Below are 110,235 nucleotides of genomic sequence, written 5' to 3' on the forward strand. Positions count from 1 at the left end.
TGGTCTGGCCGCCACCGCCGCCGCTGTCGCCGCCGCCGAACAGGAAGATCGCGCCCACGACCAGGCCGGCCACCACGACGAGGCCGAGCACGAGGAAGATCCACTTCTTGCCGCCGCCGCTCTTCGGCTGGTGGAACGCGCCCGCGCCACCGGCGGGCATCGGCGGGCGCAGCCGCATCGGGTCCTGGCCGTAGCCGGGCGGCGGGCCCTGCGGCGGCATGCCCGGCTGCTGCGGGTAGCCGTAGCCCTGCGGGGGCATGCCCTGCGGCGGCATCCCCGGCTGCTGCTGCGGGTAGCCGTACCCCGGCGGCGGACCCTGCGGGGGCATCCCCGGCGGCGGCCCCTGCGGACCGCCGGGACCTTGCGGGCCCGGGCCGTAGCCGGGCTGCTGCTGTCCTCCGTACGGATGCACGGGGGCCCCCTCTCCCTGCGGTGCGCTGTTCTGGTGCGGCCCCTGTTGTACCTGACCGGAGCGCTGCGGCGCGGGGATTCCACCCGAATTGGACCCCGGCGGACCCGGTGGGGTGTCCGACACCGCGAGGGGGCCGAGCGCGCGGCGGGCGGCCGCGATCATCTCGACGCAACTGGGGTAGCGGTCCGCGGGGTTCTTCGCCATCCCCTTCCGGATGACCTCGTCGATCGCCGGCGGCAGCGCGACGGCGCGGGAGATCGCCGGCGGGTCGCCGTTGAGGTGGCCCTTGATCACCGTCGGCACGTCGCCCTTGAACGGCGGGCTGCCGGTGAGGCAGGCGTAGAGGACGCACGTCAGCGCGTACTGGTCGGTCCGCCCGTCCAGCGGCTCGCCGCGCAGGTGCTCGGGCGCCGCGTACGTCGGCGAGCCGAGGAAGTCACCGCCGCGCGTCCGGTGGCCCGTCGCGCCGCGGCGGGTCAGCCCGAAGTCGGCGACGTAGACGTGCTCGCGCGACGTCTCCTTCTTCGTCACGAGCACGTTGGCCGGCTTGACGTCGAGGTGGACCAGACCACGGTTGTGCAGGGTGTCGAGGGCGTCCGCGACCTGGTCGAGCATGGTCAGGGTGCGCGCGGGCGCGATCGGGCCGCTCGCGATCAGGCCGGCGAGATCGCCGCCGTCGACCATGCGCATGGCGATGTAGAGCATGCCGTCGAGCTCGCCGAAGTCGTACAGCGGGACGACGTTGGCGTGGTCGATCGCGGACGTGTTGCGCGCCTCGTCGACGAACCGCTCGCGGAACTCGGCGTCGGCCCCGAGGTGGTCACCGATGACCTTCAGCGCCACCTTGCGGCCGAGACGCACGTCCGTGGCCTTGTAGGTCACGCTCATGCCGCCCTTGCCGAGCACCCCGTCGATGCGGTAGTTGCCCAGCCGGCGACCGGTGAGGTCCCCCGACACATCGCCTGTCACGCCCGGCAGCCTAACGTCCCAGGTTCGCAGGCTGCCGGGGGTTCGCCAATCGGGTGATGAAGGTCCTCAGGAGACCTTGCGGACGTCCGCCGCCTGACTCCGCCCGTCACGCCCGGACTGGACTTCGAACTCGACGCGGTCGCCTTCGTCCAAAGTGCGGAATCCTTCGGCCTGGATGGCCGAATAGTGGACGAACACGTCCGGACCGTCGGTGGATTCGATGAACCCGTAGCCCTTTTCCGAGTTGAACCATTTGACGGTGCCGACAGCCACGGCGCCCTCCCTCAGCACAAAGGATCCGCTGGCCCGAGCGGATGCCAGCGGCGGAAGTGCCAATCACGCTACCGGAATTACCGCCCTCGGCAATGGGCAATTCGTTTGAAGATCACGCTGAAGAAAGGCGTCTGTTCCGCGCTTGCACGAGCACCGTCCCGGGCCCCGCGAAGTCGACCGCGAGCCCTTCTCCGGTGCGCAGCGACTGCGGGCCGCCGGGGTCGAGCGCCCGCAGCCGGCACTGCACCGTGTCCGGGTACGCCAGGAGGTAGTCCGGCCGGACCGTGACCAGCTCGCCCTGGCCGAGTTCGAACGCGTCCACCGGGCCGGGCGCGGCCAGCACGAGCGGCCCGGTCCCGCTGTAGTGCTCGAGGAACCCCGAGTCGGCGCCGAAGAGCTGCTGCAGCGGCGCCCAGCCCGGGTCGGTCCGCGCCGACGACGGCCGCACCAGCACGGCTTCGCGGTGCACCGACCAGCCCGTGCCGCCGCCGAGTTCGAGCGGGTAGACGTCACCGGGGCTCAGCGGCGCGAAGTCGATCCAGCCGCCGTCGGACGGGGCGGTGTACACCGCCGTCGACGCCTTGCTCGCGCGGACGCCGCGGCCCGCCGCCGTCTCGGTCACGCCGAACCGGCTGGCGAGCAGCGTCTCGGGCGCGGCCTGCACGGACTCGCCCGGGTCGAGCAGGACGCGGGCGACGCCGAAGCCGGGGGTGTGCCGGGTCTGGACGCGCATGGTCAGCGGTTGCTCGGCACGTGGGACAGGATCCACGAGATGAGCGCGGCCGGGTTCCGCGTCTGGGTCATCACCTGGCCGGGGCCGGCGAAGTCGAACACCAGGCCCTCGCCGGTGCTCATGGTGTGGAAGAGGCGCTCGGAGACCCGGCGCGTCTGGTACTGGACGGTGTCGGCGAACGCGACGACGTGCCCGGTGTCGATGGTGACGACCTCGCCCGGCTGCAGGGTGATGGTCTCGATCGCGCCGTAGCAGCTGACCAGGACCTGGCCCTGCCCGGAGGCGTGGGTGAGGAAGCCGCCCTCGCCGCCGAAGAGGTTCTTGAAGCCGCCCCACTTCGTCTCGGTCTGCACGCCGTGCGAGGAGGCGAGCCAGTTGCCGCGGGTGATGCACCAGCCGGTGCGGCCGTCGAGCTGGACCATCTGGATGTCACCGGGCAGGTTGTCGGCGACGTCGACCCAGCCGCCGTTCTGCGGGGCGGTGAAGGTGGAGATGAACCACGACTCGCCGCCCGCGGCCGAGCGGACGAAGCTCTTGAGGATGCCGCCTTCCGAGCGGCCCTCGGCCTGCACGCCGTAGCTCGTGGCCATCATCGCCCCGGACTGGACCTGGCACGGTTCGCCCGGCGCGAGCATGAGCCGCGCGACGGCGAACGAAGGCTGCTGACGGACCTGGACCTGCATGCGTACTCCCCGTTTGCGTGCTCGTGACGGGCCGGGCGAGGCTCATTCGGACGTCGCCCGGCGCGAGGCAACCGTAGCCGTGTCCCCGCGGCGAAGTGCGCCGGGCTGATCCGAATGAGCCTCGGTCTTGCACGCCCCCCGAAGACGGGGAGGATGGTCCGGTGATCTCCGTCGACGACTACCGCGACCGGGTTGCCGCGCTCCTCGGCACCTCCCCCGCCACCGCCCTGCCCCTCGCCGCCGCGGCCGGCCTCGTCCTGGCCGAGGACGTGCGGGCCGGTGTGTCCCTCCCGCCCTTCGACAACTCGGCGATGGACGGCTACGCGGTCCGCGCCGCCGACGTGGCCGCGGTGCCGGTGACCCTGCCGGTGGCCGACGACATCCCGGCGGGCCGCGTCGACGTCCGGCCGCTCGAACCGGGCACCGCGCAGCGGATCATGACCGGCGCGCCGCTGCCGCCCGGCGCGGACGCGGTCGTCATGGTCGAGGACACCGACGGCGGCACCGAGACCGTGACGATCACCGCCGCGGCCACGGAAGACGCGCACATCCGGCGCTCGGGCGAGGACGTCCGCGAGGGCACCGTCGCGCTGCCCGCCGGGACCGTCCTCGGCCCGTCGCAGCTCGGCCTGGCGGCCGCCGTCGGGCTCGCCGAGGTGCGGGTCCACCGGCCGCTGCGGGTGCTGGTCGCGTCCACCGGCACCGAGCTGGTCGACGCGCCCGCCCCGCTGCGGCACGGCCAGATCTACGAGTCCAACAGCGTCACCCTCGCGGCGGCGATCCGCGGCCTCGGCTGCGAGGTCGAGGTGGTCCGCAGCGTCGTCGACGACGTCGAGGAGTTCCGCAAGGTCATCGAGCCGAAGCTGGCCGACGCCGACCTCCTGGTCACCTCCGGCGGCGTCAGCGCGGGCGCGTACGAGGTGGTGAAGGACGCCCTGACCGGCCAGGGCGTCGAATTCACGAAGATCGCGATGCAGCCCGGCGGCCCGCAGGGCAGCGGCCGCTGGCAGGGCGTGCCGGTGGTGGCGCTGCCCGGCAACCCGGTCAGCGTGCTCGTGTCGTTCGAGGCGTTCCTGCGCCCGGCGCTGCTGACCGCGCTGGGCCACACCGACGTCACGCGGCGGCGGGTGCGGGCCCGGCTGCTCGAGGCGATGCCCTCGCCGGCCGGGCGCCGCCAGTACCGCCGCGGCGTGTTCACCCCGTCCGACGGGGAGGTCACCGGGGTGGTCGGGCCGCGCGGCGGGCCCGGCTCGCACCTGCTCGCCGCGTTCACGCAGGCCAACTGCCTGATCGTGCTGCCGGAGGACGTCACTTCGGCAGCGGAAGGGCAAGAGGTGGACGTGTTGCTGCTGTGAGCGGGAAGTCGCGCTCCTTCGCCAGCGGCACGAGCATGCCGAGCGCGAGGACCAGCACACCGGACATCACCCAGAGCGTCTCGCGGACGCCGATCGCCTCGCCCAGCACGCCGCCGAGGACCCCGGCCAGCGGGATCGTGCCGTAGTTGACGATCGACGCGCTCGAGGTGATCCGGCCGAACAGCTCGGGCGGGCAGTAGCGCTGCCGGAACGTCGTGGTCAGCACGTTCGAGGCGACCACGCCGGCGCAGACGCCGAACTCCGCGACGACGAACAGCGCGAGTCCCCAGCCCGGGCCGCTCAGCGGGCCGAGCAGCAGCATCGGCGCCGCGAAGACCTCGCACAGCAGGAACGCGCGGGCGGTGCCGAAGCGCGCGCCGAGCCGGCCCGCGACCGCCGCGCCGAGCACCCCGCCGGCCGCGGCCAGCGCCAGGACCAGCCCGACCAGGCCGGGTGCGGCGCCGAGCGTGCGGGACAGGAAGACGATCTGGATGGCCTGGTACCCGGTCAGGGCGAGGTTCGAGACCGCGCCGAACGTCATGAGCGTGCGCAGGTAGCGGTCGCCGAGGGCGAACCGGAGGCCTTCGGCGATCTGGCTGCGCAACGGCGTGCGCGGCACCGGGACCACGGTTTCGCGGACCCGGATCGCCCGCACGCACAACACCGAGACGCCGAAGCTGACCGCGTCGGCCAGCACTCCGCTGACCGGGCCGAACGCCTGCGCCAGCAACCCGGCCAGGCCGGGCCCGCCGACCTGCGTCGCGGACTCGCTGCCCTGCAGCTTGGCGTTGGCTTCGAGGAGGTCGCCCTCGCCGACCAGCGCGGGGAGGTACGCGCGGTAGGCGAGGCTGAAGAAGACCTTGGCGACGCCGCCGAGCAGGGCCGCGGCGATCAGGTACGGCATGGTCAGCGCCCCGAAGGCGGCGGCGAGCGGCACGCTGCCGAACACCGCCATCGACACCGCGTTGCAGGTCAGCATCACCGGGCGCTTCGCGAGCCGGTCGACCCAGGCGCCGGCGGGCAGGCCGATCACCAGCCACGGCACCCAGGCCACCGCCGTCAGCAGCGCGACCTGGAACGTGCTCGCGCCCAGCGTGACCACCGCGACCAGCGGCAACGCCGTGCCGGCGACCATGCTGCCGAGCATGCTCGTGGTCTCGCCGGTCCAGAGCAGCCGGAAGTCCCTGTTCCCCCAGAGCCCCTTCACGGCTTGCCCAGCGAAGCCCGCGCGGCGAAGAAGACGGCGTGCCGCTCGACGCCGTCACCCGGTTCGGTGCGGTTTTCGAAGTCGGCCAGCAGGAGCAGGACCCGTTCGTTCAGCTCTTCCAGCTCGGCGGCGGACAGCCGCATCCAGGTGTCCGTGCTGAACGCGACGCCGCGCCACTGCGGCGGGTAGGTCTCGCGGGTCGCGATCCACTCGCGCGCGATCGCCGTCTGGTGGTCGAGGGTCAGCACCTCGGCGGCCTCGGCGATCGGGTCGTCCGGGAAGTCCGCGGACGCCCACCGCAGGGTCTTCACGCTGCGCTTCCACCAGCGTTCCCGCTGGTCACGGGCCAGCTCGGGGGCCTCCTCGACCAGCTTGGCCGCGGCCAGCACCTTCATGTGGTGGCTGATGTTCCCGACCGCCTGGTCGGTCTTGCCCGCCAGCATCGACGCCGTCGCCGGGCCGTCCAGGTGGAGCAGCTCCATCAGCCGTCGCCGCAGCGGGTGCGACACCGCCGCCAGCACCTTCGAATCCCGGATGTCCCGGACCTCGTCACTCATGACGCACAAGAGTAGTTGTACAACAACTCTTGTGCAATGACTCTTGTACGTCCTGCTCGCGTAAGCTCGCGCCATGGGTTTCGTCGCATGGGTGATCTTCGGTGCGATCGTCGGCTGGGCCGCGAACCTGGTCGTCGGCGGCCGGGACCGGCGCCGGCAAGGCTGCCTGGTCAGCGTGCTGGTCGGCGTGGTCGGCGCGGCCCTGGGCGGGCTGCTCTACCGGCTCGCCACCGGGCAGGCGAAGACGTTCGACTTCGACTTCCCGAGCTTCGGCGTGGCCGTCCTCGGCGCCGTCGTGCTGCTGGCGATCCTGCGGCTCGTCAGCGGTCTCGGCCGTCGTCCGAGTGACCGTTTGTAACGTTTGCCGGACAAGCCGTGATCAGAACCGCTCCGGCGGGTAAAATGTGTCCTCACGCGCACTACCCGGTGGCCGGGTGCCTGCGCCGTCGGGGGGCGCATGCACCCGGCCTCTCTTCTTCGCCTCGATGACGACATCGACGGCGCGCGCCGGGTCCACGAGGGAAGGCAGCGGCACTTCGTCGATCTCCGCGCGCCACGCGCCGAAGAGCTCGTCGAGGCGAGCGTCGGCGGGGTCGCGGTGGTCGGTCATCGTCCTTCTCCCAGTCGGGTGGGGAGCGCTCTCGGCAGCGCCCCGAACGGCATCAACTACTCAGTGTTGTCGTCGAATTCGACCTTGTGTTACCGGGATGTGGCCGCTCCCACCCGGAGCGGGGACACCCTCGCGAGGGAGCCGACCAGGGGCGCACGGAGACCGCCGCCCGGTGCAGCGGTAGCGTGGTGACGCCCATCCGCGGCCGCCGGACCCGGCGCCGACCCGTCCTTCCGACACGAAACCAGGGGACCCGACCATGAGCGGCACCCGGCCGGAGCCCGCCGGCAACCCAGTCGCGCACGCCGTCCAGCTCGCCCGCGAGACGCTGCCGCCGATGCACAAGGCCGGCCGTCCGTTCGTGGCGGGCGGAGTGGCCGCGACGCTGCTCGCCGGCCGGTTCTCCAAGGGCCTGGGCGTCTTCGGGGCCCTCGCGACCGCGGCGGTGGCCGCGTTCTTCCGCGAGCCGAAGCGGGTGGCGCCGCCGCGCGACGACGTCGCGCTGGCCTCGGCCGACGGTCTCGTGTCGCTGATCGAGGAAGCCGTCCCGCCGGCCGAGCTCGGCCTGCCCGCCGAGCCGCGGATGCGCGTTTCGGTGTTCCTCTCGGTGTTCGACGTGCACGTCCAGCGCGTTCCGGCGACCGGCGTGATCGAGCGCGTCGCCTACCGCCCGGGCAAGTTCCTCTCCGCCGACCTCGACAAGGCCAGCGAAGACAACGAACGCAACTCCGTGCTCATGCGCACCGAAGACGGCCACGAGCTCGTCGTGGTGCAGATCGCCGGGCTGGTCGCGCGCCGCATCCTCTGCGAGATCCGCGAGGGCGACAAGGTCGGCGCCGGCGCGACGTACGGCATCATCCGCTTCGGCTCCCGGGTCGACCTCTACCTCCCGCCGGGTTCGCGCGTGCTGGTCGCGAAGGGCCAGCGCACGGTCGGCGGCGAGACCGTGATCGCGGAACTCCCCGCCTCGCCTGCGAAGGGCTGATTCGATGGTCCGCGTGACCACCCCCGGCGTGCGGCTGCTGCCGAACGCCATCACGGTGCTGGCGCTGTGCTCGGGCCTGTCGGCCGTGCAGTTCGCGCTGACGAAGAACTACGCGATGGCCATCGCCGCGATCGGCATCGCGGCGGTGCTCGACAGCCTCGACGGCCGGATCGCCCGCCTGCTCGACGCGACGTCGAAGATGGGCGCCGAGCTGGACTCGCTGTCCGACGGCATCTCGTTCGGCGTCGCCCCGGCCCTGGTCATCTACGTGTGGCAGACCGGCGCCGACCGGATCGGCTGGGTGGCGTCGCTGGTCTTCGCCGTCTGCATGATCCTGCGGCTGGCGCGGTTCAACACGCTGCTCGACGACACCGAGCAGCCGGCGTACGCGAGCGAGTTCTTCGTCGGCGTCCCGGCGCCGGCGGGCGGCCTGCTCGGCATGCTGCCGCTGGTCGCGGAGCTGCAGTGGGGCGAGGGCTGGTGGTCTTCGCAGTACGTCGTGTGGGCGTGGACGATCGCCATCGCGGCCCTGCTGATCAGCCGCATCCCGACGCTGTCGCTGAAGACGGTCAAGGTGCCGGCGAAGGCGATCGCGCCGATGCTCATCGCGGTGGCCCTGCTGGCCGCGGCGATCATCCAGTTCCCGCTGGTGGCGCTGGTGATCGCGATGCTCCTGTACCTGGCGCACATCCCGTACTCGGTGTACCGGCACCGCTGGCTGGCGGCGCACCCCGAGGCCTGGACGGTCCCGCCGCGCGAGCGCCGCGCGATCCGCCGGGCCCGCTCCCAGCGCCGTCTCGGCCTCCGGCCGCCGCTGCGCCGCCGGGTCGCGGGCGCGGCGATGCGCGCCGTCCGCCTCCCCCGCAACGGCGAGACGGTCCGCACCCCCCGCGGCAGCCAAAACGGCCAAGGCCCCCGCCGCCGCTCCTGGCGCCAGATCGGCCTGCGCCGCAAGTAAGCCGTGTCGACCCTCCAATCACACGTGATGCCCCTCCAATCACGCGAGATGCCTCTCCAATCACACGAGATGCCCCTCGAGTCACATGAGATGCCTCTCCAATCACACGAGATGCCCTTCGAGTCACACGAGATGCCTCTCCAATCACACGAGATGCCTCTCCGGTCACACGAGTCGCCCGGCCGGGTACGCGAGTCCGCCGTCTCGGTCCGGCGATCACCCGTGATCCAGGCGGCATCACCCGTGATCCGGCGGGCATCACGCGTGATGCGGGAGGCATCACGCGTGATTGAAGGGGCATCACGTGTGATTGGGGGGACGACACGGCTTTCCGCTCCTGCCGGGCCGTCGGATCGCTAGGGTGAACGGCGTGAGCCACCCGCAGATCACGCTGACCGTCCGGCACACGCCGTCGGCGCTGGACACCCGCCGCGGCGTCGTCCGGCTGCACCCCGAAGTCCTCGACGCGCTCGGCCTGCGGGCCTGGGATGCCGTGCACCTCACCGGTGCCCGGGTCAGCGCCGCGCTCGCGGCGCCCACCGATGAGGCCGACGTGCCCGGGATCCTGCTCACCGACGACGTCACCATGTCGAACCTCGGCGTCTCCGAGGGCTCCGAGGTCGTCGTCGCGCCCGCGGACGTCGCCGCGGCGAAGACGGTCACCGTCGCCGGGTCGCGGCTGGCCAGTGTCTCGGTCAGCCCGCACATGCTGCGGCTCGCCCTGATCGGCAAGGTCCTCACCGTCGGTGACGCCGTTTCGCTGCTGCCGCAGGACCTCGCGCCGACGCCGGGGTCCGACCCGGCCGGCCTGCGCGGCCAGCTGTCCCGCGCGATCGGCGCGACCTGGACGAACGAGCTGCTCACCGTCACCGCGACCGAGCCGGCCGGCACGGTGGCGGTCGGACCGTCCACAGTGGTCGTCTGGCGCGACGGCGCCCGGCCGGCGCCCGAGCCCGCGCAGCCCCGGACGGCGACCGCGCTGGTGCGCACCTCGGCGGTCACCGCGGCCGAGGAGTGGATCGACGCCGAGATCGTCGAGGACGAAGTCGCCGTGGTCGAGGAGACCGCCGAGCCCGCGGTCCCGCTGGCCGACCTGATCGGCGCCGAGGCGACCGCGCGCAAGCTCGCCGAGTGGTTCGACCTGGCGTTCCACCGCCCCGAACTGCTGGCCCGCCTCGGCGCGCCCGCGCACCTGGGCGTCCTGCTGTCCGGCCCCGAAGGCGTCGGCAAGGCGACGCTCGTGCGGTCGGTGGCGAAGGAAGCGGACATCCGCGTGGTGCCGGTGGCCGCGCCGAACCTCGCGGTGCTCGACCCGAACGTCGCGGTCGCGCGCCTGCGCGAAGCCGTCCGCGGCGGCGAGGGCCCCACTGTGCTGCTGGTGACCGACGTCGACGCGCTGCTGCCCGCGGCCACGCCGCCGCCGGTCGCGACCGTCGTGCTGGAGGAGCTGCGGACGGCCCTGCGGCGGGAGCGCTTCGCCGTCGTCGCGACGACGGCCCGTGCGGAGTCGGCCGACCCGCGGCTGCGCGCCGCCGACCTGCTCGACCGCGAGCTCAGCCTCGCCCTCCCGGACGCGAAGACGCGCCGCGAGCTGCTGAACGTCCTGCTCCGCGACGTCCCGCTCGACACGGGCATCGACTGCGGCGTCCTCGCCGAGAAGACACCGGGGTTCGTCGCGGCGGACCTGATCGCCCTGCGCCGGGACGCGGCGCTGCGGGCGGCCCTGCGCCAGCGGGAGGCCGACGAGCCGCGCATCTCGCAGCAGGACCTGCTGGACGCGCTCGCGACCGTCCGGCCGGTGTCGATGTCCACATCGGACAACCTGGCCACCGGCGGCCTGACCCTCGACGACGTCGGGAACATGGTCGACGTCAAGCAGTCCCTCACCGAAGCCGTGCTGTGGCCGCTGCGGTACCCGGACTCGTTCGCGCGGCTCGGCGTCGAACCGCCGCGCGGCGTGCTGCTCTACGGGCCGCCCGGCGGCGGCAAGACGTTCCTGGTGCGGGCGCTGGCCGGCACCGGCGCCCTGAACGTCTTCGCGGTCAAGGGCGCCGAGCTGATGGACAAGTGGGTCGGCGAGTCCGAACGCGCCGTGCGGGAGCTGTTCCGCCGGGCCGCGGAGGCCGCGCCGTCGCTGATCTTCCTCGACGAGATCGACGCGCTGGCCCCGCGCCGCGGCCAGTCGTCCGACTCCGGTGTCGCCGACCGCGTGGTCGCGGCGCTGCTGACCGAGCTCGACGGCGTCGAGCCGATGCGCGAGGTCGTCGTGCTGGGCGCGACGAACCGGCCGGAGCTGGTCGACCCGGCCCTGCTGCGGCCCGGACGGCTGGAGCGCCGCGTCTACGTCCCGCCGCCGGACGCCGAGGCCCGCGCCGCGATCCTGACGGCCACCTCGAAGAACACGCCGCTGGCGTCCGATGTGGACCTCGCCGGGGTGGCGTCCACTCTGGACGGCTACTCGGCGGCCGACTGCGCGGCGCTGATCCGCGAGGCGGCGCTGACGGCGATGCGCGAGTCCCTGGAGGCCCGCGAAGTCACGGCAGCGCACCTGGAGACGGCGCGCAAGACGGTCCGCCCCAGCCTCGACCCGGTGCAGCTCGCGGCGCTGGAGTCCTACGCGAAGACCCAGGCCGGGGACTGAACCGTCAGCTGCCCTTGTGGCCGGACTGGTAGTTGTTGGTCACGATGACGATCACGCCCGGGCTCGCGCTCTGGATGCCCTCGAAGCGGGGTTCGGCCTTGAAGCCGAACTCCTGCGCGAGCTGCTTGGCCGCGGCTTCCTCGTCGGTGCCCGGGCGGAAGTACGCCGTGGTCGCCGGGATGATGCCCTGGGAGTAGTTGCTGACCTCGGTGACGTTCCAGCCCGCGCCGGCGAAGTCGTCCTTCGCGCGCGCCGCGAGGCCCTTGATCGTCGAGTTGTTGAAGACCCGGACGGTCACCCACTTGTTGGACGCCTGCTGGTCACCGGGCTGGCCCGGCTGGCCGGGCTGCCCCGGCTGGCCCGAGGTCGGCTGCCCGGGCGTCGGCGACGGCGGTGTCGGCGAAGTCGGGTTCGTCGAGGTCGACGGCGGAGGCGTCGAAGACGTGCCCGAAGGCGGCTGCGACCCGCTGGTGGTGCCCGGCTGCGTCGACGTGCCGCTCGGCCCGGCCTCGTTGGACCCGTTGCCCCCGCTCAGCGCGGAGATCCCGCCGATCACCGCCGCGATGACGGCGACGCCGACCAGGGCGACGCCCGCGGCCTTCATCGGCCGGGACATTCCCGAAAACACGCTCATTTCAGCTCGATCCCCAGTCGCCGGGCGCCTCGCTTGCGCTGGCGGGCGGCGCGGGTCTTGCGCAGCCGCTTCACCAGCATCGGGTCGGCTTCGCTCGCCTCCGGCTTCTCCAGCAGCTTGTTGAGCAGCTGGTAATAGCGCGTGGCGGACAAGTCGAAGCGTTCGCGGATGGCGTTCTCCTTCGCCCCGGCGTGCCGCCACCACTGGCGCTCGAAGGCGAGGATCTCGACCTCGCGTTCGGTCAGGCCGGGCACGGGCTTCGGCGGCGACGGCTGCGGCTCAGCCATCGACTCCGCGGCGTCCATCCGAGTCCCTCTCAATCGGGCGTCATGGCGAATCAGACCTAGCTCTTCCGCGGGCGCCATTCAACCACGGAAGCGCACGCCGACGTGGGCATCCGCGTCGGCGCGTCACGGTCTGATGCAGGTCTACCAGAGGGGTCCGACTAAACTGCGTGGTCGTGACCATCCACCCCATCGTTATCGCCGGCGAACCCGTGCTGCACCAGCCGACCCGGGAGATCACCGAGTTCGACGAGAAGCTGCGCACGCTCGTCGACGACATGTTCGAGACGATGTACGCCGCCGAGGGCGTCGGCCTCGCGGCGAACCAGATCGGGCTCGGCCTGCGGGTGTTCGTCTACGACTGCCCGGACGACGAGGGCGTGCGGCACAAGGGCGTCGTGGTCAACCCGAAGCTCGAGACCTCGGAGATCCCGGAGACGATGCCGGACCCGGACGACGACTGGGAGGGCTGCCTGTCGGCGCCCGGCGAGTCGTACCCGACGGGCCGCGCGAAGTGGGCGAAGGTGACCGGCTCGGACGTCGAGGGGAATCCGATCGAGGTCGAGGGCACCGGCTACTTCGCGCGCTGCCTGCAGCACGAGACCGACCACCTGGACGGGTACCTCTACCTCGACCGCCTGGTCGGCCGCCACGCGCGCGCGGCGAAGAAGATGCTGAAGTCGAACAAGTGGGGCGTCCCGGGCAACTCCTGGCTGCCGCCGAAGACCCCCGAGGACGACGGCGCCGTCATCTGACCGCTCCGAAGGGCCCCTCGCGATCGAGGGGCCCTTCGGCGTTCAGCAGCCGAGGAAGTGGCAGCGGACCACCTGCGGCGTCTCCAGGGTCGAGCCCGCCTTGACGTCCCAGGCCAGCCGGACGTACTGCGCGTGCGTCCAGGCCAGCGGGGTCGCCGACGTGGTCGGCGTGCCGGCCGGGAAGCCGGTCTGGCCGGACGGCGGATTCTCGTCCCACACCTGCTCGGGCATGGTCTCCGCCGAGCTGCTCACCCGGCCGAGGTCACGCAGCCGCCGCGCGGCCGACGCCGGGTCGCCGAGCGTCAGTTCGTACTCGCCGCGCTCGCCGGCGAGCAGCGGCCACAGCCGGCCGAACGTCGTGCGGCTCCCGGCCGGGAACGTGTAGTCCCACGGCGAACCGTCGGCCTGCTCGCCGTAGCCGTCCTTCGTGTACCGGTGCCAGAACTGCCCGGTCGGTGTCGTGAACGCGATGTCCTTGTCCGTGACGCGGACGCTGTTCCTGATCACCGGGTCGTCGGCGCGGTAGACGCCGAGCCGGACCAGGTCGAGGAAGCCCGCGTCGGTGACCGCGCGCTGGTCCATCGTGACGCTCGAGTTGCCGAGGTTGTACGTCGTCCCGGCGTTGGCGTTCGCGTCCTTGGTGAGGCGGACGAAGTACGGGTCCTTCGACAGCGGCCCGTTCGTGGTGATCGTCTGCTTCGGCAGGTCGGCCTTCATCTTGTCGGCCGCGGCCAGGTACCGGGCGGCGTCGGCGGACGCGCCGTTGTGCGAAGCGATGTCCGCGGCGCAGACGAGCCCGGCGATCACCGAGGCGATGGTCGACGGGGACCAGCCGTCCTGCTCCTCCCAGCGCTCCTGCTGGGTGTACGGCGACGCCTGCCCGTTCGGACCCCGGTACCCGATGATGAAGTCGGCGGCCTTGCGCACGCCGGGCCACAGATCGGTCCGGCCGAGCTGCTGGGCCAGCACGATCGGGAACGCGGTCTCGTCGAGCTGGACCGACGTCCAGTACGGGACGCCGTCGACGCGGCTGTTCTGCGGCAGGTGCCCGTCGGCCTGCTGCTGCGTGCCGAACATGTACGACACCGCGCGGTTCGCCGCGGCCCGGTCGCCGCCGGCGGCCAGGCCGGTCGCGATCTGGTAGAGGTCACGCGGCCAGACCAGGTGGTAGGTGCCGGACGGCGACCACTCCGGGTCGTTGTTCCCGAACCGCCACGGCATGCTCGGCGACGCGATGAAGGCGCCCGGGTGGTGCTTGTCCTCGCTGGCGGCGAGGGTCAGCATCGACGCCTTGTACAGGTCGCGCTCGGCGTCGGTCTTCAGCGACGACGGTGGCTTGCTCACCCCGCGCAGGTACTGCTCCCAGCCGCGGTCGTACGCGCGGGTGATGTCGCGGACCCCGCGTCGCTGCGACGCCTGCGCGCTCTTCACCGCGTCGGCGGCCTTCGCGCCCATGCCGAGCGCGAGCGTGACGTGCCGGTTCCGGACGCCGTCGGCGGTCGTCTGCCCGGTCAGCACGACGTTGCCCTTGGCGGCGGTGTCGTACTGCGCGAGCTTGAAGGTCTTCGTGAGCTGTGTGTTCCCGTCGGACACGCCCGCGTAGCCGACGCTCGTCTTCGTGAAAGCGGGCTTCGCGGTCAGCGCGGCGGCGTTCGTCGCGTCCTGCGCGGTGACGGCGTCGCCCTGGCGCGCGGCCGAGTCGTCGGAGCCGTCGTTGGTGAGGTCCGGGTCGGCGACCGCGTAGAGCTGGTAGGGCCGCCCGGTGAGCGACTGGAAGTCGACGTCGACCAGCACGGTCGTGGCGGCCGGGTCGGTGACGTAGGTCTTGGTGAGGCGCCAGCGGTGCTGGTCGTCGGTGCTGGTCTGCTCGTAGGTCAGGCTGTCGGCGTCGGTGCGCCGGACCTGCTGGGACTTGGCGGTGTAGTCGGCGACGGCGAAGCTGCGGCCGTCCGTGACGACGAAGTTCGCCGACCGGACGCTCGGCGTCGACAGGTCCGGGTAGTACACCTCGGACATCTGGCCGCCCTGCAGCGTGAACCAGACGTTGCTCGAGCGGTCGTGAGCCGTGCCGAAGCCGGTCTTGTTCGCGGGCAGCCAGCTCGGATGGGCTCCGGGAGCGCCGGGAGCCTCACCCTGGGCCGCCGCGGTCGCCGGGATCAGTCCGGTGACCAGCAGCCCGGCGAGGGCGCCGAACATGAGTTTTCGCATATCAACCCCACAGAAGATCGCTTCTGCACCGTTACAGAAGCGCTTTGGGAGTCTGCCGCCGAATCTTCACCGGCGCATGGTCCGAACCGGTGAACCACTGACCGTCACTGGTCCGGTCGGCGGTTCACGGACAGCGAACCCGCGCCCACCTCGTTCGGGCGCACACTTGTAGTACCTGCAACGGTGTAATCGAGGTGCATCCATGGACGAGGCGATGGACGCCTATTCGCGCGCGGTCAGCACCGTCGCCAAGACCGTCACCCCGCACGTCGCCGGGGTGCAGCTCGCACGTGGCGGCGGCTCGGCCGTCGTCTTCGCCGACGACGGCCACCTGCTCACCAACGCCCACGTCGTCGGCGACCACCGCCGCGGCGTCGCGACCTTCGCCGACGGCAGCGAAGTGCCCTTCGACGTCGTCGGCGCCGATCCGCTGTCGGACCTCGCCGTGCTGCGGGCGCGTGGCGAGACGCCGTCGGCCGCCCAGCTCGGCGACGCCGACCAGCTCGTCGTCGGGCAGCTCGTCGTGGCCATCGGGAGCCCGCTCGGGTTCTCCGGCACCGTCACCGCGGGCGTCGTCAGCGCGCTCGGCCGGGCGCTGCCGGTGCGGCAGGGGCGCACCACCCGCGTGATCGAGGACGTCATCCAGACCGACGCGGCGCTCAACCCGGGCAACTCCGGCGGCGCGCTCGCCGACTCCGCCGGCCGCGTCGTCGGCGTCAACACCGCCGTCGCCGGCGTCGGGCTCGGGCTCGCCGTGCCGATCAACGCGACCACCCGGCGGATCATCGACACGCTCGTCGTCGAGGGCCGGGTGCGGCGCGCGTACCTCGGCGTCGTCGGCGTGCCCGCGCCGCTGCCGGACGACGTCGCCGAGCGCACCGGCCAAGCCGCCGGGCTGCGGGTCCACGAGGTGGTCGCGGGCGGGCCCGCCGACCGCGCCGGGCTGCACGCGGGCGATCTCGTCCTGACCGTCGGGCGCGCCCGCGTCTCGGACGCCCAGGGCATCCAGCGGCAGCTGTTCGCGGAGGTGATCGGCACCGCACTGCCGATCACTGTGCTGCGCAACGGAGCCATGGTCGACGTGTACGCGACCCCCGCCGAGTTGGTCGGGTGAGGTGAGCGGACTTGAGTATGCGCTCCCGGCGTGGCATGGTCGGGGGCACAACACCAACGCGGGAGCTCGCGCCATGGCGGGCTGAGAGGGTGACTTGCTTCGGGCAGGCGTCACCGACCGCATGAACCTGACCGGGTAATGCCGGCGTAGGGAGTGAAAGTCGTTGACGACGCTGGAAAACAAGCACGTCTCCGTCACCACGGGTCCGATCACCGGATCGCACAAGACGTACCACCAGACCGAATCCGGACTGCGGGTTCCGGCGCGCCGGATCGATCTCTCCAACGGCGAACACTTCGACGTCTACGACACTTCGGGCCCGTACACCGATCCCGACGTGTCGATCGACGTCCACAGTGGACTGCACCGGCTGCGCGCCGGGTGGGCCGACGGCCGTGCGCACAACACCCAGCTCGGGTGGGCCAAACAGGGTGTCATCACGCGGGAGATGGAGTACATCGCCGCCCGCGAACGGGTTGCGCCGGAGTTCGTGCGCGACGAGGTCGCGAGCGGGCGCGCGGTGATCCCGGTCAACCGCAGGCACCCCGAGTCCGAGCCGATGATCATCGGCAAGAACTTCCTGGTGAAGATCAACGCCAACATGGGCAACTCGGCCGTCTGGTCGTCGGTCGAGGAAGAGGTCGACAAGATGGTGTGGGCGACCCGCTGGGGTGCCGACACGATCATGGACCTTTCGACGGGCAAGCGGATCCACGAGACGCGCGAGTGGATCATCCGCAACTCGCCGGTCCCGGTCGGCACGGTGCCGATCTACCAGGCCCTGGAAAAGGTCGACGGGGAACCGGAAAAGCTGTCGTGGGAGATCTACCGCGACACCATCGTCGAGCAGTGCGAACAGGGCGTCGACTACGTCACGGTGCACGCCGGCGTGCTGCTGCGCTACATCCCGCTGACCGCGCGGCGCGTCACCGGGATCGTCAGCCGCGGCGGGTCGATCATGGCCGCGTGGTGCCTGGCGCACCACCAAGAGTCCTTTTTGTACACCCACTTCGAAGAGCTCTGCGAAATCCTGCGGCAGTACGACGTCACGTTCTCCCTCGGTGACGGCCTGCGTCCCGGCTCGATCGCCGACGCCAACGACCGCGCCCAGTTCGCCGAGCTGGAAACCCTCGGCGAGCTGACGCACATCGCGCGGTCGCACGACGTCCAGGTGATGATCGAAGGCCCCGGCCACGTGCCGATGCACAAGATCAAGGAGAACGTCGAGCTGGAAGAGAAGCTCTGCGGCGAGGCACCTTTCTACACGCTCGGTCCACTAGCGACGGACATCGCGCCGGCGTACGACCACATCACGTCGGCCATCGGCGCGGCCCAGATCGGCTGGTACGGCACGGCGATGCTGTGCTACGTCACGCCGAAGGAGCACCTGGGCCTGCCGAACCGCGACGACGTCAAGACGGGCGTGATCACGTACAAGATCGCCGCGCACGCCGCCGACCTGGCCAAGGGGCACAAGTACGCGCAGGAGTGGGACGACGAGCTGTCGAAGGCCCGCTTCGAGTTCCGCTGGAACGACCAGTTCAACCTGTCGCTGGACCCCGACACCGCGCGGTCGTTCCACGACGAGACGCTGCCCGCCGAGCCGGCCAAGACCGCGCACTTCTGCTCGATGTGCGGTCCGAAGTTCTGCTCGATGCGGATCACGCAGGACGTCCGCAAGTACGCCGAGGAACACGGTCTGTCCACTGTGGAAGCCATCGAGGCCGGGATGGCTTCGAAGTCGGCGGAGTTCACCGAGTCCGGCGGCAAGGTCTACCTGCCCGTGGTGCAGCCGTGACACCGCCCACCGCCCTCACCATCGCCGGATCCGACTCCGGCGGTGGTGCGGGCATCCAGGCGGACCTGAGGACGTTCTTCGCGCACGGCGTCCACGGGCTCGTCGCGCTGACCGCGGTCACCGTGCAGAACTCCCTGGGTGTGCAAGGCTTCACGGAGATCCCCGCCGACGTCGTCACCGCGCAGATCAAGGCGGTGGCGTCCGACATGGGCGTCAACGCGGCGAAGACCGGGATGCTGGCTTCGGCCGAGATCATCCGCGCGGTGGCGAAAACCCTGGACGAGGTCGAGGTCGGCCCGTTCGTGGTCGACCCGGTGGCGGCGTCGATGACCGGGCACGCCCTGCTGCGCGAGGACGCCCTGGAGGCGATCCGCACGGAGCTGTTCCCCCGCGCGACCTTGATCACGCCGAACCTGGACGAGGTCCGGCTGCTGACCGGCGTTTCCGTCGTCGACCCGGCCTCCCAGCGCGCTGCCGCCGAGGCCCTGCTGGGCTTCGGCTCCCAGTGGGTCTTGGTCAAGGGCGGCCACATGGAAGGCACGGCCGAGTGCGTCGACCTGCTTTCCGACGGCCGCGAATTCATCTCGCTGAGCGGCCCCCGCTACGAGACGGAAAACACCCACGGCGGCGGCGACACCTTGGCGTCGGCGATCACGTCGTCGCTGGCGAAGGGCGCCTCGGTACCGGACGCGGTGGCAGCGGGCAAGAAGTTCATCGAGCGCTGCGTGGCGGAGGCCTACCCCCTGGGCGCAGGCGTCGGCCCGGTCTCCCCGTTCTGGGTCCTGCCGCAGTCGTCGTGAGCGTCCGGCGACACGCCGCGAGCCATCAGCGGACCGGCTGCAGCTCCCGGCCGTCGTAGGTCTCGCGGGCCGCGCGGATGCGGCCGAAGTTCGCCTGGGACCACGCGCTCAGCGCGATCAGGTGCGCGCCCACCTCCGCGCCCATGTCCGTCAGCGCGTATTCGACTGTCGGCGGCGTTGTCGGGTACACGGTGCGCGTGAGGAAACCATCGCGCTCCAGCTGGCGGAGGTTCTGCGTCAGCATCTTCTGGCTGATGCCGTCGACGGCGCGGCGCAGTTCGCCGAACCGGTGCGGGCCGCGGGCCAGCGCGCCCAGCATCAGCGCCGTCCACTTGTTGGCCAGCAGGTCCAGCACGTCCCGGCAGGGACAGCTCCGGAGATAGACGTCCCAGGGTCCGTCCTGGTCACAGGTGGTTTCCATCAGGTACCTACTTCACTCGGAAGTGCCTTCTAGCGAAAAGTGACGAACGCTCCGAGTATAGGAGAACCCGAAGAGAAGGAGTGTGGAGATGCGCATCGTGACCCAGCAGGCACTCGGCGGGCCGGAGGTGCTGAGCGTCACCGAAGCACCGCGGCCGGAACCAGGGCCGACGGAGGTCCTGGTGCGGGTGAAGGCCGCCGGCATCAACCCCGTCGACTGGAAGGTGCGGGCCGGCGGCGGGTTCCTCGGTGAGCCGCCGTTCACCGTCGGCTGGGACGTCGCCGGGGTCGTCGAAGAGGCCGGCTTCGGCGCGACCGGCGTCCGGGAGGGTGACGAAGTCCTCGGCATGCCGTGGTTCCCGCGCCCGGCCGGCGCCTACGCGGAGTACGTCACCGCGCCCTCGCGGCACTTCGTGCGCAAGCCCGCCGCGCTGTCGTTCGCCGAGGCCGCCGCGCTGCCGCTGGCCGGGCTCACCGCCTGGCAGGGCCTGGTCGACGTCGCGAACGTCCGAGAGGGGCAGCGCGTGTTCGTCGACGCCGCCGCGGGCGGGGTCGGCCACCTCGCCGTCCAGATCGCCAAGGCGCGCGGCGCCTACGTGATCGGCACGGCCAGTGCGGGCAAGCACGGCTTCCTGCGCGAACTCGGCGTCGACGAGCCGATCGACTACCACGACCCGGAAGCGACGACGTCCGACGTGGACGTCTACTTCGGACTTGTCGGTGAGGAGAGCGATCTGCGCTGGCTGCCCGCGATCAAGGCGGGCGGGCTGTTGATCGGCGTGCCCAGCGGCGTCGCCGACCGCGTGGCGCAGCAGGCCGCCGAACGCGGTGTCGGGGTGGAACGGATCCTCGTGGAGCCGGACCGCGGCGGGCTGGCCGGCCTCGTCGAGCTGATCGAGGCCGGCCGCCTGAAGGTCCGCGTCGAGCAGACCTTCCCGCTGGAAGAAGCCGCCAAGGCGCACGAGCTGGGTGAGTCCGGCCGGGTGTCCGGCAAGCTCGTGCTGACGGTCTAACCCCGGGCGAGCACCTGCGGCAGCACCGTCGTGAGCCCGGTCCAGTCGGCCGTGACCACCGACGTGTGCTGCTTCGCCAGGTCGGCGACGCGCTGGTTGGCCTGGTCGACCGTCGGGTTGTGGGCGTCGATGGCCGGCGCGACGTTCTGCGCGTCGGTCATCACCACGTAGTAGTGGTTGGCGTCGTACCACCACGGCCCGGTCTGCGTCACCCACGCGTTCGCGTCGCCGTCGAACACGACGAACCACGGCTTGAGGTCGGCGGTGTACTTGTCCCGCGGGTCACCGCCGGCCGCGCCGTGCACGGTCGGGAAGATGTTCGCGTCGCCCAGCTTGCCCGCGTTCTTGAGGCCCAGCAGGTACTGCGCGTACTCGACATCGGTGTGCAGCGTGTCGGTCGGGTTCCCCTCCTCGACGGTGCCCGGGATGATCTCCGTGATCACCCGGCCCCGCAGCGCGTCCACTGACGGCCAGTTGTCCGCTTTGGCCGCGTCGTCGAGCGTGGCGTAGCTGCCGAGCAGCTCGGCCGGGCGGAACGCGACGCTGCCGAGGTGCGCCTTGAACGTGGCGTCGAGCAGGGCGGGGCCCATGCCGGTGTTGGCCGAGAAGCCCGTCTTCATCTCCAGCTTGAGCGTGATCGGCGTGTGCCCAGGGTGCGCGGCCAGCCAGATCCGGATGTCGTCGAGGCAGTACTCGAGGTTCTTGTTCGTCCCGCCGCTGTACAGCTGCGACGCCGAGGTGGCCGCGACGCAGTTGTTGTTGTTCCCCAACGGGTTCGAGTGGCTGACTTTCCACTCGTGGGTGAAGAAGTCCGGCCAGACGTCCAGCTCGATCAGCGACGAGCCGGCGTCGAGCGCCTGCGCCAGGTAGCCGTAGGCCGCCGGGTCGTACGTGTTGTGCACGCCGACGGTCGTGACGTGGGACAGCTTCGGGCTGTCCGCGTGCGCCGCCGTCGCCCCCGAGAGCGCGAGCGCCGCCGTGAGGATTGCCACCGAGAAGAGCTTCATCCAGGCTCCTTCGAACGTGAGTAACGTTCACAATGTCCCACCGTGGTTGACTGTTGATGAAGCAAAAGAGGCTGATTGGCCTAGACCAGAAGTCGGGAAACCACCATGACGACGAGCCTGCCGACCGCGTTGACCATCGCCGGGTCGGACTCCGGTGGCGCCGCCGGGCTGCAGGCGGACCTGCGCACGTTCCTGACCTGCGGCGTGCACGGCCTGGTCGCGGTCACGGCCGTCACGGTCCAGAACACCCTCGGCGTGCACGACCGCGCCGACCTGCCGCCGCACATCGTGGCCGGCCAGATCGAGGCCGTCGCGTCGGACATGGGCGTGGGCGCGGCGAAAACGGGCATGCTGGCCTCGGCCGGGATCATCCACGCGGTCGCGGCGGCGTGCGACAACGCGGACATCGGACGCGACGAGAAGATCCCGTTCGTCGTCGACCCGGTCGCGGCGTCGATGCACGGCCACCCGCTGTTCGACGAAGCGGGCCTGCACGCCCTGCGCGACGAACTGCTCCCGCGCGCGACGGTCCTGACGCCGAACCTCGACGAGGTCCGCCTGCTCACCGGCATGACCGTGAAGGACCGCGAAGGCATGCACACCGCGGCCGTGGTGCTGCACCGGATGGGCCCCCGGTACGTCCTGGTGAAGAGCGGCCACCTGCAGGCGGACCCCGAGTGCGTGGACCTGCTGTTCGACGGCTCGACGTTCGTGGAGCTGCCCGGCAGGCGCTACTCGACACCGCACACGCACGGCGCGGGCGACACGATGGCGTCGGCGCTCACCGCCGGGCTCGCGAAGGGCATGTCCGTGGTCGAGGCGGCCCGCTACGGCAAGTGGTTCGTCTCGCACGCCGTCGAGCACGCGTACCCGATGGGCGCCAAGGTCGGGCCGGTCTCGGCCTTCTGGCGGCTGGCACCCGAAGAACGCTGAGCACCGGCCCGGTTACCATCCCTGCGTTTACTGATCCTTGACTCACGCGGGGGGCGGCCTTGACCGGACGCGAGCGGGTGGCGAAGGTCCTCGAAGACCGCCGCTTCCAGAACTTCATCATCGCGGTGATCGTGTTCAACGCGGTCACGCTCGGCATGGAAACGTCGACGTCGCTGATGGACGGCTTCGGCGGGCTCCTGCACACCCTCGACCACATCGCGCTCGGCGTCTTCGTCGCCGAGCTGCTGGCGAAGTTCTACGCCTACCGCGGCGGGTTCTTCCGCGACCACTGGAACGTCTTCGACCTGCTGGTCGTCGGCATCGCGGTGATCCCGGCGACCGGGCCGTTCGCCGTCCTGCGGTCGCTGCGCGTGCTCCGCGTGCTGCGGCTGATCTCGGTCGTGCCGTCGATGCGGAAGGTCGTCTCCGGGCTGCTCGCCGCGATTCCCGGGATGGCTTCGATCGCCGCACTGCTCGCCCTGATCATCTTCGTCGCGGGCGTCATGGCGACGAAGCTGTTCGGCGTCATCGACCCGGGCGACTTCGGCGACCTCGGCACGTCGTTGTTCACGCTGTTCCAGGTGATGACCGGCGAAGCGTGGCCGGACATCGCGAAGACGATCATGGAACAGGCGCCGATGGCCTGGATCTTCTTCGTCGTCTACATCCTGGTGTCCAGCTTCGCGGTGCTGAACCTCTTCATCGCCGTCGTGGTCAGCGGCATGGAAGACGAGCTGCGCCAGGACATCCGCGAGGAAGAGGCGAAACAGGCCGAAGCACAGGCCGCGGCCAACCAGGAGATCCTCGACGAGCTGCGCGCCGTCCGCGCCGAACTCGCCCAGCTGCGCCGGGAGCGGGTCCCCTAGTCAGCCCTCGTCGGCGATCAGGGCTTCGAGTGCCGGGAGCGCCGCCGTCAGCGCTTCGCGGTGCTCGGGCGTCAAGCGGTCGAGGCGCCGGTTCAGCTCCTGGACCCGCGTCGACCGGACGCCGGACACCAGCCGCTCGCCTTCTTCGGTCGCCTTCGCGAGCCAGGCGCGCCGGTCGACCGGGTCGGACTCGCGGCTGACGTACCCCGCTTCGACCAGGGACGCGATGATCCGCGACATGGTCGCCGCGGCGACGCCCTCCTTCGCGGCGAGGTCGCCGAGGCGCAGCTGACCGGAGATCACCAGCGTCGCGAGGGCCGAGATGGCGCCGTGGCCCGGCCCGGGCACGCCGGCCTGGCGCAACGACCGGGACAGCCTGCCGACGGCGAGGTACAACCTGCCCGAGGTGTCCTGAACCGATGTGGTCACGGCTGGCTCCTTCTGCCCTGGCCCCGCCGCGGATGCGCCGGAAAGTGCCGTCCACCTTACGGGCTCGCCGTGCACGTTCGGCGTTAAGGCACCCTGGTTCACCGGGGTGGACTCGAAGCCTGCGCCCAGAACCGCTGCGGTACGCGGCCGGCGCTGCGCGCGAGGTGACCGGCGACGACGGCCGATCGCATCGCCGACGCCATCCGTTCGGGGTCCGCCGCCCGGGTGACGGCCGTCGAGAGCAGGACGGCGTCGCAGCCGAGCTCCATCGCCAGCGTCGCATCGGACGCCGTGCCGATCCCGGCGTCCAGGATCACCGGCACGCCCGCCCGGGAGACGATCAGCTCGATGTTGTGCGGATTCCGGATGCCGAGGCCGGTGCCGATCGGCGCGCCCAGCGGCATCACCGCGGCGCAGCCGGCCTCCTCCAGGCGCAGGGCCAGCACCGGGTCGTCGTTCGTGTAGGCGAACACGGTGAACCCGTCGGCGGTCAGCCGTTCGGCGGCGTCGAGGGTCTCGAACGGGTCCGGCAGCAACGTCCGGTCGTCGGCGTGCACCTCGAGCTTGACCAGGTCGGTGCCGAGGGCCTCCCGCGCGAGCTGCGCGGTGAGCACGGCTTCGGCGGCCGTGCGGCAGCCCGCGGTGTTCGGCAGCAGCTCGATCCCGAGCTTGGTGAGCAGTTCGAGGACACCGGAGCCGCCCTCGGCGTCCGCGCGGCGCATCGCGACCGTGGTCAGCTCGGTGCCGGACGCGACCAGCGCGCGTTCGAGCACGGCGAGGTTGGCCGCGCCGCCGGTGCCGATGATCAGCCGGGACGTCAGCTTGCAGGGGCCGATGACCAGCGGTTCCGTCTCCATTTCAGCCTCCCTGGACGGCGGTGAGCACGTCGACGCCCGCGCCCTTCGGCACGGCCGTGGTGGCCCAGTCGGTGCGGCGGACGACGACGCCGTCGACCGCGACGGCGATGCCGGGCCGCTGCCCGCCGGACGCGTCGAGGACGTCGGCGACGGTCGCGCCGTCCGGGAACTCCGTCCACCGGCCGTTGAGCTTGATCTCCATCACACGTGCTCCTTCTGGTGCAGGCGGTCGGGCGAAGCCGCTTCGACGCCTTCGGGCGGCTTCTCGCCTTCGAGCCACGCGACCACGGCGTCCGCGGTCACGGGGGCCATGAGCAGGCCGTTGCGGTGGTGCCCGGTCGCGGCGAAGACGCCGTCGTCCAGGACGCCGATGTACGGCAGCACGTCCCGGCTGCCGGCCCGCAGGCCCGCGGCGGTCTCGACCAGCTCGTACTCGGTGATCGCGGGGAACACCCGTTCGGCGCCCTCGATCAGCTCGCGGACCCCGCGGGCGGTGACGGCCTGGTCGAAGCCCGCTTCGTACTGCGTCGCGCCGAGGACGAGCTCCTGGTCGCCGCGCGGCACGAGGTAGATCGGGTGCCCCTCGACGACGGCGCGAACCGTGCGTTTCGGCGGCGGGAGGCAGCCGCGCCGGGGCCGGAGCCGGAGGATTTCGCCCTTGAGCGGGCGGACCGCCCCGGCGAGCCGCGGGTGCAGCCGCCCGGTCCACGCGCCCGCCGCGAGCACGACGGCGTCCGCGTCCGGCGGGGCGGCCACGCGTTCCCGGACGAACCGCACATCGCGTTCCTGGCAGGCCGCGTACAGCGCGTTGAGCAGTTTCCGGTTGTCCACGGCCAGGTCGCCGGGCACGTGGAGTCCACTTCGGACGGATCCGGTGCCCGGTTCGAGCCGCCGGGCTTCCCGGCCGGTGAGGCGTTCGGCCGTGCGGCCCAGCGCGTGCAGGTGACCGGCGAGGATGTCGAGGTACCCCGCGTCGGCGCTGTCGAAGGCGACGACCAGCGTCCCGTGCTCGGCCAGGCCGGGGTCGACGCCCTCTTGCGCGAGGTCGCGCGCGAAGCCGGGCCAACGGCGCAGGGACTCCTCGCCGAGGCTGAGGACGTCCTCCTCGCCCGGCCAGGCCTCGGTGACCGGGGCGAGCATGCCGCCGGCCAGCCACGACGCGCCGCCGCGGACGGGTTCGGGGTCGTAGAGGGTGACGCTTCGGCCGGTTCGCGCCGCGCGCCACGCGGCGGACAGCCCGATCACGCCGCCGCCGACCACTGCCAGGTTGTTCGTCATGGGATCACGCTCCCTGCGCCGGCATGACCCGGATCAGGTTCCACGGTCGGAGCGGCAGCTCCCTCTCAGCCCGTGCCCCGGGCTCCCGTGCGGACCCGTCCACCCTACGTGCCGTTGGTCGATAATCCAAGCGCGGTCACGGCCGGATGGCTTTCACGGCAACGGCACCGGGTCTTGGCCGGACCGTCCGCCGGCGGGGTACGGTCGCCGCCATGCCCGCCCTCTCCGGTGACAAGATCCGCGCCCGGCTCGACGCCGCTCGCCTGTACCTCTGCACGGACGCCCGCACGGCCCGCGGCGACCTGGCCGCGTTCGCCGACGCGGCGCTGGCCGGCGGCGTCGACATCATCCAGCTGCGCGACAAGACCGGCGGCGCGCCGCTCGAGGCCGCGGCCGAGATCGCGGCGCTGGAGGTGCTGGCCGAGGCCTGCGCGCGGCACGGGGCGCTGCTGTCGGTGAACGACCGGGCGGACGTGGCGCTGGCGGTCGGCGCGGACGTCCTCCACCTGGGCCAGGACGACATCCCGGTGGCGCTGGCCCGGCGGATCCTGGGCGAGGACGTCGTCATCGGCCGCTCGACGCACTCGGTGGCGCAGGCCACCGCGGCCGCGGCCGAACCGGGCGTGGACTACTTCTGCACGGGTCCCTGCTGGCCGACGCCGACGAAGCCGGGCCGCTCGGCGCCGGGCCTGGACCTGGTCCGCTCGACCGCCGCATCGACGCCCGGCCGGCCCTGGTTCGCGATCGGCGGCATCGACGCCGGCCGGCTGCCCTCGGTCCTCGAAGCGGGCGCGTCGCGGATCGTGGTCGTCCGGGCGATCACCGAGGCCGAGGACCCCGAGTCCGCCGCCCGCGAACTGCGCGCCCGCCTCCCCTGACGGTTACGGGGTCGGGGTGGTCGCCGCGCCCTGGCTGGTGGGCGGGGCCGAGGTCGTCGGCTGCTGGGCCGTCGTGCTCGGGGTCGTCGGCGTCGGCGAGCTGCTCGGGGTGCTCGACGTCGTCGGCGCGGTGGGCGTCGTCGTCTCCGTCGTCGTGGTCCGGGTGGGCGACTCCTGCGTGTCGTCCGTCGGAGCCGTCGGCGTGGTCGACGGGGTCCTGTCGGTCTGGCCGCCGCCGTTGCCGAAGATCTTGCCGATGCCCGCGCCCGTCCCGCCGGCCACCTTGCCGCCGGTCGCCGCCTCCACGCCGACGATCGCCAGGATCGCCACCGCGAACGCCACCACGCTCGTGCCGATGACCAGCGGCCAGCGCAGCTTCCGCAGCCGCGACGGCTGCTCCTCGAGCGGGCCGTCCGGCTTCGGCAGCCGGACCGTCGGCTGCTCGGTGATGGGCACGGCCGACGGCAGCGGCTGGTCGGTGATCTCGTTGATCGCGATGACCTGCCCCCGGCGCCGGATGCCGGACGTCGCCAGCTGCCGCGCCTTGAGCGCGGCGTCCTTCGTGCGCTGCAGCGAGCGCAGGTAGATCTCGCCGCCGACCGTCGTGATCACGCTCGCCACGCCCGCCCCGGCCACCGTGCCGGCGACGCCGAGCGTCGACCCGAGCAGCGCCGCCGTCACCGCCGCGAGCGCCGCCGCCAGCACCTGCGCGATGCGCAGGCCCGACTTCTGTTCCTTCTCCCCTGAAGGCTGTTCCGTCTCCTTGCTCATGATCCCGATCCGCTAGAAAGTCTTCTCCCCGTTCCCAACGTGTAAGGCGCGCGAGGAACTCCCCGCGTTGCCGGAGCGTGAGCAGCACCACTCCCACTGTCCACAATAGACAGTACGGGCCGAACACTTTCTTGACATACTCGGCACATGGAACTGGTGACGATCTCCGACATCGAAGCCGCGGCGAAGCGCGTCCAGGGGGTCGCCGTGCGCACACCCCTGTTGCGCCAAACGTGGGATCCTCGCGAAAACCTCTGGCTCAAACCCGAAAGCCTCCAACCGGTCGGCGCGTTCAAGGTGCGCGGCGCGTACAACGCGATCGCCACCCTCGACGACGAACGGCGTACCCGCGGTGTCATCGCTTACTCCAGCGGCAACCACGCGCAAGCGGTCGCGTACGCCGCGCAGCGGTTCGGCGTGCCCGCCGTGATCGTCGTACCGGACATCGCACCGCGGATCAAGGTCGAGGCCACCCGCTCCTACGGCGCCGAAGTGATCGAGGTGCCGATCGGCGAGCACGAGGGCAAAGCGCACGAACTGGCCACCGAACGCGGCCTGACCCTCATCGCGCCCTTCGACGACGCGGCCGTCATCGCCGGGCAGGGCACCGCGGGCCTCGAGATCGCCGAGGACCTCCCGGACGTCGAGGTCGTGCTCGTGCCGGTCAGCGGCGGCGGGCTGGCCGGCGGGGTCGGTGCCGCGGTCAAGGCGCGCTGCCCGCGCGCCCGCGTGATCGGGGTCGAGCCCGCGCTGGCCGGCGACACGGCCGAGGGGCTGCGGCTGGGCCGCCGCGCCGACTGGCCGCAGGCCGACCGCGCCCGCACGATCGCCGACGGCCTGCGCGCGCAACCGTCCGAGCTGACCTTCGCCCACCTGCGGGAAGTCGTCGACGACATGGTCACGGTCACCGAGGACGAGATCCGCGAGGCCGTGCGCACCCTCGCCCGCAAGGCCCGGCTGGTCGCCGAACCGAGCGGCGCGGTGACGACGGCGGCGTACCTGTTCCACGCCGGCGAGCTGCCGGCCGGCCGCACGGTCGCGATCGTCTCCGGCGGCAACGCCGACCCGGCGGTGTTCGCGGAGATCCTCGCGGGCTGAACCGGCGCTAGTCGCCGGCCACCGGGGTGCCGCGGCGGACGTGGGTCGGCGGGCCCTCGACGCCGCAGTGGTAGCACTCGCCCAGGTGCGGGCACTCGTCCGAATCCGGCGGCGCGGGCTCGGCCGGGGGCGCCAGGACGCCGTTGTGGATGCCCAGCGCGATCAGCCCGCCGGCGATCGCCAGGACCGCGCAGATGACCAGCGCCATCCGCCAGCCCGCGGTCAGCGCCACCGGGTCCGCGTACGCCTCGCCGGTCAGCCCCGCCGCCGCGGGCAGCACCGCGACCGCCAGGAGACCGCCCGAGCGGGCGATCGCGTTGTTGACGCCGGACGCCACCCCGGCGTACCGGTCCGGGGCCGCGGCGAGCACCGTCGCGGTCACCGGGGCCACCACCGTCGCCAGCCCGAGCCCGAACACGACGACCGCGGGCAGCACCGCGCCCAGGTAGGACGCGCCGGGCGCGATACGCAACATCAGCAACATCCCGATGCCGACGACGATCGGGCCGGCCACCAGCTGCGCCCGCGGGCCGATGCGCTGGGCCAGCGCCCCCGACCGCCCCGACAGCAGCAGCATGATCACCGTCAGCGGCAGCCCGGCCAGGCCGGACGCCGTCGGCGAGTAGTGCAGCGACACCTGCAGCTGCATGACCAGCAGCATCATCACGCCGCCGAGCGCCGCGTACATGGCGAAGGTCAGCGCGTTGGCCAGGGTGAACGTCCGGTCGCGGAACAGCGACGGCGGCACCAGCGGCTCGCGCGAGCGGTGCTGGACGACGACGAACGCGGTCAGGCCCGCGATCCCGAGCAGGCCCGCGACCAGCACGACCGGGTCGCCGATGCCCCGCACCGGCGCCTCCACCAGGGCGCCGGTGACGCCGGCGAGGCCGAGCGCACCGAGTGCGGCGGCGCCGAAGTCCGGGTGCCCGGTCGCGTCCGGGTCGCGGGACTCGGGCACGAACTTCCGCGCCATCAGCACGACGACCAGCGCGATCGGGACGTTGATCAGGAACGCGAGCCGCCACGACCAGACCTGGACGAGGAAGCCGCCGAGCAGCGGGCCGGCGGCGGCCGCGATGCCGCCGAGGCCGGACCAGGCGCCGATCGCCCGGGCGCGCGCGTCGTGCGCGAAGGACGACTGGAGGATCGCGAGCGACCCGGGCGTCAGCAGGGCGCCGCCGATGCCCTGCAGGATCCGCATCGCGACGAGCATCTCGGTCGACACCGCGGCGGCGCACAGCCCGGAGGCGACGCCGAACCAGACGACGCCGACGAGGTACACGCGGCGCCGGCCGTACCGGTCGCCGAGCGAGCCGGCGACGAGGATGAGCGCGGCGAGCGCCAGCAGGTAGCCGTCGAGGATCCACTGCAGCCCGGCGACGGACGCGTTGAGCTCGGCGCCGATGCGGGGCAGGGCGACGTTGACGATGGTGCCGTCGAGCATCGCCATGCCCGACCCGAGGATCGTGGTGGCCAGCACCCCGCGCGCGGCGTGCGTCCCCCAGCGGATCCCGGTGTCTTCAGTGGCTGTCACCCTGCCACTTCACCCCGGCCGGAGATCGCCGTCAACAACTCAGGGCATCAGCGTGGTGACGAACTTGTACCGGTCGCCGCGGTAGACCGACCGCGCGAACTCGACCGGCTTGCCGTCGGTGGCGAACGAGTGCCGGGTCAGCCGCAGCACCGGCATGCCGACGTCGGCGCCGAGCATCTCCGCCTCTTCCGGACCCGCGAGCGACGTCTCGATCGACTCCTCGGCGCGTTCGAGTTCGACGCCGAAGTGCTCGCGCAGAACGGCGTACAACGAACCGCCGGCCGAGATGTGCTTGCGCAGCCCGCGAAACCGGCCGGCCGGCAGGTGCGAGGTTTCCAGTGCCATCGGCTGCGAGTCCGCCAGTCGAAGCCGTCGAAGGCGAAGAATTTTCGCACCCGTCCGGATTCCGAGCAGTTTCGCGAGGTCGCCCTCGGCCGGCAGCTCTTCGAGCTCGAGGAGCTTCGAAGACGGCTTCAGGCCCTGCCGGCGCATGTCCTCGGTGTAGGACGACAGCTGCAGCCGCTGGGCGAGCTTCGGCTCGGCCGCGAAGGTGCCTTTCCCCTGCACGCGGTGCAGGCGGCCCTCGGCGGTCAGGTCGGCCAGCGCCTGGCGCACGGTGGTGCGGGAGACCGTGAACTCCCCGGCGAGCGCGCGTTCGGTCGGGATCGGCGACCCCGGCGGCAGCACGTCCAGGAGGTCGAGGAGGTGCTGTTTCAGCGCCCAGTACTTGGGCTCGCGCTGCCCGCGGATCCCGGCGACGGCGCCCGCCTCGCCCGTGGTGGTGGTCTCCAACATGCCCGACTCCCTATGTCTTCCCTCATTGCGCGCCACGTCCCCGTAAGAAACGTACCCTTTTCCCCAAACCCGCCGCCCTACTAACATTGGTCTAGACCTGACCGACGCCGCCTGAGTCCGGTACATAATGCCGGAGGTGGAGAGGAAAATGATGACCGAACAACGGCCCGGCGAGCACATGGCCGCGGAGATCGCCCAGCAGCCGGACGTCCTGGCGGGACTGGTCGAGCGTCAGGCGGAAATCGCCGGGGTGGCGGAAAAGATCTCACAACGGCCCCCGCGCTTCGCTTTGCTCGCCGCGCGTGGATCGAGTGACCACGCAGCGTTGTATGCGAAGTACCTGATCGAGGTACTTCTCGGCCTTCCGGCTGGTCTTGTCTCCCCGTCCACGGCGACGCTGTACGGCGCGCGGCCCGATCTGCGGGACGTGCTGTTCGTCACGGTCAGCCAGAGCGGTGGTTCGCCCGACCTGATCGAGGTCACCGAGACGGCGCGGCGCCAGGGCGCGCTGACGGTGTCCGTGACCAATACGCCCGATTCGCCGCTGCGTGCGGCGTCCGAGCTCGGCGTCGACATCGGCGCGGGCGTCGAGAAGGCCGTCGCGGCGACCAAGACGTACTCCGCGACGCTGATGGCGCTGTACCTGCTGATCGACGCCGTGCGCGGCGGCAAGGCGGCCGACGCCGAGAAGATCGGCGAACTGGCGCAGCAGACGCTCGACGGGGCCGCAGAGGGCGTGCAGCGCGCCGTCGACCGGTACCGCTTCGTCAACCGCGTGCTGACCACGGCCCGCGGCTACTCCTACGCCACCGCGCTCGAGGCGTCGCTGAAGCTGGCCGAGACCAGCTACCTCGCGGCCCGCGCGTACAGCGGCGCGGACCTGCTGCACGGCCCGGTCGCGGCCGTCGACGACCAGACCGCGGTGCTCGCGGTGACCAGCGCCGGGCACGGCGCGGAGGCGATGCGCGAGGTCATCGACGCCGTCGGCAAGCGCGGCGCGGACGTCGTGGCGGTCGGTTCGGCCTCGGCGGCGGCCCCCGCCGCGCTGCGCATCGACGTTCCCCAGACCGTCGAGGAGCTGGCGCCGATCCTGGAGATCCTGCCGATCCAGCGGATCGCGCTCGGCCTGTCGCTCGCCCGCGGCGGCGACCCGGACAGCCCGCGCGGCCTGCTGAAGGTGACCAAGACGCGGTGAGCTTCCCGGTCACCGTCGACGCCGGCGGCACGTCGACCAGGGCTGCCCTGGTCGACGCCGCCGGCGCCGTTCTGGGCACCGGGCGCGGTGAAGGCGCCAACCCCAACGCGCACACGCCCGGGGTCGCCGCGGGCCGGATCGCCGAGGCGATCACCGCCGCGCTGGGCGGGCACGACCCGGGCGCCGTGCGGGCGTGCGTCGTCGGCATGGCCGGGGTCAGCAAGCTGAGCGACCCGGCGGTGGCCGCGGTCTTCGACGCGGCGTGGGCGCGGATCGGGCTCACCGGAACCGTGCGCGTGGTGGCCGACGCCGAAGTGGCGTACGCGTCCGCGACGTCGGCGCCGGACGGGACGGTGCTCGTCGCCGGCACCGGCTCGATCGCGGGCCGGATCCGCAAGCGGCGCTTGGCCGGCACCGCCGGCGGCTACGGCTGGCTGCTGGGCGACGAAGGGTCCGCGTTCTGGCTCGGGCGCGAGGCCGTCCGATCCACTTTGGAGGCTCTGGGCCGCGGGCTGCCGCTCGACGGGCTCCCGTCGGCGGTGCTGGCCGCCGCGCTCGGACCGTCCGGTTTGGACGTCCGGACGGACGCCGAACGGCTCGTCGCGTCCCGCGCGCTGATCACCGCGGCCAACGCCGAGGCGCCGGTCCGGCTGGCCCGGTTCGCGCCGTTGGTGAGCGCGGCGCACGACGCGGGAGAGCCCGCGGCGAGCGGGATAGTCGCCCGGGCGGCCGAGCTTCTGGTCGCCAACGCCCTCGCCGCGCGCGAGCCCGGCGAGGCGGGCCCGGTCGTGCTCGTCGGCTCGGTGCTCACCGGGACCAGCCCGGTCGGCACCCTGGTCCGCCGTGGGTTGTCCGGCCTCGAGGTGCTGACCAGCTCCGATGGGGTCCTCGGGGCGGCCTGGCTCGCCGCCGTCGACGCCTTCGGCGAAGGGGTGGTTAGACCAGTATTTCCCTAAACCGGGCGCGAAATCGCCAAAACATCGACTGAACCCGGGTGTTCCGGGTAACGTAGGCAGTGGCCCCCGGACCCTCCCCCCTCGCCGGGGGCCGCCTTATGTCCTGGGTACGTCGTCGGGGCCGTCCGGGGCCAGGCGCAGTCCGGGGTGTTCCGGCGGCAGCGCCCGGTACAGCACCCAGCCGCTCACCGCGACGGTCAGCGCGACCAACGGCCACGAGAGCACCGTCCGGGCCACGCCGAGCGCGATCACCTGGCCGGACCACCACAGCAGGCCGTAGACGACGACGCGCAGCGTGTACTGGCCGAACACCCACACCCAGCTGGCGCGCGAGTACGCCTTCAGCAGCACCGGGTCGCGGCGCCAGCGCGTCTTCTGGCCCAGCAGCAGGCCGACGACGACGCCGAGCAGCGGCCACCGGACCACGATGCTGGCCGCCCACAGCAGGGCGCTGGCCACATTGGACATCAGCTGCAGCAGGAAGAAGTCCTGGGCGCGCCCGGTGTGCAGGGCGATCAGCGCGGCCGCGACGACGGCGGCCAGGCTGACCACGAGCGCGCGGACCTTCCCGCCGCGGACCATCCGGTAGACACCGAGCGCGACGGCGACCGCGATGGCCGCGCCGGCACCCCACGCGATCGACTGCCCGGCCGCCAGCCAGCCGACGACGAAGCCGACGGGCGGGATGCTGGCGTCGAGCGCGCCCCGGCGGCCGCCGAGGATCTGCGTGAGCGACTCACGGGGTTCTGCGGACACGTGTCCAGCCTGCCGGATCGCGGCGCGGGCGCTCCAAGCAGGGAGATTTTCGCCACATCGGATGTGGTATTCGCCTTCGAGTGTGCTGTCTCACGGCATGCCGAAGGTGAAGACTGCGTAATAGAGAGGCGGGGAAGGCCGACAAGATAAGACACTGTGACCGCGAGCTGAACACCGGTGGGACACAGATGGTTAGTTGGGGTGTACAACTACATGTCGGGGAGTGTCGGTCGCAGGACGGGAAGGGGACCCAACGTGTACGGATTCGACAGCTATGTGGCGATCGGTGACAGCTTCACCGAGGGGCTGAACGACGAGCTGCCGGACGGTTCGTTCCGCGGCTGGGCCGACCGCCTCGCGGAGATCCTCGCGGCCGGGCGGGCCGGCTTCCAGTACGCGAACCTGTCCCTGCGGGGCAAGATGCTCGACGAGATCATGGACGAGCAGCTCCCGATCGCGCTCGACCTGAAGCCCGACCTGGTCACGCTCTGCGCGGGCGGCAACGACATCATCGTCCCGGGGGCGGACGTGGACGCGGTGGCGGAGCGCTTCGAAGAGGGCGTCGCGAAGCTGCGCGAGGCGGGGATCCCGGTGCTGATCTTCAACGGGCCGGACACGAAGGTCCTCTCGGTCATGTCGGTCCTGCGCGGCAAGGTGGCGATCTACAACACGCACCTGTGGGCGATCGCGGAGCGCCACGGCGCCCGGATGGTCGACCTGTGGACGATGGCCCCGCTGCACGACCGCCGCGCCTGGAGCGACGACCGCCTGCACTTCTCCCCGGACGCCCACCGGCGCATCGCGCTGAAGTCGGCGGAGGTCCTGGGCGTCCCGGTGGCGAGCGACTGGCGCGAGCCGTGGCCGTCGGAAGACCACCCGTACCGGTGGATCGACTCGCGCCGCTCGGACCTGACGTGGACGAAGGTGCACCTGCTGCCCTGGATCCGCCGCCAGCTGCGCGGCGAGTCCATGGGGGACGGCCTGTCGCCCAAGCGGCCGCAGCTGTCCCCGCTGGTCCCGCTCGACGTGCTCGAGGTGCCCGACAGCGCCCAGCAGGCCAGCTGACGGGCGTTCGCCCCACGGTCCGTACCCGGGCGATCACCGGGTCGCCAGTTGTCCCCATGTCGACACGCCTGGGGACAACTTGTGGACCACCACCCTCCTCCGGCTCGCCAACCCGCCGGACCCGGCTTACGCTCCCCTTATGCCCGGTGGTCGTCGCTGGATCCTCGTGGTCCCGATCGCGGTGCTGGTCACGGCGCTGCTCGCGGGGGTCGTCACCTGGGCTCAGGGCGGCAACATCCAGCGCGACCTCACCTCCGACGCCCAGGCCGCGCTCGCCGGGGCCGGGCTGACCAAGGGGAACGTCAGCTTCGACGGCCGGGACGCCACCCTCAGCGGCTTCCCGCCCGACCAGGCGCTCCGGGCCCTCGAGGTCGTCCAGAAGGTCGACGGCGTCCGCGCCGCCCAGCTCGACGGGGACGTCACCCCGGTGGCCCCCAGCAGCCCGCCGCCGAGCACGACGCCGCCCGAGAGCAGCAGCCCGCCGCCGACCACCACCGCCACCGCGCCCCCGCCGCCCACCGACAAGGCCGGCGTGCAGGCCGAGATCGACCGGATGCTCGCCGAGACGCCGATCACCTTCGTGCCGGACACCGCCCGGCTGACACCCGAAGGCGAGCAGGCCGCCGTCGCCGTCGCGGTCGCGATCGCCAAGTCGCCGGAGACCTTCCGGTACCGCGTCACCGGCCACGCCGCCCTCGGGTCGGGCAGTGCGAGCGGCGCGCTGAAGCTCTCCCGGGACCGCGCCAGGGCCGTCGTGCGGATCCTCACCACCAACGGGCTGACGGCCGAGCGCCTGACCGCACGGGGGCTGGGCGACACCCGGCCGTCCGGCGGCGAAGAGGACCGGCGCGTCGAGATCACGGTCGTTTGAGGGGTGAGTGAGCAGATGGTGTGGCTGTTCGGGCAGATCTGGCTGTGGCTGATCATCGCCTTCCTCCTCGGCGCGCTCACGTCGTGGCTCGTCCTGCGCACCGCACAGCGCCCGAAAGCCGAACCGGTGCCCGAAGACCACTACTACGACGAGCCGGAGCCCGAGCCGGAGCCGCTGGCGGCCGAGCAGACCCAGTTCATCCCGGCCGCCTGGGCGCAGCACGAGACCGATCGCCCCCAGGCCGTCCACGACGACGACGGACCCGAACCCGCGGGCCACCGCGAAGGGCACTTGCCGATGCCGCCGCAGCACGCCCTGCAGGCCGAGGACTGGCCCACCGAAGAGGAGCCGGCCTGGCCCGGAGCCGACGACCTGCCCGAGGCCACTCCCCAGTGGCCGCACCAGCCTGGGCGCGGTGGCTGACACCCATCCTGGTAAGTTCGGCTACGCACTGTGAGCGAAGGCCGAGGAGGGGGTGGCGTGGCGCTCCCCCATTGGACGTCGCAGCAGGTCCTGCCGCCGGGCCGCCACGCCTGCGATCTGGCCGACGTCTACGAGCGGCTCGTGTTCGACGCGCCGTACCAGAACGAGCGCGAGATCCTCTTCAGCGCGCTCAACAGCTACCTCGGCGTGGCCCGGCGGATCATGCCGTCCGGGCGGGCCTGGGTCGGCGGCGAGCTCATCACCCGCGGCGCGCACCCGCCGCGCGGCCTCGACGTCGTCCTCATCCCGGACGAGTGGGGCGCGCTCAAGCGCCTCGACGACGCCGGCCGCTCGGCCCTGTACGGCCTGCTGACGCTGCGCGGCGTGATCGTCGGGCAGCCCGCGATGTACCTCGATCAGGTTCAGCCGGTCGGGGGGATGCTGGACGGCTTCCTGTGCCGCCCGGGCGACGAAGACGTCTGGGCCGAGGTGTGGGCCGAAGGCGGCAGGGGCTACCCGGAGATGATCTGGTGAAGAACGAGTTCCGGCGCATCGCCGACGAGATCCCCGGCGGCACGTGGCTCGACGACCTGGCGCGCGCCTCGGCGATGGCGGCCAACGCCAAGTTCGAGCGGACGTCCCGCTCGCCGCTGCTGCACGTCTCGGTGATCGGCGAGCAGACCATCGACGCGTACACGTTCTCGGACATCAGCCGCGCGCTGCAGGACGCGACGGCCAAGATCGGGCACATCATCCGGAACCCGTCCGGCGAGGTCACGCAGGTCCAGCAGGCCGACCGCGACAAGGCGCCGCTGATCCAGCGCGGCCAGGCGGGCAACGCGATCTTCTTCGGCTTCCCGGAGCTCGACGTCACCGACGACGCGCTGATCGTGGACGGCATCGAGACGCTGTCCGAGCGCGCGGTCAAGGAGCTGTGCGACTTCCTGCCGGCGAACGGCTCCGACGACGGCGCGCTCGACGCCGTGCTGCTGCAGCGCGACACGGTCCGCAACGCGGTGAGCGACATCGTCAACGCCGTGGCGAAGAACGCGGGCATCGGGATGGCGCTGACGCCGACGTCCGGCGAGCAGGTCACCCGCAGCATGACCACCGAGCAGGCCCGGATCCTGCAGGGCAGCCTCCGCGAGTCGCGCGAGGCCGTCGGGTACGAGACGGTGCGCGGGCGGCTCGACGGCGTCCGCACCCGGCGCCGGATCTTCTACCTCGACCGCGAGCCGGGCGGGACGATCCAGGGCGCGGTGGCGCCGGACCTGCTCGACCAGATCAAGGAGAACCTCGACCGCCCGGTGACCGCCCGGCTGCGCGTCGTCCGCACGACGACGATCGACGGGCGCCGCGGTCGTCCCGTTTTCGAGCTTCTCGAAATCACTCCCGAAGTGAGCCTTTTCGACTGAGAAGTCCGGTATACGACTTTCGCCGTGGGCGACCCTGCCGACACCCGTCGTAGGCCCCACGGCGGTACTGGGATGTCCGTACGGTATTTACGATACCGGCTGCGAGGTCGACGAACCGGCCACGGAACAGTGGGAACTCCGATATTCTTCCCATTGATCACCGGGCCACACCCTGCGCACGTTGTCAGGAAATACCGATACCTGGCACAAAATGGTGGGACAATGACTTTTTCCAGAATGTAACAATTTCGTCTGCGGGCACTCTTATGGGTTAACGTCGTCGCACTCCCACCCGAAGGGGTCCGCATGATGACCGACCCGCAGTACCCGCCGCCGACCGCCGCGCGCCACGGAAGGCCCGCGCCACCGGTGACGGCCACGGAGCGTCGTCAAGCCAACGCGAAACCCGGCCGGAACATCCTGGCGATCATCGGCCTGCTGCTCGGCGTGGCCGCCCTGGTCGTCACGTTCGTCCCGGACTTCGGGTACGTCGCGTGGCCCCTCGCCGGGATCGGCCTGGTCCTGGCGATCGCCGGATTGGTCCAGGTCAAGAAGGGCACCGTGGGCGACCGCGGGCTGGCGGTCACCGCGCTCGTGGCGACGATCGCGGCCCTGCTGACGACGGCCGGGATGCTGCTCTACTCGACCTTCTTCGGCGGCGGCGAGGCCGGCCTGCACCTGCCTTCGGTCGCCGGCGACAAGCACTCCGTGACGTTCCAGGTGACCTCGGCGGGCGGCGCGACCGTGCGCTACGGCAGCCTTTCCGACCAGCGCACGGAAAACGCGCCCGCGAGCACCGACGCGTGGGAAGGCCAGGCGTCCTACAACAATGGTTCGTACCTGTTGACGCTGACCGCGGACACCCGCAATTCGAACGTGAACAACGAAATCAGCTGCGCCATTCTGGTCGACGGCAAGAAGGTCGCGGAAAACAGCGGGACGACGATCGCGCTCTGCACGGCGAACGTGGGCTGAGCCTGGCGACCGGCCGGCCTACCCCCACGTCGGCCGGCCGGGCCGCCACGAGCCGCTCCTGGCGGCTCCCGGCCCCGGCGGGAGTTTTCCCGCGCGGGGCCCGGCGCCGGCGTCTCAGCCTGCCCCTCCCCTAGGGCTCAGCCGGCACCACCGAACCTACGCGGACGTAGGCCGGCGACACTAAGAATCCACTAAGGATCGACCCCGGTTCCGGGCCGTTTCCGCCTCACCGGGACACGGACGTGCGGAATTGGCCGCGCCGAAGCCGGGCCGTGACACATTCGCAACCGGTGGACTCTTCACAAATCTTGATCACCGGCGCCGAGTTGTCGCAGTTCGAATGCGCGGGGAAATCCCGGCTACAGTTCGGCGAGCTCGGTCCGGACCTCGCCGACCAGCTTCGGGTGCACCCGTTCGTAAATGCGCACGGACAACGCCAGCTGTTCCCGCGCGCCGTCGAGATCGCCCCGGGCCCGCAGGACCCGGCCCAGCGTCAGCCGCAGCGCGCCCTCGCGGACCACGAACTCGCGGCTGATGGCGAGGTCGATCGCCTCCCAGACGTGCTGCTGCGCCGCCTCGAGGTCGCCCGCCCGCAGGCAGAGCTCGGCCAGCTTGTCGAGCGAGACGACGAGCCGGTCGTCGTCGCCGGCTTCGCGGTCGATCGCCAGTCCCGCGAGCTGGTGGGCGATCGCCTCGGGCAGCCGGCCGGCCCGCTTCTCCGCCTGCGCGCAGCTGCCGAGCGCCAGGCCGCGGAGCGTGCCGTCCGGCGCCTCCTCGACGGCCTTCGCCAGCCTGTCGATGGCCTTCTCGTGCTCGCCGAGCCGGCTCAGCGCGCGGCCCAGGTGCAGGTCCACCGACGTGACGAGCCGCGGGTCGGCGGATCCGGCGGCGAGGTCCAGCGCCCGTTCGGCGTCGGCGAGACCGGCCCCGGGCAGCTCGAAGGTCAGCGCGATCTCGCACCGCGCGAGCCGCAGCCAGCACTGCCCTTCGACGTCGTCCGCGGCTTCGGCGGCGGCGACGCCGAGGTCGGCCATCCGCGTCCACTCGTCCAGCAGCGGGCACGCGACGCGGTAGCTGTGCCCGATCCGGGCCAGCCGCCAGACGTCGTCGTGGCGGCCCGCGGCGTACGCGGCGTCGAGGACCGCCAGCAGGTTCGGCCACTCGGCCGCGAACCAGTCCTGCGCTTCGGCGAAGCCCGGTAGCGGCGGCATGGCCTCTTCGCCGAGCACGCCGTCGAAGGTGAGCGGATCGGCGACGGGCCCCAGCCGGCGCCGGGCCCGGTCGGCCACCGCCTGGTAGTAGCGGACGGTCCAGCCGAGCGCCTCGTCGCGCTCCTTCTCACCCAGCTCCTGCTCGGCGAGTTCGCGCAGGTAGAGCCAGACGAGGTCGTGCGGGACGAAGACGTCGCGCGCGGTCTCGGCGATCAGGTTGTGCGCGGCCAGCGCGCGCAGCCGCCGCCGGGCCTCGGCCACCGGGATCTGCGCGACGGCGGCCATCAGGTGCGGCCCGACCATCACCCCCGGCACCGCGCCCAGCTGCAGGAACGTCTCCGCGACCTCGCCGGGCAGCCCCCGGAAGGAGACGTCGAACGCGGCGCGCACACCGTCGTCGGCGCCGTCGACCTGCAGCCCCGCCAGCCGCGTCCGCTCGTTGCCGAGCTCGTCGACCAGCTCCTCGGCGGTGCGCTGCGCGCTCGCCGAAAGCCGCGCGCCCGCGATGCGGAGGGCGAGCGGGAGGTAGCCGCAGAGCCGCGCGAGGGCGTGGTTGAGCTCGGCCGGGCCGGCGAGCTCCTCGATCAGCTGGACGGCGTCCTCGGGCGCGAGCGTGCCGAGCACGCGCTGCTGGGCCGCGTTCGACACGGCGAGCCCGTCGAGGCGCGAGCGGCTGGTCACCACGGTCATCGTCCGCGCGCTCGGCGGCAGCAGCGGGCGCACCTGCTCGGCCGTGCGGGCGTCGTCGAGCAGCACGAGCATCCGCCGTCCCGCGATCAGCGACCGGTAGAGGGCGACGCGTTCGTGCAGCAGCTCGGGGATCTTCGCGGTCTCGACGCCGAGGCCGAGCAGGAACTGGGTGAGCAGCTCGGCCGGCTCCAGCGGCGGGTGGTGCGGGTCGAAACCGCGCAGCGAAGCGAACAGGACGCCGTCCGGGAACCGCGCCGCGACGCGATGGGCCCACCACACGACGAGCGTGCTCTTGCCGACCCCGGCGGTCCCGGTGACCACGGCGATGGTCGTCTGGCCCGCCTCGGCCCGGGTGACCAGGCCGTCGAGCCAGGCCAGCTCGTCGGCGCGCCCCGCCAGGCGGGGCACCGCGGCGGGCAGCTGCGAGATCGGCTCCCCGGGGGCGGCACTTTCCCGGGAATGTGCTGCCCCCACTGGGGAGCTTTCCCGGGAAAGTGCCGGGAGGTCGTCGTTGAGCACCCGCTCGTGCAGCCAGCGGAGCTCGGCGCCGGGCTCGACGCCCAGGGTGCGGAGGGTGGCGCGGGAGACGGTCCGGTACAGCTCGAGCGCGTCCCCGCGGCGCCCGGCGTGGTAGAGCGCGCGCATCAGCTGCCCGGCGGTCCGCTCGGCGAGCGGATCGGCCCGCACGATCGGGCTCAGCTCGACGATCAGCTCGGCGTGCCGGCCGAGGTCGAGGTCGGCGTCGACGCGCGCGCCGTGCACGGCGCGGCGGAGGTCTTCGAGTTCGGGGGCCCGCAGCGAGTCGGGCACGCCGCCCAGCGCCGGCCCCTGCCACAGCGCGAGCGCCTCGGCCAAGAGCGTGGCCGCGGTTTCCGGCCCGGCCACGGAGGCCCGGTCCAGCAGGGTGCGCGCCCGGTGGACGTCGACGCGGTCCGGCTCGACCTCCAGGCGGTAGCCCGGCGGGGTGGTCAGGATGCTCGGGCCGCCGATCTCGCGGAGGATCCGCCGCAGGTGCGAGACGTTGCCGTGGACGATGGTCCGGGCCGTCGCGGGCGGGTCGTGGCCCCAGAGCGCGTCGATGATCTCGTCGAGCCCGACGACCTTGCCGGGCTTGAGCGCGAGGAGGGCGAGCAGCCCGCGGACGCCGGGGCCGCCGATGGGCACGGCGACGTCGCCGTCGAACAGCTGGACGGGCCCGAGCAGCTGGAACCGGCATTCGGCCATGCTCGCGCCCACCTCCCCTGGGTCGTCCGCGGCGTCTCCCTCGCCGGGAGAGTCAACCTACCTTGGTCACCGGCTGTCGAGCAGGCCCGGTACCAGGAGTTTTGGGTTCCTGCGGATTCCGCAGCGGGACCCGGACCCCGGTGCGGCTTCCACGGGGCCGGACATGACACGACCCCGCACCATCGGTCCCGAGCCGCTGGTGCGGGGTCGTGCGGTGCTGTCCCGGGGCTTCGCCCCGGGCCGGCGGCTCCGCCACCCGGAGCCCCCGGAAAGCACCTGGAACTCCCGGCCGGGCCGCCAGGGGGCGCGGTCCGCCCGTCGTCCACGCTGACGGCCGGGCGGGTGGGCTCACCCCGAGCGAAGCACCCGCCGCCGGTCGTCCTCGAGGACGTCTGTTGCGCGGGCCACACGCCCACGCGGTGGCGACACGGTAACAAAGCGCACCGAGTCGGTCACCGCGGGGCCGTGCACCCGCGCGTTCGCGGGGGCTGCTTCACCGCGAGATCGGCGTCGAGTCGCGGCCGGCGATGAACGCCGGCCGCGGCACGCTCGCCGCGTAGGGCTCCTCCAGGGCGTTCTCCACGCTGTTGAACACCAGGAAGATGTTCGAGCGCGGGTACGGGGTGATGTTGTTCCCGGAGCCGTGCATGATGTTCGAGTCGAACCACAGGGCCGAACCGGCCTGCCCGGTGAACTGGTCGATGCCGTGCTCGGCCGCCATCTTCGTGATGTCGTCCTCGCTCGGCACGCCCACCCGCTGGTCCTTGAGCGAGGCCTTGTAGTTCTCGTCCGGCGTCTCGCCGGCGCACTGGACGAACGTCCGGTGCGAACCCGGCATGATCATCAGACCGCCGTTGAACGGGTAGTTGTCCGTCAGCGCGATGGAGCAGCTGACCGCGCGCGGCGATGGCATGCCGTCCTCCGCGTGCCAGGTTTCGAAGTCCGAATGCCAGTAGAACCCGGTGCCCTTGAACCCCGGCATGTAGTTGACGCGGCTCTGGTGGACGTACACCTCGGAGCCGAGCAGCTGCCGGGCCCGGTCCAGCACGCGCGGGTCGCGCACCAGCTCGGCGATCAGGCCCGAAATCTCGTGGACGTCGAAGATCGACCGGACCTCACCGGTCTTCGCCTCGGTGATCACGCGCTCGTCCCTGGCGAGCTCCCCGTCGGAGGACAGCCGCACCAGCTCCTGCCAGTACGCCTGGACCTCGCCCACGGAGAGCAGGTCCTCGACCACGGTGTAGCCGTTGGTCTCGTGGTTGGCCAGTGTGGCGGCGTCGATCGGGCCGTCGGCTTCGGTACCCCACACCGTGGGGTGCACGCGCGGCAGGTGGGCCGGCGTACCGGTGATCCGGGTCGGGTAACTGTCGTCGACCCGGGTGTCCGTGAGCGTCACGGGCTTCGCCTCCTGTTTCCTTTCTCCGGTTCCTTACTCGGTGACCAGCGGGTACACGCCGTTCTCGTCGTGGACCTCGCGACCGGTCACGGGCGGGTTGAAGACGCAGACGCACTTGATCTCGGTCTTCGGCCGGACCTGGTGCTTGTCGTGGTCGTTGAGCAGGTACAGGGTGCCGGGCTTGAGCTCGTACACCTTGCCGGTGGCCAGATCTTCGATTTCGCCCTCACCGGAGGTGATGAACACGGCCTCGATGTGGTTGGCGTACCAGAAGTCGTTGACCGTCCCCGCGTACAGCGTGGTCTCGTGCACCGAGAAGCCGACGCCCTCCTTGGCCAGGATGATGCGTTTGCTGCGCCAGTTCGGGGTCTTGATGTCGGCGTCGGTGTCGGTGATCTCGTCGAGCGTGCGGACGAGCACGTCGTACTCCCTTACTTGGTCAGGACGGCCTTCACGGACTCGTCGATGATCGACAGGCCCTGCGTCAGCTCGTCGTCGGTCAGGGTCAACGGCGGCAACAGCTTCATGACTTCGCCGTCGGGCCCCGAGGTTTCCATCAGCAGGCCGCGCGCGAACGCTTCCGCGCAGATGCGCCCGGCCAGGTCACCGTTCTGGAACTCGATGCCGCGGGCCAGGCCGCGACCCTTGGCGAGCAGGTTCGCGTCCGGGTAGGACTCGACGATGCCCGAGAACGCGGCGGCGATGCGCTCGCCCTTCGCGGTGGTCGACTTCTCGAGCTCGTCGTCGCTCCAGTAGACGTCGATCGCTTCCTTCGCGGTGACGAACGCGGGGCTGATGCCGCGGAAGGTGCCGTTGTGCTCGCCCGGCTCCCAGACGTCGAGCTCCGGCTTGATCAGCGTCAGCGCCATCGGGATGCCGTAGCCGCCGATGGACTTCGACAGGCAGACGATGTCCGGCTGGATCCCGGCGTCCTCGAAGCTGAAGAACGGGCCGGTGCGGCCGCAGCCCATCTGGACGTCGTCGAGGATCAGCAGGATGCCGTGGCGCTTGCAGAGGTCGCCGAGGGCCTTGAGCCACTCGACGCGGGCGGCGTTGATGCCGCCTTCGCCCTGGACGCCTTCGACGATCACGGCGGCGGGCTCGTTCAGGCCGCTGCCCGAGTCTTCCAGGAGCTTCTCGAAGTAGAAGAAGTCCGGGTAGTCGCCGTCGAAGTAGTTGTCGTACGGCATCGGGGTGGCGTGCACCAGCGGGACGCCGGCGCCGCCGCGCTTCATCGAGTTGCCGGTGACCGACAGCGCGCCCAGCGTCATGCCGTGGAAGGCGTTGGTGAAGTTGATGACCGACTCCTTGCCGGTCACCTTGCGCGCCAGCTTCAGCGCCGCTTCGACGGCGTTCGCGCCGCCCGGCCCGGGGAAGACGACCTTGTAGCCGTACCCGCGCGGGTCGAGGATCTTGTCGCGGAAGGTCTGCAGGAAGTCGCGCTTGGCCACGGTGAACATGTCCAGCGCGTGGGTGACGCCGTCACGCTGGATGTAGTCGATCAGCGCCTGCTTCAGCTTCGGGTTGTTGTGCCCGTAGTTCAGCGCGCCGGCGCCCGCGAAGAAGTCCAGATAGGGCTTTCCGCTCTCGTCGTACAGCCAGCTGCCCTGGGCGCGGTCGAACACGACCGGCCACCCGCGGCTGTAGCTGCGGACCTCTGATTCGAGCTCTTCGAAGATGCTCATGACGTTTCTTTTCTCCTACTCGCCCGGATCTTTGCGTGCTGTGAGCGGACCGATGCGGTAAAGCTCTTCGGCCAGGTGCCCGGCTTCGGGGAAATCTTCCCCGGCGAACAGCACCGTGGTTTCCACCGTGGCGTTCCAGCGCTTCGCGAACGACGTGAACAGCCGGATGGACGCCTCGTTGTCCGGGGTGATGGTGGTCTCGAGGTAACGCACCCCGTTGTCGACCAGGCGGTCGTACAGGGCGTCGAGCAGCTTCCCTGCCAGGCCCTTCCCGCGCTGGGACGCGTCGACCGCGACTTGCCAGACGAACCCGACGTCGGGCTCCCCCGGCCGGCGGTAGCCGGTCACGAATCCGACCGCCCTGCCGTCCTCGCGCGCGACCACCGAGGTCTCGGCGAAATCGCGGCACCACAGCATGTATGCGTACGGCGAGTTGAGATCGAGCTTGGCGGAATCACGCGCGATTCGCCACAGCTCCGCGCCGTCCGCCTTGGTCGGGGATTCGATCAAGTGCGTTACGGACATACTCAGGAAACGTAACAGAGAATTTTCGGCCCGCCAGCGATCTGGCTCACGGCCCCCGCAATGACCTGCGGCGACGCGGAGTACCCGGTGAGGAGTCCCACAAACATGTTTGATGTGGACGGTTCGTGGGCATACGCGCGCCTGGGTCGCGCGCCGGTGGTTCGCGACCTACCGGCACCATGAACCTTCGCGGCCGTGATCGCAAGGCGACGGGCCGTATTCCGCACGAGTCCGCACGAGCGGCGCCCCCGGCCGGACGGCCGGCGGCCGCGGCGCCCCTCGACGGCGAAGGTGTCCGGTCAGGCTCCGCGGCGGTGGCGGACGCGGCGCCAGATCCCGCTCACCGGCATCACGACGGCGGGCAGGATCAGGAAGGCGGCCACCACGAGCCACCAGACCGCGCCCTCGCCCCGGCGCCAGCCCGCCACCACGCTGCCGAGCCAGCCGAAGAACGGCTGCGCGAGCGGCGGCAGGAACGAGGCCAGCAGGAGCGCGGCGACGACGAGCACCCCGAGCAGCGCGAACAGCCGTCGCGCGGGGTGCCCCATGGTCAGCAGCGCCGTGGCCAGGTAGACGACCGCGCCGGCCAGCACCGGGAGGCCGATCCACTGCAGGATCGCGCCGCCGCTGTCGCCGATCACCAGGCCGGCCAGCAGCGCCAGCACGCCCGCGGCCAGCGAGCCCGGTGTGCCCAGCCTGGACGCGCTCTGCGTGACCTTCGCCGTGCTCCTGGCCACCGTCCGCAGCATGCCCGCGACCGTCTTCGGCCAGCCGCCGGGCAGGCGGAACGCCACCACGCCCGCGTTGACCGTCGCGGCGCCGAGCTTGACCAGCGTCCGCGTCAGCTGGGCCGTGCCCTGCTCACCCGCGAGCTTCTCCGCCGACACCTGGCACGCCTGGAACACGCTCTGGGCGGCGGCCGCGGCGGCGCTCGGCTGCGCGGCCCGCGCGCGGAACCCGGCCGACGCCCGGCCGCTGCACCCGCCGGTCTTGACGTCCGCGGCCGCCTGCGTCGCGACGACCGGAAGTTCTTCCGCGGCGATCTCGGCCTGGCGTGTGCGGGCCAGCACCATCGCCGTGACCGGCATGCTGACCGGGCGTGTGGTGGCGAAGTCCACGGACTCGAGCTTCGCGTTCAGCCCGAGGAACGCGAGTTCGGCGTCGAGCTGGCCGGTCAGCTGCTGCACCTCGGCCGGCTCGGCGTTGTCGTCGCGATCGGGCAGGCGCCAGAGCGGCGTGAGGAGTTCGACGAGCTCGGTCCGGAACGCCTCGGGTCCGATGAGGTCGCGCAGGGTTTCCAGGCGCTGCGGGTCGAGCAGGCACTGCACCAGCCAGCCGGCGCCGTCGACGCGGCCCCACATCCAGTCGCTGGCCCGCCACGACGCCTTGTAGAACGCGCCGAAGTAGTCGGCCTGCATCCCGGTCAGCTTGTCCCACGACCGGCGGCGCTTCAGGTCCAGCAGCGTCCGCGAATCGGCGCTGACCTGCACGAGCTCGACGCGCTGGTCGACCGACGGTGCCTGCGCGAGCAGCCCCCGCGTCGCAACGTGCAGGGCCAGCAGCCGGGCTTGGACGACGTCGTCGGGCGAGCCGGGGTCGAGCCACTCCAGCAGCGTCTTGACCGTGGTGTCGGCCGGTTCCGGCGCGGCGTCGGCCAGCGCCTGGAACGTCGGCGCCGCGGCGCGCACCGCCGCCACGACCATCGGCCAGGCCTGCGCCACCTCGTCGGAGCGGCCGAGCCCGGCCCACTCCTCGGCGAGCTCGCGGATCCAGACGTCCAGAGTGCTACTGGCGCCGGGCCCGTCGTGCGCCGCGACCCACTGCGCGAGCCGGACGCCGCGCGCGGACTTCTGCCGCGCGGTGTGCAGCCCGGCCCGCGCGTCGTTGAGGGCCTTGGCCTGCGCGGGGTCGGGGCCGAGCCGGAACGCGGCGTTGATCAGCTGCAGCCCGGTCGCGACGGCGTCGTCGAGCGCGCTCGTCCGGTACGCGACGAGGTCGGGCACGGCCATGGTGGCCGCCGGCGGCTCGGGCGGGATGCCGCTGCTCAGCCCGCCGACGGCGACCGCGCGCAGCTGCTGCGACATCCCCGAGGCCCACTCGCGGTCTTCGGTGTCCACATCGGACAGTGCGTACCGGCGGGTGGCGACGCGGACCAGCTCCGCCGCGTCCTCGGCCGTCCGCCGCTCCAGGTAGGCGGTGGCGATGCGCCGGTCGATCAGGCAGTCGGGCCCGCCGCGCAGGCCCAGCGCCGCCAGCGAGACGCGGGTGTCCCGCGTCCGGACGACGGCGTCGTTGTGCCGGGTCAGGTCCTCGAGCTCGGCGCTGATCGACTGGCTCATCACCGTCGAGACGACCTTGCTCATCGCGTTCGACAGCAGTGGCGGGTTCGCTGCGTCGCAGGCGATCTCGCTCGCTTCGCGTTCGCCGGTCGGCACGACGTAGAGCAGCAGCCGCCGCACGTCCGCGTGCGACGGGCGTTCGAAGATCTCGCGCAGGGCCGGCCGCAGCGGCTTGTTGAGCAGCACGCCGCCGTCGGTCAGCCAGTGCGAGCGCGTCAGGTCGGTGTAGGCGGTCATGTCGGGGTGCAGCTCGTCGGTCCCCTCCGGGCCGACGTGCATCCGGGACAGCTCGAAGGCACCCGGGAACGACGCCGTCGAGCGCGCGGCGAGGGCGAGCGGGCCCTGCACCCCCTGCGTCCACTGTGGACCGCCGAAGCGGAAGAGCATGCGGTGTTCGGTGTCCCGCACCAGGTTCCCGAGCGCGTCGTCGAACCGGGTCGTCTCGCCGTCGATCATCGTGCCGGTGAGCAGCACGGTGATGTCCGGCTCCTCGGCGGGCGCGGCTCCGGGATCGGTGATCTCGTGCAGCGCCCGCTCGAGGTCGCCGAGCAGCACCCGGTCGCCGTCGAGGATCGACCGCGGCTGCGCCTCGGCCGGGTCGCGGACGAGGTTCTCCAGCGACCCGATCCTGATCCAGGTGTCGCGCAGCACCTGCGGCGTGGAGCCGAAGGCCTCGGCGAGCCCGAGGCAGGCGGCGTTGATCCCGCCGGCGCTGGTCCCGGTGAGCACGTCGACCGACACCGACGCGCGGAGCAGGTCGAGCAGCTTCCGGTAGAGCCCGGGCCCGGTGTCGCCCCGCGACTCGCGCAGCAGCTGCGACGTCTCGGTGGCGACACCGCCCATCCAGATGGCGAGGCTGGCACCGCCGACCATCGTCATCGCCAGGCGGATCTCCTGCTGCCACGGCTGCACTGTCTGAGGCATGGGCTCCCCCGCCCGGTCGTCGTCCTGACGCAGAGTAGAGGCGCAAGGTAAGCCCCGGGATACGTACAGGTGTACGGCCGTTCGGGTGGAGTTGCTCGCCCGGCCGGGTGCTCAGCTCGCCAGGTGCTCCAGCACCAGCACCTGGCCTTCACCGACGAGGAAGCCGAGCACCGCGCCCGTCGCGATCAGGATCCATTCGTCCTGCTCGAAAGCCGGGCGCAGCAGGCGCTCGAACTCGTGCGGGGAGAGCTCCTTCATCTTCGACACCAGGACGTTCCGGATGTCCATCGCGTCCGTCGCGTAGTCCTCGATGTAGCGCATCGTCTCCGGCAGGCGGGACATGATCTGGGACGCGATCGCCAGCTTCATGTCCTGGTACTTGCGGCTGCCGACCGCGAACACCAGCACCGGCTTGGCGACGCTGCCCAGTTCCCGGTCGAGCTGGCGCTGGATCAGCGCCAGCACCCGGTCCGACAGCGGGCCGTTGAGGATCGCCTCGATGACGTTGTGCGGGGTGATGATCTCCTTGGCGATCAGCGACCCGTACGCCTCCGCGACCTCCGCGCGCCGCTTCAGGAACAGGCCCTGCCACTCGACGCCGAAGTACTTGCGCGGCTCGATCGGGTAGAAGATCATCCGCAGCGCGAGCCAGTCGGTGAACCAGCCGGTGAAGAGGCCGAAGACCGGCATGATCGGCGGGAACTTGAACAGCACCCAGGCGACCATCTGGATCACGCCGATCGCGCCGCCGAACACCAGGCCCGAACGGGCGATGAACTTGAACTCCTTCGCGCCCGCTTCCTGGAAGATCCGGTTCAGCAGGCGCTTGTCCTTGACCAGGCTGGTGACCACCATGCCCTTGAGGTCGAAGACACTGTCCACATCGGACTTGATCAGGTCGAGCACGGCCGCGACCATCCGCGGCGACTCGTGCTGGACGCGCTGGATGACCAGCTGCTGCACCCGCACCGGCAGCGACTCCCAGAGCCCCGGCTGGTAGTGCCCCGCCACCTCGCGCACGATGTCCTCGACGCCCGCGAGCAGCGGTTTCTCGATCTCCTGGGCGATCCGCGACGCGTCCAGCCGCGCGACGACCTCGGCCGGCTTGATGAGCTGCTCGGTCATCGTGTCGCAGGCGATGCTCGCCATCCGCGCCGCGCGCTTCGGCACGATGCCCTGCCAGCCGAGGAACGGCTTGACGCCGATGAACTCCACCGGCTGGAACATCATCCGGATCGCGACGAGCTTGGTGCCGTAGCCGATCAGCGCGGCGACGAGGGGGATCGAGACGTAGAGGGGCCAGTGCTGCGCGAAGTCGGCGACGATGCCGGCGAGGAACGCCCCCATCCGGCTACGCGAAACTCGGGTCGCAGGCTTGCCAGAACTGCGCCCCCAGGCGCGAGATGTGGATCGTCCGCCGGACGTACTTCGCGCGTTTGACGTGCTTCTCGGCGTCGCGCACGGTCTCGTCGGTCAGCAGGATCTCGTACTGCGTCTCCAGCGCCGGCACCTCTTCGTCGAGGTCGACCAGCCCGAGCCCGATCAGCCGCGTGACGTAGCCGGGCACCTGGTCGGGCAGCGACACCCCCGCCGCCTTGCCGACGGTCGACGCGTTGCGCAGCGCGACGCGGCCGGTGCCGCCGAGGCCGGTGCGCTCGACGACGTCGACCGCGGGGAACGGCGAGCCGTCCGACAGCGCGGACAGGATGCGGGCCTCGTCCGGCGTCAGCTGGCGCAGGATGATCGCGTAGAAGTACTCGCGGGCGCGCTCGCGGCCGAAGCCGATGGAGTGGTTGAGCAGCTCGGCCATCGCCGCGCGCAGCGGCTCGGCGTGGTTGTCGCGCGCCGGCACGATGGTGACGCTGGCCTCGACCTTGCCGGGCACCGCCGGGCGGTTCATCGCGGACGCCGCGGTCAGGGCCGCGTGGTACGGGTCGTCGACCTCGTCCAGGCGACGGCGCAGCTCGGCCAGCAGGGAGTGCTCGACCTGCCGGACCGTGCGTTCGGCGGTCTCGACACCGGGGAGCTTGCGCCCGAGCGCGAAGCTGGTGCGCGCGGCCCAGCCCGCCAGTTGCCCGGCGCGGCGGGCCAGGTCGGCCACCTCGTCGCCGGTGCCCCGGCCGTTCGGTCGCTCTGCGTTCACCGGCGGACTCCCCTCTGCGTACGGGCTGATGCTACCTGCGGGTAGGCCGGATGGAGGTGTGACGACCGGCATTATGTGCGACATGAGTCCGACGCGCTGGGGCCCGCCGATCGACGTCCTCCCGTACTTCTCGAAAGAAGAGCAGGCGCTGATGACGCTGCTCGGCGCGCTGACCGACGAAGACTGGACGCGGCCGACGATGTGCGCGGGCTGGTCGGTCAAGGACGTCGCCGCCCACCTGCTCGGCGACAAGGTCGGCCGGCTCTCCCGCGGCCGCGACGGGCACGCGTCCGAAAGCCCCCGCGCGGGTGAGTCCTTCCCGCGGTTCATCGACCGGATCAACGAGGAGTGGGTCGTCGCCTGCCGTCGCCTGTCGACCGACGTCCTGCTCACGATGATGTACGAGTTCATGGGCCAGACGACCGAGTACTGGGCGCAGCTCGATCTCGACGCCGTGGGCGAGCCGGTCAGCTGGGCTGGCGACGAGCCCGCGCCGCGCTGGCTGGACGCGGCCCGCGAGTATTCGGAGTTCTGGGTCCACCACGTGCAGATCCGCGAGGCCCTGGAGCACACGCCGCTGGAGCGGGAGTACGCCGAGCCGATCGCCGACACGTTCGTCCGCGCGCTGCCGCACACCTTGCGCGACGTCGACGCGCGCGTCGGCAAGCAGGTCGGCTACACCGTGACCGGCGCCGGCAAGTGGTACGCCCGCCGCGAGCGCGACGGCTGGACGCTCGACCGCGGCGCGCCGCCGTCACGCACCCCGCTGGCCACGGTGACGACGGACCTGGACACGTTCTGGCGGCTCTGCACCCGCAACGCCGCCGACGTCGGCCACGTCCGCACGACCGGTGACGAAAACGTTTGCGCGCAGGTGCTGACGATGACGTCGATCATCGTCTGACCAGCGGGCAAGCGCTTGCGTCAGCGGCGGCGGGCCTGTTTTCGCAGCTGCAGGATCCGGGCGCCGCCGATCAGGGCGACGAGCGCCGCGCCGCCGATGGCCGAGAACAGCATCGCGATGGCCAGCGGCAGGCTGCCCTCGGCGCCGAAGAAGTGCACGGTCACCGAGTCCAGGTTCTGCAGGATGAAGATCAGCAGCAGGACCAGCACGATCAGCCCGGCGATCACCGCGACCCAGGTACCGCTGATGCGGGTCCGCTTGATCTTGGCGGCCCCGGCGGGCCGGCTGGGTGCGGGCCGGACCGGCGCGATCTCCTCAGGGCCGGGCCGGACGTCGCCGGCGCGCTGTTCGGCGGGCTCCAGCGCGCCTTCGGGCACGTCGTTTTCGCCCAGCTGGTGGCGGCCGGGGCCGTCGCTGGCGGGCAAGTCACTGGTGGGGCGGTCGGCCGCGCCCCCGCGCGCGTGCGTCATGAGCCCAGTGTCCGTCTCACGCGCGGGGAGCGCCGCCCCAACCCCCCTAACGGGCGAAGCCGTCGACCTCCCGGAGGACGCGGAGCGTGTTCTTCCCGGCCAGTTTCGCGCAGTCTTCCTCACTCCAGCCGCGCTCGAGCAGCGCCGCGAACAACACCGGGTACTTGGACGTGTCCTCCAGGCCCTCCGGCAGGGAGCCGACGCCGTCGTAGTCGCCGCCCAGGCCGATGTGGTCGATCCCGGCGACCTCGCGGGCGTGCTCGACGTGCGCGACGACGTCCTCGACGGTGGCCTTCGGCTTGGCCGGGCCGTCCCACTCCTTCACGAACTGCCCGCGCTGCCCCAGGTTCCGGTAGTCCTGGCCCGCCGCCGCCATGGCGGCCTTCAGCTCGTGGTCCCACGCGGTGACCTTCGGTGAGACGAAGGCCGGCACGAACGTCGTCATCGCGACGCCGCCGTTGCCGGGCAGCAGCGCCAGGACGTCGTCCGGGATGTTGCGCGGGTGGTCGTTGACGGCGAGGCACGAGGAGTGGCTGAAGATCACCGGCACCGAGCTGACCTCGATCGCGTCGCGCATGGTCGTCGGCGCGACGTGCGAAAGGTCGACCATCATCCCGATCTTGTTCATCTCGCGCACGACGTCGCGGCCGAACTCGGTGAGCCCGCCGTGGGCCGGCTCGTCGGTGCCCGAGTCGGCCCAGGTGGTGTTGTAGTTGTGCGTCAGCGTCATGTACCGGACGCCGAGGCGACGCAGGATCCGCAGCACGCCGAGCGACTCGGCGATGCTGTGCCCGCCTTCGGCGCCGAGCAGCGACGCGATCCGGCCGTCGGCGAACGCGGCCTCGGCCTCGTCCGCGGTGTCGACCAGCCGCAGCCGGTCGGGGTAGCGCTCGGCCAGCTGGTGGACGACCTCGATCTGCTCCAGCACCGCCGTCACGGCGCTGTGGCCCTCGAACTCACACGGCACGTAGACCGACCAGAACTGCATGCCGAGCTTCCCGTCGGCGAGCTTCGGGAAGTCGGTGTGCAGGGCCGGCTGCCGGACGGTCAGGTCCAGCGACGCGGCCGCCTCGACCGGGTTCGGGCCGCCGTGCTGCCGCAGTTCCCACGGCAGGTCGTTGTGCCCGTCGGCGAGGATGACCGAATCCAGCAGTTTGGTGGCGCGCTGTAGTGCCTCGTTAGTCATCGCCCGATCGTAGGCCGGGCCGATATACGGTCCGTACAAACGCTAGGCCGTGATCCACTTCGCCGCCGCCCGGACACCGTCGAGGGTGATCTGGTGCCCGCCGGGGTGACGTTGCGTGACGACGTCGGCACCGCGCTCGCGGAGGAACCCGATCAGCTCCTCGGTGGACGCCAGGGGCGCCATCGGGTCGCGTTCGCCGTTGGCCAGGAAGACCCGCGACGCGCTGAGGTCGTGCTCCGGTGGCGCCGGAACCGGCGACATCGCCGCGAAGAGCGCGGCTTCCCGCACGACCTCCGGTCGCAGGAGGACCACCGCGGCCGCGATGTTGGCGCCGTTCGAGAAGCCGACGGCCACCAGCCGCCGGTCGCCGAGCCCGTACTTCTCGCGGGCTTCGAGGACGAAGTCGGCGAGCTGGTTCGCGCGCTTGACGACGTCTTCGTGGTCGAAGACGCCCTCGGCGAGCCGCCGGAACCAGCGCGGCGCGCCGTGTTCCGACACCGGGCCGGCCGGGGCCAGCACGGCGGCGTCCGGGTTCAGCTCGCGCGCCAGGCCGAGCAGGTCGTCCGGGCTGCCGCCGGTGCCGTGCAGCAGGAGCAGCACCGGCGCGTCCGGCGCGCCTTCGACGTACTTGTGCTCGAGCGTCATGACAGCTCCGGGTTGTTCTCGGCGGGGAGGTTCAGCTTCGGCAGCATGTGCTGGATCTCTTCGCGGCGCGGCTCCAGCCACGGCGGGAGCTTGAGCGCGCGGCCCAGCTCGAGCAGCGGCTCGTCGATGGCGAAGCCGGGCTCGTCGGTCGCGACCTCGAGGAGCGTGCCGCCCGGCTCGCGGAAGTAGATCGAGCGGAAGTACTGGCGGTCCAAGATGGACGTCACGTGCACGCCCTGGTCCACGAGCTCTTCGCGCCAGGTCTTCTGGGTAGCTTCGTCGGGCGCGCGCCAGGCGACGTGGTGCACCGTGCCCGCGGCGACCAGCCCGCGCGGCGCGTCCGGCGTCACGAGGACGTCGACCAGCGCGCCCGGCCCGCCTTCGCCGGCGGCGAAGCGCAGGCGGTTGCTTTCCTGGCGGGCGAAGCTGAGGCCGAGGCCGTCGGTGAGCATGCCGGCCGTGGCGTCCTCTTTGGTCACCGACAGGGTCACCGAGTGCAGGCCGCGGATCGCGTGCTCGGCGGGGACGAGCTCGGTGTCCCACGGGTCGCGCGGGTCGCCCTGCGGGTGCGCGACGAGGGCGAGCTTCAGGCCGTCGGGATCACGGAAGGTGAGCGTGTCCTCGTCGTCGGCGTTGCGGATCTCGCCGGTCTCGATCTTCTGCGCGGCCAGGTGCTGCTTCCACCAGCCGATCGAGGCCTCGGGGACGGAGAACGACGTGGTCGTCGCCTGGCCGGTGCCGTGCCGGCCGCTCGGCGCGTCGGGCCACGGGAAGAACGTCATCAGCGAGCCCGGCTTGCCGGAGCTGTCGCCGTAGTAGAGGTGGTAGGTGCCCGGGTCGTCGAAGTTCACGGTGGTCTTCACCAGCCGCAGGCCCAGGGTGCGCAGGTAGAAGTCGGCGTTGCGCTGCGGGTCGCCGCCGATGGCGGTCACGTGGTGCAAGCCGGACGTCTTGATCGACATGGTTGCCTCCTCGGGTCAAGGTAACCCCAGAACCTCTCGCTCGCAAGATATATTCCGTACAGACTTTCGGGTAGGCTGCTGCCGTGGATCCGAAGACCGACGACGACGAGATCGTCACGTGGTGGGGCCTGGTCATCGAGGGCTACCTGGCCACGCAGGACAAGCTGATGGGCGAGATCGCGGACCGCCTCGGGCTCGCGCCCGCGTCGTTCGACATCCTGCTGCGCCTCGTCCGCTCGCCCGACCACCGGATGCCGATGACCAAGCTGGCCACCGAGGCCGCGCTGTCCAGCGGCGGCTTCACGAAGGTGGCCGACCGCCTGGTGGCGGCCGACCTGATCTGCCGCGTCCCCAGCCCGGACGACCGCCGCGTCACGTTCGCCTCCCTCACCGACCACGGGCTCGACATGGCGAACAAGGCCCGGACCGCGGCGGCGGAGATCCTGCGCCGCATCGTGCTGACCCCGCTGGGTGACGACGCGGCAGCACTCGCGGAAGCCATGCGGACACTGCGCGCGTTCAACGCCTGACGTTGAAAAAGTCGAGGTCACCGGGGTGCGCGCGGTGGCGCACCATGGGAGTCATGCTGACCGAATCGACCATCACGACGATGCTCCCGGTGACCGACAGCGAACGCGCCGGCCACTTCTACGCGGACTCCCTCGGCCTGAAGCAGACGGGGAAGGGCGAAGACGGAACGCTGTACTTCGCGGCGGGCGCGGGCGCGATCGGCCTCCGGCCGATGCCGGCCGGCGCGCAGAGCGAGAACACGGCGCTGAGCTTCGAAGTCGTCGACCTCGAAGGCGAGATCAAGACGCTGGAGAGCCGGGGCGTGCGGTTCCAGGACTTCGAGATGGAGGGCCTGAAGACGGTCGCGCACATCGCCGAGGTCGGCAACGAACGGGCAGCCTGGTTCGCCGACTCCGAGGGCAACGTGCTGTGCCTGCACCAGGTCCTAGGCTAGGCCGGGCATCAGCTTGATCGCGTTGCCCGACAGCACGCCGGTCAGCACGTCCTCCGGCAGCCCGAGCCCGGCCAGCGTCCGGACGTTCGTGGCCACGCTCGGCACCCCGGGCCAGTCCGTCCCGAAGACGAACTTCCCGGCCAGCCGCGCCAGGTCGAACCGCTGGTAGTACTCGGGCAGCTTCTTCGGCGGCAGCCCGGCGAGGTCGAGCCACACGTTCTCCCGGGCGAGCGCCAGGAACGCCGCGACGTCGTACCACCAGCCGCGGCCGCCGTGCGCGAAGACGAACTGCAGCGAAGGGAAGTCTTCGACCACATCGGACATCAGCTCGGGATTGCCGAAACTGGTGCGGGACCCGGGAAAGCTCGACGTTCCCGAGTGGAGGATCACCGGCACGCCACGCTCGGCGCACAACGCGTAGACCGGGTACATCTCCTTGTCCGCCGGGGAGAACGCGCCGTGCACCGGGTGGATCTTCAGCGCGACCGCGCCCAGGTCCAGCTGCCGCTCGACCTCCACGGCCGGCGGGTGGTGCAGGTAGGGGTTGACGTTCGCGACGAGCCGGAACCGGGCCGGGTTGTGCGCGACCAGCGGCAGGTTGTCCTCGATCGGCTGAATCCCGGTGGCCCGCGGGCTGTACTCGCAGAACAGCAGCACGCGGTCGACGCCCTCGGCCGCCATCAGCTCGTCCATCGCCGACGGGATCACCGCGCCGTCTTCGGAGTACACCGAACGCCACGGGTACGCCCCGGCGAAGTCGTGCGCCCACTGCATCCAGGCGGGCTTGAGCGTCGGCAGGCGCGGCGCGTGGACGTGTGCGTCGACCACGAAGTACCCGTCGATCAAGAGCTGGGCACCACCCGGAGCACGTCGCGGACCTGCTCGCGGATCACGTTCCGGCGGATCTTGCCGGTCGCCGTCTTCGGCAGTTCCGCCACCTCGACCACTCCTCGCGGGCGCTTGAACGCCGCGAGACCTTCGCGGCAGAACTCGATCAGCTCGTCCGGGTCCACCGTAACCCCGGGCGCCGCCACCACGCACGCCACCGGCTTGTCGAGGCCGTCGCTGTCCGGCGCGGCGACCACCGCGACCTCGGCGACCGCCGGGTGCTGCCGCAGCCGTTCCTCCACTTCGGACGGTGACACCCAGATCCCGCCCGCCTTGAGCATGTCGCCGAACCGCCCGAGGCAGCTGTACGTCCCGTCCTCGTTGCGCACGTAGCTGTCGCCGGTCCGCAGCCACTGGCCCTGGAACACGAGCTTCGTCGCGTCGTAGCGCGCCCAGTAGCCGGTCGCCGTCGACGGCCCGGCCACGAACAGCTCGCCCGGCTTGCCGACGGCGTCGATCACCGCGCCGGCCTCGTCGCGGATCTGGACGTCGTACCCGGGCACGGGCACGCCGGTGCTGCCCGGCCGGATCGTGCCCGGCTGGTTCGACAGGAAGATGTGCAGTGCCTCGGTGGACCCGATGCCGTCGAGGATCTCCAGGCCGAAGCGCGCCCGGAACCGTTCGAAGAGCGACGCCGGCAGCGGCTCCCCGGCCGAAACCGCGTGCCGCACCGAAGCGAACGAGTCGTCCGGGACGTCGCTGGCGAGCAGCGCCGCGTAGAACGTCGGGACGGCGAAGAACAACGTCGGCTGCTCTTCACGTGCTCGTCGCGCGAACAACGCGGGCGTCGGGCGGGAAGGTTCGAGCAGCGTGGTGCCGCCCGCGCCGAGCGGGAAGAAGCACGAATTCCCCAGCCCGTAGGCGAAGAAGAGCTTGGGCACGGACAGGAACCGGTCGGCGGACGTCGTCGCCAGCACGCCGCGCGCGTACGTCTCGCACACCGCGCGGATGCTCGCGTGCCGGTGCATCGCGCCCTTCGGCTGCCCCGTCGTCCCCGACGTGTACAGCCACAGCGCGGGCGAGTCCGCCCACGTCTGTCCACTTCGGAACGAGCCGGTCAGCGACGACCACCGGTGGGTCCGGACGCCGAACCCCGTCGCGTCCGAGCGGTCGAGGAGCACGTCGGTGACCTCGGGGGCGAGCCCGGCCGCCGTCACGGCCTGCTCGGCGAACTCGCCGGACACGCACAGGACGCGCGCCCGCGAGTCGGCCAGCATCTTGCCCAGCTCGAGCCCGGTGACCATCGTCGAAACCGGCACCGCGACCGCGCCGGCCAGCATCGCGCCGAGGATGCCGGTGAGCAGCTCGACGTCGTCGACCATGCAGAACATGACGCGTTCTTCGGGCCGCACGCCCAGTTCGACGAGCCCGGCCGCGACCCGCCGGGACTCCTCCGCCAGCTCGGCGTAGGTGAGCGAACGCCGGGGCGACACGACCGCGGTCGCGTCCGGGCGTCCGGCCGAAAGCAGGTACTCCGCCGCGTTGAACCCTGTGGCCACCCAGACCTCCTACGTGAGGTACACGTACTCGTAGTCGAAGGGCTTCCCGTTGATGCCCTGCCGCGGCGGCGCCACCCAGCTCGCGATCTTCCCCCGCTCGTACACCGGGTGCATCAGCGAGCGGACGAACGTGAGGTCCTCGGTCGTGGGCAGCCACTTGCTCTTGCCGGCCTGCCAGGTCGCCTCGTCGACGATGGTGCCGTCGGGAGTGACGTGGTGGCCGGAGTTTATGCCGACTTCGCGGTTGAAGCCAGGGTGCGGCAGCTTGAACGAACGGTCGATGCCGGCCTCGGAGAGGATCTTGTTCCACCGGTTGACGCCGGTCTGGCAGTCGGCCACGTACTCGCTGCGCAGGTCGAGGTTCAGCAGCAGGATCGCCTGCATCTCCTCGGTCGTCCAGGTGCCGTCGCCGGCCGGCTTCTCCAGGTTGCGGGCGTCGTCGGTGAGCTTGTGGTCGTCCTTGCGGCGCGTCTCCTGCCAGCGGCCCTTGAGCCCGGCGGTGTAGTAGTTCGCCGCGTTCGTCGACGTCTCGCTGCCGAAGAGGTCGAGCGAGACGGTGTAGTGGAAGTTGATGTACTTCTGGATCAGGTCCAGGGGGATCCCGCCGTGCGGGCCGATGTCGAACGTGTCGTGCTCGCGGATCAGCTCGGCGCTGCGGGTCACCACGCGGTCGACGCCGGTGGTGCCGACCATCATGTGGTGCGCTTCTTCCTTCAGCATGAACTCGCAGGTGCGCGAGAGCGGGTCGAAGGAGGACTCCTTGAGCGTGCCGAGCTGGTACTTCCCGTCGCGGTCGGTGAAGTAGGTGAACATGTAGAAGGCCAGCCAGTCGGCGGTTTCCTCGTTGAACGCGCCGAGGATGCGCGGGGCGTCGGGACTGCCCGAGTTGCGCAGCAACAGCCCTTCGGCCTCGTCCCGGCCTTCGCGGCCGAAGTAGGCGTGCAGCAGGTACACCATCGCCCACAGGTGCCTGCCCTCTTCGACGTTGACCTGGAACAGGTTCCGCAGGTCGTAGAGGCTGGGTGCGGTGAGCCCCAGCAGTTTCTGCTGCTCGACCGACGCCGGTTCGGTGTCGCCCTGGATGACGATCAGCCGTTGCAGGTCGGCGCGGTACTCGCCGGGCACCTGCTGCCACACCGGCTCGCCCTTGTGCTCCCCGAAGGCGATCCGCCGGTCCGGGTCGCGCTCGGCGAGGAAGATCCCCCAGCGGTAGTCGGGGACGTTGACGTGGTCGAAGTGCGCCCATCCTTCACGGCCCACGCTGACGGCGGTGCGCAGGTAGACGCCCTGGGTCTCGAGCGTCGGCCCCATTTCGCCCCACCAGTGCATGAACTTCGGCTGCCAGCCCTCGAGCGCCCGCTGCAGCCGCCGGTCCTCGGAAAGGTTGACGTTGTTGGGGATCTTGGCGTCGTAGTCGATCTTCTCGGGCATCTGCGCTAGACCCGCTTCCTGTCGAAGACGGCCTTCTGGCCGGTCCCGTACCGGCGCAGCGCGCCGTCCGGCCCGGCCGCGTTCGGCCGGGTGAAAATCCAGTTCTGCCAGGCCGCCAGCCTGCCGAAGATCTTGGTCTCGACGGTCTCGGGACCGACGAACCGGTGGTTGGCCTCCATCCCGGTCAGCGCGTCCGGGGACAGCGACGCCCGGCCTTCCAGCGCGATCCGGATCTCGTCCGCCCAGTCGAGGTCGTCCGGCGCGTCGGTGACCAGGCCGAGTTCGACGGCTTCGGCCGGGGTGAGGTCGCGGTTCTTCTCACGCGCGAGCCAGGCGAGGTGGTCGTCGTCGCCGTAGAACCGCGCCTGCAGGCGGGTCAGGCCGTTGCCCATCGGGAACGCGCCGAAGTTGGCGTCCGTCAAGCGGATCGACGCGCGCTCTTCGCTGTCTTCGTCGTCGATCGGCGGGCCGTCGAGGATGTACTGCCGGTCGGCGGCCAGCGCGATCTCCAGCAGCGCGCCGGTGAAGCAGCTGCCGGGTTCGATGAGCGCGATCAGGCTGCGGCTGGTGACGTCGAGGCGCTTGAGCACGCGCTTGAAGTAGTGCGTGATCTCGTTGGCCAGCCAGTCCTTCTTGCCGAGGACGGCCTGCTCGTGCGCGTCGACCTTCGCGGGGTCGCCCTCGGTGCGCAGGACCCACGTGCCGGCTTCGACTTCGTTGGTGCGCAGCCGCAGGATGGCGTCGTCCAGTTCGCGGGTCATCGCGAGGAACCAGCCGTTCGCGCCCTCTTCGTGCAGGTCGCCCGGGTCGTTCTCGGGCCCCTTGATGGTGATCGTGGCGCGGTCCTTCTCGACTGCCACGTCGACATGGCGATGTTCGAGCGGGGTCAGCTCGATGCCGCCCTCGCCGGTCCGGTCGGACTCGCGCGCGATCTCCCGGGCCCGCTTCGCCACGGCCTCGCGGAAGCCCTGGCGCGGCACCAGTTCGTCGACCAGGCGCCAGTCGACCGCCGTCTTGCCCTTGACGCCGTCCGGACGCGTCGCGAAGACGTCGGCGAGGTCGCGCCGGACGCGCCGCTTGTCGACCACGCGCGTCAGGCCGCCGGTGCCGGGCAGCACGCCGAGCAGCGGCACCTCCGGCAGCGCGACGGTCGAGGAGTTGTCGTCGACCAGGAGGATCTTCTCGCAGGCCAGCGCGATCTCGTAGCCGCCGCCGGCGCAGGTGCCGTTCACCGCGGCCACGTACGTCTGACCGGAGTGCTCGGTCGCGTCCTCCATGCCGTTGCGGGTCTCGTTGGTGAACTTGCAGAAGTTCACCTTCCAGTGGTGCTCGGACCCGGCGAGCATCCGGATGTTCGCGCCGGCGCAGAACACCTTGTCCTTCGCGCTGGTCACCACCACCGCGCGCACCTCGGGGTGCTCGAACCGCAGCCGCTGCGTCGCGTCGTACAGCTCGATGTCGACCCCGAGGTCGTAGGAGTTGAGCTTGAGCTCGTACCCCTCGACGAGCCCGCCCTGCTCGTCGACGTCCATTTCCAGCCAGGCGACCTCCCCGTCGACGTTGAGCCGCCAGTGGCGGTACTCGTCCGGACGGCGGTCGAAGGTCACCGGTGTGGTGGTGGTCACTCTCCCGATTGTCTACATGAGTCAGACGAACGTCAATGTTGTGTAGAAACTTGATCTCGCACGCTCACCCGGTTGAGCACCGACCACGCCCACGTTACGAACACCCACAGGGCGAGCGCTGCCGCCGAGTCGGTGAAGATCGTGGCGAACCAGAACGCCGGGATCCGCGGCACGCCGACCAGGAAGTGCCCCGCGCTCGCCAGCCCCGAGAGCGAGTAGACCAGCAGGAACGCCAGCGCCCGCGGGTAGTTCCCGCGCTGGTAGGCGCGGTAGCCGAGCCAGCCGAACGTCGTGAACAGCACCCAGCCGAAGGCGACGACGATCTGCGCCGCGAGCACCGGCAGGCCGGGGATCTGCGGGTAGTCGACCGCCCGGATCACGTTGTGCGCGTAGTGCAGCGTCGTCGTGAGCAGCGAGAAGCCGAGGATCACGCGAAGTGGCGTCAGCCCCTTCTCCCGAAGTACGTCCATCGCGGGCCCCCTAGCCGACTTGATAGATCGCTCTAGCGATCGACGGTACCGCGCGGCGCCCTCGCCGGGCAAGACGAGGCCGCCGCCGGTGTCACACCAGGTCGATGCGGTGCTGGGTGACCGGGTAGCCCGCCTTGGCGAAGGCCTTGGCCATCGGGACGTTGCCGACGTCGGTGCCCGCGACGATCTTGTCCGCGCCGTGCGCGACGAGGTCGTGCGTGGCCTCGACCAGCAGGTCGTACGCGTAGCCGTGGCCGCGGTGCTCCGGCACGACGGCGACGTAGCCGACCACCGGGTCGTAGGCGTTGCGGCTCGGCAGCGTCAGCCCGACGAGGTCGCCTTCGCGCGTGTACGCCAGCCGCCACCAGTCCCGCGGCGCCGGCATCCACTTCATGATGTCCAGGTCTTCTCGCGCGGCCGCGTCGAGCCCGTGCTCCTCGACCGTCTTCCGGACGTGCGCGTCGAGGCTGCCGACGTGCACGCGCTTGAAGACCTCGAGGATGACGTCGTCGTCCGGCTCGGGCCGGAAGTCCAGCCGGCCCGGACGGTCCGGCAGGCCGTTTTCCGGCGTCCAGCAGAACCGGTAGCGCTCGACGAGCTTGTGGTAGCCCGCCTTCTCGGCCGCCTCGACGCGGACGTCGACCTCGTGCTTGACGGCCGGGTCGTCCTGCCACGCGGGTGGCGTGGTCAGCGAGTACTCCGCCCGCAACGGCGCCCGCCTCAGCAGCTCGACGCCCGCGTCGAAGTCGGTGAAGTCGAACCAGTCGAGCGCGATCGGGGTTTCGTCCTTCGGCGTCCCCCACCACGCGGCCCGCGCCACGACGACGTCTTCGCGCAGCGCGACCCAGACCCACTCGGGCCGGTATTCGCCCTGGGCGGCCATCTCGGCGAAGTCGTTGCCGAGCACCTTGCGGCCGACGAGGCCGCGGTCGGGCAGGGAGGTGAAGAGGTGTTCTTCGCCCGCTTCGAGCGGGCGCACGACCAGTTCGGTCATGAAGGTCCTTCCGGGAGGCGCGCTCCCGGTCTAAGGACCCGGCACCCTCGATCCGGGGTGGGAGCGCATGATCGGTTGCGTGATCACGGGACCCACCTCCTTTCGCTGGTCAAGAGTGCTCGGCACAAGCTAGAGAAATCCCCTTCGGCCCGTCAACGGATTTTCTGGAGCACGACCCGCGTGCTCAACCGCGGCTGGTCGTAGGCGTGCGAAGCCTCCAGGACGTACTCGCCGGCGATGTGCTGCCAGCCGTCGCGCCAGACTTCGACGGACCTCGGCTTGATCGCGACGTCGACTTCGACGGCCTCACCGGGCCCGGCTTCGACGCTCGCGAAGCCGGCGAGCCAGCGGTGCGGGCGGTCGCCGCGTTCGGTCGGGGCGAGGTAGAGCTGGACGACTTCGCGGCCCTTCCGCGCTCCCGAGTTGCGGACTCGGACTCGGACGCGCGCGCCGCCTTCGTCGTCCGGGTAGACGTCGAGCTCTTCGTACACCCAGGTCGTGTAGCCCTGGCCGTGGCCGAACCAGTACGCGGGCTTCTGCTCGACCCGGGCCCAGGCGCTGTAACCGATGTAGACGCCTTCGCCGTACTCGAGCACGCCTTCTTCCGGTGTCACATCGGTGACCGGGGCGTCTTCGAGCTTGGCCGGCCAGGTCGTCGGGAGGCGGCCGCCGGGTTCTTCGTGGCCGAGGAGGACGTCGGCGAGCGCGTCGCCGCCGGCCTGGCCGGGGAACCAGGTCAGCAGCACCGCGGCGACGTCGTTCCGCCACGGCATCTCGACCGGGGAGCCCGCGTTGACGACGACCACGGTGTTGGGGTTGACCTCGGCCACGCGCTCGACCAGCTCGTCCTGCCGTCCCGGCAGGGCGAGGGAAGTGCGGTCGAAGCCCTCGCTCTCGACCTCGGCGGTGGTGCCGACCACGACGACGGCGACGTCCGACTTCCCCGCCGCGGCAACGGCTTCCTCGAGCGCGGCGTCCGGGTCGAGCACCGGGCCGCGGTGGCCGAGCGCGAAGGTGACCCAGGCGAAGGTGCCGCGGGCGAACTCCGCCATCTCCGACGGGATCCAGTACGTCAGGCTGACGTCCACCAGCGCGCCCGCCGTCAGTTCGACCTCCCGGCGCTGCTCGATCACCTGCATGATCGAGGTGAAGACGTCGCCGCCTTCGGGCAGGTTCACGCCGTCGAAGAGGGTTTGGCCGCCGACGGTCAGGCGGAGGTCGCCGGGACCGGTCAGGCCGAAGGTGTGCGTTCCGCTGCGCTCCGGCAGGTACGTGCCGTGGATTTCGACGGACGCGAGCGTCGCCATGTCGAGGCCGGCCGGGAGTTCCCCGATCCAGGAGATTTTTGCTTCCCTGAGCGGAAATTCAGCCAATCGGGTGCCATCCGCGGCTTTGGCCGTGACGCGGAGCCGGAAATTGTCGGTGGCCGGCGGTAGCGTCGTTCGCGGATCGGCACCGGTCGAAAACGTGAGGTCGGTGCCCGGGGGAACGGCCTTCCTGAGGCCGTCGAGAGGGGAGATGACGTGGTCCGGGAACACGGTGGCACTGCCGCCGCCGAGGATCTTCGGGTCCTCGGCCAACGCGCCGATGAGGGCGATGCTCCGCGGCTCGCGCAGGGGCAGTACTCCGGTTTCGTTGCTGAGCAACACGAACGACCGGTGCGCGAGTTCGCGCGCGACCGCGTCACCGTCCAAATCGGACTTCTCCGGCGCGGCGGCGTCGCCGAGCGCGCCGGTCCGGTGGGCCAGCAGGAGCACGCGGCGGACCATGTCGTCGACGACGTCTTCGTCGACTTCGCCGTCGCGCACGGCTTCCGCGAGCCGTTCGCCGAACACCGTGCGCGGGCCGGGCATCGCGACGTCGAGGCCGCCGTTGGCGGAGGCGACGGTGTCGCGCGCGGCCAGCCAGTCGGAGACGACGAAGCCGTCGAAGCCCCATTCGTCGCGCAGCACGCCGTTGAGCAGTTCGGCGTGCTGGGTCATCGTGGTGCCGTTGACGCTGTTGTAGGCGGCCATGATCCCCCACGGCTTCGCGCGCCGGACGATGAGCTCGAAGGGCGCCAGGTAGAGCTCGCGCAGCGCGCGTTCGCCGACGCGGACGTCGGCGGTGAAGCGCTCGGTCTCGAAGTCGTTGGCGACGAAGTGCTTGACCGTGACGGCGACCCCGCCGTCCTGCACGCCGGTGACGTAGCCGGCGCCCAGCATCCCGGTGAGGAGGGGATCTTCCGAGTAGCACTCGAAGTGGCGGCCGCCCAGCGGCGAGCGCTGGAGGTTGACCGTGGGCGCCAGCAGCACGTGCACGCCCTTGCGGCGGGCCTCCTGCGCGAGCAGCCGGCCGGCGCGCACGGCCAGCCGCGGGTCCCAGCTCGCGGCGAGGGCCGTCGGGCTGGGGAGGGTCACCGAGGGGTCGTCCGGGCTCCACCGCGTCCCGCGGACGCCGACCGGGCCGTCGGAGAGCACGAGGGAGGCCAGGCCGATGTCGCCGATCGCGGGCAGGGACCAGACGTCCTGCCCGGCGAGCAGGCGGGCCTTGGTGTCCAGGTCGAGCTCGGCCAGCAGCGCGTCGACGTCGAAGCTCATGGCCCCTACTCTACCTGGCGATGGGTAGTGAAAGTTATGGTTCCGTGACAGATTCTCCCGTAGGCTCGGGATCATGACGCGGGCCAGGGGCGCCGACCGCCGGGCGAGCATCGTCCGAGCGGCGTTCGAAGTGATCGCCGAACGCGGCTATCGCGGCACTTCGCTGGCCGCGGTGGCCGAGCGCGTCGGGCTGACGCAGCAGGGGCTGATGCACTACTTCCCGACGAAGGAAGACCTGCTGGCGGCAGTGCTGGAGACCCGTGACGAGTGGGATCTCCTGCACTTCGGCCACGCCCCGCCGGGCGACGAGTCGTCGATGACGGTCAACCAGCTGGCCGACCTCGTCGACTACAACGCGACCCGGCCGGGGATCGTCCAGACGTACACGGTGCTTTCGGCGGACAGCGTGACGGAAGACCACCCGGCCCGGGAGTACTTCCACGACCGGTACGCGCGCGTCCGGGCGGGCATGACCCAGATGCTGGAGCGCCACCGGGACGAGCTGCCCCCGGGCACGACACCGGAACAGCTGGCCCCCATCGCGATCGCGGTCCTGGACGGCCTGCAGCTGCAGTGGCTCCTGGACCCGGACGAGGTCGACATGCCGGCGGGCTTCCGGGCGTTCCTGACCCTGCTGGGCATCAAGCCGGACTGACGAGTCCGGTCCGGCCCCCGGGGCGTCAGCCCATGCCCACGCTCTGGCGCTCCGGCTCGATGAGGGCCACCACCCGGGCCTGCTCCCGCGGGTAGCCCTGGCCGAGGTACTTGGTCGCGATCCGGTCCACGATCGCCCAGCCGGCGTCCCCGTCGATCCACTCGACCACGCGGCCGCGGACGATCACGGGCTCGAACGGGTTGTCCACGGGGGTCAGGGAGAGCGCCACCCGGGCGTCGCGCCGCAGGTTGCGGGCCTTGACCGAGTCCGGGCCGGTCATGATCGCGATGCGGTCGCCTTCCGGGTCGACCCACACCGGGACCGAGTGCGGTGCCCCGTCGGGCAGGACGGTGGCGAGGTGGCCGATCGCGGTGGTGGCGATGATCCGGCGGACGTCGTCGTTCAGCATGGTGCGCTCCTTCGGGTTCAGGCGACTGCGTAGTGGAGGTGGGTGACGCCGGGGGCGGGGACGGCCTCGATCAGCTCGAGGCGGATGTGCGAGGGCAGCTCCCGGAAGAACGAGCGGCCGCCGCCGAGGAGCACCGGGACCTGGTGGAGGACGATCTCGTCGACCAGCCCCGCCGCGAGCGCCGAGGTCAGCGCGCCGCCGCCCATGAGGCCGACGTCCTTGCCGCCGGCCGCCGCGCGGGCCGCCTCGACGGCTTCCTTGACGTCGCCGGCCAGGGTCTGCCGGTCGGTCAGTTCGGGTGCCGGCCGGTGGCTGAGCAGGACGAGCGGGGCGCCCGGGTGCGGGCTGCCGCCGCCGAAGCGGTCCGAGTCCTCGTAGGTGTTGCGGCCCGCGACGACGGCGCCGATGCGCCCGGCAAGGCTGTCGAACACGCGGGCACTCGGCTCGCTGAGGCTGAAGAAGTCGAACACCCGGCTCCGCGTGTCGCCGTCGGTGTACCAGTCGAAGAGCGTCCCGCCGTCGCCGAGCCCGTTCCCGGGGCCGGGCTCGCGGCCGGTGATGTACCCGTCGACCGACACCGCGTGGGCGCTGATCACCTTGCTCATCGGAGCCGTCCTTTCGAGTTCCTTGAGGAGACTCCAGAACCGTAGCAGTTCAAGTTCCTTAAGGGAACCCCGAGTGCTAAAGTGGCTTCATGCAGCGCACGAACTTCAGCGAACTGGCCGCGTGCTCGATCGCGCGCACGCTGGACGTCATCGGCGAACCCTGGTCGCCCCTGATCCTGCGGGACGTGTGGGTCGGCATCAGCCGGTTCGAGCAGCTCCAGGCCGATCTCGGCATCTCGCGCAAGGTCCTCACCGAGCGGCTGAACCACCTCGTCGACCAGGGCGTCCTCGAGCGGCGGCCGTACGACCAGCGTCCGCGCTTCGAGTACGTCCTCACCGAAAAAGGCGCCGACCTGGTCGACATGCTCATGGTCATGACCCGTTGGGGCGACAAGTGGCTGGCGGGCGAGGCCGGCCCGCCGGTGCTCTACCGGCACCACGCGTGCGGCGAAATCGCCGCCGCCGACCTCCGCTGCACCCACTGCGGCGAGCCGATGCACGCCGGCGACGTCGATCCGCTGCCCGGCCCCGGCGCGGCGAAGTAGCTTCAGGGCAGCCGCGGCTGGGCCACGACCTCCTGCAGCCGGCGCAACGTGCGCAGCGTCGTCTCCAGGTCTTCCCGGGACACCTGCGCGGCCACGTCCTCCGCCCACGCTTCCTGCGCGGCACCCAGTTCCCGCAAGGCCGCCTTCGCCGGTCGCGTCAACGACAGCAGCGGCGCCCGCGCGTCGGCCGGATTGGGCAGGCGGTCGAGCATTCCGTTGCGCAGCAGGCGGTTCACCGTCTCCTGCACGCTCTGGCGCCGCAGCCCGCGGCGGCGCGCGACCTCGGCGGCGGTCGCCGGGCCGTCCTCGAGGAAGCCGAGCACCTGCCACTGCGCGGCCGTCAGCCCGACCGGCCCGGTCAGCGCGTCGCCCGCGGCCAGGAAACCGCCGTTGGCCTTGAAAACGGCGTCGATCACCCGGGTGAACGTCTCGGCTCGCTGCGACCACATGCGTGCTAGTCTCGCATATTGACAGGCACCTGTCGAAATGGAGCGAGCATGGACATGCCCACCCTCGGACCCGCGCACGACGCGCTGAAGGCCTTCGTCGGCGACTGGACCGGCACCGAAGACCTCGCCGCGTCGCCGTGGGCGCCGGCCTCGGTCGCGCGCGCGAAGTGCGCATACCGCTTGGCACTCAACGGTTTCGCACTGCTCCAGGACTACCGGCAACGCCGCACGGACGGCACGGAGTTCCTGGGGCACACCGTCTTCACCGTCGACCCGCAGACCGGCGAGACGCTCTCGTACGGCTTCGACAGCTACGGCTTCCCACCCGAGTCGCCCGCCCGCGGCGCCTGGTCGGGCGCCACCCTGGTCCTGGAGAAGAAGACCGCCCGCGGGGTCGCCCGGCACCGGCTCACCCCGGACGGCGACACCCTCACCCACGAAATCGACGTGCGGATGGGCGAAGACCGCGAATTCAGCCCATTTCTGCGTGCGCGGTACACCCGGGAAAACGGGTAGGAGGAAACGGGTGACACCCCTCCCCCCTTGCTTGAGGACGTCACCCGTTTCCGGTCTCTGCCACCACATCCGCGGACCTGCCGACCTGGGCGATCCTGCGGTGGGTCAATTTCACAACAATTATTAGTTATTCGGTCTTGCTCGCTTTCGCGGTATGCAAGCGAGTGTGTCCCCGATGCCGCCGGAGGCCCAGGGAAAACGATTACTTTCACCCGAACGGCCTAGCGTCGACCCCCGTCCACCGGGGGTCGCCCGGACCGCGGGCGCCCGAAATTGTCGGACCCCCGGAGTAGAGATGAACGCGTGCGCAGACCAGCCGGGCCGCCCCCGGAACCCACGGACTCGACCCCGCTGATCGGGGTCGAGAACATGAAGATGCCCGAATGGGCGCGCGTCGACGAACGCGTGGCCTCCGCGGGGTTCGGCCAGGCGGTGCGCGCGCTGCCCCACGCGATCGCCGTCGTGCTGCGGCTGGCCTGGCGCACGTCGCCGCGGCTGACACTGCTGGCAGGGTTCGTGCACGTCGTCTCGGGCTGCGTCACCGCGTTCGGGCTCCTCGCCACCGCGAACGTCTTCACCGCGCTGCTCGAACAAGGCCCCACGCCCGAGCGGGTGCTGCAGTCGCTGCCCGCGATCGCGGTCGTCACGGGGTCGTACGCGGCGCGCGCGGTGCTCGATGCGGCCGTCGCCGCCGTCGAGGGCGCACTGCGGCCACGCGTCACCGCCGCGGCGGACGACGCGGTCACGGCGGCGGTCGTCCGCGTCGGGCTGATCGCGTTCGAAGACGCGGACTTCCGCGAGCTGGCGCGGCAAGGCGCGCGGTTCGGTGTCCGGTCGATCGAGACCAGCCTGCGGCGGCTGGCCGACCTGACGTCGTCGGCGATCTCGCTCGCGGCGGCGATGCTCACCGCGGGCCTGCTCAACCCGTGGCTGGCGCCGGTGCTGCTGCTCGCCGCGGCGGCCGACGGCTGGGCCGCCGCCCGCATCGCGAAGCTGAACTACCGGCACTTCCTCGACACGGTCGGGCGCAACATCCGCAAGTCGGTCGTCGAGGAGGTCGCGACCTGGCGCACGATGGCCCTCGAGCGGCACGCCCTGACGCTGCAGGAGCCGTTGCTCGGCGAGTACCGGCGCATCTCGCGCAGCCTGGCGCGGGAGGAGGTGCGGCTGGCCCACCGCAGCAACCTGGTCCGGACCACCGGCCGGGCGGCGGCGGGCTTCGGCACCGCGGCGGCGTACCTCGTGCTCGGCTGGCTGCTCTACTCCGGCGAGATGGAGCTGGCACTGGCCGGCACGGCGGTCTTGGCGATGCGCACGGCGTCGACGGCGCTGTCCAACACCATGCGCGCGGTCAACGCGCTGTACGAGGACTCGTTCTACATCGGGTTCTACAACCAGCTGCTCGTCGAATCGGTGAAGCGGCAGCCGCCGCCGACGGCGGTGACGGCGCCGCCCGACCCGGCCGAGATCCGGCTGGAGGGCGTCACGTTCACCTACCCGGGGCAGAAGAGGCCCGCGCTGCGGGACGTTTCGCTGACGATCCGGCGCGGCGAAGTGGTCGCGCTCGTCGGGGAGAACGGCTCGGGCAAGACCACCCTCGGCAAGCTGCTGACCGGGCTCTACCCGCCGGACGAAGGCGTTGTGCGCTGGGACGGCGTCGACCTCGCGCACGCCGACCCGGCGTCGGTGCACGCGAACATCGCCGTCATCGCGCAGGAACCGGCCGAGTGGCCGATGACGGCGGCGAACAACGTCGCGGTGGGCCGGCTCGGCCGCGCCGACCCGGATCGCCGGGCGTGGCGCGAAGCCGTGGGCTACTCGGGCGCGGACGAGGTCATCGATTCGTTGCCCGCCAAGGAGAACACGGTCCTGTCGAAGAAGTTCGACGAGGGCCACGACCTGTCCGGCGGCCAGTGGCAGCGCATGGGCATCGCCCGCGGCATCTACCGCGACGCGTCGGTCCTGGTGGCGGACGAACCGACGGCGGCGCTCGACGCCCGAGCCGAGGCCCGGGTGTTCGCCGGCCTGCAGCACGCGAGCACGTCGCACCGCGGCCGGCGGACCACGGTGCTGGTCACGCACCGGCTCGCCAACATCCGGTCCGCCGACCGGATCCTGGTGCTGGAGAAAGGAAGGCTGATCGAACAGGGCACGCACGACGAGCTGATCCGCGAGGGCGGCGTCTACCACGAGCTGTACGAAATCCAGGCGCGCGCGTACCGGAACGGCGCGGACGTCCCGGCGCCGCGCCTCAAAGGCACACCGGACACGGCCTCGTCGTCGCCCGAAAGCCCAGGGTCGCCACGAGCAGCGCGGCGCCCCACACCAGGAACACCGGGTAGGTCGCCGTGAACGCCCACTGACCGGCCAGCGCCGCCTCGCCCGCTCCGCCCGGGTCGCAGGCGGGCGTGAGGCCGAAGGCGACACACCGCGTCATCAGTGCGCCGTACTGGCCGACGAGCAACCCGGCCACGAGCGGCGGCGTGATCGCGAGCGCCGCCGGCACCCGGCGGCCGGCGAGCCCGGGCACCCACCGCGGAAACCGCTGGGACCAGCCCCGCGCCAGGCCGGCGGTCAGCACGGCACCGACGGCGGGAACGGCCCCGAGCACGAAGAGCGAGACGGCGATCGTGCCGCTCATCTCCCCGGCCCGGGTGGTGCCGAGCGGCACGCCGAGCGCCCACGACCAGTGCTGCAGCGTGAACCCGGCGAGCGGCACGAAGACGGCGACCCCGACGGCAACCCGCGCCCACCGCGGCGCGACGAGCGTGCCGTCCGGCCGCCGGGCAACCGGCCGCGTCCGCCCGCACACCCGGCAGCCACGGCCGGTCCGCACCCGACGCGCATCGGCGGCGAGCCCGCACAGTAAGCCGCCGACGAAGGCGAACACCAGCGGCGCTTCGACGGGCTGCCCGAAGGCCACCTGCATCACGAGGTTGTGCGGCACGACCAGAACGAGCACGACGCACGCACCCCAGCCCCCGGCCACGGCCACCAGCCGCGGCGCCGCCGGCACGAGCACCGCGCCCGCAACACAAAGCCCGGCCACGGGAAGCGCGATTCCGACACGACCCCCGAACGGCGACCCGGTCCCGAACGGCCACAGGAGGGCCAGCCCCGCCTGCGCCACGAGCCAGGTGAACGCCGCACCCTCGGCCCGAGTCAGCGGCCGCCGAACCAGGGTCATCGCGACACCTTCCCCACGCCCGCCGAGCAGCCGAAGGCGACGTACTCCGTCCGCGAGAGCGGGAGCCGAATCGTCGTCATGCACGCAGTCTCGCCGCCGGGCAGGCCGTCCCGGATCCCCTTCGAGGCGCAGCACGATCCCCCATGAGCGGGTGGACTTCCGCACCCGGCCAGCGGATTTACCCCCGGCGATCCGGCGGGGCAGACTGGCCTGCCGAGCCGAGGGAGGCCCCATGCGCCAGCTCACCGCCCTGGACGTGCAGTTCCTCAACGCCGAGTCCACCACCACGACCGGGCACGTCGGTGGCCTTTCGATCCTCGACCCCGCCACCGCTCCCGGCGGCGGGCTCACGCTCGACGACCTCCGGGAGCTCATCGGCTCGCGGCTGCACCTCGCCAAGCCGCTCCGGTGGCGGCTGCTGACCGTTCCGTTCGGGCTCGACCACCCGTACTGGATCGACGATCCCGAGTTCGACCTCGAGTACCACGTCCGCGAGATCGCGCTCCCCGCGCCGGGCGACGAGCGGCAGCTCGCCGAGCAGATCGCGCGGCTGACCGCGCGGCCGCTCGATCGGCGGCGGCCGTTGTGGGAGGCCTACCTCATCCACGGCCTGCCGGACGGCCACGTGGCCGTCTACACGAAGGTCCACCACAGCGCGATCGACGGCGTCTCGGGGGCCGAGCTCATCGGCGTCCTCATGGACACCACGGCCGAGCCGGAGCCGAAGGCCCCGCCGAAACAGCCGGTCAAGGAGCCCGTCCCCACCCCGGCCGCGCTCGCCCTCAACGGCGCGAAGAAGCTTGTGCTGCACCCCGTCAAAGCCGCCCTCCAGGTGCCGAAGCTGCTCCAGCACATCGACGAAGTCCCCGGCCTGGGCCGCTACCCCGGCGTCGGGCTGCTCGCGAAGGCCGGCAGCGTGCTCAACCGCGTCACGCGCCAGGGCTCCGGACGCCACGAGGCCGCGCGGCCGCGGCTCGTCGCGCCGGACACGCCGTTCAACGGGCCGATCAGCCCGCACCGCCGCTTCGCGTACGGTTCGCTGCCGCTCGACGAGGTCAAGCACGTCAAGAACGTCTTCGGCGTCACGGTCAACGACGTCGTGATGGCGTTGTGCGCCACCGTGATGCGCCGCTGGCTCGTCGACCACGACGCGCTGCCCGAGCAGCCGCTCGTCACCCTCGTGCCGCTCTCGGTCCGCACGCCCGAGCAGGCGAAGGACGCCGGCAACCAGGTGTCGGTCATGCTCGCGCCGCTGCCGACGCACCTCGCCGACCCCGCCGCGCGGCTGGCCGAGGTCACCAGCGCGATGGTCGCCGCGAAGCAGCGGTACCAGCCGCTGCCCGCGTCGTGGCTGGTCGACTTCAGCGGGATGCTGCCGGCTGCGCTCGGCGGGCTCGCCGCGCGCGCCACCATGCTGTTCCTCGGCGCCACCGCGCCGGTGGTGAACCTGGTGGTGTCGAACGTCCCCGGGTCGCAGAAGCCGCTGTACCTCGCCGGGGCGCGGATGCTCGCGAACTACCCGGTCTCCGCGATCACCGACGCGAGTGGCGGCCTGAACATCACCGTGATGTCCTACGACGGGAAGCTGGACTTCGGGCTCGTCGCCTGCCGCGAGCTGATCCCGGACGTCTGGGACCTGGTGGACCACCTGCACGACGCGCTGGCCGAGCTCACCAAGCTGGCCGCCGAGCACACCCGGGAGGCCTGATGGCGGAGCGCGTCGCGGCGGTCGGCGACGTCGAGCTGTGCTTCGAGACGTTCGGCGACGCGGGCGGCCGTCCGCTGCTGCTTGTCATGGGCCTCGGCGCGCCGATGATCTGGTGGGACGAAGACTTCTGCGAAACCCTGGCCGCCCAAGGGTTTTACGTGATCCGGTTCGACAACCGCGACTCCGGGCGGTCGAGCCGGATGCGCGGCCGCGCCACCCTCGCGCAGGCGTACCTGCTGCACAGTTCGCCGTACTCGCTGGCCGACATGGCCGCCGACGCCGCCGGGCTGCTGGACGTGCTCGGTGTCCCGGCCGCGCACGTCGCCGGGGCGTCGATGGGCGGGATGATCGCGCAGACCCTGGCCGTCCGGCACCCGGCGCGGGTGCTGTCGCTGACGTCGATCATGTCGAGCACCGGCGGGCGGCTGGTCGGCCGGCCGAGCCCGCGGGCGATGTCGATGCTGCTGACCGCGCCGCCGCGCACCCGCGCGGACTACGTCGACCTGCTCGTGCGGACGTTCCGGCTGATCGGCTCGCCCGGCTACCCGTTCGACGAGGAGCGCATGCGCTTGCGGGCGGAGCGCACGTTCGACCGCGGTGTGCACCCGGGCGGCACGCTGCGGCAGCTCGCGGCGATCATGGCCGAACGCGACCGCGCGCCGAAGCTGCGGAAGGTCCGGGTGCCGGCGCTGGTCGTGCACGGCGCGAAGGACCCGCTGGTCCACGTCTCGGGCGGGCGCGCGACGGCCCGCGCGATCCCGGGCGCCGACCTCGACGTCGTCCCCGGCATGGGCCACGACCTGCCCCGCGCGGTCTGGCCGCGGGTGGTCGGCGGCATCAAGCGGATCGCCGACCGTGCGGAAGTGGCGCACACACGTGATTGAAGAGGCATCACGCGTGATTGAAGGGGCATCACGCGTGACTGGGAGGTCGACACGGCTCAGCCGGACAGGGTGATCGAGCCCAGGTGGGAGAAGTGGGCCGCGACGCGGGAGCCGGGGCGGAGCGGGACCGCGTCGGTCATGCCGCCCGTCAGCACCAGCCAGCCTGGCTCCAGGGCCAGGCCCCGCGCGGCCAGGGCGTTCGCCGCCAGGGCCAGGGCTTCGGCCGGGTGGCCCTGGACGGCCGCGCCGGTCGCCGTGTCGACGATCTGACCGTCGACCTCCAGCAGCGCCGCCTCCAGCGAAAGGTCGAGCGAGGCGGGCGGGAGCCCGACCGGGCCGACGCCGAAGTACGCCGACGAGCCGTTGTCCGCGACGGCGTCCGGGAGCGTGAAGCGGTAGTCCGCGTACCGGCTGTCGATGACCTCGACGCCGCCGTACACGCTCTCGACCGCGGCCAGCGCCGTCGCCGCCGTGACGCCCGGGCCCGCCAGGCGGCGGCCCAGCACGAAGACCAGCTCGGGCTCGGCCCGCGGGTGGATCAGCCGCGGCACCGGGACGCCCGCGGGCAGCACCATCGCGTCGGTGAGCCAGGCCAGCAGCGGCGAGTCGATGCCCATCCGCTCCTGCTTGGCCCGGGACGTCAGGCCCAGCTTGACCCCGACGAGCGTCTCGCCGCGGGCTCGCCGCTGCCGCAGAGCTTCGTCCTGGATCGCGTACGCGGTGTCGACGTCCAGCCCGGGCCACTCCTCGGAAAGCGGGGCCCGCTCCGAAGTCGTCTCAAGCAGCGAAGTGGCTGCTTCGCGCACGTTCACGATTCCTCCGAGAAGACGGCGGTGACGCTGCCGAGGCCGGCGATGGTCGCGACGATCGTGTCGCCCGGCGAGACCGGGATCGCCCGGGTCATCGACCCCGGCAGCACGACGTGCCCGGGTTCGAGCGTGACGCCCAGCGGCCCCACCGTGTTCGCCAGCCACACCAGCGAGTTCAGCGGCGAGCCGAGCACCGCGCCGCCCGCGCCGGTCGCCGCCACCGAGCCGTTCCGGTAGAGCACGCACCCCGCCAGCCGCAGGTCCACGGCCCCCAGCGCGGTCGGGCTGCTGCCCAGCACCACCCCGCCGGACGACGCGTTGTCGGCGATCGTGTCGAACAGCGAGATCTTCCAGTCCCGGATCCGGGAGTCGACGATTTCCAGCGAGGGCAGCACGAAGTCGACCGCGCGCACCGCGTCGGCGACCGTGACGCCGGGGCCGCGCAGGGCCGAACCGAGCACGAACGCGATCTCCGGCTCGATCCGCGGCTGCAGGAACGCCGAGGTCGGGATCGCCTGGTGCTCGAGGTGGAACATGCCGCCGGTGAGGTGCCCGTAGTCGGGCTGGTCGACGCCCATCTGCCGCTGCATCGCGGCCGAGGCGAGCCCGACCTTGTGCCCGCGGACCGCGTCGCCGGCCTCGGTCCACTGCCGCACCTGCTCCTGCTGGATCCGGTACGCGTCCTCGACGCCCGCGTCCGGGTAGGTCTTGATCAGCGGCTCGATCGGCTCGCGCGTCGCGTAGGCCCGCGCCAGTACGGCGGCGGCCTCCTGCACCCTGCTGGCGTCCACGCGAGGTGACTCTGCCGTGCGGCCACCCCGCACACAAGTCTCGATGTTCCACCCAGCGGAACTCTCGCGATACAACCTCTTGCGCGCGAGACAAATGGAGCGTAGCGTTCGCGGTACCACCAGGAAGGGACGTGAGGGACATGGCACCGACCCAGGCCGAGGTCACCAAGCTCGCCGAGATCCGCGACGAACTGCGCGAGCGCCACCTGCGCCCGGCCGCCGACCGCCCGGCGACGAACGGCCGCGGCATCCACCACACCGCGCTGATCTCCAGCGACGTCGAGCGGACCATCCGCTTCTACCAGGACGTCCTCGGCTTCCCGCTCACCGAGCTGATCGAAAACCGTGATTACCCCGGCTCCAGCCACTTCTTCTTCGACGTCGGCAACGGCAACGCGGTCGCCTTCTTCGACCTGCCCGGTCTGGACCTCGGCCCGTACGCGGAAGTCCTCGGTGGACTGCACCACCTGGCGCTGTCGGTCACCCCCGACCGGTGGAGCGCCATCAAGGACAAGCTCGACGAAAACGGCGTGCAGTACCTGCTGGAGAGCAAGACGTCCATCTACCTGTCCGACCCGGACGGCGCCCGCGTCGAGCTGATCTCCGACCCGCTCGGCGAGATGTACGGCGAGAAGATCGGCTGAACTCCTGTGCCGGGCGTCGCGCGCCGTCTAGCCTGTGCGCGACGTCTGGAGGTCCGATGGCCGATTGGTCGCTCTCCCACGCGAAAGCGCGGCTCGATCACCGCGAGCTGCTCGACGAGCTCACCGCGCGCACGCGGTTCGAGGTGCGGCTGCACCTGAACGAACCGGCGGCCAACGGCAGCTACGACGAGCTGACGAGCATCTTCGCCATCGGCCACGGCGAATGCGCCGCGCTGCTGGCCCACCACCGGCTGCTGCCGTGGTGGGAGCGCGCGCTGTTGTGGCGCTACGCGCGCCGGCTGCACGGCAAGGCGATCACGCGCAGCGTCGGCGCGGTGCCCGCCGAAGTCGCGCCGCAGGCCGCCCGCGCGTTCGGCGCCGAAATCCTCGAGCTGGCCCCGGACTCCGGCGACACCGGCGCCAAGTACGACCTGCAGGGCCGCGGCCTGCTCACGGTGTTCCGCATCGCCGTCGGCGCCCAGGGCGAAGCCTGGCCGGACCGGCACGAGGTGGCGACGACGTCCGCGCGCAACGTGCTCATCTGCGCCGCCGCGTTCGCCCGCCGCAAGCCCTGGCACGTGATCTGGCCCGTCTACCGCGTCCGCGGCCTGCGGCTCTGGAAGCTTTGACGCCCGCCACGCGTTCCACCGGCATGAACGCAGCGGAGATCCTCGAAGGCGCCAAGACCATCGCCGTGGTCGGCCTGAGCCGCGACCCGGCCAAGGCCGCGCACGGCGTCCCGGCCGTGCTGCAGGCGCACGGCTTCCGCATCATCCCGGTGCACCCGACGGCTACCGAGCTGCTCGGCGAGAAGGTGTACCGGTCGCTCAAGGACATCCCGGAGCCGGTCGACCTCGTCGACGTCTTCCGCCCGTCGCCCGAAGCCCCCGGGATCGCGCGCGAGGCCGTCGAGATCGGGGCCAAGGCGCTGTGGCTGCAGCAGGGCATCGTCTCCGCCGAGGCGCGCCGCATCGCCGAAGAGGGCGGGCTCGAGTACGTCGAGAACCGCTGCACGGCCGTGGTCCGCGCGACCGCCGCGATCTCGAAGAACTAGCGCGACACTCCGAAGTGGACGATCCGGTGGTGCCCGGTGTCGGCCACCCAGACGCCGCCGTGCCCGTCTTCCGCGCGGTCGCGCGCCGGTCCGGCCCATTCGGAGCCGTCGGCCAACGCCGTGCCCGTGCGGGTGTCGAAGCGCGCGACGCGGTCGGTGTCGTCGACCAGGAGGCGTCCGGCGCGGTCCAGCGCGACGCCGCGGGGCCGGTCCAGGTCCGGGAACTCACGCACGAACCCGCCCTGCCACGAGTACTGCGCCACCCGGCGGTTGCCGGTGTCGGCCACGTAGACGTTGCCCGCCGCGTCGACCGCGACCGCTTCCGGCGCCTTGAGCCGTCCGGCGATGACGCGCACGAGGTAGCCGTCGTGGGTGAAGGCCTGGACGCGGTCGTTGCCGGTGTCGGCCACCCAGATCCGCCCGCGCGCGTCGACGGCGACACCCGACGGCGCGCGGAACCGGCCCGGCCCGGAGCCGGGCCCGCCGATGGCGGCGAGCTCACTGGTGGTCACGCCGCCAGGATCGCCGATCACGGGCGGTGGTGGCCAGTGTCGAAAAGAGTGTTCAAGAGCTGTTTCTCCGGCGCTCACCAGCTCCACCGCGAGCAGGCCCGCCGCTCGAGGAAGCTGTACGCGGGCAGGGGCCCGATCCAGTCCGCCTGGACACCGCCGGCGCGGCCGAGCCCGGCGACGGCCTCGCGGACGACGAGCAGGTCGCCCAGCCCGACCAGGAACGCCCACCGCTCGTCGGCCGACTCGCCCGGCGGCAGCGACACGGAGTCGCGGGCGCGGTCGGCCACCGCCGAAAGCAGCCCGTCGGAGCGGGCGGCCCGCCACGCCGAGCCGGGTTCGGTGAACCGCAGGCAGACGTGCACCTCGGCCAGCCCGTCGAGCCGGTCGAGGTCGGCGCGGTAGGTGCCGGCTGCCGGGGCCAGCACCTCCGCGCGCACGGCCTCTTCGTCCTCGGCCACCGTGCCGAACCGGATCGGCAGCACCGGGCCGCCCTCGACGAGCGCGGACACCACGGCCAGGTGCGCGGCCGGGTCCGGCTCGGGCTCGCCGACGACCATCGCCAGGTCTTCCCAGCGCACCGTCCGCGGCGCCCGCGGGTGCCCGGACCGCACGACGCCGTAGAGCTGCAGCGTCACGGCTGATCGACCGGGATCGCCGGCTCGACCGGCACGGCCACCGCGGGCGTCGGCGGGGGCGGAGGGATGAGTCCGGTGGTCTGCCCGAGTCCCTGCGAAAGCTGCCCGGGCGCGGTCGTGCCCTGCAGCCGCTGCATGGCTTCGAGGTAGCGGATGTAGGTGTCGACGCTCGCGATCACGATCCGCGCCTCGATGGCCAGCAGCTCGATCCCGATCACCGACACCCGTACCGACGCGTCGATCACGAGTCCCTTGTCCAGCAGGATGTCGAGCGTGTCCGCGAGTCCTCCGCCGGTCTGTCCCGGTCTGCTCACTTAGATCCTTTCGTCGAGGGCCGCGCGGATCTCGGCGAACCGGATCTCCAGCGCGATCAGGGCCTGGCCCAGGTCCTCGACCTGGGCGGGGCTGAGGGTCTCCATGCGCCGCAGCGCTTGGCGTTCGAGCACTTCGCGGAGGATGTCGAGCACGGTGACGACCAGGTGGCCGAGCCCGCGGCCGGCGTCGGCGGGGATCCGGACGGGCTCGCTCATCCTTCGAGCCCGAGCAGCAGCAGCCGCAGGTCGAGCCGCACCAGGTCGATGCCGGCGAGCGAGATGACCACGTCCCCGGTCACCACCGCACCGCGGTGCACGACGCGGTCGAGCAGGTCGGCGATGGACTCGACGGCGTCAGCCACCGGCCGTCACCCCCAGCTCGACGTCGGTGAACGAGTACGGCGGCCACGGCCCGGACGTCTCCACTGTCGCCCCCGCCCCGCGCAGCTCGCGGGCGAACCACTCGAACTCGGCGTGGAACGCGGCTTCCCGCCCGGTTTCGACGAGGAAGGCGGTGTTGAGCAGCACGCCGTGCGGCCGCGCGCGCTCGACGCTGCCGGCGGCGTGCCGGCCCAACGCGTCCCGGAGCCGTCCGGCCGCGCCGGCGACGTCCTCGCGCGCCTGCTGGAGCGCCTTCAGCCGTTCTCGCCGGCGGATGAGGTACTGCGTGCCGGTCAGCCCCGAGGCGTCCGGCCGGGTGGTCGACGCGGGCTCGACGTGCCGCACCCGGACGCCCCACTCGCGGTGCCCGTCGACCTCGTCGAGGCAGTCGCGCGCCTGTTCGTAGGCGGTTTCCAGCAGTTTCAGCGCGGCGGCCTCGCCGTCGAGCACCGTGCCGAACCGCAGCGGCAGCACCGGTTCGTGGCGGAACACCGCGCGCACCACGGCGTCGTGCTCGCGGGCCAGTTCGGCGAGCGCGCCGTCGACCGGGTCGAGCGTGTCGATGCGGTCGAAGCGCGCCGGGGCCACCTCGGAGACGACCACGCCGAGGTCCCGGTAGCCGATCAGCCGCGGCGCCGGGTCCAGGTCCAGGGTGGTCGGCCGGTTTCGCGTGATCGCGTACGCGCAGAGCCAGTTCCGGGTGCTCACCGGGGTTCTTCCCTTCCGCTCGGCACGGGCAGCCGAGCCTCGAGTTCGGCGACGCGCGCCGCCAGGTCCGTCTTCTTTCCGGCGACACCGCCGAGTTCTCCGCGGGCCGCGTTCGGCGCAAAGAACGGGTCGTTCGTCCACCAGTCCATCCCCATTTCCCGGGCGGTCTGGGCGGAGGCGATGAACAGCCGGATCCGCAGGGTCAGCAATTCGACGTCGACGACGCTGACGCCGATGTCACCGGCTATCACGACACCCTTGTCGAGCACGCGTTCCAGAATGTCGGCCAATGAATCGGACGAAGCGGCCAATCTTGTCACCCTTCCTTTCAGGAATCGGTGGCGCCGCGGGTGAACCGCCGCAGCCGTTCGCACGCGGTGAGCTCGCCCGCGCCGTCGATGTCGACCCGGTAAGTGGCCATGACGCTGGTGGAGTCCGGGATCCGGGCCAGCTCGACGACGTCGACGAGCACGGACCAGCCGCCTTCGGTGCGCGTGCGGACCCCGGTCACGGCGTGCGGGGTCAGCCCCGTGATCACTCCGAACAGCGCCGTCGCTTCACGAATCGCGTCGGCGGCGCGGAGCGGGGAAACGGATTTCTCAGGCCTTTCGCTTTGAACGGGGAACGGCTGTGGCGATTCCGTGATCGCTTTCCTTGTCGCGGGTGGGTGCCCACCGTAGCAATGGGCACAAGCACCCGGCAGAGACCCGCAGTACGGTATTTTTCACCGGTTCGCGAGAAGAGTTGGGCGATCCGCGGCAACCGGCGGCGGCAAACGGCGGAACCCCGCGGCACCCGGCGGAACCAATTACCGGATTCCGCCCCGGAGATCACGATCGAGTAACGTCCACCAGCCGGTACCCGACGCCACGGACCGTCTCGATGGTCCGGGTGCCGAACGGCACGTCGATCTTGCGCCGCAGGTACCCGATGTACACCTCGACGACGTTTTCGTCGCCGTCGTAGTGCGCGTCCCAGACGTGGCCGAGGATCTCGTTCTTCGTCAGCGCGGTGCCCGCCCGCCGCAGCAGGAACTCCAGCAACCCGAACTCCCGCGCGGTCAGCTCGATCCGCTGGTGTCCTCTGTGGACAGTGCGGGCGGACGGGTCGAGCCGCAGGTCGCCCGCCTCCAGCACGGCCGGGCGGGCCGGCGCCCCGCGCCGCAGCAGCGCCCGCAGCCGGGCGATGAGGACGACGAAGGAGAACGGCTTCGACAGGTAGTCGTCGGCGCCGAGGTCGAACGCGTCGGCTTCGTCGTACTCGCCGTCCTTGGCGGTGAGCATCAGCACCGGCGTCCAGTTTTCGGCCGCCCGCATGCGTTTCAGGACCTCGTAGCCGGAGAGCTCGGGCAGCATGATGTCGAGCACGACGACGTCGTACTCCTGCTCGGTCGCCCGCCAGAGGCCGTCCCGGCCGGTGTGCGCGACGTCGACGGTGAACCCCTCGGCCACCAGCCCGCGCCGCAGCGTCTCCGCGAACTCGCGCTCGTCCTCGACGATCAGCAGCCGCACTACTCCTCCTCCGGCAGTTCGAGCACCGGCAGCTCGAGCACGAACCGCGCGCCCGGCTCGTCCGACGCGGCGTAGCGCGCCCGCCCGCCGTGGCGTGCCGCGATGCCGGCCACGATCGGCAGGCCGAGACCGGTGCCGCCGTGGTCGCGCTGCCGCGACGCGTCGAGCCGGACGAACCGCTCGAAGATCCGTTCGCGGTCGGCCACGCCGACGCCGGGGCCGTCGTCGCTCACCTCGACGACGGCGAGGTCTCCGCGCACCGAGCTGGCGACGCGGATGTGCGAGCGCGCGTGCCCGCGGGCATTGTCGACCAGGTTGCGCACCGCCCGCCGCAGCTGGGCCTCGCTGCCGCGCACCTTCGCCGGCCCGGCGCGGACCTCGATGGCCAGCGCGCACTCGGCGCGGACCCGCTCGGCCTCGGCGCGGACGATGTCGTCGAGGTCCACCTCGGTGCGCGACGGCCGGTCGGTCGTGTCGTCGGTGCGGGCGAGCATGAGCAGGTCGTCGACGAGCTCGCGCAGCCGGGCGGTCTCCCGGGCGATCACCGGGACCAGGTCTTCGGTGCTTTCCGGGTGCCGCCCCGAGACGTCCAGCGCGGTGCTGATCGTCGAGAGCGGCGACCGCAGCTCGTGGCTGGCGTCCGCGACGAACCGGCGCTGCGCCGCCTGCGCCGACGCGAGGCGCCCGAGCATCTCGTTGAGCGTCACGGCCAGCCGGTGCACCTCGTCGCCGCCCGGCGGCAGCGGGACCCGGGCGGCGAGGTCGCGCGTCGAGATCTCGGCGACGGTCCGGCGCATCCGCTCGACCGGCCGCAGCGCCGAACCGACCGCGCGGTAGACGGCCAGCCCGGAGATCGCCAGCAGCGGGACGGCGATCAGGCCGAGCAGCAGCGTCAGCCGCGTCGACGCCTCGGTCACCGGCTCCAGCGACCGCGCGGAGATCACGGTGTACGGCCCGCCCGGCCCGTTGACCTGCTGCGACACGACGCGGTAGTCGTCGCTGTCGCCGTTGAGCCCGAGCGGGAGGGTCTCGATGGCTTCGTGCCCGACCGTCGGGTGGGCGGTGGTCAGCGGCGGGTGCCCGACGATCGCCGGGTCGCTCGCGATCGGCCGGCCCTGCGCGTTCAGCACCTGGGTGACGGCCTCGGTGTCCCCGGTGCTCGCGACGTCGGACGCGCTCAGGTCGCGCGCGCCCTCGCGGACCAGCTGGATCGCGACCTGGCGGCCGGTGCTGCGCGCGCTCTCGGTGACGCTGCGGTCGAGCGACTCCTCGAGCAGCACCACGACGACGGCGAGAGCGGCGGCGATGGCCAGTGCGAGCGCGAACACGGCCACGGCCGTGGTCCGCATGCGCACGCCGGTCGCGGCGATCACCCTGCCCAATCTCACCAACGCAGCGTAACCGCGCAGGGCCACCGGACGCGGCTCCGGCACGGACACGTCCACGGGCTCAGCGGCGCCGGCGCGTGGCGGTGAGCCGCTCGACGCGCAGCCGGTCGACCTCGGGCACGGCGAGCGGCGGCAGCGGGTGCCCGGTGGTCCAGGTCAGCAGCAGGTCCGCGAGCGCCGGGTTGCGGGCGAGCGCCGGGCCGTGCAGGTACGTGCCGACGACCCGGTCGGTCAGCGCGCCCTCGGTGCCGTCGCCGTTCCCGGTGCCGCGCACGACCCGCCCGAGCGGCGCGCTGTCGGCGCCGAGCTTGCTCACGCCGAGGTGGTTCTCGAACCCGGTGAGCGGCGCGTCCTCCAGCAGGCCGGTCGACGTCGCCACCAGCTCCGCGACGGCCCGCCGCTCGCCGGGCTCGGTGCTGACGTCGAGCAGGCCGAGCCCGTCGTGGTCGACGCCGTCGATCCCGCGGAAGCGGGTGCCGAGCACCTGCAGGCCGGCGCAGACGCCGAACACCACGGCGCGGTTCGCCACCGCGCGGCGCAGGCCGGGGTACCTGCGCAGGTGCGCGGCGGCCAGCGCCTGCGCGCCGTCCTCGCCGCCGCCGAGCAGGTAGAGGTCCAAAGTGGACGGAACGGGGTCGCCCAGCCCGACCGGCACGACCTCGGCGTCGAACCCGCGCCAGCGCAGCCGCTGGCAGAGCACCTGCGCGTTGCCGGTGTCGCCGTAGGTCCCGAGCACCTCGGGCAGGAGCAGTCCGATTTGGACGATCGAGTCAGCCACCGGGCAACCTGCCCACCAGGTCGCGGAACGCGGTGTAGTTGGCGACGAGCTCGACGCCGCCGGGCGGCAGCGCGTCGATCGCGGCGACCGGGTCGGGGTCGGTCCAGTGCGCGACCTCGGCGTAGCAGAGCCGCACGGAAAGGTCGGCGCCGCGCTCGCCGGTGACGACGACCTGGCGGCCGCGCAGCCGCTCGAAGTGCACGTCCCAGAGCCAGGACAGGTCGCGGCCGTCGGCCTCCTGGGCGTTGACGGCGACGACGACCGGGGTGTCCTCGTCGAGCACGCGCAGCGTTTCGGCCCAGCCGGCCGGGTTCTTCGCCAGCATCAGCCGCACGAAGTGCCGCGACCGCCGGACTGTCCGGTAGCGCCCGCCGATGTCGGCGATGGTCCGCAGCCGCGCGGCGGCGGTGTGCGGCGGCACGCCGAGCCGGTGCGCGGCGGCCAGCGCGAAGGCGGCGTTCGCGCGGTTCGCGTCCCCGGGCAGCCGCAGGTCGAGGTCGACCTGCCGGCCACCGGGCGTGCTGACGAGGTCGCCGTCGAGGGTCCAGGCGGGTTCCGGCCGGGCGAGGCCGCACTCGCAGCTCCAGTGCTTGTCCTGGTGCCGGATGGGCCCGTCGCAGCGCGGGCAGGCGGTGGAGTCGCCGGTCCACCGGCGGCCGGTGGCGACCCACACGGGCTTCGCGGCCGCGCTGGCCGCGGAGGTGACGAGCACGTCATCGCAGTTGGCGACGACGACGGTGCCCTCCTGCCCGGCGATGGCGGCCCGCAGGTCGCGTTCGGTCGACCGGACCTCGCCGACGCGGTCGAGCTGGTCCCGGCTGAGGTTGAGCAGCACGAGGACAGCGGGTTTCAGCTGCTCGGCGACCCAGGGCACGTAGGTTTCGTCGACCTCGAGCACGGCGTAGGGCGCCTCGGGCCGCGCGGCCAGCGCGGCGAGGACGCCGTCGGGCATGTTGGCACCATCGCTGTTGGCGGCGACCTCGGCGAGCGCCTCGATGGCGCGGGTGAGCATCAGTGAGGTGGTGGTCTTGCCGTTGGTCCCGGTGACGAGCACGACGGTCCGCTCCCGCCCGAGCCGCCGAAGAGCCCGCGGATCGAGCGCGAGGGCGACGCGCCCACCGATGACACCCCCGCGCCCGAGGCCGGTACTGCGCGAGAGCCAGGCGGTCGCCCGCCCGGCGGCCACGGACGCACGGGTACGAAAAGGGCTGCGTGCGGTCACCGGCTGCATGGTGCTCGCCGGGCGCTGTGAGTTTCCTGAGTCCGTGACTCGGACCACCCGGAGGCGCCCTGAGACTGCGGCGGCCGTTGCGGCCGTCTTGGGGGGCGGTCGCCCTGGCCACCCTGGGTTGCCGCTGGGGTTGGCTCGGAGCCTGCCGGGTTCGCCGGCGCCGGAGGTTCGCCGGATGTTTGGGCTTGCTCCGGCCCTGCTGCGGCTACTCGGGACGCCGACCACCCCGGTTCAGTGGGCGCTTGCGAGTCGGGGTCGCCCGGCTTGCCGGGTGCCCTGGCACCCGGGTGCCCTGGGCCGCCGGGTGCCCTGGGCCTTTAGTCCGCCGAGTCCCCTGGGCCGCCGAGTCCACTGGGCCGCCGAGTGCCCTGGGCGGCCGAGTCCCCTGGGCGGCTGGGTGCCCCTGAGCGGCTGGGTGCCCCTGGGCCGCCCGGTCCCCCGGCTCGCCCGAATGCCCGGCTCGCTGAGGGCCCTGGTCGTCGCGCATCGGGTCCGGGTCGCCACGCGTCGGGCCCGGATCGCCGCGGCCGGACTCGCCGCCCGGCAGGAACGACTCCTCGCCGACCTCCGCAAAGGCACTGGGCTCCGCCCCCGGATCGAGCGTATCCAGGCCGACCGACGAAAAGCCGTCGAAACCGCCGCCGGAAGCGGGTTTGTCCACATTACGGCCGGGCTGGTGACAACTCCTCTACTCCCTTCACACGCCATTCACGAATATGAACGACGGTGCTGTCGAAGTTGTCGAACGAGCCCGTCAGCGGCTGCGCAACCGCCGTAGGTAGGAAAGTTAACCATCGGAGGTTGTACCAATTAGCATGCACAACTACCTGCTTAATTCCGAGTTGTTCCAAGATCTTCCGCCCATACATCGGAGGTGTTACCGTCCAAACCCACCCAGCGGAAATGCGTGCCGCTGAGCGGAAACCGGGAACGTCCAACGGAGGGCAGCGTGGGACCGGAGCGCGGGCTGGAGAACAGCGGAACTCTCGAACGCGGGCTCGCGGTGCTCGAGCACGTGGGTCGGCACCAGGAGATTTCCACCAATGCGATCGCGCGGCAACTGGGGCTTTCCCGCAGTGCCGCCTACCGCATCGTCGGCACCCTGAAGAGCCTCGAATACCTCGAAGCCGACCAGGTCACCGGGCGCGTGCGGCTCGGGACGCGGCTCGTCGAGCTCGGGGCGCGGGCCATGGCCGCCACCGATCTGCACCGGTGTGCGCCGCGGTACCTGGCTTCGCTCGCCGAACGGTCCGGGGAGACCACCTACCTCGCCGTTCCCGACAACGACACCATGGTCTACGTCGCCACCGAACGCAGTGCCAGCGCCGTCACCCTCGCCTGCCGCCTCGGGACGCGGCGGCCGCAGCACGCGACGTCGCTCGGGAAGGCCTGGCTCGCCGCGCTGCCGGAGGCCGACCGCGCCGAGCGCGTCCGGCGGATGAAGCTGGACCCCTTGACCCTCAAGACGATCAGCGACCCGCACCGGCTGCTCGACGAGCTCGCGCGGACCAGCCGCCGCGGGTGGGCGATCGACGAGGTCGAGAACGAACCGGACGTCGGGTGCGTCGCCGCCGCCGTGCGCGACCACTCCGGGCGGCCGATCGCCGCCATCAGCATCGCCGGGCCCGCGCCGCGCGTGCTGCGCCGCCTCGACGAGCTCGGGGCCTCCGTCGCCGGGACCGCCGCCGCCCTTTCGCTCCGGCTCGGGTACGTCCGGGGGCAGCGGGGATGACCTGGCTCCAGGACTACCAGCCGGCGGGCGGGCTGTGGGTCTCCGCACTTCTCGCCGCGCTCCCGATCATCGTGCTGCTGGTCGCGCTCGGCGTGCTCCGCTTCTCCGCGCACCTTTCCGCCGCGCTCGCGCTGGTCACCGCGCTCGGTGTCGCCCTGCTGCTGTACCGGATGCCGGCCGCGCTCGCGTTCGACTCCGCGGCGATGGGCGTGGTCTTCGGTGTGTGGTCAGTGGCCTGGATCGCTTTCCACGCCGTGTACTTCCACAACGTCACGGTCGCCACCGGCCGGTTCGACAGCATCAAGCGCGTCCTCGCCGGCTTCAGCGAGGACCGGCGGTTGCAGGCGCTGCTCATCGCGTTCGGCTTCGGCGCGCTGCTCGAAGGCGTCGCGGGCGGCGGGTCGCCGATCGCGATCACCGCGGCGATGATGGCCGCGCTCGGCTTCCCGCCGGTCAAGGCCGTCGTGCTGGCGCTGCTGGCGAACACCGCACCGGTCGCGTTCGGCGGGCTCGGTAACCCGCTGATCGTGCTCGGCCGGCTGACCGCGCCGATCATGCACCTCAAGCCCGACCAGGCGACGGACCTGTTCTCGGCGGCGGTCGGCCGTCAGGTGCCGGTGCTGGCGTTGATCATCCCCGCGTTCCTCGTGGTGGTGCTGGCCGGCTGGAAGCGCATGCTCGAGGTGTGGCCCGCGGTGCTGACGGCCGGGCTCGCGTTCGCGGCCATGCAGTTCGTGGCGTCCAACTACATCAGCGCCAGCCTGGTCGACGTCCTCGCCGCGCTCACGGCGATGGCCGCGCTGTGGGTGCTGACCCGGTTCTGGCAGCCCGCTTCGGTGTGGCGGTTCGAGGGTGAAGAAAGCGCTGTCAAGAGTTTGGGCGCGGCGCAGTCCGAGCGCGGCGCGCTCTACGCGTGGACGCCCTACATCATCCTGGTCCTGGCGATCTTCCTGTCCCGGATCGGCTCGATCTTCAAGAACCTGCCCCCCTGGCTGGACCTGACGAAGCTGCTGCACAAGGCGGACTGGATCTTCGCCTGGCCGGGCCTGCACAACCACGTGGTCCAGCACCCGCCGATCACCGCGAAGAACGCGCCGTACGCGGCGACGTTCACGGTCGACTTCCTCTTTTCGCCGGGCACGGTGGCCCTGATCGCGGCGGTGGTCGCGGGCTTCGCGATGGGCGCCCGGCCGGCGCTGCTGCTCAAGACCTACCGGCAGACCCTGGTCCAGATGCGCTGGGCGCTCGCGACGATCTTCATGATCCTGGCGATCGCGTTCGTGATGAACTACTCGGGCGCGACGCAGACGCTGGGCCTCGCCCTGGCGACGACCGGCGCGGTCTTCCCGCTGTTCTCGGCGTACATCGGCTGGCTGGGCGTGTTCCTGACCGGCTCGGACGCGTCGACGAACAGCCTGTTCGGCCCGATGCAGGTGATCTCGGCGCAGCAGCTGAACCTGAACCCGGTCCTGGCCGGCGCGACGAACACGTCGGGTGGCGTGATGGGCAAGATGATCTCGCCGCAGAACCTGTCGATCGGTGCGACGGCGATCGGGCAGAGCGGCAAGGAGGGCTCGCTGCTGCGGCAGACGTTCCTCTGGTCGCTGCTGCTGACCGCGGTGGTCGGCGTGATCTCCCTGCTGCAGGCGACGATCCTGACGGCGATGATCCCGTCGCCCTAGGCTGGGCGGCATGAGTGAGCCGCTTGCCGCGTTCGGGTACGAGCTGGGCCTGCTGAAGCGCGTCCGCCGGTCGGGCTGGTGGCACGCGGGGGTGCGCGACCCGGAGTCGGTCGGCGAGCACAGCCTGCGCGCCGCCCAGCTGGCCGCGCTGATCGCGGCCGAGGAAGGGGCGTCGCCGGAGCGGGCGGCGTTCCTGGCGATCTGGCACGACACGCAGGAGACGCGCACGGGCGACCTGCCTCTGACGGCCACCGACTACCTGCGCAAGCCGGAGCCACGCGAGATCACGGCAGACCAGACGGCGTCGTTGCCCGCGCGGTCGCAGGAGCTGGTGCGCACGGCGGTGGACGAGTACGAGACCCGTTCGTCAGCCGAGTCGGTGTGCGCGAAGGACGCCGACAAGCTGGAGATGCTGCTGCAGGCGCTCGAATACCGGGACGTCGGCGTCCAGCGCGTCGACGAGTGGATCGAGTCGGCGCGGAAGGGCCTCAAGACGGAAACCGCGCGGAAGATCGCCGAAGCGGCGTTGACGTTGTCGCCGTTGGCCTGGCGGGACCGCTAACTGCCCACCGCCGCCGCGCGTTGCAGCAGCAGCGCGCGCTCGCGGGCGTTCTCCGTCATCTCCGCCGCCCGGCGGTACTCCTGGCCTGCCTCGTCGAGGCGGCCCAGTTTCTCCAGCAGGTCGCCGCGGACGCTCGGGAGGAGGTGGTAGTCCTTCAGCGCCGCCTCGTCGGCTACCGCGTCGACGACTTCCAAGCCCGCCGAAGGGCCGTACGCCATCGCCACCGCGACCCCGCGGTTCAGCTCGATCACGGGCGACGGCTGCAGCTTCCCCAACCCTTCGTACAGCGCCGCGATGCGGACCCAGTCCGTCTCCGACGCCCGCCGCGCGCGGGCGTGGCAGGCCGCGATCGCCGCCTGCGCCGAGTACGGCCCGTACGCGCCTTCGGCGATCTGCTCCGAGAGGGCCAGCGCGGCCAGGCCGTGCTGGATCAGCAGGCGGTCCCAGCGGGAGCGGTCCTGGTCCAGCAGCAGCACCGGCTCGCCGTTCGGGCCGGTGCGGGCCTTCGCGCGCGACGACTGCAGCTCCATCAGCGCGACCAGGCCGTGGACCTCGGACTCGCCCGGCATCAGCCCGGCGAGGACGCGGCCGAGGCGCATCGCCTCTTCGCAGAGCGCCGGCCGCATCCAGTCGTCGCCGCGGGTGGCCGAATATCCTTCGTTGAACACCAGGTAGATGACCTCGAGCACGGACGACAACCGTGCGACGCGTTCGTCGCCTTCGGGCACCTCGAACGGAACCTTCGCCGCGGCGAGGGCCTTCTTCGCGCGCACGATCCGCTGCGCGATCGTCGATTCGCGGACGAGGAACGCGCGCGCGATCTCGTCGGTGGTCAGCCCGCCGAGCATGCGCAACGTCAGGGCGACCCGCGCCTGCGTGTTCAGCACCGGGTGGCAGGCGACGAACACCAGGCGCAGCAGGTCGTCCTCGATGTGGTCGTCGAGGGCCGCGTCGAAGTCGGGGAGCACGCCCTCGCCGAGCCGCTGGTCGCGGCCGACCTCCTCGAGCTTCTCCGCGTAGCGCTCGTTGCGGCGGAACTGGTCGACCGCGCGGCGCTTGGCGATGGTCATCAGCCACGCGCCGGGGTTGCGCGGCACGCCGGACTCGGGCCACTGCTCCAGCGCCGCGACGAGCGCGTCCTGGGCCAGCTCCTCGGCGAGACCGACGTCGCCGCGGGCCATCCGGGCCAGGCCCGCGATGAGCCGCGGCGATTCGATCCGCCAGACCGTCTCGATCGTTCTCTGGGCGTCCGCAACCGTCACCCGGCCATTCGACAGGGTGATCGCGTGCGGTGCAACCCACTACTCGGCGATGGCGCGGATCTCGACGACACCGCCCTTGGCCCCCGGGTTCGGGGCCTGTCTCATCAGCGCGACGACGTCTTCGAGCGACTCGCCGTTGAGCACCCAGAAGCCGGCGACGAGCTCCTTCGACTCGGCGAACGGCCCGTCGATGACCTTCGGCTCGGCGTGCCCCTCGAAGAGGACGCGCACGCCCTCCGCGCTCGACGTCAGGCCTTCGGCCATCACGATCCGGCCCTCGTCCAGCAGTCGCTCGTTGAACTTCGACATCTCGGCCAGCTCGTCGGCGGCGGGCTGGAACCCGGGCGCCTCGGACTCGGGGCTGGCCTTGACCATCACGAGGAACCGCATCACGCCTCCCCGGCGCTCTTCGCGCGCAGCCGTCCTTCGAGCTCGGCTACCTCGGGCGTCATGTTCTCGAAGTCCGACGCCTCGGCGACGCGGCGGATCTCGACCTCGCCGTTCTGGCCGTCGGGGTTCGGCATCCGCTTGATCCACTCGATGCACTCTTCGCGGTCACGGCACTGCAGGATCCAGAAGCCGCCGACGAGCTCCTTCGTCTCGGCGAACGGGCCGTCGACGACCTTGGGCTCCTCGCTTCCGGAGAACACGACCCGCGCGCCCTGCGAGCTCGGCGTCAGGCCTTCGCCGGCGAGCAGGACGCCGGCCTTGACCAGCTCTTCGTTGAACTTCCCCATCTCGGCGAGCAGCTCGGCGCTCGGGCCCTTCCCGGCCTCGGAGTCCTCGTTCTGCTTGACGATGACCATGAACCGCACAGCGGTCTCCCTTCGTTGTCTGCTGCCTACGCGTCGAACGGCCAGGCCCCGGATCGACAGCGTTCGCCGAAAATCTTTCCGCGCCGAAAACTAGCAGCTCAGGGCCGCCCCGGCGGGGCAAATCGGACAGGGGAGAATCGACGCTCGTGGCGGTACTCCCCGACGACCTCTCCTCCGCGCTCGACGACGAGCTGGCCCGGCACCCGCTGGCGCGGCTCACCCAGTCCGTCGACCGGCTCAGCACGCGCTACCGCCAAGGTGACGCGGCGACTTCGCCGATCCTCGGCTCCGAAGCCGACGTCGCCGCGTACGCGGGCTACCGGATGCCGGCCACCTACGCCGCTGTACACGCTGTGCTCGCCGAAGCGGCTTCACGCGCTCCGGGCTTCGAGCCGCGTACGCAGATCGACGTCGGCGGAGGCACCGGCGCGGCGGTCTGGGCCGCCGCGGCCGTCTGGCCTTCGCTGACTCGGTGCACGGTCCTGGAGCAGGTCGCGGGGGCCATCGGGCTCGGCAAGCGGCTCGCCGCCGGGGCGGCGCTGCCCGCGGTCCGGGACGCGCAGTGGCGGCGCGGGTTCGTCGACCCGGCCGCGCCGCCGCCGGAAGCCGACCTCGTGACGCTGTCGTACGTGCTCGGCGAACTGCCGGAAGCCGGCCGCGACGACGTCGTGCGCTGGCTCGCCGCCGAGGCCGGGGCGGTCGCCCTGATCGAGCCGGGCACTCCGGCGGGCTACGTGCGGATCCGCGCCGCCCGCGCGCGGCTGATCGACCTCGGCCTCCACGTCGTCGCGCCGTGCCCGCACGACGGCGGCTGCCCGATCGTGCCCGGCGAGGACTGGTGCCACTTCGCCGCGCGGCTCCCGCGATCGGGCCTGCACCGGCGGCTGAAGGCGGGCACGCTCGGCTTCGAGGACGAGAAGTTCGCGTACGTCGTCGCGTCCCGATCGGCGCCGGAGCGCCCGGACGCGCGGATCATCCGGCACCCGAAGAAGCACAAGGGCTGGGTCGCGCTCGACCTGTGCACGACGTCCGACGGGCTGACACCCGGCGTGGCCGTCTCGAAGAAGCAGGGCCCGCGCTACCGCGCCGCCCGGGACGCGGAGTGGGGCGACGGCTGGTCGACCGACTGACCCCGGGCACCACAGCTAGGGCATGTGCACCGTGCGCAGGAACGGCAGCAGCCGCCACGGGCGGCGGCCGCCCACGCGGACCTTGCCGCTCGTGACCGCGCGCAGCGGCGAGATCCGGCCGAACATCATCGGCACCAGCACGGCCGGGTCGAAGGTCAGCCGGACGTCGGCCGTGCCGTCGGGCTCCTCCACCCGCAGGCCGCCGTGCTGCAGCACCATCACCACCGGGGCGGTGTGCACCGAGCGGAACTCCACGGCGATCCGGCGCGGCGACGGCGTCGCGTAGTCGAGCAGCCGGCCGACGTCGTTGCGGACCATGCCGACGAAGAACAGCTCCAGGAAGAACGCCTCGTGCACGGGGTCGATCCGCCACGGACGGCCGCTCGCGCGGGCGATGTCCCAGCCGTGGATCTCCAGCTCGTTGACCAGGTGCGCGAGCAGGCCCGCCACCGGGACGCGGCTGCCGCCCAGCCACCAGACCGGCTTTTCCGGGTCGTGGTCTCGGGTCACCTGCAGCACTTCGGCGACGTCGGCGCGCAGCCGTTCGGCCAGCAGGCGCGGGTCGCGCTCGGGGTAGGCGGTCATCGCGATGTCGTTCATCGCCGAGACCGTCTCGATGTTCGCCGACGCCATCGGCTCTTCCAGCTCCGGCAACGGCAGCGGACCGCCGTCGCCCTTGGCCATCGCGGTGTAGACGAGGGCGATCCAGCCGACGTGCGCGGCCGTTTCGGCCACCGACCAGTCGCCGACGGCCTTCGCGTGCGGGTCGGGCGCGCTCTCCACGACGTCCGCGAACCGGTTGCCAGCCTCTTCGAAGGCCGTGCGCACCGCCTGCCACTGCGCCGGGAGGATCGTCATGGTTTCCGACGGTAGCTCCCGGAGTGCCGCGGGCGACTCTTCCGAGGTGCTCAACCGTGGGTAGAAGACACCGCAGCGGTAACCGGCCAGTCGGGGGGCGTGCCGGCCGGTTACCGCCGCACCGAGAAAGAGGGGACCGCGCCCCAGGAATGACGCGCGGCTTCGTGCTTCACCCGATCGAGTGACGAGCAGGCTTTCAGGCCGGGTCGGCGAGGATGCCGTTGACGTAGGAACCCGGGTGGGTCGCCGCGTCCTGGCGGAGGACCGGGAGGTCGGCCGGCCACTTCGCGCTCAGGGCCTTCGTCGAGCCCGGCGGGATCGTGTTCAGCTTCGCCGGCGTCCAGGCCGGTTCGCCCGCCGCCGGCTTGAGCACCGTGATCGTCGCCGAGGCCGTCGTGCCCGCCGTGACTTCGTTGTACTTGACGCCGTTGTCGATGCGCGGCAGGTGGTAGACCGGGCCGAACGTCGCTTCGTCCGGGCCCACCAGGTCGACGCCCGGTACGCCGTACAGACCGCACGTGTGGTCCGTGGTGTTGCGGAAGGTCAGCGGGATGTCGTACTGGCCGGAGGCGTCCTTCTTCTCGGCCGGCTTGCCCAGCAGGACCTCCAGGTCGGCCGTGGTGCACCGCGGCGTCGCGGTCGACGCCGGGGCCACCCCGCCGCCGGACGCCCCCTGCGCCGCGGCCGGTGCCGGAGCCGGCGAAGGTGCCGCCGTCGACGTCCCGCAAGCCGCCAGCGCGAACGCCCCCGCCGCGGTCCCGATCCCGATCAAGATGCGCTTCATGGTGGTTCCCCTCCGAAAGATCAGTTGCTGACCGGCGTGACCTGGACGGCGTCGCCCTTCAGGGCCGTGCCCGCGGGCCAGGCGACGCTCACCGGCTGGCCGTACGGGCCGGTCGGCAGGTCGAACGTGACGAAGTCCGGCTCGGTCCCCGGCACCGCGGCGGCGCGCTGCACGATCCGCGACTCGGCCGGGTGGCCGGCGCGCAGGTTCACCGGGACGGACTCGGCGCCGTCCGGCGTCGCCGTCACGGGCAGCCGCTGCCCGCCGGCGAGGAAGGCCACCGCCGTCGGCGCGCCTTCGAGCTTGCAGTTCGTCGTCGGCGAAGACGCCGTGTAGGTCAGGACGTAGGCCTCGTGCCCGGCCGCGTTCGACGGGTCCGGCGTGACGCTCACGGTCACGTCCGAGGCGCCGCACGGTGTGTCGCTCGGCATGGCGTTCGCGGCCCCGGCCGCCGGCACCAGCCCGCCGGCCGCCAGACCCCCGACGATCAGCGCCGCAACCGTTCGCTTCATGGTCGTCCTCCCTCGTTCCGTGATCAACTGGACTCACTGGAGGAGATGCCCGGCGACGCCCCGGGGATGCGCCCCGATGGGGTCGATCACCCGAAAGCAACCTCTTCGAGGCCCGGACGTCAAAACAGATGTCAGCTTCGGCCGAAGCAGACGAACGGCATCAGCGGTTCGGCCTGGGCCGCGTCGGCCAGGGCACGCGCAGGGGGCGTGCCCGCCGCCAGCGCCCGGTGGTAGGCCAGCATCACCCCGCCGGCCGTCCGGTCGTCGACCCGGGCCACGCTCGAGACGACCGTGCGGCTGCCGCCGTAGAGCAACGCCGCCGTGAACCCGAGAACCTCGTCGCCCTCGCGGACCACCGCCTGGCCGACGTCGCACGAAGACAGCACCACCTGCTCGGGCGCCGTCGAAAGCTGCTGGACGTCGTACGCCATCAGCGGCCCGTCGGCCAGGTTGAGCCGGGAGAACAACACGTTCTCCTGCTCGTGGTGGCCGTGCGCGGCGAAGTGCGCCAGCCGGCAGCCGTCGAACGCCTTGAGCGTCGCGGCGACCGTCGCGTCCGGGCCCGTCAGCACCTCGGCGTCCGGGTAGAACGGCGCCAGCGACGCCACCTCGGTCTCCGCGTGGGTCAGGTCCGAGCCCGCGACCAGCAGCGGCGCCCCGGCCGCCCGGCGCGGCCGGCGGCCCGCGTCGAGCCAGGCCGACGAAGACGGCGTGACCGTCACCGGCCGGCCCCGCACCGTCGGCAGCAGGCCCCACGGGATCGCCGAAAGCGCGCCCGTCGGCACGAGGACCACGTCGAGGTCGCCCAGCCGGGAGGCCAGCGGCGCCAGCAGGATCCCGTCCAGGGCCGTCACCTGCGTCCGCACCGACCGGCGGATGACCTGGTCGAGCTGCGCCGGCAGCTGACGCCCGCACAACGCGTCGAGGTCGCTGTGCAGCCGCGCGACCGGTTCGGCGACCGCCGACGCCGGGCCGAGCTCGATCAGTGCCACCCGGTGGTCCGCGATCACCTGCGCGCACAACGCGCCGTGGTCGGCGAGGAAGCACACCATCGCGCTGCCGGTCTCGGCGAGCTCGTCGCCCACCTCGCGCAGCTTCGCCTCCGGGTGGTCGCCGTCGGTGCCCTCGGCCTGCCAGCCCTTCGCGCGGATTTCCCGTTCCAGGGCGGCACACCGCTTCACGGCGTGCGTGTCCGGCTTCCCGGACAGCTCGCCCGCGCGGATCTGCATCGAGAGGTACCGCAGCTCGGCGACGGCGTCGACGGTCTCCGGGTGCGCGGGCGGGCGCACCGGCCGGAACCGGAACGCCTGCGCGCGCGAACGGTCGAGCCAGCGGAAGACGACACCGGGCGAACGCTGGGCGAGGGCGGCGGCCAGGCCCGCGTCGGCGAGCTCCTTGCCGAGCGACGTCGTCCCGGTCTGCAGGTCGATGCTGCCGAACCGGCCGCGGTGCCGTTCCAGCTGCGCCAACCCGGCCCGCGCGTTCGCGAAGGTGCTGCGCCGGTCGCCGGTCGCGGCCCCCAGCTCGGCCAGCGCGAGCCGCCGCACCAGCCGGTTTTCCAGCGGTGCGGCCCGCCGGTCGCGCGGGGCGATCCCCGCCCGGGCGCCGTCCGGGTCGCCGAGGGCGATCCGCGCGCGGGCGGCCAGCAGCGCCGCGATCTCCGCGTCGTTGCGCAGGCCCAGCGCGGTGAGCCGGCCGGCCAGCGCGGTCGCCTCCGCCGCGACGCGGGCGATCCGCCGTCCGGCCGCGAAGTCCGCGCGCAGCACGGTCAGCTGCGCGACCGCGGCCCAGGTTTCGTTGCCCCGGCGGCGAAAGCGGCGTTCGGCGCGTCCGGCCCAGCTCCGCGCGATCGACGGCTCGCCGCTCGCCAACGCGGCCAAGGCGCGGGTCAGCTCGGCTTCGGCGTGCTCCTGGTTCATCCGCAGCCGCGGGAACTGCTCCAACGCCGCGTCCAGTTCGGCGGCGGCTTCCTGCGGCAGCCCGGCCGCGAGCAGCGCCCGCGCCTTGTCGACGGCCAGCACGGGCAGCATCCCGACGCTCTGTTCGGCGTAGAACCCGCTCGCCGCGTCGAAGTCGCGCAGCGCCCCCGGGATGTCGCCGGTGAGCACGCGCGCCTGGCCGCGGCCGTGCGCCGCCTTCGCGAAGATCCGTTCCAGGCCTTCTTCCGACGCCTGCCCGGCGCCGATCTGCTCGCACTGGTCGAGGTCGGCGAGCGCGAGCCGGACGCGCCCGGCGTACTGGTGCAGCATCGCGCGGTTGAGCAGAGTCCGTGCGAGCACGACGTATTCGCCGGCTTGGCGCAGCAACGGGATCGCTTCGTCGAAGCAGCGCAAGGCTTCGTCCATCCGGCCGATCAGGATGAAGACGAGACCCCGTTGCTGGCGCAGGATCCCGCGCCCGGCGTCCGACACGAGCACGTCGGCCTCGTCGAGCAGGGCGAGACCGCGGGTGCTGTTGCCCAGCGCCGTTTCGACGGCCGCGTACGTGCCGAGGACGCGGGTCGCGAGGTCCGGCCAGGCGGGCCAGTCCGGCGGCGGCTGCGCGGCGGGCAGGCCGAGAAGCCTTGCGGCGGAACGGATCAGGCGGCCGCCGACGACGGGCTGGCCGTTGTTGGTCGCCGCGACCGCACGCCGATGCAGGTCGCGCACCCGGTCTTCCGCCCTCGGCGACGCGACCACAGGCTGCCCTTCCGGCCGGGGCCGTCCCCCTCGGCCGAGAAGGACGCCCCGGATCGTACCTCCGGGCCGCGGCGGTCCGGGGGTTTTCGCCGGGTGGACAGAAGTTCACGCGAGGACGCGGCAACCGGGCAGGTCGCGCCAGGTGGTCGGCCGCGGCTCGTCACAGCTCGATCGCCGGCGTGCTCACCGTCCTCGCCCGGCCGACCGTGCGGACCAGCACCTGGACCATCCCGTGCGGCACACCGCTCACCGCGAACCGGCCTTCGGCGTCCGACGTGGTCGTCAGCGGGCCGTCCGCCGTGCGCACCTCGATCGGGTGCTCCGCGGGCGGGGTCAGCCAGCCGTCCAGCCGGATCGAACCGCCGGGCTCGGGACTCACGTTCACCATGATCGTCAGGCTTTCGCTGTCGAAGGTGATGAGCCGGCCCTGTTCCGCCGCGCTCCGCGCGACCGGGAGCCCCTCCTGCTCGCGGATCCGCATCACCTCGAGGTCGACGTCCTCCAGCTGGATCGCGAAGCGGATCTGCTCCACCAGCGTTTCGGGCATCGGGTCGGCGTCTTGCCACAGCTCGCGCAATCCGGCAAGCAGCCGGAAGTCGAGCTCGTCCAAGGGCTCGTTCGCGCCGGGTGGTTCGACGGTGGTCACAGCCAATCTCCTTCGCCGTTGGCGAGTAGCTGCTCGCGCAGGCGCGCGAGGCAACGTCCCCTGGTCGGGCCGATACTCCCCCTCGGCATTCCCAGCCGGGCGCCCACTTCGGCGTAGTCCGGCCGGTGCACGAACGCCACGATCCGCAGCAGGCTGCGGCAGCGTTCGGGCAAGGTGTCGACCGCACGCCACAAGCGAGCGCGCTGGTCGTCGCGCAGCACTCCCTCCTCGGGTGCCGGTGACGCTTCGGTCAGCCGCTCCGGAAGCTCCGGCAGCGGCCGTTCGACCTGGCGTTTTTCCCCAGTCCGCCAGGCCTCCCGCTTGGTGACGGTGATCAGCCAGCCGGTCAGCGCGACCGGCGAGCGGATCTCCGCGAACGAGCCGAGCAGCCGCAGCCACGTCGTCTGCACGACGTCGCCCGCCTGGTCGGCGTCCAGACCCTGGTCCCGCGCCACCTGCCAGAGCAGCGGCGTGAGTAGGGAAACCAGTTCGTCCAGCGCCGCGCGGTCGCCCTCCCGCGCGGCGTCGAACAGGGCCGCTACCCGGCTGTGGTCGGTTTTGGCCACGTTCACAGCGAGCCCAGCGCGGTCCAAGCGCGCTTGACGACGGTGTCGCGGTCGACCGTGGCCAGATCTCCGGACTGGGACAGGGCTTTCGCGAGCTCCGCGGCGGCCAGCGGCGCCGCGAACGACGTCCCGTCCCAGACCGCGAAGCCACCCGTGTAGTCGTCCGGGTCGAAGGAGCTGCGGCCGGGCATCTCGTGGTCGGCGGCCGCGGTGCCGCGGACGTCCGACGGGTAAGTGCTGACGACCCCGGCGCCGGTCGCCCAGCAGCGCACCCACGGGCCCTCGTTGGAGAACAGCGCCCGGCTGGCGCCGGCGTCCGGGTTCAGCGCGCCGACGCTGATCACCTGCGGACCGCAGCCGCTGCCGAGCGGCTGGTCGGCGAAGGCGGCCGGGTAGAACCGGCGCGTGGTGGCGTCGTTGCCCGCGGCGGCGACCACGAGCACGCCCAGCCCGAGCAGCTCGGCGATGACCGCGGCGAACTGGCCGGTGAAGGCGACGTCCACCGGGTCCTCGACGTAGTAGCCCAGCGAAAGCGAAACGATGTCGACCATGTCCTCCGGCCGGTTGTTCGCCTGCGCGGTGCGCACGCGGTCGGCGAGCAGGTGCAGCGCCAGCAGCACGTCGGCTTCGTACGCGACGCCGTCGCTGTGCACGACGCGGATCGCGAGCGTGTCGGCTTCGGGCGCGGCCTGCCGGATGATGCCGGCGATGAACAGGCCGTGCCCGGTGTCGGTGTCGACGTCGCCGATCAGCGGCTGCCCGGTCGTCGGCGCGTCCCAGTGGTCGGTGAGCAGCTGGGTCGGCACGGTGCCCGCGGAGGCGAGCTCGGCCTGCAGTACCGCGGCCTGGATGTCGGGCGCGACGGCGAGGCCGGATCCGGCGGGCGGCGGGGCGGTGCGGTCCGCCAGCCCGAACCAGCGGTGCGGGCCGATGCCGGTGTCGAGCACGGCGACGACCGGCCGCCGGTGCGCGGGCTTCTTGCTGCGGAACGGCGGGTCCGCGGCGAGCGTCACCGGGATCCGGTTGGCGCCGTGGGTGCGCCCGTACGAGCTGCCCGCGCCGAACCCGCTGGTCTCCCACGGCGTGCCGCCGAGGCCGCTGGTCTCCCACGGGACCCCGCCGAACACCGGTGACGTGAAGAGCAGGTGCTCCACGGAGATCGTCGCGACGACGGCCGGGTCCACCTCGGGTTTCTCGCCCGAAGCGGCGGCCCGCAGCAGTTGCAGGGCCTTCCAGCAGTCGACGACGACGGGGTCGGAGTCCTCGCGGACGTGCAGCAGCGCGCGCACCGGCAGGGTGCCGAGCTCCCGGACGCGCTCGAGGCCCTTGCTGTCGCCGCGGTCGGCCGGGGTGGCGAAGACGCCGATGCGGGCCAGCACGCGGTTGATCGCGGCCAGGGTCTCCTGGTCACGCAGGTAGCGGTCGGGGATCAGGAAGGTGCCCGGCCGGTACACGGTCGCGCGCGGGACCGGCTGCCCGGCCGCGACGACCGACGTCGCCGGGTCGAGCACCCGCGCGCCGTGGCGGTCGAGCACCTGCCTGGGCGGGGTCGGGAGCTCGTTGAGCGTGCTCGCGTCCTCGGCCGCCGCTTCCGCGGTCTCGCCCCGTTCGAACTTGACGACCATCGGTCCACCCTCCGCCATTGATCACTGATGGCACCCGGGAAAGACCCGCGGGCCGAGACCGGGATACGACACCGACGTCACGAATGCGTAACGACGATGGCAAACGGGTGAAGACGTATCTGACGGCCCCTTCTCACCCACTTGGCCCTCCGGAAGTCACGTATCCAGGCGGGGAGATCAGCATGCTTCTGCTCCGGTCGAGCGCGCGGGAGGCGGGCCGGCCCGCACCGGTCCGGGGACCGGGTGGCGCGTTCACCCCGGACCCGGCCACCGGCGGAGGCAGCTTCGCCGTGCCGCTCGACCTGCCGCCCGGGCCCGGCGGCATCGCGCCGGCGCTCGCGCTGCGCTGGACCACCGGGGCGCCGAACGGCCCGTTCGGCGGCGGGTTCGCGCTGCCGCTGCCGCACGTCCGCCTCGACGACGGCCGCGCGCGCTCCGGCGCCGAGGGCCGGCTCGCCCGCAGCGGCGACGGGTTCCACCTGACCACCCGGACGGGCGTCCGGCACGTCCTCGGCACGACCGACGGCGGCCGCTCGGGCGGCTCCGCCTGGTACCTCGAACGGACCGAGGACGCGTTCGGCACGACCGCGCAGTTCGGCTGGGCGCACCACAGCGGGCAGGCCTACCTCGCGCGCGTGGCCTACGGGCCGTACGAAGTGGACTTCACCTACGAGCAGCGGCCGGACGTGCTGCGCTGGGGCCGCGGCGGCGCGCTCGTCACGACCGCCCTGCGCTGCGCCCGGATCGACCTGCGGGTGCCGGCGGACGCGCGCCCGCTGGTCCGCCGGTGGTGCCTGGGCTACGACGAGGACGACCGCACCGGTGCGTCGTTGCTGACGTCCGTCGCGCTCACCGGGTTCGACGCGCACGGCGCCGAAGCCGCCGCGCCCGTGCTGCGGCTGGCCTACGCCCGCACCGAACCGCCCGCCCCGCGGCGGGGCCGGCTCACCGCCCGCGTCCGGGCCGGCGGCGGCGACGCGGCCGCACTGGTGCTCGACGACGCTCTGCCGTACTACTCCCTGGAGCCCGGCGACCTCCCGCGCGCCGGCCGGCTGAGCGGGATCGACAACGGGATCGGGCTGCGCACGGCGATCGAGTACGCGACCGTCGAGACGGTCCCGGTCGTCCGGCGGGTGGCGGTCCGGGAAGCCGCCACCGGCCAGGCGGGCGTCACGGAGTTCGAGTACCACGACGGCCGGTTCGGCGACCGCGCGTTCGGCGGGTTCGGCCGGGTCGTGCAGGACGAGCTCGGCGACGAGCACGCGCCCACGCTGCGGACCGTGCGCTGGTTCGGCACCACCGGGTTGCTGCGCAAGGAGGAGACGTACGGCCTCGACGGCGCACCCGAAGCGGACCGGCCGTACCACCGCGTCGAGCACACCCGGAATCCCCAGTGGACGCGGTCGGTCACGACCGTGTTCGAACGCCGCGAGCGGCCGGTTTCGGTGACCACGAAGGAGACCCGCTTCGACACCGCCGGGAACCCGACCCGCGAAGTGGAGCGGACCGACCGGCCGGGCCGCGCCCCGGTCGTCCGCGAGACCCGCACGACGTACGCGACCTCGCCCGAGCGCCGGTTCGCCGCGCTGCCCGCGCGGGTGCGGAAGCTGGACGGCGCCGGGAACGTCCTGGCGGACAACGTGTTCCGGTACGACGAGCGGCCCGACGGCACGGCCGGTTCACGCGGCCTGCTCACCGCGCACGAGGAGCTGGTGCTCACCGACGAGCTCGTCGCCGACGTCTACGGCCCGGTCGTGCCGGACTTCCGCCACCACGGCTACCACCGGCGTCCCGGGGAGGACGGCTGGTGGGTGACGACGTTCCACGGCCGGCTCGACACCGTCGCCGGGCTGCGCACCACGACCACCGGGCCGAACGGCCACACCAGCGAGACGCGGTACTCGGCCGACCGCTGCTTCCCCGAGGTCGTGTCGGACCCGCTCGGGAACGTGACGGCGACGCGCTACGACGTCCGCACGGCGCGGGTGTGCGAGGTGACCGACCCATCGGGCGCGGTGACCACCGTGACCCACGATCCGCTGGGGCGCCCGGAAACCGTCGTGCGCCCGGGCGACACGGCGGACCTGCCGACGGTCCGGCACCGCTACGAGCCGACGCGGGTCACCACCGAGCAGCGGGCGGTGTCCGGCGAGCCGGAGGTGATCGTGACGGCGGAGCTGCGCGACGGCGCCGGGCGGCTGCTGCAGCGCCGGCACGCCGACCTGCTCGGCGAAGTCGTCGACGAGCACCACGAGTACTGCGCGCGCGGCCTGGTGTGCCGGACGAGCCGGGGGTTCCGCGCCGGCGAGCCGCCGGAGTCACCGGAGGAGTTCCGCTACGACGCGCTCGGCCGCCCCCTGGCTCCCGCCCCGGAGTCGTCCGGCTCGCCTGGCGTCGTGCGGGACCTGCTCGGCCGGGAACTGCGGGCCGCGGACGGCGTCGTGCACGCCCGGGACGCCGCCGGGAACCCCGTCGAGACGCGGACCGCGGGCGGGCACACGGTGTACCGCGTGCACGACGCGGCCGACCGGGTGGTCGCGGTGCTGGTCGACGACCCGGGCGGCACCCCGGTCACGACGTTCGCCTACCACGACGGCGGGCTGCCGGTGCCGCCCGAGGCGGGGCCGCACAGCTGCGGCCGGCTGGTGCGCGTCGCCGACGAGTCCGGCGAGACGCTGTTCGGCTACGACGCGCAGGGCCACCCGGCCGAACGACGCTGGCGCCCGGCGCACGTCGCGGTCGAGTACCGCCTGGACGTCACGCGCCGCGCGGACGGCCGGCTGTCCGAAGTGGTCTACCCCGACGCGGGCGACGGGCGGCTGACCGTGCGCCACCAGTACGACGAGGTCGGCCGGCTGGTGAGCGTGCCGGGCTACCTCGACGCCGTCCAGTACGACCTGCGCGGCCGCCGCGTCGCGATGCACTACGCGAACGGCGTCAGCGAAGTCTTCTCCCCTTCGCACATCGTCACGGGTCCCGGTGGGTTGCACGAGGTTTCGCCGCGGGCGCCGGAGGAACCCCCGTCGGGCAGCGAAATCCACGACGCGTTCGGCCGCCTGCGCGGAGTCCACGGCGACGACGGGGTCAACGCGCTGTACGGCTACGACCACACGGGCCGCCGAGTCCGCACGCTGGTCACGGACGGCACGCGCATCCACGAAACCCTGACCCCGGACGAGCTGTACGCCATCGAGGACGGCGAGCTGGTGATCGTGGTGGCGGGCACGGTCCGCCAGTACGCGAACGGCCGGCGCCGGTACCTGCACTTCGACGAGCGGGCAGAGGTCGCCTTGGTGACCGACGAGCACGGCGCCGTCGTGAGCGGGAAACAGGGTTAGAACGCTGGTTCCGACTCGCGACGGGTCAGTCGAGCACCGCCAGGTCCAGCCGCTCCAGGCGGGCCGGGTCCGCGAGGATGTCGATCTCCACGATGCGGCCGCCCGCCACCGTGAAGCCCAGTACCGAGAACGGGCGGCCGTCGCGGGTCGCGACCACGCCCGCCGCGCCGTTGACCAGGGCCCGGCGGACCGTGCCGCCGCCCGAGGCGAGGCGGGAGAACGTCAGTGCCTGGTTCGCCACCTCGGCCGCGCCGTGCACCTCGACCGAGCCGCCCAGCGCCACGCCGCGGTCCGAGCGCAGCACGACCTCCGGGTCGAGCACCGAGACCAGCGCGTCGAAGTCGCCGCCGCGGGCCGCCGCCAGGAACGCGTCCACCACTTCACGTTGCCGCGCGAGGTCCGGGTCCGGGGCGACGGGGGCGCCCTGGACGCGCCGCCGGGCTCGGCTCGCCAGCTGCCGGGTAGCCGCCTCCGAACGGCCGACGATCGGCGCGATCTCCTCGAACGGCATCGCGAACATGTCCCGCAGCACGAACGACAGCCGCTCGGCCGGGGTGAGCGTGTCGAGCACGACGAGCAGCGCGAGCCCGACCGAGTCCGCCATCAGCGCCTCGTGCTCGGGGCCGGCGTCCTCACGGCTGATGATCGGGTCGGGCACCAGCGCGTCCCACGGCTCCTCGCGCCGTGCCCTGCGCGTACGCAGCATGTCGAGGCAGACGCGGCCGACGACCGTCGTCAGCCAGCCGCCGAGGTTCTCGACCGCGGCCGGGTCGCTGCGGCTCAGCCGGAGCCACGACTCCTGCACCGCGTCCTCGGCCTCGCTCAGCGACCCCAGCATGCGGTAGGCGACCGCGCGCAGGTGGGCGCGGTGGGATTCGAAGCTGCGGGCGAGCAGGTCGTCTTGCACGGGTGGTCCTTTCGCGGGCGGTCACCACCTTGACGGATCGCCCGGCGAGAGTGTGACAGATCAGACCACTGTGTGCCGCTCACCGGTATCCTTGCTTGACGTACGATATATGACCACATAATCATCGGATCTCTCCGGACGAGGAGGGTCCATGAAATTCCGACCGCTTGTCTGCCTCGCCGCCGCCTTCGCGCTGGTGGCGAGCCTGGTCAGCCCCGCGACCGCCGAGCTCTACAACCCGCGCCAGGACTGGCTGCGCGCCTCGACGGCCGGGCTGTTCCTGCACTGGGGCATGTTCACCGCGCCGCGCCACACCGACTGCGCCGCCTGGGAGCGCGACGTCACCGACGGCGGCTGGACCCCGGACTACTGGATCGACGAGGCGAAGAAGCTCGGCGCGTCCTACGTCGTCCTCACCACCTTCCACAGCCGGCTGGGCTACGCGCGGCCGTGGCCGTCGAAGATCCCGGGCAGCTGCTCGACGCAGCGCGACTTCCTCGGCGAGCTGATCGCCGCCGGCCGGGCCAAGGGCGTCCGGGTGATGCTCTACATGACCGACGATCCCCAGTGGCACAACGAAAGCGGCCACGAGTCGCTCGACTCGGCCGCCTACTCGGCGTACAAGGGCAAGCCGGTCGACCTGACCACGCGCCAGGGCTTCGGCGAGTTCGGCTACGACCTGTTCGACGAGGTCATGGACCGCTACTCCGACCTGGCGGGCTTCTGGATCGACAACGACAACGAGTACTGGGAACAGCACGGGCTCTACGAGCACATCCGCGAGAAGCGGCCGTCCTGGTTGCTGAGCAACAACAACGAGGACACGCCGATCATGGACACGGTCAGCAACGAGCAGAAGACCGGCATGACACCGTCGTACGACTACCCGCAGGCGATCTACACGCCGATGCCCCGGCTCACCGAGGCCGACTACAAGCTGCCGACCAACGGCGACTGGTGGTACAGCGGCGGCGACCAGGCCGTCGACTTCCGGCTCTCCACCGGCCGCTACATCACGAACGCGGGCTCGTCGATCAAGTCGCTGATGGCCGAAACCGCCATGGTGAACGGGAAGTTCCCGCCGCAGCAGGAGGCGTTCAACACCTTCATGGCTTCCTGGACGCAGCCGATCAAGGCGTCGCTGCAAGGGCTCGAAGGCGGCGGCTACATGTACGGCGGCATGCAGCCGGGTTTCTGGAACGACGGCGCGCACGGCGTGATCACCGTCAAGCCCGGTGCGCGGACGCAGTACGTGCACGTCGTCACGCGGCCGTCGACGAACCTGGTCCGCCTGCGCGACAACGGGTATCGCGTCACCGGGGTGTCCGACGTGCGCACCGGCAAGAGGATGCGGTTCGCCCAGTCGGGCGGCTATCTGTCCATCTTGGACATCAAGGACTGGGACACCTACGACACCGTGTTCCGGGTGGACACCGCCGGGCAGCAGTACTTCTACGACAAGAGCACGATCAAGGCGACCGCGTCGGCGTCGGCGCCCGGGCACCCGGCGTCGAACCTCACCGACGGCAGCTACCTGAACTACTGGGACGCGGGCGGGCAGCAGCCGGTGTCCGTGACGCTCGACCTGGGCCGGCCGCGGTCGACGGCCTACCTGGCGGTGCACGAGCGCGAGTCGTCACCGACGGCCGCGCGCGAATCCTTCGGCCGCGCCGAGGATTCCGCGCGGATCAAGGACTACCGCGTCTACGCCAGTGACGACGGGAAGCACTGGGGACAGCCGGTGCGCACGGGTGCCCTGCCGAGTACTCGCGGCGTCCAGTTCGTCGACGTCGGCGACGTGCACGCGCGGTACCTCAAGCTCGAGGTGCTGAACACGTGGTCCGGCCCGCAGGCCAAGCCGTTCTTCCACCAGCTCGCGCTCGACGAGATCGACGTCGCCTACGGCTATCCCGACGCCCGCGGCGAGCTGCCGCTGGAAGCGGAGTCGTGGCGCAACGGCTTCGAAGGCAGGGCGAGGCCGGTCTGGTGTGCGGCGTGCTCGGGCGCGGCCGCGGTCACCGGGCTCGACCGGGGCGCGGTCACCTTCCACGACGTCCAGGCCACCGGCCCGGCCCGCCTGCAGCTGGACACGTCGGGCCCGGGCACGCTCTCGGTGAGCGTCAACGGTGCCGCGCCGATCACCGTCCACGCGCCGGCGGCGATCCCGGCGCCGCTGGTCGCCGGTTCGAACACGATCAAGGTGTCCGGCACCGCGGATCTCGACCGGATCGCGGTGGCGCCCCTGCCACCCGAGTCGTACACGCCGAAGACGACGCTGACCGTGCAACCCGCCGGCGTGCAATGGGTTTCGGCGGGTCAGCAGTCGCTGAAGATCACCGCGTCGCTGCGGCTCGACGTCGACGACCCGGTCGACCAGGTGTCGCTGGCGCCGGTCGTCCCGGCGGGCTGGACGCTCGTCGGTGCCCCGGTGACGGCGTCGAACCTGAAGCTCGGTCAAGTCCTGAGTGGATCGTGGACGGTGACGGCCCCGGCCGCCCAGGACGCGACCATCCCGGTGACGGCGTCGTTCACGACGCTCGGGCGGGCCAAGTCGGTGAGCAAGCCGGTGCCGGTCAAGCCGCGTCCGGCGGACCGGGTGTTCATGCGCGAGGCGGAGGATTCGGCCAACGACATCGGCGACGCCGGTGTCACGAGCTGCTCGCCGTGCTCGGGCGGGCAGAAGGTGCGCAACATCGGCGGCAGCGCGGGTGCGGCGGTGACCTTCCCGGGCGTGACCGTGCCCGCGGCCGGTCAGTACACCCTGTACCTCGACTTCACCGTCAACGGCGACCGGTCGTACTTCGTGTCGGTGAACGGCGGTGCGCCGGCGGAGGTGAAGGTCAGCGGGGTCGGCAACAACACGCCGTACACCACTTCGGTGCCGGTGACGCTGGCCGCGGGGGCCAACACGATCCGCATCGGCAACGACCGGGACGGCGCCCCGGACCTGGACCGGATTTCACTGGGTTAGTTCGCGCAGCACCCGGGCCGGGTCGACGTCGACGGCGTCCCCCGTGCCCGGGTGCCCGCTCGGCGCGCTCCACGCGACGGACACCCACAGCTCGGCGTAGTCCCCGCGCTCGACGACGGGCAGCTGCCAGGTGAGCGTGGTCCCGGCCCGTCCGACGGCGTCGTCCCCGAGCAGGCCGGACCAGTACGGCGGCACGTGCTGCCCGGCCCGCGAACAGTGGCGCAGCATTTCGACGCCGGGACCGCCGACGCTGACCACGGCGTCTTCGCCCTCGACTGTGAAGGCGCTTTCCCCGGCGCTCACCGGTTCGGCGGCCCCGGCCAGCTCGGCCTGGACGACGAACTCGCTGAGGTCTTCCCGGGCCAGCACCCGGAAGACGGCCGTCTCGCGCGTGACGACGGGGTAGTCGTCGGGCAGCCGCGGCTCGGTCGCGCCGGACAGCACGTCGAGCCGCACGGACTGGTGCCGCCACCGGCACAGCCGCGCGCCGGAGCCGAGGCCCCAGGTGAACTCCGGTCTCACGGGCACGTCCCAGCCACCGACGCGGACGGCGAACCGCACGTCCCCGAGCGGGGTGACGACGTCGAGCGCCCGGGGCGGCGTCCGCGACAGCACATCGGTGTCCAGCATGCAGACATCCTTACCCCGGCGAGGCAGGCGCGAAAATGCCGCGCGCGAACGTCACCCGTCCGTGGAGGATCACCGCATACTGGACGGCCGCGGCGCTCGGGAAACCCGAACGCCGCGGCCGGTGGTGCCTCAGAAGCCGGACGTGCCGTTCGGCGTGCCCAGCCCGGTCGGGCCGTCGTACCCGGCCTTGGCCGTGCAGAGGTAGCTGCCGCCGCAGCTGCCGTTCGAGCCGGAGGTCACGTCGTTCAGCCCGCCCGTGTGGGCGTACGGGTAGGACCCGGACGTCACCGAGTTGCCCGCCAGCGCGTACACGCTCGCGATCACCGGCGACGACAGGCTCGTGCCGCCCACCTGGACCCAGCCGTCCGCGCCCTGGGCGAGGCCCAGCGACAGCAGCACATCGCACCACGACGAACTGCCGCAGCTGTTGTACGTGTCGTAGACGCCGAGCCCGGTGGCCGGGTCCGCGACCGCCGACACGTCCGCGACCGTCCGCTTCGCACACCCGGTGTCGTGCTGCCAGGCCGGCTTGGCTTCGAGCGCCGAACACCCGCTGCCGCTGCCGTTCCACACCGTTTCGGTCCAGCCGCGCGAGGTGCTCGTCGACTTCTTCAACGTGGTGCCGCCCACCGCCGTCACGTACGGCGAGGACGCCGGCCAGCTGACGCCGTAGCCGGAGTCGCCCGACGACGCCGTCACCGCGATGCCGGGGTGGTTGAGGTGCGCGTCGGCGGCGAGGATCGTCGAATCCTCGGTGCCGCCGTAGCTGTTGGAGATCGCCACCACGCCGGGCGTCGCCGCCGCCGTGTCGACCGCCGTCATCAACGGGTCGGTGTCCGGGGAGTTGGCTTCCACCAACAGGATCTTGCAGTCCGGACAGGTCGCCGACACCGCGTCGAGGTCGAGGCTGATCTCCTCGGCCCAGCCGTAGTCGGGCGCGGGCAGGGGGCTCGCCGCGCCGTTCTGGTTGACCTTCTTGAAGCAGCCGTTGGCCGTCGTGCACGACGAAAGTCCCCGCGCGGAGCGGAACTTCGCCAGGTCGGCCTCCGCCGTCGGCGCGTCCTGCGCGTCGACGATGGCGACCGTCTTGCCGTTCGAGTGCACACCGGCGACGTTGTAGGCCGACTGGATCTCCGCCGGTCCGTAGCCGACCGGGGTGGAGGTGACCAGCGGGCCCTTCCCCTTCGGCGAACGGATCGCCTTGCCGAGGCAGTGCAGCTTGCCGGAGGTGGCACAGCCGAAGTTGACGACGCCGCCGCTCTTCAGCGGGGCGGCTTCGGCGGGTGCCGCGGCGGCCACCGAGAGCGGGGCCGCGACGAGGGAGAGGACGACGGCTGACCGGAACAGCCGTTTGACGCGCGAAAGGGCCATGCTACTCCTCGGTAGGGGACCGGGTGTGGCACGGGATCGTCGCATGTCACTCGATCAGGGTCACCCGCTTGATGGATGTTTCTCGGTTCAGTCATTCGCCCACCGCGCGGTAAACCGGACCAAAGGTCACCAAGTCGCTCACCCGGGTGAGTTATTGGTCCAGACAAGTGTTACCGAAACGAGATCGAGTATCCGCTCACCGGGAGCTACTTTGTTGTGACTCGCAACAAATGCTGCTCGTGGATCCCCAACGGCGGAGGTGTCACGGCGTGAACCTGACCTTGAAGCACCGACGACGCGGCTCGAGGCTCGCGCTCGTCGCATCCGCGCTGCTGGTCGCGGCCGGGTTGAGCGCCCCCGCGGCGCTGGCCGCGGACGACTACACCCAGAGCGTCACGCAGCTCAGCTCGACCCAAGTGCAGATCACCTTCACCCCGACGACCCCCGCGGCGTACGTCGACGTCCACTACACCGGCGTGCCGGGCCTGGGCCAGCAGAACGTCCGGATGACCAACGGCTCCGGCACGTGGCGCACCACGGTCGGCGGCCTGAGCACCGGCAACACGCTCGACTACTGGTTCACCTACGAGAAGAGCGGCCCGCAGTACGACACCCCGCACTTCAGCTACACCGTCGGCGGCGGCACGACGACGGTCGCGGCGCCGACGTTCAGCCCGCCCGGCGGCACGTACTCGACCGCCCAGACGGTGACGATCAGCAGCGCCACCTCCGGCGCGACCATCCGGTACACGACCGACGGCTCCACGCCGACGGCGTCCTCGACGCTCTACAGTGGACCGATCAGCGTCCCGACCTCCCGCACGGTCAACGCGATCGCGCTGAAGTCCGGTTCGACCAACTCGGCGGTGTCGAGCGCGACCTACTCGATCGGCACCCAGGCCGGCTGCCCGACGCAGTCCGACACCCCGAACTTCGGGTCCAACGTGCGGATCTTCGACCCGAGCATGTCCGCGGCGACGATCCAGGCGCAGCTGGACACCGACTTCGCCAACCAGAAGGACACGCAGACGGCGCAGTTCGCCGAGCGGCGCGTCGCCCACCTCTTCAAGCCGGGCACCTACAACGTGCACGACAATGTGGGCTTCTACACCTCGGTGGCCGGCCTCGGCCAGAACCCCGGCGGCGTCGTGATCAACGGCGACATCACCGTGGACGCGTTCAACCCG

The 110,235-nt window shown here is 71.9% G+C and carries 111 protein-coding genes and 2 riboswitches (2 of these 113 cut by a window edge); of the genes, 41 read left to right on the forward strand and 70 right to left on the reverse strand.

Annotation, left to right across the window (positions count from 1 at the left end; translation table 11 throughout):
- The 4 genes from ACYVLJ_RS04150 to ACYVLJ_RS04165 form a co-directional block, all read right to left on the reverse strand.
- Positions 1-1,381 carry the 5' portion of a serine/threonine-protein kinase gene (locus tag ACYVLJ_RS04150; protein WP_460437797.1) on the reverse strand. 101 nt of this gene lie to the left of the window's left edge, so 1,381 of the gene's 1,482 nt are visible here — the first part of the coding sequence; it begins with the start codon at positions 1,379-1,381; the stop codon falls past the left edge of the window.
- Between the two features lie 66 nt (positions 1,382-1,447).
- Positions 1,448-1,654, reverse strand: a complete 207-nt coding sequence (locus ACYVLJ_RS04155) for a cold-shock protein (protein ID WP_329054617.1) — start codon at positions 1,652-1,654, stop codon at positions 1,448-1,450.
- Between the two features lie 112 nt (positions 1,655-1,766).
- A complete protein-coding gene (locus ACYVLJ_RS04160) occupies positions 1,767-2,387 on the reverse strand; it encodes an AIM24 family protein (protein WP_460437798.1) in 621 nt (206 codons plus the stop codon).
- A 2-nt stretch (positions 2,388-2,389) separates the two neighbouring features.
- Positions 2,390-3,070: a TIGR00266 family protein gene (locus ACYVLJ_RS04165; RefSeq protein WP_451968958.1), complete on the reverse strand. Its 681-nt coding sequence runs from the start codon at positions 3,068-3,070 to the stop codon at positions 2,390-2,392.
- Between the two features lie 161 nt (positions 3,071-3,231).
- Here ACYVLJ_RS04165 and moeA point away from each other — a divergent pair, with 161 nt between their 5' ends.
- Positions 3,232-4,425 (forward strand): molybdopterin molybdotransferase MoeA, encoded by a 1,194-nt coding sequence (gene moeA / locus ACYVLJ_RS04170; protein WP_460437799.1) that lies wholly within the window; start codon positions 3,232-3,234, stop codon positions 4,423-4,425.
- On the opposite strand, the gene ACYVLJ_RS04175 is transcribed toward moeA, so the two are convergent.
- Complete coding sequence (locus ACYVLJ_RS04175; RefSeq protein ID WP_460437800.1) at positions 4,379-5,632, reverse strand: MFS transporter; 1,254 nt, start codon at positions 5,630-5,632, stop codon at positions 4,379-4,381. The two genes, moeA and ACYVLJ_RS04175, sit on opposite strands and share 47 nt — an antisense overlap.
- Positions 5,629-6,189, reverse strand: coding sequence for an ArsR/SmtB family transcription factor (locus ACYVLJ_RS04180; protein ID WP_451968962.1), 561 nt, complete (start codon positions 6,187-6,189; stop codon positions 5,629-5,631). Before ACYVLJ_RS04180 ends, ACYVLJ_RS04175 begins: the two co-directional genes overlap by 4 nt.
- A gap of 73 nt (positions 6,190-6,262) precedes the next feature.
- Here ACYVLJ_RS04180 and ACYVLJ_RS04185 point away from each other — a divergent pair, with 73 nt between their 5' ends.
- Positions 6,263-6,547 (forward strand): GlsB/YeaQ/YmgE family stress response membrane protein, encoded by a 285-nt coding sequence (locus ACYVLJ_RS04185; RefSeq protein ID WP_451968964.1) that lies wholly within the window; start codon positions 6,263-6,265, stop codon positions 6,545-6,547.
- Between the two features lie 21 nt (positions 6,548-6,568).
- Here the strand turns inward: ACYVLJ_RS04185 and ACYVLJ_RS04190 are convergent, their stop codons facing one another.
- On the reverse strand, positions 6,569-6,799 hold the full coding sequence (locus ACYVLJ_RS04190) for a hypothetical protein (RefSeq protein ID WP_451968965.1): 231 nt from the start codon (positions 6,797-6,799) through the stop codon (positions 6,569-6,571).
- Positions 6,800-7,058: 259 nt separating this feature from the next.
- Here ACYVLJ_RS04190 and ACYVLJ_RS04195 point away from each other — a divergent pair, with 259 nt between their 5' ends.
- From ACYVLJ_RS04195 to ACYVLJ_RS04205, 3 genes are all read left to right on the forward strand, one after another.
- Positions 7,059-7,784 carry a phosphatidylserine decarboxylase gene (locus ACYVLJ_RS04195; RefSeq protein ID WP_460437801.1) on the forward strand — a complete coding sequence of 242 codons (726 nt, stop codon included), beginning with the start codon at positions 7,059-7,061 and terminating at the stop codon, positions 7,782-7,784.
- A gap of 4 nt (positions 7,785-7,788) precedes the next feature.
- Positions 7,789-8,742 (forward strand): CDP-diacylglycerol--serine O-phosphatidyltransferase, encoded by a 954-nt coding sequence (gene pssA / locus ACYVLJ_RS04200; RefSeq protein WP_451968968.1) that lies wholly within the window; start codon positions 7,789-7,791, stop codon positions 8,740-8,742.
- A 370-nt stretch (positions 8,743-9,112) separates the two neighbouring features.
- Positions 9,113-11,383 (forward strand): AAA family ATPase, encoded by a 2,271-nt coding sequence (locus tag ACYVLJ_RS04205; protein WP_460437802.1) that lies wholly within the window; start codon positions 9,113-9,115, stop codon positions 11,381-11,383.
- A gap of 4 nt (positions 11,384-11,387) precedes the next feature.
- Here ACYVLJ_RS04205 and ACYVLJ_RS04210 read toward each other — a convergent pair whose 3' ends face one another.
- Positions 11,388-12,017 (reverse strand): LytR C-terminal domain-containing protein, encoded by a 630-nt coding sequence (locus ACYVLJ_RS04210; RefSeq protein ID WP_460437803.1) that lies wholly within the window; start codon positions 12,015-12,017, stop codon positions 11,388-11,390.
- Positions 12,014-12,322 (reverse strand): DUF3263 domain-containing protein, encoded by a 309-nt coding sequence (locus ACYVLJ_RS04215; RefSeq protein ID WP_451968972.1) that lies wholly within the window; start codon positions 12,320-12,322, stop codon positions 12,014-12,016. The genes ACYVLJ_RS04210 and ACYVLJ_RS04215 overlap by 4 nt, the downstream gene beginning before the upstream one ends.
- Before the next feature lie 155 nt (positions 12,323-12,477).
- Here ACYVLJ_RS04215 and ACYVLJ_RS04220 point away from each other — a divergent pair, with 155 nt between their 5' ends.
- Entirely contained in the window at positions 12,478-13,056 is a 579-nt protein-coding gene (locus ACYVLJ_RS04220; RefSeq protein ID WP_451968973.1) for a peptide deformylase, read from the forward strand.
- Between the two features lie 42 nt (positions 13,057-13,098).
- Here ACYVLJ_RS04220 and ACYVLJ_RS04225 read toward each other — a convergent pair whose 3' ends face one another.
- Complete coding sequence (locus ACYVLJ_RS04225) at positions 13,099-15,264, reverse strand: glycoside hydrolase family 15 protein (protein WP_460437804.1); 2,166 nt, start codon at positions 15,262-15,264, stop codon at positions 13,099-13,101.
- A 202-nt stretch (positions 15,265-15,466) separates the two neighbouring features.
- On the opposite strand from ACYVLJ_RS04225, the gene ACYVLJ_RS04230 reads away from it, so the two are divergent.
- From ACYVLJ_RS04230 to thiD (ACYVLJ_RS04240), 3 genes are all read left to right on the forward strand, one after another.
- Entirely contained in the window at positions 15,467-16,378 is a 912-nt protein-coding gene (locus tag ACYVLJ_RS04230; RefSeq protein ID WP_460437805.1) for a S1C family serine protease, read from the forward strand.
- 48 nt (positions 16,379-16,426) lie between these two features.
- Positions 16,427-16,548, forward strand: a riboswitch (TPP riboswitch).
- On the forward strand, positions 16,542-18,176 hold the full coding sequence (gene thiC, locus ACYVLJ_RS04235; RefSeq protein ID WP_460437806.1) for a phosphomethylpyrimidine synthase ThiC: 1,635 nt from the start codon (positions 16,542-16,544) through the stop codon (positions 18,174-18,176). It overlaps the preceding riboswitch by 7 nt.
- Positions 18,173-18,976, forward strand: coding sequence for a hydroxymethylpyrimidine/phosphomethylpyrimidine kinase (thiD, locus tag ACYVLJ_RS04240; RefSeq protein WP_460437807.1), 804 nt, complete (start codon positions 18,173-18,175; stop codon positions 18,974-18,976). Before thiC ends, thiD (ACYVLJ_RS04240) begins: the two co-directional genes overlap by 4 nt.
- A 25-nt stretch (positions 18,977-19,001) precedes the next feature.
- Here the strand turns inward: thiD (ACYVLJ_RS04240) and ACYVLJ_RS04245 are convergent, their stop codons facing one another.
- Complete coding sequence (locus ACYVLJ_RS04245) at positions 19,002-19,397, reverse strand: winged helix-turn-helix transcriptional regulator (protein WP_460437808.1); 396 nt, start codon at positions 19,395-19,397, stop codon at positions 19,002-19,004.
- Positions 19,398-19,485: 88 nt separating this feature from the next.
- Between ACYVLJ_RS04245 and ACYVLJ_RS04250 the strand changes: the two genes are divergently transcribed.
- Positions 19,486-20,409 carry an NADP-dependent oxidoreductase gene (locus ACYVLJ_RS04250; RefSeq protein ID WP_460437809.1) on the forward strand — a complete coding sequence of 308 codons (924 nt, stop codon included), beginning with the start codon at positions 19,486-19,488 and terminating at the stop codon, positions 20,407-20,409.
- On the opposite strand, the gene ACYVLJ_RS04255 is transcribed toward ACYVLJ_RS04250, so the two are convergent.
- The gene (locus tag ACYVLJ_RS04255; protein WP_460437810.1) at positions 20,406-21,416 is read right to left on the reverse strand and encodes a phosphatidylinositol-specific phospholipase C domain-containing protein; all 1,011 of its coding nucleotides are present in this window, start codon (positions 21,414-21,416) and stop codon (positions 20,406-20,408) included. The genes ACYVLJ_RS04250 and ACYVLJ_RS04255 overlap by 4 nt on opposite strands.
- 105 nt (positions 21,417-21,521) lie before the next feature.
- On the opposite strand from ACYVLJ_RS04255, the gene thiD (ACYVLJ_RS04260) reads away from it, so the two are divergent.
- Positions 21,522-22,349, forward strand: coding sequence for a bifunctional hydroxymethylpyrimidine kinase/phosphomethylpyrimidine kinase (thiD, locus tag ACYVLJ_RS04260; protein WP_451968989.1), 828 nt, complete (start codon positions 21,522-21,524; stop codon positions 22,347-22,349).
- A 59-nt stretch (positions 22,350-22,408) separates the two neighbouring features.
- Positions 22,409-23,215, forward strand: a complete 807-nt coding sequence (locus ACYVLJ_RS04265) for an ion transporter (protein ID WP_460437811.1) — start codon at positions 22,409-22,411, stop codon at positions 23,213-23,215.
- Here the strand turns inward: ACYVLJ_RS04265 and ACYVLJ_RS04270 are convergent, their stop codons facing one another.
- From ACYVLJ_RS04270 to thiO, 4 genes are all read right to left on the reverse strand, one after another.
- Positions 23,216-23,644, reverse strand: coding sequence for a MarR family winged helix-turn-helix transcriptional regulator (locus ACYVLJ_RS04270; RefSeq protein WP_451968993.1), 429 nt, complete (start codon positions 23,642-23,644; stop codon positions 23,216-23,218).
- Between the two features lie 98 nt (positions 23,645-23,742).
- A complete protein-coding gene (gene thiG / locus ACYVLJ_RS04275) occupies positions 23,743-24,501 on the reverse strand; it encodes a thiazole synthase (RefSeq protein WP_451968995.1) in 759 nt (252 codons plus the stop codon).
- 1 nt (position 24,502) lies between these two features.
- Complete coding sequence (gene thiS, locus ACYVLJ_RS04280) at positions 24,503-24,703, reverse strand: sulfur carrier protein ThiS (protein WP_451968997.1); 201 nt, start codon at positions 24,701-24,703, stop codon at positions 24,503-24,505.
- A complete protein-coding gene (gene thiO / locus ACYVLJ_RS04285) occupies positions 24,703-25,779 on the reverse strand; it encodes a glycine oxidase ThiO (RefSeq protein ID WP_451968999.1) in 1,077 nt (358 codons plus the stop codon). The genes thiS and thiO overlap by 1 nt, the downstream gene beginning before the upstream one ends.
- Positions 25,773-25,878, reverse strand: a riboswitch (TPP riboswitch). (Overlaps the previous gene by 7 nt.)
- A 113-nt stretch (positions 25,879-25,991) precedes the next feature.
- On the opposite strand from thiO, the gene thiE reads away from it, so the two are divergent.
- Positions 25,992-26,657 carry a thiamine phosphate synthase gene (gene thiE / locus ACYVLJ_RS04290; RefSeq protein ID WP_460437812.1) on the forward strand — a complete coding sequence of 222 codons (666 nt, stop codon included), beginning with the start codon at positions 25,992-25,994 and terminating at the stop codon, positions 26,655-26,657.
- A gap of 3 nt (positions 26,658-26,660) precedes the next feature.
- On the opposite strand, the gene ACYVLJ_RS04295 is transcribed toward thiE, so the two are convergent.
- On the reverse strand, positions 26,661-27,428 hold the full coding sequence (locus ACYVLJ_RS04295; protein WP_460437813.1) for a hypothetical protein: 768 nt from the start codon (positions 27,426-27,428) through the stop codon (positions 26,661-26,663).
- Between the two features lie 147 nt (positions 27,429-27,575).
- Between ACYVLJ_RS04295 and ACYVLJ_RS04300 the strand changes: the two genes are divergently transcribed.
- Complete coding sequence (locus ACYVLJ_RS04300) at positions 27,576-28,526, forward strand: threonine ammonia-lyase (RefSeq protein ID WP_460437814.1); 951 nt, start codon at positions 27,576-27,578, stop codon at positions 28,524-28,526.
- 7 nt (positions 28,527-28,533) lie between these two features.
- Here the strand turns inward: ACYVLJ_RS04300 and ACYVLJ_RS04305 are convergent, their stop codons facing one another.
- On the reverse strand, positions 28,534-30,060 hold the full coding sequence (locus ACYVLJ_RS04305; RefSeq protein ID WP_451969007.1) for an MFS transporter: 1,527 nt from the start codon (positions 30,058-30,060) through the stop codon (positions 28,534-28,536).
- Positions 30,061-30,099: 39 nt separating this feature from the next.
- Positions 30,100-30,855, reverse strand: coding sequence for a GntR family transcriptional regulator (locus tag ACYVLJ_RS04310; protein WP_451969009.1), 756 nt, complete (start codon positions 30,853-30,855; stop codon positions 30,100-30,102).
- 148 nt (positions 30,856-31,003) lie between these two features.
- Between ACYVLJ_RS04310 and ACYVLJ_RS04315 the strand changes: the two genes are divergently transcribed.
- Positions 31,004-32,050: an SIS domain-containing protein gene (locus tag ACYVLJ_RS04315; RefSeq protein ID WP_451969010.1), complete on the forward strand. Its 1,047-nt coding sequence runs from the start codon at positions 31,004-31,006 to the stop codon at positions 32,048-32,050.
- On the forward strand, positions 32,047-33,006 hold the full coding sequence (locus ACYVLJ_RS04320; protein WP_460437815.1) for an N-acetylglucosamine kinase: 960 nt from the start codon (positions 32,047-32,049) through the stop codon (positions 33,004-33,006). The genes ACYVLJ_RS04315 and ACYVLJ_RS04320 overlap by 4 nt, the downstream gene beginning before the upstream one ends.
- Positions 33,007-33,102: 96 nt before the next feature.
- Here the strand turns inward: ACYVLJ_RS04320 and ACYVLJ_RS04325 are convergent, their stop codons facing one another.
- Positions 33,103-33,762 (reverse strand): DUF3159 domain-containing protein, encoded by a 660-nt coding sequence (locus ACYVLJ_RS04325; protein WP_451969014.1) that lies wholly within the window; start codon positions 33,760-33,762, stop codon positions 33,103-33,105.
- 255 nt (positions 33,763-34,017) lie between these two features.
- Between ACYVLJ_RS04325 and ACYVLJ_RS04330 the strand changes: the two genes are divergently transcribed.
- The 6 genes from ACYVLJ_RS04330 to ACYVLJ_RS04355 all read left to right on the forward strand — a co-directional run bounded on the left by ACYVLJ_RS04330 (position 34,018) and on the right by ACYVLJ_RS04355 (position 38,511).
- Positions 34,018-34,827, forward strand: coding sequence for an SGNH/GDSL hydrolase family protein (locus tag ACYVLJ_RS04330; protein ID WP_460437816.1), 810 nt, complete (start codon positions 34,018-34,020; stop codon positions 34,825-34,827).
- Positions 34,828-34,966: 139 nt separating this feature from the next.
- Positions 34,967-35,698 (forward strand): OmpA family protein, encoded by a 732-nt coding sequence (locus tag ACYVLJ_RS04335; protein ID WP_451969017.1) that lies wholly within the window; start codon positions 34,967-34,969, stop codon positions 35,696-35,698.
- A gap of 3 nt (positions 35,699-35,701) precedes the next feature.
- Entirely contained in the window at positions 35,702-36,121 is a 420-nt protein-coding gene (locus tag ACYVLJ_RS04340) for a hypothetical protein (RefSeq protein WP_460437817.1), read from the forward strand.
- Between the two features lie 57 nt (positions 36,122-36,178).
- Positions 36,179-36,655, forward strand: coding sequence for a DUF6932 family protein (locus ACYVLJ_RS04345; protein ID WP_451969021.1), 477 nt, complete (start codon positions 36,179-36,181; stop codon positions 36,653-36,655).
- Positions 36,652-37,536: a hypothetical protein gene (locus ACYVLJ_RS04350; protein WP_451969023.1), complete on the forward strand. Its 885-nt coding sequence runs from the start codon at positions 36,652-36,654 to the stop codon at positions 37,534-37,536. The genes ACYVLJ_RS04345 and ACYVLJ_RS04350 overlap by 4 nt, the downstream gene beginning before the upstream one ends.
- Before the next feature lie 306 nt (positions 37,537-37,842).
- Complete coding sequence (locus ACYVLJ_RS04355; RefSeq protein ID WP_451969024.1) at positions 37,843-38,511, forward strand: DUF4190 domain-containing protein; 669 nt, start codon at positions 37,843-37,845, stop codon at positions 38,509-38,511.
- A gap of 359 nt (positions 38,512-38,870) precedes the next feature.
- Here the strand turns inward: ACYVLJ_RS04355 and ACYVLJ_RS04360 are convergent, their stop codons facing one another.
- From ACYVLJ_RS04360 to ACYVLJ_RS04395, 8 genes are all read right to left on the reverse strand, one after another.
- A complete protein-coding gene (locus ACYVLJ_RS04360; RefSeq protein WP_460437818.1) occupies positions 38,871-41,636 on the reverse strand; it encodes an AfsR/SARP family transcriptional regulator in 2,766 nt (921 codons plus the stop codon).
- Between the two features lie 493 nt (positions 41,637-42,129).
- Positions 42,130-43,032, reverse strand: coding sequence for an ectoine hydroxylase (thpD, locus tag ACYVLJ_RS04365; protein ID WP_451969026.1), 903 nt, complete (start codon positions 43,030-43,032; stop codon positions 42,130-42,132).
- Between the two features lie 33 nt (positions 43,033-43,065).
- On the reverse strand, positions 43,066-43,452 hold the full coding sequence (locus ACYVLJ_RS04370; protein WP_451969028.1) for an ectoine synthase: 387 nt from the start codon (positions 43,450-43,452) through the stop codon (positions 43,066-43,068).
- Between the two features lie 11 nt (positions 43,453-43,463).
- Positions 43,464-44,717 (reverse strand): diaminobutyrate--2-oxoglutarate transaminase, encoded by a 1,254-nt coding sequence (ectB, locus tag ACYVLJ_RS04375; RefSeq protein ID WP_451969029.1) that lies wholly within the window; start codon positions 44,715-44,717, stop codon positions 43,464-43,466.
- A gap of 15 nt (positions 44,718-44,732) precedes the next feature.
- A complete protein-coding gene (ectA, locus tag ACYVLJ_RS04380) occupies positions 44,733-45,242 on the reverse strand; it encodes a diaminobutyrate acetyltransferase (RefSeq protein WP_451969031.1) in 510 nt (169 codons plus the stop codon).
- 299 nt (positions 45,243-45,541) lie between these two features.
- Positions 45,542-48,505 (reverse strand): patatin-like protein, encoded by a 2,964-nt coding sequence (locus ACYVLJ_RS04385; protein ID WP_460437819.1) that lies wholly within the window; start codon positions 48,503-48,505, stop codon positions 45,542-45,544.
- 111 nt (positions 48,506-48,616) lie between these two features.
- Positions 48,617-49,852: a DUF445 domain-containing protein gene (locus ACYVLJ_RS04390; protein ID WP_451969035.1), complete on the reverse strand. Its 1,236-nt coding sequence runs from the start codon at positions 49,850-49,852 to the stop codon at positions 48,617-48,619.
- Positions 49,853-49,856: 4 nt separating this feature from the next.
- A complete protein-coding gene (locus tag ACYVLJ_RS04395) occupies positions 49,857-50,648 on the reverse strand; it encodes an Abi-alpha family protein (RefSeq protein ID WP_451969037.1) in 792 nt (263 codons plus the stop codon).
- A gap of 82 nt (positions 50,649-50,730) precedes the next feature.
- On the opposite strand from ACYVLJ_RS04395, the gene ACYVLJ_RS04400 reads away from it, so the two are divergent.
- Positions 50,731-51,552 carry a maleylpyruvate isomerase family mycothiol-dependent enzyme gene (locus ACYVLJ_RS04400; RefSeq protein WP_460437820.1) on the forward strand — a complete coding sequence of 274 codons (822 nt, stop codon included), beginning with the start codon at positions 50,731-50,733 and terminating at the stop codon, positions 51,550-51,552.
- A gap of 20 nt (positions 51,553-51,572) precedes the next feature.
- Here ACYVLJ_RS04400 and ACYVLJ_RS04405 read toward each other — a convergent pair whose 3' ends face one another.
- Genes ACYVLJ_RS04405 through ACYVLJ_RS04420 form a run of 4 tightly spaced genes read right to left on the reverse strand, consistent with a single transcriptional unit; the run spans position 51,573 to position 54,815 of the window.
- The gene (locus ACYVLJ_RS04405) at positions 51,573-52,022 is read right to left on the reverse strand and encodes a LapA family protein (protein ID WP_451969040.1); all 450 of its coding nucleotides are present in this window, start codon (positions 52,020-52,022) and stop codon (positions 51,573-51,575) included.
- 46 nt (positions 52,023-52,068) lie between these two features.
- The gene (locus tag ACYVLJ_RS04410; RefSeq protein WP_451969041.1) at positions 52,069-53,208 is read right to left on the reverse strand and encodes a dipeptidase; all 1,140 of its coding nucleotides are present in this window, start codon (positions 53,206-53,208) and stop codon (positions 52,069-52,071) included.
- 42 nt (positions 53,209-53,250) lie between these two features.
- On the reverse strand, positions 53,251-53,853 hold the full coding sequence (locus ACYVLJ_RS04415) for an alpha/beta hydrolase (RefSeq protein WP_460437821.1): 603 nt from the start codon (positions 53,851-53,853) through the stop codon (positions 53,251-53,253).
- A complete protein-coding gene (locus ACYVLJ_RS04420) occupies positions 53,850-54,815 on the reverse strand; it encodes a ring-cleaving dioxygenase (protein WP_460437822.1) in 966 nt (321 codons plus the stop codon). Before ACYVLJ_RS04420 ends, ACYVLJ_RS04415 begins: the two co-directional genes overlap by 4 nt.
- Positions 54,816-54,898: 83 nt before the next feature.
- On the opposite strand from ACYVLJ_RS04420, the gene ACYVLJ_RS04425 reads away from it, so the two are divergent.
- Positions 54,899-55,345 (forward strand): MarR family winged helix-turn-helix transcriptional regulator, encoded by a 447-nt coding sequence (locus tag ACYVLJ_RS04425; RefSeq protein WP_451969046.1) that lies wholly within the window; start codon positions 54,899-54,901, stop codon positions 55,343-55,345.
- Positions 55,346-55,398: 53 nt separating this feature from the next.
- Positions 55,399-55,779 (forward strand): VOC family protein, encoded by a 381-nt coding sequence (locus ACYVLJ_RS04430; RefSeq protein WP_451969047.1) that lies wholly within the window; start codon positions 55,399-55,401, stop codon positions 55,777-55,779.
- On the opposite strand, the gene ACYVLJ_RS04435 is transcribed toward ACYVLJ_RS04430, so the two are convergent.
- The 7 genes from ACYVLJ_RS04435 to ACYVLJ_RS04465 form a co-directional block, all read right to left on the reverse strand.
- The gene (locus tag ACYVLJ_RS04435) at positions 55,771-56,625 is read right to left on the reverse strand and encodes an amidohydrolase family protein (RefSeq protein ID WP_451969048.1); all 855 of its coding nucleotides are present in this window, start codon (positions 56,623-56,625) and stop codon (positions 55,771-55,773) included. The two genes, ACYVLJ_RS04430 and ACYVLJ_RS04435, sit on opposite strands and share 9 nt — an antisense overlap.
- Positions 56,622-58,166: an acyl-CoA synthetase family protein gene (locus ACYVLJ_RS04440; RefSeq protein WP_460437823.1), complete on the reverse strand. Its 1,545-nt coding sequence runs from the start codon at positions 58,164-58,166 to the stop codon at positions 56,622-56,624. The genes ACYVLJ_RS04435 and ACYVLJ_RS04440 overlap by 4 nt, the downstream gene beginning before the upstream one ends.
- A gap of 9 nt (positions 58,167-58,175) precedes the next feature.
- Positions 58,176-59,597: a benzoyl-CoA 2,3-epoxidase subunit BoxB gene (gene boxB / locus ACYVLJ_RS04445; RefSeq protein WP_451969050.1), complete on the reverse strand. Its 1,422-nt coding sequence runs from the start codon at positions 59,595-59,597 to the stop codon at positions 58,176-58,178.
- A gap of 5 nt (positions 59,598-59,602) precedes the next feature.
- Entirely contained in the window at positions 59,603-61,222 is a 1,620-nt protein-coding gene (gene boxC / locus ACYVLJ_RS04450; protein WP_460437824.1) for a 2,3-epoxybenzoyl-CoA dihydrolase, read from the reverse strand.
- A gap of 32 nt (positions 61,223-61,254) precedes the next feature.
- On the reverse strand, positions 61,255-61,692 hold the full coding sequence (locus ACYVLJ_RS04455; protein ID WP_451969052.1) for a hypothetical protein: 438 nt from the start codon (positions 61,690-61,692) through the stop codon (positions 61,255-61,257).
- A gap of 91 nt (positions 61,693-61,783) precedes the next feature.
- Positions 61,784-62,686, reverse strand: coding sequence for a GNAT family N-acetyltransferase (locus ACYVLJ_RS04460; protein WP_460437825.1), 903 nt, complete (start codon positions 62,684-62,686; stop codon positions 61,784-61,786).
- 152 nt (positions 62,687-62,838) lie between these two features.
- A complete protein-coding gene (locus ACYVLJ_RS04465; RefSeq protein WP_460437826.1) occupies positions 62,839-65,265 on the reverse strand; it encodes a beta-glucosidase H in 2,427 nt (808 codons plus the stop codon).
- 73 nt (positions 65,266-65,338) lie between these two features.
- Here ACYVLJ_RS04465 and ACYVLJ_RS04470 point away from each other — a divergent pair, with 73 nt between their 5' ends.
- On the forward strand, positions 65,339-65,920 hold the full coding sequence (locus tag ACYVLJ_RS04470; RefSeq protein WP_451969058.1) for a TetR/AcrR family transcriptional regulator: 582 nt from the start codon (positions 65,339-65,341) through the stop codon (positions 65,918-65,920).
- A 25-nt stretch (positions 65,921-65,945) separates the two neighbouring features.
- On the opposite strand, the gene ACYVLJ_RS04475 is transcribed toward ACYVLJ_RS04470, so the two are convergent.
- Both ACYVLJ_RS04475 and ACYVLJ_RS04480 read right to left on the reverse strand, forming a co-directional pair.
- Positions 65,946-66,329 (reverse strand): TIGR03618 family F420-dependent PPOX class oxidoreductase, encoded by a 384-nt coding sequence (locus tag ACYVLJ_RS04475; RefSeq protein WP_451969060.1) that lies wholly within the window; start codon positions 66,327-66,329, stop codon positions 65,946-65,948.
- A 17-nt stretch (positions 66,330-66,346) separates the two neighbouring features.
- On the reverse strand, positions 66,347-66,934 hold the full coding sequence (locus ACYVLJ_RS04480) for a dihydrofolate reductase family protein (protein ID WP_460437827.1): 588 nt from the start codon (positions 66,932-66,934) through the stop codon (positions 66,347-66,349).
- A gap of 89 nt (positions 66,935-67,023) precedes the next feature.
- Here ACYVLJ_RS04480 and ACYVLJ_RS04485 point away from each other — a divergent pair, with 89 nt between their 5' ends.
- The gene (locus ACYVLJ_RS04485; RefSeq protein WP_451969062.1) at positions 67,024-67,479 is read left to right on the forward strand and encodes a winged helix-turn-helix transcriptional regulator; all 456 of its coding nucleotides are present in this window, start codon (positions 67,024-67,026) and stop codon (positions 67,477-67,479) included.
- 2 nt (positions 67,480-67,481) lie between these two features.
- Here the strand turns inward: ACYVLJ_RS04485 and ACYVLJ_RS04490 are convergent, their stop codons facing one another.
- Entirely contained in the window at positions 67,482-67,928 is a 447-nt protein-coding gene (locus tag ACYVLJ_RS04490) for a MarR family winged helix-turn-helix transcriptional regulator (RefSeq protein ID WP_460437828.1), read from the reverse strand.
- 48 nt (positions 67,929-67,976) lie between these two features.
- Between ACYVLJ_RS04490 and ACYVLJ_RS04495 the strand changes: the two genes are divergently transcribed.
- Complete coding sequence (locus ACYVLJ_RS04495; RefSeq protein ID WP_460437829.1) at positions 67,977-68,444, forward strand: DUF1579 family protein; 468 nt, start codon at positions 67,977-67,979, stop codon at positions 68,442-68,444.
- A gap of 369 nt (positions 68,445-68,813) precedes the next feature.
- Positions 68,814-70,796: an ABC transporter ATP-binding protein gene (locus ACYVLJ_RS04500; RefSeq protein ID WP_460438010.1), complete on the forward strand. Its 1,983-nt coding sequence runs from the start codon at positions 68,814-68,816 to the stop codon at positions 70,794-70,796.
- Here ACYVLJ_RS04500 and ACYVLJ_RS04505 read toward each other — a convergent pair.
- Complete coding sequence (locus ACYVLJ_RS04505) at positions 70,696-71,631, reverse strand: hypothetical protein (RefSeq protein WP_460437830.1); 936 nt, start codon at positions 71,629-71,631, stop codon at positions 70,696-70,698. The genes ACYVLJ_RS04500 and ACYVLJ_RS04505 overlap by 101 nt on opposite strands.
- A 232-nt stretch (positions 71,632-71,863) precedes the next feature.
- Here ACYVLJ_RS04505 and ACYVLJ_RS04510 point away from each other — a divergent pair, with 232 nt between their 5' ends.
- Both ACYVLJ_RS04510 and ACYVLJ_RS04515 read left to right on the forward strand, forming a co-directional pair.
- Positions 71,864-73,339 (forward strand): WS/DGAT/MGAT family O-acyltransferase, encoded by a 1,476-nt coding sequence (locus ACYVLJ_RS04510; protein WP_460437831.1) that lies wholly within the window; start codon positions 71,864-71,866, stop codon positions 73,337-73,339.
- Positions 73,339-74,223, forward strand: coding sequence for an alpha/beta fold hydrolase (locus ACYVLJ_RS04515; protein WP_460437832.1), 885 nt, complete (start codon positions 73,339-73,341; stop codon positions 74,221-74,223). Before ACYVLJ_RS04510 ends, ACYVLJ_RS04515 begins: the two co-directional genes overlap by 1 nt.
- Positions 74,224-74,279: 56 nt before the next feature.
- Here ACYVLJ_RS04515 and ACYVLJ_RS04520 read toward each other — a convergent pair whose 3' ends face one another.
- Together ACYVLJ_RS04520 and ACYVLJ_RS04525 are read right to left on the reverse strand one after the other, a co-directional pair.
- On the reverse strand, positions 74,280-75,035 hold the full coding sequence (locus ACYVLJ_RS04520; RefSeq protein ID WP_460437833.1) for a 2-keto-4-pentenoate hydratase: 756 nt from the start codon (positions 75,033-75,035) through the stop codon (positions 74,280-74,282).
- On the reverse strand, positions 75,032-75,823 hold the full coding sequence (locus ACYVLJ_RS04525) for a 2-keto-4-pentenoate hydratase (protein ID WP_460437834.1): 792 nt from the start codon (positions 75,821-75,823) through the stop codon (positions 75,032-75,034). The genes ACYVLJ_RS04520 and ACYVLJ_RS04525 overlap by 4 nt, the downstream gene beginning before the upstream one ends.
- A gap of 140 nt (positions 75,824-75,963) precedes the next feature.
- Here ACYVLJ_RS04525 and ACYVLJ_RS04530 point away from each other — a divergent pair, with 140 nt between their 5' ends.
- Genes ACYVLJ_RS04530 through ACYVLJ_RS04540 form a run of 3 tightly spaced genes read left to right on the forward strand, consistent with a single transcriptional unit; the run spans position 75,964 to position 77,521 of the window.
- Positions 75,964-76,467, forward strand: coding sequence for a VOC family protein (locus ACYVLJ_RS04530; RefSeq protein WP_460437835.1), 504 nt, complete (start codon positions 75,964-75,966; stop codon positions 76,465-76,467).
- A 56-nt stretch (positions 76,468-76,523) separates the two neighbouring features.
- On the forward strand, positions 76,524-77,096 hold the full coding sequence (locus tag ACYVLJ_RS04535; protein ID WP_451969080.1) for a hypothetical protein: 573 nt from the start codon (positions 76,524-76,526) through the stop codon (positions 77,094-77,096).
- 23 nt (positions 77,097-77,119) lie between these two features.
- A complete protein-coding gene (locus ACYVLJ_RS04540) occupies positions 77,120-77,521 on the forward strand; it encodes a CoA-binding protein (protein WP_460437836.1) in 402 nt (133 codons plus the stop codon).
- On the opposite strand, the gene ACYVLJ_RS04545 is transcribed toward ACYVLJ_RS04540, so the two are convergent.
- From ACYVLJ_RS04545 to ACYVLJ_RS04600, 12 genes are all read right to left on the reverse strand, one after another.
- The gene (locus ACYVLJ_RS04545) at positions 77,518-78,033 is read right to left on the reverse strand and encodes an NHL repeat-containing protein (RefSeq protein WP_460437837.1); all 516 of its coding nucleotides are present in this window, start codon (positions 78,031-78,033) and stop codon (positions 77,518-77,520) included. The genes ACYVLJ_RS04540 and ACYVLJ_RS04545 overlap by 4 nt on opposite strands.
- Before the next feature lie 74 nt (positions 78,034-78,107).
- Positions 78,108-78,668, reverse strand: a complete 561-nt coding sequence (locus tag ACYVLJ_RS04550; RefSeq protein WP_460437838.1) for a GvpL/GvpF family gas vesicle protein — start codon at positions 78,666-78,668, stop codon at positions 78,108-78,110.
- Positions 78,665-78,982 (reverse strand): gas vesicle protein GvpJ, encoded by a 318-nt coding sequence (gvpJ, locus tag ACYVLJ_RS04555; protein WP_451969088.1) that lies wholly within the window; start codon positions 78,980-78,982, stop codon positions 78,665-78,667. Before gvpJ (ACYVLJ_RS04555) ends, ACYVLJ_RS04550 begins: the two co-directional genes overlap by 4 nt.
- On the reverse strand, positions 78,983-79,198 hold the full coding sequence (gene gvpK / locus ACYVLJ_RS04560) for a gas vesicle protein GvpK (protein WP_460437839.1): 216 nt from the start codon (positions 79,196-79,198) through the stop codon (positions 78,983-78,985).
- Positions 79,195-79,344 carry a gas vesicle protein GvpJ gene (gvpJ, locus tag ACYVLJ_RS04565; protein ID WP_460437840.1) on the reverse strand — a complete coding sequence of 50 codons (150 nt, stop codon included), beginning with the start codon at positions 79,342-79,344 and terminating at the stop codon, positions 79,195-79,197. Before gvpJ (ACYVLJ_RS04565) ends, gvpK begins: the two co-directional genes overlap by 4 nt.
- A complete protein-coding gene (locus tag ACYVLJ_RS04570) occupies positions 79,337-80,071 on the reverse strand; it encodes a GvpL/GvpF family gas vesicle protein (protein WP_460437841.1) in 735 nt (244 codons plus the stop codon). The genes gvpJ (ACYVLJ_RS04565) and ACYVLJ_RS04570 overlap by 8 nt, the downstream gene beginning before the upstream one ends.
- Positions 80,068-80,382 (reverse strand): gas vesicle protein, encoded by a 315-nt coding sequence (locus ACYVLJ_RS04575; protein ID WP_460437842.1) that lies wholly within the window; start codon positions 80,380-80,382, stop codon positions 80,068-80,070. The genes ACYVLJ_RS04570 and ACYVLJ_RS04575 overlap by 4 nt, the downstream gene beginning before the upstream one ends.
- Before the next feature lie 17 nt (positions 80,383-80,399).
- Positions 80,400-80,792, reverse strand: coding sequence for a gas vesicle protein GvpO (locus ACYVLJ_RS04580; RefSeq protein ID WP_460438011.1), 393 nt, complete (start codon positions 80,790-80,792; stop codon positions 80,400-80,402).
- 109 nt (positions 80,793-80,901) lie between these two features.
- Positions 80,902-81,582, reverse strand: coding sequence for a response regulator transcription factor (locus ACYVLJ_RS04585; protein WP_451969100.1), 681 nt, complete (start codon positions 81,580-81,582; stop codon positions 80,902-80,904).
- The gene (locus tag ACYVLJ_RS04590) at positions 81,582-82,970 is read right to left on the reverse strand and encodes a sensor histidine kinase (protein ID WP_451969102.1); all 1,389 of its coding nucleotides are present in this window, start codon (positions 82,968-82,970) and stop codon (positions 81,582-81,584) included. Before ACYVLJ_RS04590 ends, ACYVLJ_RS04585 begins: the two co-directional genes overlap by 1 nt.
- 61 nt (positions 82,971-83,031) lie before the next feature.
- Positions 83,032-83,748, reverse strand: coding sequence for a type 1 glutamine amidotransferase (locus ACYVLJ_RS04595; protein ID WP_451969104.1), 717 nt, complete (start codon positions 83,746-83,748; stop codon positions 83,032-83,034).
- On the reverse strand, positions 83,741-84,934 hold the full coding sequence (locus tag ACYVLJ_RS04600) for a Mur ligase family protein (protein WP_451969106.1): 1,194 nt from the start codon (positions 84,932-84,934) through the stop codon (positions 83,741-83,743). The genes ACYVLJ_RS04595 and ACYVLJ_RS04600 overlap by 8 nt, the downstream gene beginning before the upstream one ends.
- Positions 84,935-85,928: 994 nt before the next feature.
- Between ACYVLJ_RS04600 and ACYVLJ_RS04605 the strand changes: the two genes are divergently transcribed.
- Genes ACYVLJ_RS04605 through ACYVLJ_RS04615 form a run of 3 tightly spaced genes read left to right on the forward strand, consistent with a single transcriptional unit; the run spans position 85,929 to position 88,955 of the window.
- Positions 85,929-86,711, forward strand: a complete 783-nt coding sequence (locus tag ACYVLJ_RS04605; protein WP_451969108.1) for an IclR family transcriptional regulator — start codon at positions 85,929-85,931, stop codon at positions 86,709-86,711.
- Positions 86,708-88,393, forward strand: a complete 1,686-nt coding sequence (locus tag ACYVLJ_RS04610; protein WP_460437843.1) for an L-lactate permease — start codon at positions 86,708-86,710, stop codon at positions 88,391-88,393. The genes ACYVLJ_RS04605 and ACYVLJ_RS04610 overlap by 4 nt, the downstream gene beginning before the upstream one ends.
- A 10-nt stretch (positions 88,394-88,403) precedes the next feature.
- Positions 88,404-88,955: an HD domain-containing protein gene (locus ACYVLJ_RS04615; protein WP_451969112.1), complete on the forward strand. Its 552-nt coding sequence runs from the start codon at positions 88,404-88,406 to the stop codon at positions 88,953-88,955.
- On the opposite strand, the gene ACYVLJ_RS04620 is transcribed toward ACYVLJ_RS04615, so the two are convergent.
- The 3 genes from ACYVLJ_RS04620 to ACYVLJ_RS04630 are packed head-to-tail and all read right to left on the reverse strand — an operon-like array spanning position 88,952 to position 91,032.
- The gene (locus tag ACYVLJ_RS04620; RefSeq protein ID WP_451969114.1) at positions 88,952-90,217 is read right to left on the reverse strand and encodes an RNA polymerase sigma factor; all 1,266 of its coding nucleotides are present in this window, start codon (positions 90,215-90,217) and stop codon (positions 88,952-88,954) included. The two genes, ACYVLJ_RS04615 and ACYVLJ_RS04620, sit on opposite strands and share 4 nt — an antisense overlap.
- A 39-nt stretch (positions 90,218-90,256) precedes the next feature.
- Positions 90,257-90,607, reverse strand: a complete 351-nt coding sequence (locus ACYVLJ_RS04625) for a YciI family protein (RefSeq protein ID WP_451969116.1) — start codon at positions 90,605-90,607, stop codon at positions 90,257-90,259.
- Positions 90,607-91,032: a YciI family protein gene (locus ACYVLJ_RS04630; protein WP_460437844.1), complete on the reverse strand. Its 426-nt coding sequence runs from the start codon at positions 91,030-91,032 to the stop codon at positions 90,607-90,609. Before ACYVLJ_RS04630 ends, ACYVLJ_RS04625 begins: the two co-directional genes overlap by 1 nt.
- A 146-nt stretch (positions 91,033-91,178) precedes the next feature.
- On the opposite strand from ACYVLJ_RS04630, the gene ACYVLJ_RS04635 reads away from it, so the two are divergent.
- Positions 91,179-92,162, forward strand: coding sequence for a small ribosomal subunit Rsm22 family protein (locus ACYVLJ_RS04635; RefSeq protein WP_460437845.1), 984 nt, complete (start codon positions 91,179-91,181; stop codon positions 92,160-92,162).
- A 15-nt stretch (positions 92,163-92,177) separates the two neighbouring features.
- On the opposite strand, the gene ACYVLJ_RS04640 is transcribed toward ACYVLJ_RS04635, so the two are convergent.
- The 7 genes from ACYVLJ_RS04640 to ACYVLJ_RS04670 form a co-directional block, all read right to left on the reverse strand.
- The gene (locus tag ACYVLJ_RS04640) at positions 92,178-93,020 is read right to left on the reverse strand and encodes a maleylpyruvate isomerase N-terminal domain-containing protein (RefSeq protein WP_451969122.1); all 843 of its coding nucleotides are present in this window, start codon (positions 93,018-93,020) and stop codon (positions 92,178-92,180) included.
- Positions 93,021-93,216: 196 nt separating this feature from the next.
- A complete protein-coding gene (locus tag ACYVLJ_RS04645) occupies positions 93,217-93,804 on the reverse strand; it encodes a DUF4232 domain-containing protein (RefSeq protein WP_460437846.1) in 588 nt (195 codons plus the stop codon).
- Between the two features lie 20 nt (positions 93,805-93,824).
- On the reverse strand, positions 93,825-94,316 hold the full coding sequence (locus tag ACYVLJ_RS04650; protein ID WP_460437847.1) for a DUF4232 domain-containing protein: 492 nt from the start codon (positions 94,314-94,316) through the stop codon (positions 93,825-93,827).
- 131 nt (positions 94,317-94,447) lie between these two features.
- Complete coding sequence (locus ACYVLJ_RS04655; protein ID WP_460437848.1) at positions 94,448-96,964, reverse strand: CHAT domain-containing protein; 2,517 nt, start codon at positions 96,962-96,964, stop codon at positions 94,448-94,450.
- A gap of 190 nt (positions 96,965-97,154) precedes the next feature.
- A complete protein-coding gene (locus tag ACYVLJ_RS04660; protein WP_460437849.1) occupies positions 97,155-97,640 on the reverse strand; it encodes a hypothetical protein in 486 nt (161 codons plus the stop codon).
- A complete protein-coding gene (locus ACYVLJ_RS04665) occupies positions 97,637-98,212 on the reverse strand; it encodes an RNA polymerase sigma factor (RefSeq protein WP_460437850.1) in 576 nt (191 codons plus the stop codon). The genes ACYVLJ_RS04660 and ACYVLJ_RS04665 overlap by 4 nt, the downstream gene beginning before the upstream one ends.
- The gene (locus tag ACYVLJ_RS04670; RefSeq protein WP_460437851.1) at positions 98,209-99,831 is read right to left on the reverse strand and encodes a S8 family serine peptidase; all 1,623 of its coding nucleotides are present in this window, start codon (positions 99,829-99,831) and stop codon (positions 98,209-98,211) included. The genes ACYVLJ_RS04665 and ACYVLJ_RS04670 overlap by 4 nt, the downstream gene beginning before the upstream one ends.
- Before the next feature lie 182 nt (positions 99,832-100,013).
- Here ACYVLJ_RS04670 and ACYVLJ_RS04675 point away from each other — a divergent pair, with 182 nt between their 5' ends.
- Positions 100,014-103,169, forward strand: a complete 3,156-nt coding sequence (locus ACYVLJ_RS04675) for an RHS repeat domain-containing protein (protein ID WP_460437852.1) — start codon at positions 100,014-100,016, stop codon at positions 103,167-103,169.
- 25 nt (positions 103,170-103,194) lie between these two features.
- Here the strand turns inward: ACYVLJ_RS04675 and ACYVLJ_RS04680 are convergent, their stop codons facing one another.
- The gene (locus ACYVLJ_RS04680; RefSeq protein ID WP_460437853.1) at positions 103,195-104,076 is read right to left on the reverse strand and encodes a sigma-70 family RNA polymerase sigma factor family protein; all 882 of its coding nucleotides are present in this window, start codon (positions 104,074-104,076) and stop codon (positions 103,195-103,197) included.
- Positions 104,077-104,227: 151 nt separating this feature from the next.
- Here ACYVLJ_RS04680 and ACYVLJ_RS04685 point away from each other — a divergent pair, with 151 nt between their 5' ends.
- Complete coding sequence (locus tag ACYVLJ_RS04685; protein ID WP_460437854.1) at positions 104,228-107,047, forward strand: alpha-L-fucosidase; 2,820 nt, start codon at positions 104,228-104,230, stop codon at positions 107,045-107,047.
- On the opposite strand, the gene ACYVLJ_RS04690 is transcribed toward ACYVLJ_RS04685, so the two are convergent.
- Together ACYVLJ_RS04690 and ACYVLJ_RS04695 are read right to left on the reverse strand one after the other, a co-directional pair.
- A complete protein-coding gene (locus ACYVLJ_RS04690; RefSeq protein ID WP_451969142.1) occupies positions 107,036-107,677 on the reverse strand; it encodes a hypothetical protein in 642 nt (213 codons plus the stop codon). The two genes, ACYVLJ_RS04685 and ACYVLJ_RS04690, sit on opposite strands and share 12 nt — an antisense overlap.
- Before the next feature lie 129 nt (positions 107,678-107,806).
- Complete coding sequence (locus ACYVLJ_RS04695; protein ID WP_460437855.1) at positions 107,807-109,048, reverse strand: S53 family peptidase; 1,242 nt, start codon at positions 109,046-109,048, stop codon at positions 107,807-107,809.
- 269 nt (positions 109,049-109,317) lie between these two features.
- On the opposite strand from ACYVLJ_RS04695, the gene ACYVLJ_RS04700 reads away from it, so the two are divergent.
- Positions 109,318-110,235, forward strand: partial view of a chitobiase/beta-hexosaminidase C-terminal domain-containing protein gene (locus ACYVLJ_RS04700; RefSeq protein WP_460437856.1) — the start only. 1,401 nt of this gene lie beyond the right edge of the window; only the first 918 of its 2,319 coding nucleotides appear in the window; the start codon lies at positions 109,318-109,320; the stop codon falls past the right edge of the window.

Source organism: Amycolatopsis stemonae (genome assembly GCF_054781455.1).

Excerpts from the sequence above, each read along its gene's own strand:
- ACYVLJ_RS04160 (WP_460437798.1), bottom strand. The coding sequence starts at position 2,387 with ATGCGCGTCCAGACCCGGCACACCCCCGGCTTCGGCGTCGCCCGCGTC.
- ACYVLJ_RS04165 (WP_451968958.1), bottom strand. The coding sequence starts at position 3,070 with ATGCAGGTCCAGGTCCGTCAGCAGCCTTCGTTCGCCGTCGCGCGGCTC.
- ACYVLJ_RS04180 (WP_451968962.1), bottom strand. The coding sequence starts at position 6,189 with ATGAGTGACGAGGTCCGGGACATCCGGGATTCGAAGGTGCTGGCGGCG.
- ACYVLJ_RS04185 (WP_451968964.1), top strand. The coding sequence starts at position 6,263 with ATGGGTTTCGTCGCATGGGTGATCTTCGGTGCGATCGTCGGCTGGGCC.
- ACYVLJ_RS04190 (WP_451968965.1), bottom strand. The coding sequence starts at position 6,799 with ATGACCGACCACCGCGACCCCGCCGACGCTCGCCTCGACGAGCTCTTC.
- ACYVLJ_RS04195 (WP_460437801.1), top strand. The coding sequence starts at position 7,059 with ATGAGCGGCACCCGGCCGGAGCCCGCCGGCAACCCAGTCGCGCACGCC.
- pssA (WP_451968968.1), top strand. The coding sequence starts at position 7,789 with ATGGTCCGCGTGACCACCCCCGGCGTGCGGCTGCTGCCGAACGCCATC.
- ACYVLJ_RS04210 (WP_460437803.1), bottom strand. The coding sequence starts at position 12,017 with ATGAGCGTGTTTTCGGGAATGTCCCGGCCGATGAAGGCCGCGGGCGTC.
- ACYVLJ_RS04215 (WP_451968972.1), bottom strand. The coding sequence starts at position 12,322 with ATGGACGCCGCGGAGTCGATGGCTGAGCCGCAGCCGTCGCCGCCGAAG.
- ACYVLJ_RS04225 (WP_460437804.1), bottom strand. The coding sequence starts at position 15,264 with ATGCGAAAACTCATGTTCGGCGCCCTCGCCGGGCTGCTGGTCACCGGA.
- ACYVLJ_RS04230 (WP_460437805.1), top strand. The coding sequence starts at position 15,467 with ATGGACGAGGCGATGGACGCCTATTCGCGCGCGGTCAGCACCGTCGCC.
- ACYVLJ_RS04245 (WP_460437808.1), bottom strand. The coding sequence starts at position 19,397 with ATGGAAACCACCTGTGACCAGGACGGACCCTGGGACGTCTATCTCCGG.
- ACYVLJ_RS04250 (WP_460437809.1), top strand. The coding sequence starts at position 19,486 with ATGCGCATCGTGACCCAGCAGGCACTCGGCGGGCCGGAGGTGCTGAGC.
- ACYVLJ_RS04255 (WP_460437810.1), bottom strand. The coding sequence starts at position 21,416 with ATGAAGCTCTTCTCGGTGGCAATCCTCACGGCGGCGCTCGCGCTCTCG.
- thiD (WP_451968989.1), top strand. The coding sequence starts at position 21,522 with ATGACGACGAGCCTGCCGACCGCGTTGACCATCGCCGGGTCGGACTCC.
- thiG (WP_451968995.1), bottom strand. The coding sequence starts at position 24,501 with ATGGAGACGGAACCGCTGGTCATCGGCCCCTGCAAGCTGACGTCCCGG.
- thiS (WP_451968997.1), bottom strand. The coding sequence starts at position 24,703 with ATGGAGATCAAGCTCAACGGCCGGTGGACGGAGTTCCCGGACGGCGCG.
- thiO (WP_451968999.1), bottom strand. The coding sequence starts at position 25,779 with ATGACGAACAACCTGGCAGTGGTCGGCGGCGGCGTGATCGGGCTGTCC.
- thiE (WP_460437812.1), top strand. The coding sequence starts at position 25,992 with ATGCCCGCCCTCTCCGGTGACAAGATCCGCGCCCGGCTCGACGCCGCT.
- ACYVLJ_RS04295 (WP_460437813.1), bottom strand. The coding sequence starts at position 27,428 with ATGAGCAAGGAGACGGAACAGCCTTCAGGGGAGAAGGAACAGAAGTCG.
- ACYVLJ_RS04300 (WP_460437814.1), top strand. The coding sequence starts at position 27,576 with ATGGAACTGGTGACGATCTCCGACATCGAAGCCGCGGCGAAGCGCGTC.
- ACYVLJ_RS04310 (WP_451969009.1), bottom strand. The coding sequence starts at position 30,855 with ATGTTGGAGACCACCACCACGGGCGAGGCGGGCGCCGTCGCCGGGATC.
- ACYVLJ_RS04315 (WP_451969010.1), top strand. The coding sequence starts at position 31,004 with ATGATGACCGAACAACGGCCCGGCGAGCACATGGCCGCGGAGATCGCC.
- ACYVLJ_RS04335 (WP_451969017.1), top strand. The coding sequence starts at position 34,967 with ATGCCCGGTGGTCGTCGCTGGATCCTCGTGGTCCCGATCGCGGTGCTG.
- ACYVLJ_RS04355 (WP_451969024.1), top strand. The coding sequence starts at position 37,843 with ATGATGACCGACCCGCAGTACCCGCCGCCGACCGCCGCGCGCCACGGA.
- ACYVLJ_RS04360 (WP_460437818.1), bottom strand. The coding sequence starts at position 41,636 with ATGGCCGAATGCCGGTTCCAGCTGCTCGGGCCCGTCCAGCTGTTCGAC.
- ectB (WP_451969029.1), bottom strand. The coding sequence starts at position 44,717 with ATGAGCATCTTCGAAGAGCTCGAATCAGAGGTCCGCAGCTACAGCCGC.
- ectA (WP_451969031.1), bottom strand. The coding sequence starts at position 45,242 with ATGTCCGTAACGCACTTGATCGAATCCCCGACCAAGGCGGACGGCGCG.
- ACYVLJ_RS04385 (WP_460437819.1), bottom strand. The coding sequence starts at position 48,505 with ATGCCTCAGACAGTGCAGCCGTGGCAGCAGGAGATCCGCCTGGCGATG.
- ACYVLJ_RS04390 (WP_451969035.1), bottom strand. The coding sequence starts at position 49,852 with ATGGGGGCGTTCCTCGCCGGCATCGTCGCCGACTTCGCGCAGCACTGG.
- ACYVLJ_RS04400 (WP_460437820.1), top strand. The coding sequence starts at position 50,731 with ATGAGTCCGACGCGCTGGGGCCCGCCGATCGACGTCCTCCCGTACTTC.
- ACYVLJ_RS04405 (WP_451969040.1), bottom strand. The coding sequence starts at position 52,022 with ATGACGCACGCGCGCGGGGGCGCGGCCGACCGCCCCACCAGTGACTTG.
- ACYVLJ_RS04410 (WP_451969041.1), bottom strand. The coding sequence starts at position 53,208 with ATGACTAACGAGGCACTACAGCGCGCCACCAAACTGCTGGATTCGGTC.
- ACYVLJ_RS04415 (WP_460437821.1), bottom strand. The coding sequence starts at position 53,853 with ATGACGCTCGAGCACAAGTACGTCGAAGGCGCGCCGGACGCGCCGGTG.
- ACYVLJ_RS04420 (WP_460437822.1), bottom strand. The coding sequence starts at position 54,815 with ATGTCGATCAAGACGTCCGGCTTGCACCACGTGACCGCCATCGGCGGC.
- ACYVLJ_RS04430 (WP_451969047.1), top strand. The coding sequence starts at position 55,399 with ATGCTGACCGAATCGACCATCACGACGATGCTCCCGGTGACCGACAGC.
- boxB (WP_451969050.1), bottom strand. The coding sequence starts at position 59,597 with ATGCCCGAGAAGATCGACTACGACGCCAAGATCCCCAACAACGTCAAC.
- ACYVLJ_RS04455 (WP_451969052.1), bottom strand. The coding sequence starts at position 61,692 with ATGGACGTACTTCGGGAGAAGGGGCTGACGCCACTTCGCGTGATCCTC.
- ACYVLJ_RS04460 (WP_460437825.1), bottom strand. The coding sequence starts at position 62,686 with ATGACCGAACTGGTCGTGCGCCCGCTCGAAGCGGGCGAAGAACACCTC.
- ACYVLJ_RS04465 (WP_460437826.1), bottom strand. The coding sequence starts at position 65,265 with ATGAGCTTCGACGTCGACGCGCTGCTGGCCGAGCTCGACCTGGACACC.
- ACYVLJ_RS04470 (WP_451969058.1), top strand. The coding sequence starts at position 65,339 with ATGACGCGGGCCAGGGGCGCCGACCGCCGGGCGAGCATCGTCCGAGCG.
- ACYVLJ_RS04475 (WP_451969060.1), bottom strand. The coding sequence starts at position 66,329 with ATGCTGAACGACGACGTCCGCCGGATCATCGCCACCACCGCGATCGGC.
- ACYVLJ_RS04480 (WP_460437827.1), bottom strand. The coding sequence starts at position 66,934 with ATGAGCAAGGTGATCAGCGCCCACGCGGTGTCGGTCGACGGGTACATC.
- ACYVLJ_RS04485 (WP_451969062.1), top strand. The coding sequence starts at position 67,024 with ATGCAGCGCACGAACTTCAGCGAACTGGCCGCGTGCTCGATCGCGCGC.
- ACYVLJ_RS04490 (WP_460437828.1), bottom strand. The coding sequence starts at position 67,928 with ATGTGGTCGCAGCGAGCCGAGACGTTCACCCGGGTGATCGACGCCGTT.
- ACYVLJ_RS04495 (WP_460437829.1), top strand. The coding sequence starts at position 67,977 with ATGGACATGCCCACCCTCGGACCCGCGCACGACGCGCTGAAGGCCTTC.
- ACYVLJ_RS04500 (WP_460438010.1), top strand. The coding sequence starts at position 68,814 with ATGAAGATGCCCGAATGGGCGCGCGTCGACGAACGCGTGGCCTCCGCG.
- ACYVLJ_RS04505 (WP_460437830.1), bottom strand. The coding sequence starts at position 71,631 with ATGACCCTGGTTCGGCGGCCGCTGACTCGGGCCGAGGGTGCGGCGTTC.
- ACYVLJ_RS04510 (WP_460437831.1), top strand. The coding sequence starts at position 71,864 with ATGCGCCAGCTCACCGCCCTGGACGTGCAGTTCCTCAACGCCGAGTCC.
- ACYVLJ_RS04515 (WP_460437832.1), top strand. The coding sequence starts at position 73,339 with ATGGCGGAGCGCGTCGCGGCGGTCGGCGACGTCGAGCTGTGCTTCGAG.
- ACYVLJ_RS04530 (WP_460437835.1), top strand. The coding sequence starts at position 75,964 with ATGGCACCGACCCAGGCCGAGGTCACCAAGCTCGCCGAGATCCGCGAC.
- ACYVLJ_RS04535 (WP_451969080.1), top strand. The coding sequence starts at position 76,524 with ATGGCCGATTGGTCGCTCTCCCACGCGAAAGCGCGGCTCGATCACCGC.
- ACYVLJ_RS04540 (WP_460437836.1), top strand. The coding sequence starts at position 77,120 with ATGAACGCAGCGGAGATCCTCGAAGGCGCCAAGACCATCGCCGTGGTC.
- gvpK (WP_460437839.1), bottom strand. The coding sequence starts at position 79,198 with ATGAGCGAGCCCGTCCGGATCCCCGCCGACGCCGGCCGCGGGCTCGGC.
- ACYVLJ_RS04610 (WP_460437843.1), top strand. The coding sequence starts at position 86,708 with ATGACCTGGCTCCAGGACTACCAGCCGGCGGGCGGGCTGTGGGTCTCC.
- ACYVLJ_RS04615 (WP_451969112.1), top strand. The coding sequence starts at position 88,404 with ATGAGTGAGCCGCTTGCCGCGTTCGGGTACGAGCTGGGCCTGCTGAAG.
- ACYVLJ_RS04625 (WP_451969116.1), bottom strand. The coding sequence starts at position 90,607 with ATGCGGTTCCTCGTGATGGTCAAGGCCAGCCCCGAGTCCGAGGCGCCC.
- ACYVLJ_RS04640 (WP_451969122.1), bottom strand. The coding sequence starts at position 93,020 with ATGACGATCCTCCCGGCGCAGTGGCAGGCGGTGCGCACGGCCTTCGAA.
- ACYVLJ_RS04645 (WP_460437846.1), bottom strand. The coding sequence starts at position 93,804 with ATGAAGCGCATCTTGATCGGGATCGGGACCGCGGCGGGGGCGTTCGCG.
- ACYVLJ_RS04650 (WP_460437847.1), bottom strand. The coding sequence starts at position 94,316 with ATGAAGCGAACGGTTGCGGCGCTGATCGTCGGGGGTCTGGCGGCCGGC.
- ACYVLJ_RS04670 (WP_460437851.1), bottom strand. The coding sequence starts at position 99,831 with ATGGTCGTCAAGTTCGAACGGGGCGAGACCGCGGAAGCGGCGGCCGAG.
- ACYVLJ_RS04675 (WP_460437852.1), top strand. The coding sequence starts at position 100,014 with ATGCTTCTGCTCCGGTCGAGCGCGCGGGAGGCGGGCCGGCCCGCACCG.
- ACYVLJ_RS04685 (WP_460437854.1), top strand. The coding sequence starts at position 104,228 with ATGAAATTCCGACCGCTTGTCTGCCTCGCCGCCGCCTTCGCGCTGGTG.
- ACYVLJ_RS04690 (WP_451969142.1), bottom strand. The coding sequence starts at position 107,677 with ATGCTGGACACCGATGTGCTGTCGCGGACGCCGCCCCGGGCGCTCGAC.
- ACYVLJ_RS04695 (WP_460437855.1), bottom strand. The coding sequence starts at position 109,048 with ATGGCCCTTTCGCGCGTCAAACGGCTGTTCCGGTCAGCCGTCGTCCTC.